General features: G+C 70.0%; 105 protein-coding genes and 1 pseudogene (2 of these 106 only partly in view). 49 read left to right on the top strand and 57 right to left on the bottom strand.

From position 1 onward, the window contains the following. The 3 genes in view from ACZ4MF_RS16600 to ACZ4MF_RS16590 are tightly spaced (at most 6 nt apart) and all read right to left on the bottom strand, a layout consistent with a single transcriptional unit that may run on beyond the window. Window positions 1–785 carry the 5' portion of an ABC transporter permease gene (locus ACZ4MF_RS16600; protein WP_467492713.1) on the bottom strand. It extends 196 nt beyond the left edge of the window, so 785 of the gene's 981 nt are visible here — the first part of the coding sequence; it begins with the start codon at window positions 783–785; its stop codon lies beyond the left edge, outside the window. Then, on the bottom strand, window positions 778–1,701 hold the full coding sequence (locus ACZ4MF_RS16595) for an ABC transporter permease (protein WP_467492712.1): 924 nt from the start codon (window positions 1,699–1,701) through the stop codon (window positions 778–780). The genes ACZ4MF_RS16600 and ACZ4MF_RS16595 overlap by 8 nt, the downstream gene beginning before the upstream one ends. Window positions 1,702–1,707: 6 nt before the next feature. Continuing rightward, window positions 1,708–3,327 (bottom strand): peptide ABC transporter substrate-binding protein, encoded by a 1,620-nt coding sequence (locus ACZ4MF_RS16590; RefSeq protein ID WP_467492711.1) that lies wholly within the window; start codon window positions 3,325–3,327, stop codon window positions 1,708–1,710. A gap of 465 nt (window positions 3,328–3,792) precedes the next feature. On the opposite strand from ACZ4MF_RS16590, the gene ACZ4MF_RS16585 reads away from it, so the two are divergent. From ACZ4MF_RS16585 to ACZ4MF_RS16565, 5 genes are all read left to right on the top strand, one after another. Next, a complete protein-coding gene (locus ACZ4MF_RS16585; protein WP_467492710.1) occupies window positions 3,793–4,824 on the top strand; it encodes an ABC transporter permease in 1,032 nt (343 codons plus the stop codon). Between the two features lie 76 nt (window positions 4,825–4,900). After that, the gene (locus ACZ4MF_RS16580) at window positions 4,901–6,685 is read left to right on the top strand and encodes an ABC transporter substrate-binding protein (RefSeq protein ID WP_467492709.1); all 1,785 of its coding nucleotides are present in this window, start codon (window positions 4,901–4,903) and stop codon (window positions 6,683–6,685) included. An 82-nt stretch (window positions 6,686–6,767) separates the two neighbouring features. Next, window positions 6,768–7,748, top strand: a complete 981-nt coding sequence (locus tag ACZ4MF_RS16575; protein WP_467492708.1) for an ABC transporter permease — start codon at window positions 6,768–6,770, stop codon at window positions 7,746–7,748. Between the two features lie 8 nt (window positions 7,749–7,756). Next, a complete protein-coding gene (locus ACZ4MF_RS16570) occupies window positions 7,757–8,782 on the top strand; it encodes an ABC transporter ATP-binding protein (RefSeq protein ID WP_467492707.1) in 1,026 nt (341 codons plus the stop codon). A 26-nt stretch (window positions 8,783–8,808) separates the two neighbouring features. Further along, the gene (locus ACZ4MF_RS16565; RefSeq protein ID WP_467492706.1) at window positions 8,809–9,867 is read left to right on the top strand and encodes an ABC transporter ATP-binding protein; all 1,059 of its coding nucleotides are present in this window, start codon (window positions 8,809–8,811) and stop codon (window positions 9,865–9,867) included. A gap of 71 nt (window positions 9,868–9,938) precedes the next feature. On the opposite strand, the gene ACZ4MF_RS16560 is transcribed toward ACZ4MF_RS16565, so the two are convergent. Then, window positions 9,939–10,835 carry a hypothetical protein gene (locus ACZ4MF_RS16560; protein WP_467492705.1) on the bottom strand — a complete coding sequence of 299 codons (897 nt, stop codon included), beginning with the start codon at window positions 10,833–10,835 and terminating at the stop codon, window positions 9,939–9,941. Window positions 10,836–10,870: 35 nt separating this feature from the next. Then, the gene (locus ACZ4MF_RS16555) at window positions 10,871–11,275 is read right to left on the bottom strand and encodes an ATP-binding protein (RefSeq protein ID WP_467492704.1); all 405 of its coding nucleotides are present in this window, start codon (window positions 11,273–11,275) and stop codon (window positions 10,871–10,873) included. A 176-nt stretch (window positions 11,276–11,451) separates the two neighbouring features. Here ACZ4MF_RS16555 and ACZ4MF_RS16550 point away from each other — a divergent pair, with 176 nt between their 5' ends. The 4 genes from ACZ4MF_RS16550 to ACZ4MF_RS16535 all read left to right on the top strand — a co-directional run bounded on the left by ACZ4MF_RS16550 (window position 11,452) and on the right by ACZ4MF_RS16535 (window position 13,536). Then, window positions 11,452–12,303, top strand: a complete 852-nt coding sequence (locus ACZ4MF_RS16550; protein ID WP_467492703.1) for a helix-turn-helix domain-containing protein — start codon at window positions 11,452–11,454, stop codon at window positions 12,301–12,303. 2 nt (window positions 12,304–12,305) lie between these two features. Then, window positions 12,306–12,503: a DUF397 domain-containing protein gene (locus ACZ4MF_RS16545; RefSeq protein WP_467492702.1), complete on the top strand. Its 198-nt coding sequence runs from the start codon at window positions 12,306–12,308 to the stop codon at window positions 12,501–12,503. A 33-nt stretch (window positions 12,504–12,536) separates the two neighbouring features. Beyond that, the gene (locus tag ACZ4MF_RS16540; RefSeq protein WP_467492701.1) at window positions 12,537–12,725 is read left to right on the top strand and encodes a DUF397 domain-containing protein; all 189 of its coding nucleotides are present in this window, start codon (window positions 12,537–12,539) and stop codon (window positions 12,723–12,725) included. A 64-nt stretch (window positions 12,726–12,789) separates the two neighbouring features. Continuing rightward, on the top strand, window positions 12,790–13,536 hold the full coding sequence (locus ACZ4MF_RS16535; RefSeq protein ID WP_467492700.1) for a class I SAM-dependent methyltransferase: 747 nt from the start codon (window positions 12,790–12,792) through the stop codon (window positions 13,534–13,536). Window positions 13,537–13,557: 21 nt separating this feature from the next. On the opposite strand, the gene ACZ4MF_RS16530 is transcribed toward ACZ4MF_RS16535, so the two are convergent. The 7 genes from ACZ4MF_RS16530 to ACZ4MF_RS16500 all read right to left on the bottom strand — a co-directional run bounded on the left by ACZ4MF_RS16530 (window position 13,558) and on the right by ACZ4MF_RS16500 (window position 24,020). After that, window positions 13,558–14,679: an ABC transporter ATP-binding protein gene (locus ACZ4MF_RS16530; protein WP_467492699.1), complete on the bottom strand. Its 1,122-nt coding sequence runs from the start codon at window positions 14,677–14,679 to the stop codon at window positions 13,558–13,560. Between the two features lie 29 nt (window positions 14,680–14,708). Continuing rightward, complete coding sequence (locus ACZ4MF_RS16525; protein ID WP_467492698.1) at window positions 14,709–15,731, bottom strand: ABC transporter ATP-binding protein; 1,023 nt, start codon at window positions 15,729–15,731, stop codon at window positions 14,709–14,711. Between the two features lie 22 nt (window positions 15,732–15,753). Then, window positions 15,754–16,734 carry an ABC transporter permease gene (locus ACZ4MF_RS16520; protein WP_467492697.1) on the bottom strand — a complete coding sequence of 327 codons (981 nt, stop codon included), beginning with the start codon at window positions 16,732–16,734 and terminating at the stop codon, window positions 15,754–15,756. A gap of 87 nt (window positions 16,735–16,821) precedes the next feature. After that, window positions 16,822–18,630, bottom strand: coding sequence for an ABC transporter substrate-binding protein (locus ACZ4MF_RS16515; RefSeq protein ID WP_467492696.1), 1,809 nt, complete (start codon window positions 18,628–18,630; stop codon window positions 16,822–16,824). A gap of 69 nt (window positions 18,631–18,699) precedes the next feature. Beyond that, window positions 18,700–19,683: an ABC transporter permease gene (locus tag ACZ4MF_RS16510; RefSeq protein WP_467492695.1), complete on the bottom strand. Its 984-nt coding sequence runs from the start codon at window positions 19,681–19,683 to the stop codon at window positions 18,700–18,702. A gap of 178 nt (window positions 19,684–19,861) precedes the next feature. Further along, window positions 19,862–21,769, bottom strand: a complete 1,908-nt coding sequence (gene typA, locus ACZ4MF_RS16505; RefSeq protein ID WP_467492829.1) for a translational GTPase TypA — start codon at window positions 21,767–21,769, stop codon at window positions 19,862–19,864. 160 nt (window positions 21,770–21,929) lie between these two features. Beyond that, entirely contained in the window at window positions 21,930–24,020 is a 2,091-nt protein-coding gene (locus ACZ4MF_RS16500; RefSeq protein WP_467492828.1) for an ABC transporter family substrate-binding protein, read from the bottom strand. A 385-nt stretch (window positions 24,021–24,405) separates the two neighbouring features. Between ACZ4MF_RS16500 and ACZ4MF_RS16495 the strand changes: the two genes are divergently transcribed. From ACZ4MF_RS16495 to ACZ4MF_RS16480, 4 genes are read left to right on the top strand one after another with little or no spacing between them, the layout of a single operon-like run. After that, window positions 24,406–24,696, top strand: a complete 291-nt coding sequence (locus ACZ4MF_RS16495; protein WP_467492694.1) for a hypothetical protein — start codon at window positions 24,406–24,408, stop codon at window positions 24,694–24,696. A 28-nt stretch (window positions 24,697–24,724) separates the two neighbouring features. After that, window positions 24,725–25,546: a hypothetical protein gene (locus tag ACZ4MF_RS16490; protein WP_467492693.1), complete on the top strand. Its 822-nt coding sequence runs from the start codon at window positions 24,725–24,727 to the stop codon at window positions 25,544–25,546. 50 nt (window positions 25,547–25,596) lie between these two features. Further along, the gene (locus tag ACZ4MF_RS16485) at window positions 25,597–27,546 is read left to right on the top strand and encodes a fumarate reductase/succinate dehydrogenase flavoprotein subunit (RefSeq protein WP_467492692.1); all 1,950 of its coding nucleotides are present in this window, start codon (window positions 25,597–25,599) and stop codon (window positions 27,544–27,546) included. After that, window positions 27,543–28,316: a succinate dehydrogenase/fumarate reductase iron-sulfur subunit gene (locus ACZ4MF_RS16480; RefSeq protein WP_467492691.1), complete on the top strand. Its 774-nt coding sequence runs from the start codon at window positions 27,543–27,545 to the stop codon at window positions 28,314–28,316. Before ACZ4MF_RS16485 ends, ACZ4MF_RS16480 begins: the two co-directional genes overlap by 4 nt. A 51-nt stretch (window positions 28,317–28,367) precedes the next feature. Here ACZ4MF_RS16480 and ACZ4MF_RS16475 read toward each other — a convergent pair whose 3' ends face one another. Continuing rightward, a complete protein-coding gene (locus ACZ4MF_RS16475) occupies window positions 28,368–29,345 on the bottom strand; it encodes a phosphotransferase (RefSeq protein WP_467492690.1) in 978 nt (325 codons plus the stop codon). Between the two features lie 28 nt (window positions 29,346–29,373). Continuing rightward, the gene (locus tag ACZ4MF_RS16470) at window positions 29,374–30,456 is read right to left on the bottom strand and encodes a glycoside hydrolase family 18 protein (protein ID WP_467492689.1); all 1,083 of its coding nucleotides are present in this window, start codon (window positions 30,454–30,456) and stop codon (window positions 29,374–29,376) included. A gap of 80 nt (window positions 30,457–30,536) precedes the next feature. On the opposite strand from ACZ4MF_RS16470, the gene ACZ4MF_RS16465 reads away from it, so the two are divergent. Continuing rightward, window positions 30,537–32,105, top strand: a complete 1,569-nt coding sequence (locus ACZ4MF_RS16465) for a hypothetical protein (RefSeq protein WP_467492688.1) — start codon at window positions 30,537–30,539, stop codon at window positions 32,103–32,105. Window positions 32,106–32,262: 157 nt separating this feature from the next. Here ACZ4MF_RS16465 and ACZ4MF_RS16460 read toward each other — a convergent pair whose 3' ends face one another. The 5 genes from ACZ4MF_RS16460 to ACZ4MF_RS16440 form a co-directional block, all read right to left on the bottom strand. Further along, on the bottom strand, window positions 32,263–34,875 hold the full coding sequence (locus tag ACZ4MF_RS16460; protein WP_467492687.1) for a SpoIIE family protein phosphatase: 2,613 nt from the start codon (window positions 34,873–34,875) through the stop codon (window positions 32,263–32,265). A 336-nt stretch (window positions 34,876–35,211) separates the two neighbouring features. Continuing rightward, on the bottom strand, window positions 35,212–35,625 hold the full coding sequence (locus ACZ4MF_RS16455) for an ATP-binding protein (protein ID WP_467492685.1): 414 nt from the start codon (window positions 35,623–35,625) through the stop codon (window positions 35,212–35,214). A gap of 142 nt (window positions 35,626–35,767) precedes the next feature. Next, window positions 35,768–36,283 (bottom strand): (deoxy)nucleoside triphosphate pyrophosphohydrolase, encoded by a 516-nt coding sequence (locus tag ACZ4MF_RS16450; RefSeq protein ID WP_467492684.1) that lies wholly within the window; start codon window positions 36,281–36,283, stop codon window positions 35,768–35,770. A gap of 30 nt (window positions 36,284–36,313) precedes the next feature. After that, the gene (locus ACZ4MF_RS16445; protein WP_467492683.1) at window positions 36,314–36,505 is read right to left on the bottom strand and encodes an SPOR domain-containing protein; all 192 of its coding nucleotides are present in this window, start codon (window positions 36,503–36,505) and stop codon (window positions 36,314–36,316) included. Window positions 36,506–36,973: 468 nt separating this feature from the next. Further along, window positions 36,974–37,726 carry a GntR family transcriptional regulator gene (locus ACZ4MF_RS16440; protein WP_467492682.1) on the bottom strand — a complete coding sequence of 251 codons (753 nt, stop codon included), beginning with the start codon at window positions 37,724–37,726 and terminating at the stop codon, window positions 36,974–36,976. A gap of 254 nt (window positions 37,727–37,980) precedes the next feature. Here ACZ4MF_RS16440 and ACZ4MF_RS16435 point away from each other — a divergent pair, with 254 nt between their 5' ends. After that, window positions 37,981–39,228 (top strand): serpin family protein, encoded by a 1,248-nt coding sequence (locus ACZ4MF_RS16435; RefSeq protein WP_467492681.1) that lies wholly within the window; start codon window positions 37,981–37,983, stop codon window positions 39,226–39,228. Here ACZ4MF_RS16435 and ACZ4MF_RS16430 read toward each other — a convergent pair. Beyond that, a complete protein-coding gene (locus tag ACZ4MF_RS16430; RefSeq protein ID WP_467492680.1) occupies window positions 39,191–39,562 on the bottom strand; it encodes a hypothetical protein in 372 nt (123 codons plus the stop codon). The two genes, ACZ4MF_RS16435 and ACZ4MF_RS16430, sit on opposite strands and share 38 nt — an antisense overlap. Between ACZ4MF_RS16430 and ACZ4MF_RS16425 the strand changes: the two are divergent. Both ACZ4MF_RS16425 and ACZ4MF_RS16420 read left to right on the top strand, forming a co-directional pair. Further along, window positions 39,543–39,710, top strand: a pseudogene (locus tag ACZ4MF_RS16425) (ATP-binding protein); the annotation flags it as partial. The gene ACZ4MF_RS16430 and the pseudogene ACZ4MF_RS16425 overlap by 20 nt on opposite strands. Before the next feature lie 28 nt (window positions 39,711–39,738). Next, the gene (locus ACZ4MF_RS16420; protein WP_467492679.1) at window positions 39,739–40,002 is read left to right on the top strand and encodes a P-loop nucleotide/nucleoside kinase family protein; all 264 of its coding nucleotides are present in this window, start codon (window positions 39,739–39,741) and stop codon (window positions 40,000–40,002) included. Window positions 40,003–40,049: 47 nt separating this feature from the next. Here the strand turns inward: ACZ4MF_RS16420 and ACZ4MF_RS16415 are convergent, their stop codons facing one another. Continuing rightward, window positions 40,050–40,664, bottom strand: a complete 615-nt coding sequence (locus ACZ4MF_RS16415; protein WP_467492678.1) for a hypothetical protein — start codon at window positions 40,662–40,664, stop codon at window positions 40,050–40,052. Between the two features lie 562 nt (window positions 40,665–41,226). Here ACZ4MF_RS16415 and ACZ4MF_RS16410 point away from each other — a divergent pair. Next, window positions 41,227–41,754, top strand: coding sequence for an SMI1/KNR4 family protein (locus tag ACZ4MF_RS16410; protein WP_467492677.1), 528 nt, complete (start codon window positions 41,227–41,229; stop codon window positions 41,752–41,754). Between the two features lie 108 nt (window positions 41,755–41,862). Here the strand turns inward: ACZ4MF_RS16410 and ACZ4MF_RS16405 are convergent, their stop codons facing one another. Both ACZ4MF_RS16405 and ACZ4MF_RS16400 read right to left on the bottom strand, forming a co-directional pair. Continuing rightward, complete coding sequence (locus ACZ4MF_RS16405) at window positions 41,863–42,447, bottom strand: 3'-5' exonuclease (RefSeq protein WP_467492676.1); 585 nt, start codon at window positions 42,445–42,447, stop codon at window positions 41,863–41,865. Between the two features lie 547 nt (window positions 42,448–42,994). Continuing rightward, window positions 42,995–44,938 carry a P-loop ATPase, Sll1717 family gene (locus ACZ4MF_RS16400; protein ID WP_467492675.1) on the bottom strand — a complete coding sequence of 648 codons (1,944 nt, stop codon included), beginning with the start codon at window positions 44,936–44,938 and terminating at the stop codon, window positions 42,995–42,997. A 113-nt stretch (window positions 44,939–45,051) separates the two neighbouring features. On the opposite strand from ACZ4MF_RS16400, the gene ACZ4MF_RS16395 reads away from it, so the two are divergent. Beyond that, window positions 45,052–46,860 carry a hypothetical protein gene (locus ACZ4MF_RS16395; protein ID WP_467492674.1) on the top strand — a complete coding sequence of 603 codons (1,809 nt, stop codon included), beginning with the start codon at window positions 45,052–45,054 and terminating at the stop codon, window positions 46,858–46,860. Continuing rightward, window positions 46,841–48,010, top strand: a complete 1,170-nt coding sequence (locus ACZ4MF_RS16390; protein ID WP_467492673.1) for a serine/threonine-protein kinase — start codon at window positions 46,841–46,843, stop codon at window positions 48,008–48,010. Before ACZ4MF_RS16395 ends, ACZ4MF_RS16390 begins: the two co-directional genes overlap by 20 nt. 38 nt (window positions 48,011–48,048) lie before the next feature. Here ACZ4MF_RS16390 and ACZ4MF_RS16385 read toward each other — a convergent pair whose 3' ends face one another. Both ACZ4MF_RS16385 and ACZ4MF_RS16380 read right to left on the bottom strand, forming a co-directional pair. Then, window positions 48,049–48,549, bottom strand: a complete 501-nt coding sequence (locus tag ACZ4MF_RS16385; RefSeq protein ID WP_467492672.1) for an NUDIX domain-containing protein — start codon at window positions 48,547–48,549, stop codon at window positions 48,049–48,051. Window positions 48,550–48,585: 36 nt separating this feature from the next. Beyond that, entirely contained in the window at window positions 48,586–49,941 is a 1,356-nt protein-coding gene (locus tag ACZ4MF_RS16380) for a tetratricopeptide repeat protein (protein WP_467492671.1), read from the bottom strand. A gap of 225 nt (window positions 49,942–50,166) precedes the next feature. Between ACZ4MF_RS16380 and ACZ4MF_RS16375 the strand changes: the two genes are divergently transcribed. The 4 genes from ACZ4MF_RS16375 to ACZ4MF_RS16360 all read left to right on the top strand — a co-directional run bounded on the left by ACZ4MF_RS16375 (window position 50,167) and on the right by ACZ4MF_RS16360 (window position 53,208). After that, complete coding sequence (locus tag ACZ4MF_RS16375) at window positions 50,167–50,916, top strand: hypothetical protein (protein WP_467492670.1); 750 nt, start codon at window positions 50,167–50,169, stop codon at window positions 50,914–50,916. 77 nt (window positions 50,917–50,993) lie between these two features. After that, window positions 50,994–51,905: a phosphotransferase family protein gene (locus tag ACZ4MF_RS16370; protein ID WP_467492669.1), complete on the top strand. Its 912-nt coding sequence runs from the start codon at window positions 50,994–50,996 to the stop codon at window positions 51,903–51,905. A 1-nt stretch (window position 51,906) separates the two neighbouring features. Then, on the top strand, window positions 51,907–52,599 hold the full coding sequence (locus tag ACZ4MF_RS16365; protein ID WP_467492668.1) for a class I SAM-dependent methyltransferase: 693 nt from the start codon (window positions 51,907–51,909) through the stop codon (window positions 52,597–52,599). A 30-nt stretch (window positions 52,600–52,629) separates the two neighbouring features. Then, a complete protein-coding gene (locus tag ACZ4MF_RS16360; RefSeq protein ID WP_467492667.1) occupies window positions 52,630–53,208 on the top strand; it encodes an HAD domain-containing protein in 579 nt (192 codons plus the stop codon). A gap of 64 nt (window positions 53,209–53,272) precedes the next feature. Here ACZ4MF_RS16360 and ACZ4MF_RS16355 read toward each other — a convergent pair whose 3' ends face one another. From ACZ4MF_RS16355 to ACZ4MF_RS16325, 7 genes are all read right to left on the bottom strand, one after another. Next, a complete protein-coding gene (locus ACZ4MF_RS16355; protein WP_467492666.1) occupies window positions 53,273–54,292 on the bottom strand; it encodes a hypothetical protein in 1,020 nt (339 codons plus the stop codon). Window positions 54,293–54,431: 139 nt separating this feature from the next. Further along, entirely contained in the window at window positions 54,432–54,959 is a 528-nt protein-coding gene (locus ACZ4MF_RS16350) for a hypothetical protein (RefSeq protein WP_467492665.1), read from the bottom strand. A gap of 175 nt (window positions 54,960–55,134) precedes the next feature. After that, a complete protein-coding gene (locus ACZ4MF_RS16345; protein WP_467492664.1) occupies window positions 55,135–56,844 on the bottom strand; it encodes a relaxase/mobilization nuclease domain-containing protein in 1,710 nt (569 codons plus the stop codon). Next, window positions 56,841–57,410 (bottom strand): MobC family plasmid mobilization relaxosome protein, encoded by a 570-nt coding sequence (locus ACZ4MF_RS16340; protein ID WP_467492663.1) that lies wholly within the window; start codon window positions 57,408–57,410, stop codon window positions 56,841–56,843. Before ACZ4MF_RS16340 ends, ACZ4MF_RS16345 begins: the two co-directional genes overlap by 4 nt. 399 nt (window positions 57,411–57,809) lie before the next feature. Further along, a complete protein-coding gene (locus ACZ4MF_RS16335) occupies window positions 57,810–58,751 on the bottom strand; it encodes a DUF2637 domain-containing protein (RefSeq protein ID WP_467492662.1) in 942 nt (313 codons plus the stop codon). A 273-nt stretch (window positions 58,752–59,024) separates the two neighbouring features. Continuing rightward, complete coding sequence (locus ACZ4MF_RS16330; RefSeq protein WP_467492661.1) at window positions 59,025–60,326, bottom strand: DUF3631 domain-containing protein; 1,302 nt, start codon at window positions 60,324–60,326, stop codon at window positions 59,025–59,027. Window positions 60,327–60,465: 139 nt separating this feature from the next. Continuing rightward, window positions 60,466–60,663: a helix-turn-helix transcriptional regulator gene (locus ACZ4MF_RS16325; RefSeq protein WP_467492660.1), complete on the bottom strand. Its 198-nt coding sequence runs from the start codon at window positions 60,661–60,663 to the stop codon at window positions 60,466–60,468. A 122-nt stretch (window positions 60,664–60,785) separates the two neighbouring features. Here ACZ4MF_RS16325 and ACZ4MF_RS16320 point away from each other — a divergent pair, with 122 nt between their 5' ends. Together ACZ4MF_RS16320 and ACZ4MF_RS16315 are read left to right on the top strand one after the other, a co-directional pair. After that, window positions 60,786–61,283, top strand: coding sequence for a helix-turn-helix domain-containing protein (locus tag ACZ4MF_RS16320; RefSeq protein ID WP_467492659.1), 498 nt, complete (start codon window positions 60,786–60,788; stop codon window positions 61,281–61,283). Between the two features lie 17 nt (window positions 61,284–61,300). Then, the gene (locus ACZ4MF_RS16315) at window positions 61,301–62,425 is read left to right on the top strand and encodes a tyrosine-type recombinase/integrase (RefSeq protein WP_467492658.1); all 1,125 of its coding nucleotides are present in this window, start codon (window positions 61,301–61,303) and stop codon (window positions 62,423–62,425) included. A 106-nt stretch (window positions 62,426–62,531) separates the two neighbouring features. Here the strand turns inward: ACZ4MF_RS16315 and ychF are convergent, their stop codons facing one another. Continuing rightward, window positions 62,532–63,620 carry a redox-regulated ATPase YchF gene (gene ychF / locus ACZ4MF_RS16310; RefSeq protein ID WP_467492657.1) on the bottom strand — a complete coding sequence of 363 codons (1,089 nt, stop codon included), beginning with the start codon at window positions 63,618–63,620 and terminating at the stop codon, window positions 62,532–62,534. A gap of 162 nt (window positions 63,621–63,782) precedes the next feature. On the opposite strand from ychF, the gene ACZ4MF_RS16305 reads away from it, so the two are divergent. Continuing rightward, window positions 63,783–64,319, top strand: a complete 537-nt coding sequence (locus ACZ4MF_RS16305; protein WP_467492656.1) for a DUF6542 domain-containing protein — start codon at window positions 63,783–63,785, stop codon at window positions 64,317–64,319. 28 nt (window positions 64,320–64,347) lie between these two features. Here ACZ4MF_RS16305 and ppgK read toward each other — a convergent pair whose 3' ends face one another. After that, a complete protein-coding gene (gene ppgK, locus ACZ4MF_RS16300; protein WP_467492655.1) occupies window positions 64,348–65,094 on the bottom strand; it encodes a polyphosphate--glucose phosphotransferase in 747 nt (248 codons plus the stop codon). Window positions 65,095–65,134: 40 nt separating this feature from the next. Then, complete coding sequence (locus tag ACZ4MF_RS16295) at window positions 65,135–66,142, bottom strand: 4-hydroxy-3-methylbut-2-enyl diphosphate reductase (protein ID WP_467492654.1); 1,008 nt, start codon at window positions 66,140–66,142, stop codon at window positions 65,135–65,137. A gap of 106 nt (window positions 66,143–66,248) precedes the next feature. Here ACZ4MF_RS16295 and ACZ4MF_RS16290 point away from each other — a divergent pair, with 106 nt between their 5' ends. The 4 genes from ACZ4MF_RS16290 (at window position 66,249) to ACZ4MF_RS16275 (ending at window position 70,174) form a co-directional block, all read left to right on the top strand. Further along, the gene (locus ACZ4MF_RS16290) at window positions 66,249–67,622 is read left to right on the top strand and encodes an APC family permease (protein WP_467492653.1); all 1,374 of its coding nucleotides are present in this window, start codon (window positions 66,249–66,251) and stop codon (window positions 67,620–67,622) included. 389 nt (window positions 67,623–68,011) lie between these two features. Continuing rightward, the gene (gene xseA / locus ACZ4MF_RS16285; RefSeq protein WP_467492652.1) at window positions 68,012–69,220 is read left to right on the top strand and encodes an exodeoxyribonuclease VII large subunit; all 1,209 of its coding nucleotides are present in this window, start codon (window positions 68,012–68,014) and stop codon (window positions 69,218–69,220) included. Further along, a complete protein-coding gene (locus ACZ4MF_RS16280) occupies window positions 69,217–69,441 on the top strand; it encodes an exodeoxyribonuclease VII small subunit (RefSeq protein ID WP_362818431.1) in 225 nt (74 codons plus the stop codon). The genes xseA and ACZ4MF_RS16280 overlap by 4 nt, the downstream gene beginning before the upstream one ends. Before the next feature lie 142 nt (window positions 69,442–69,583). After that, window positions 69,584–70,174 carry a malonic semialdehyde reductase gene (locus tag ACZ4MF_RS16275; protein WP_467492651.1) on the top strand — a complete coding sequence of 197 codons (591 nt, stop codon included), beginning with the start codon at window positions 69,584–69,586 and terminating at the stop codon, window positions 70,172–70,174. A gap of 84 nt (window positions 70,175–70,258) precedes the next feature. On the opposite strand, the gene ACZ4MF_RS16270 is transcribed toward ACZ4MF_RS16275, so the two are convergent. Beyond that, window positions 70,259–70,783, bottom strand: coding sequence for a DUF4245 domain-containing protein (locus ACZ4MF_RS16270; protein WP_467492650.1), 525 nt, complete (start codon window positions 70,781–70,783; stop codon window positions 70,259–70,261). Between the two features lie 126 nt (window positions 70,784–70,909). Here ACZ4MF_RS16270 and glpX point away from each other — a divergent pair, with 126 nt between their 5' ends. Next, window positions 70,910–71,944: a class II fructose-bisphosphatase gene (gene glpX, locus ACZ4MF_RS16265; RefSeq protein ID WP_356026459.1), complete on the top strand. Its 1,035-nt coding sequence runs from the start codon at window positions 70,910–70,912 to the stop codon at window positions 71,942–71,944. A 101-nt stretch (window positions 71,945–72,045) separates the two neighbouring features. Here glpX and ACZ4MF_RS16260 read toward each other — a convergent pair whose 3' ends face one another. Next, complete coding sequence (locus tag ACZ4MF_RS16260) at window positions 72,046–72,423, bottom strand: WhiB family transcriptional regulator (RefSeq protein ID WP_356026456.1); 378 nt, start codon at window positions 72,421–72,423, stop codon at window positions 72,046–72,048. 174 nt (window positions 72,424–72,597) lie between these two features. Continuing rightward, complete coding sequence (locus ACZ4MF_RS16255) at window positions 72,598–73,341, bottom strand: DUF1707 SHOCT-like domain-containing protein (protein WP_467492649.1); 744 nt, start codon at window positions 73,339–73,341, stop codon at window positions 72,598–72,600. Between the two features lie 167 nt (window positions 73,342–73,508). Between ACZ4MF_RS16255 and ACZ4MF_RS16250 the strand changes: the two genes are divergently transcribed. From ACZ4MF_RS16250 to ACZ4MF_RS16235, 4 genes are all read left to right on the top strand, one after another. After that, window positions 73,509–75,179, top strand: coding sequence for a fumarate hydratase (locus tag ACZ4MF_RS16250; RefSeq protein ID WP_467492648.1), 1,671 nt, complete (start codon window positions 73,509–73,511; stop codon window positions 75,177–75,179). A gap of 202 nt (window positions 75,180–75,381) precedes the next feature. After that, a complete protein-coding gene (locus tag ACZ4MF_RS16245) occupies window positions 75,382–76,035 on the top strand; it encodes a hypothetical protein (RefSeq protein WP_467492647.1) in 654 nt (217 codons plus the stop codon). A 21-nt stretch (window positions 76,036–76,056) separates the two neighbouring features. Then, complete coding sequence (locus ACZ4MF_RS16240; protein WP_467492646.1) at window positions 76,057–77,613, top strand: hypothetical protein; 1,557 nt, start codon at window positions 76,057–76,059, stop codon at window positions 77,611–77,613. Further along, on the top strand, window positions 77,610–78,353 hold the full coding sequence (locus tag ACZ4MF_RS16235) for a TIR domain-containing protein (RefSeq protein WP_467492645.1): 744 nt from the start codon (window positions 77,610–77,612) through the stop codon (window positions 78,351–78,353). The genes ACZ4MF_RS16240 and ACZ4MF_RS16235 overlap by 4 nt, the downstream gene beginning before the upstream one ends. A 75-nt stretch (window positions 78,354–78,428) precedes the next feature. Here the strand turns inward: ACZ4MF_RS16235 and ACZ4MF_RS16230 are convergent, their stop codons facing one another. After that, a complete protein-coding gene (locus ACZ4MF_RS16230; RefSeq protein ID WP_467492644.1) occupies window positions 78,429–79,268 on the bottom strand; it encodes a macro domain-containing protein in 840 nt (279 codons plus the stop codon). 179 nt (window positions 79,269–79,447) lie between these two features. Here ACZ4MF_RS16230 and ACZ4MF_RS16225 point away from each other — a divergent pair, with 179 nt between their 5' ends. From ACZ4MF_RS16225 to ACZ4MF_RS16210, 4 genes are all read left to right on the top strand, one after another. Then, complete coding sequence (locus ACZ4MF_RS16225; protein ID WP_467492643.1) at window positions 79,448–80,809, top strand: macro domain-containing protein; 1,362 nt, start codon at window positions 79,448–79,450, stop codon at window positions 80,807–80,809. Between the two features lie 161 nt (window positions 80,810–80,970). Continuing rightward, window positions 80,971–82,356 carry a class II fumarate hydratase gene (locus ACZ4MF_RS16220; protein ID WP_467492642.1) on the top strand — a complete coding sequence of 462 codons (1,386 nt, stop codon included), beginning with the start codon at window positions 80,971–80,973 and terminating at the stop codon, window positions 82,354–82,356. A gap of 83 nt (window positions 82,357–82,439) precedes the next feature. Next, window positions 82,440–83,129 carry a cytidylyl-2-hydroxypropylphosphonate hydrolase gene (gene fomD, locus ACZ4MF_RS16215; RefSeq protein ID WP_467492641.1) on the top strand — a complete coding sequence of 230 codons (690 nt, stop codon included), beginning with the start codon at window positions 82,440–82,442 and terminating at the stop codon, window positions 83,127–83,129. A gap of 298 nt (window positions 83,130–83,427) precedes the next feature. Further along, on the top strand, window positions 83,428–85,494 hold the full coding sequence (locus ACZ4MF_RS16210; RefSeq protein ID WP_467492640.1) for a SpoIIE family protein phosphatase: 2,067 nt from the start codon (window positions 83,428–83,430) through the stop codon (window positions 85,492–85,494). Between the two features lie 63 nt (window positions 85,495–85,557). On the opposite strand, the gene ACZ4MF_RS16205 is transcribed toward ACZ4MF_RS16210, so the two are convergent. Continuing rightward, window positions 85,558–87,909, bottom strand: a complete 2,352-nt coding sequence (locus ACZ4MF_RS16205) for a transglycosylase domain-containing protein (protein ID WP_467492639.1) — start codon at window positions 87,907–87,909, stop codon at window positions 85,558–85,560. A 224-nt stretch (window positions 87,910–88,133) separates the two neighbouring features. Here ACZ4MF_RS16205 and ACZ4MF_RS16200 point away from each other — a divergent pair, with 224 nt between their 5' ends. From ACZ4MF_RS16200 to ACZ4MF_RS16180, 5 genes are all read left to right on the top strand, one after another. Beyond that, complete coding sequence (locus ACZ4MF_RS16200) at window positions 88,134–89,090, top strand: SPFH domain-containing protein (protein ID WP_467492638.1); 957 nt, start codon at window positions 88,134–88,136, stop codon at window positions 89,088–89,090. Beyond that, the gene (locus ACZ4MF_RS16195) at window positions 89,087–89,359 is read left to right on the top strand and encodes a type II toxin-antitoxin system antitoxin (protein WP_356026426.1); all 273 of its coding nucleotides are present in this window, start codon (window positions 89,087–89,089) and stop codon (window positions 89,357–89,359) included. Before ACZ4MF_RS16200 ends, ACZ4MF_RS16195 begins: the two co-directional genes overlap by 4 nt. Before the next feature lie 94 nt (window positions 89,360–89,453). Further along, the gene (locus ACZ4MF_RS16190; RefSeq protein ID WP_356026424.1) at window positions 89,454–89,978 is read left to right on the top strand and encodes a PadR family transcriptional regulator; all 525 of its coding nucleotides are present in this window, start codon (window positions 89,454–89,456) and stop codon (window positions 89,976–89,978) included. Beyond that, entirely contained in the window at window positions 89,975–90,664 is a 690-nt protein-coding gene (locus ACZ4MF_RS16185) for an ABC transporter ATP-binding protein (protein WP_356026422.1), read from the top strand. The genes ACZ4MF_RS16190 and ACZ4MF_RS16185 overlap by 4 nt, the downstream gene beginning before the upstream one ends. Then, a complete protein-coding gene (locus ACZ4MF_RS16180) occupies window positions 90,661–92,994 on the top strand; it encodes an FtsX-like permease family protein (RefSeq protein ID WP_467492637.1) in 2,334 nt (777 codons plus the stop codon). The genes ACZ4MF_RS16185 and ACZ4MF_RS16180 overlap by 4 nt, the downstream gene beginning before the upstream one ends. A gap of 48 nt (window positions 92,995–93,042) precedes the next feature. On the opposite strand, the gene ACZ4MF_RS16175 is transcribed toward ACZ4MF_RS16180, so the two are convergent. After that, window positions 93,043–94,044, bottom strand: a complete 1,002-nt coding sequence (locus ACZ4MF_RS16175) for a LysR substrate-binding domain-containing protein (protein ID WP_467492827.1) — start codon at window positions 94,042–94,044, stop codon at window positions 93,043–93,045. Between the two features lie 142 nt (window positions 94,045–94,186). Here ACZ4MF_RS16175 and ACZ4MF_RS16170 point away from each other — a divergent pair, with 142 nt between their 5' ends. Together ACZ4MF_RS16170 and ACZ4MF_RS16165 are read left to right on the top strand one after the other, a co-directional pair. Next, on the top strand, window positions 94,187–94,741 hold the full coding sequence (locus ACZ4MF_RS16170) for a peroxiredoxin (RefSeq protein ID WP_351209104.1): 555 nt from the start codon (window positions 94,187–94,189) through the stop codon (window positions 94,739–94,741). 3 nt (window positions 94,742–94,744) lie between these two features. Further along, entirely contained in the window at window positions 94,745–95,278 is a 534-nt protein-coding gene (locus tag ACZ4MF_RS16165; RefSeq protein ID WP_467492636.1) for an alkyl hydroperoxide reductase, read from the top strand. Window positions 95,279–95,300: 22 nt separating this feature from the next. Here the strand turns inward: ACZ4MF_RS16165 and ACZ4MF_RS16160 are convergent, their stop codons facing one another. From ACZ4MF_RS16160 to ACZ4MF_RS16140, 5 genes are all read right to left on the bottom strand, one after another. Continuing rightward, window positions 95,301–96,668 (bottom strand): AI-2E family transporter, encoded by a 1,368-nt coding sequence (locus ACZ4MF_RS16160; protein WP_467492635.1) that lies wholly within the window; start codon window positions 96,666–96,668, stop codon window positions 95,301–95,303. A 139-nt stretch (window positions 96,669–96,807) separates the two neighbouring features. Next, window positions 96,808–97,515: an aggregation-promoting factor C-terminal-like domain-containing protein gene (locus tag ACZ4MF_RS16155; protein ID WP_356026407.1), complete on the bottom strand. Its 708-nt coding sequence runs from the start codon at window positions 97,513–97,515 to the stop codon at window positions 96,808–96,810. 398 nt (window positions 97,516–97,913) lie between these two features. Next, window positions 97,914–99,239: a PhoH family protein gene (locus ACZ4MF_RS16150; protein ID WP_467492634.1), complete on the bottom strand. Its 1,326-nt coding sequence runs from the start codon at window positions 99,237–99,239 to the stop codon at window positions 97,914–97,916. Window positions 99,240–99,683: 444 nt separating this feature from the next. Beyond that, window positions 99,684–100,457, bottom strand: a complete 774-nt coding sequence (locus ACZ4MF_RS16145; protein WP_356026401.1) for an isoprenyl transferase — start codon at window positions 100,455–100,457, stop codon at window positions 99,684–99,686. An 822-nt stretch (window positions 100,458–101,279) separates the two neighbouring features. Further along, on the bottom strand, window positions 101,280–102,074 hold the full coding sequence (locus tag ACZ4MF_RS16140; protein ID WP_467492633.1) for a methyltransferase domain-containing protein: 795 nt from the start codon (window positions 102,072–102,074) through the stop codon (window positions 101,280–101,282). Between the two features lie 52 nt (window positions 102,075–102,126). Between ACZ4MF_RS16140 and ACZ4MF_RS16135 the strand changes: the two genes are divergently transcribed. Next, on the top strand, window positions 102,127–102,651 hold the full coding sequence (locus ACZ4MF_RS16135) for a DinB family protein (protein ID WP_467492632.1): 525 nt from the start codon (window positions 102,127–102,129) through the stop codon (window positions 102,649–102,651). Between the two features lie 84 nt (window positions 102,652–102,735). Here ACZ4MF_RS16135 and ACZ4MF_RS16130 read toward each other — a convergent pair whose 3' ends face one another. Beyond that, the gene (locus tag ACZ4MF_RS16130; protein ID WP_467492631.1) at window positions 102,736–103,662 is read right to left on the bottom strand and encodes an LLM class flavin-dependent oxidoreductase; all 927 of its coding nucleotides are present in this window, start codon (window positions 103,660–103,662) and stop codon (window positions 102,736–102,738) included. 46 nt (window positions 103,663–103,708) lie between these two features. Here ACZ4MF_RS16130 and ACZ4MF_RS16125 point away from each other — a divergent pair, with 46 nt between their 5' ends. Continuing rightward, the gene (locus ACZ4MF_RS16125; protein ID WP_467492630.1) at window positions 103,709–104,089 is read left to right on the top strand and encodes a DUF192 domain-containing protein; all 381 of its coding nucleotides are present in this window, start codon (window positions 103,709–103,711) and stop codon (window positions 104,087–104,089) included. A gap of 211 nt (window positions 104,090–104,300) precedes the next feature. Here ACZ4MF_RS16125 and ACZ4MF_RS16120 read toward each other — a convergent pair whose 3' ends face one another. The 10 genes from ACZ4MF_RS16120 to ACZ4MF_RS16075 form a co-directional block, all read right to left on the bottom strand. After that, window positions 104,301–104,918, bottom strand: coding sequence for an OmpA family protein (locus ACZ4MF_RS16120; protein ID WP_467492629.1), 618 nt, complete (start codon window positions 104,916–104,918; stop codon window positions 104,301–104,303). A gap of 7 nt (window positions 104,919–104,925) precedes the next feature. Continuing rightward, window positions 104,926–105,510, bottom strand: coding sequence for a hypothetical protein (locus ACZ4MF_RS16115; protein ID WP_467492628.1), 585 nt, complete (start codon window positions 105,508–105,510; stop codon window positions 104,926–104,928). A gap of 61 nt (window positions 105,511–105,571) precedes the next feature. Next, window positions 105,572–106,168 carry a pilus assembly protein TadG-related protein gene (locus ACZ4MF_RS16110; RefSeq protein WP_467492826.1) on the bottom strand — a complete coding sequence of 199 codons (597 nt, stop codon included), beginning with the start codon at window positions 106,166–106,168 and terminating at the stop codon, window positions 105,572–105,574. Continuing rightward, the gene (locus ACZ4MF_RS16105; RefSeq protein ID WP_071381377.1) at window positions 106,168–106,365 is read right to left on the bottom strand and encodes a Flp family type IVb pilin; all 198 of its coding nucleotides are present in this window, start codon (window positions 106,363–106,365) and stop codon (window positions 106,168–106,170) included. Before ACZ4MF_RS16105 ends, ACZ4MF_RS16110 begins: the two co-directional genes overlap by 1 nt. Window positions 106,366–106,466: 101 nt before the next feature. Next, entirely contained in the window at window positions 106,467–107,207 is a 741-nt protein-coding gene (locus ACZ4MF_RS16100; protein ID WP_467492627.1) for a response regulator, read from the bottom strand. After that, window positions 107,204–108,439, bottom strand: a complete 1,236-nt coding sequence (locus ACZ4MF_RS16095; RefSeq protein WP_467492825.1) for a sensor histidine kinase — start codon at window positions 108,437–108,439, stop codon at window positions 107,204–107,206. The genes ACZ4MF_RS16100 and ACZ4MF_RS16095 overlap by 4 nt, the downstream gene beginning before the upstream one ends. Window positions 108,440–108,806: 367 nt before the next feature. Next, on the bottom strand, window positions 108,807–109,694 hold the full coding sequence (locus tag ACZ4MF_RS16090; RefSeq protein WP_467492824.1) for a DUF5936 domain-containing protein: 888 nt from the start codon (window positions 109,692–109,694) through the stop codon (window positions 108,807–108,809). Between the two features lie 43 nt (window positions 109,695–109,737). Continuing rightward, window positions 109,738–110,682, bottom strand: coding sequence for a type II secretion system F family protein (locus ACZ4MF_RS16085; RefSeq protein WP_467492626.1), 945 nt, complete (start codon window positions 110,680–110,682; stop codon window positions 109,738–109,740). Between the two features lie 10 nt (window positions 110,683–110,692). Then, on the bottom strand, window positions 110,693–112,030 hold the full coding sequence (locus tag ACZ4MF_RS16080; RefSeq protein WP_467492625.1) for a CpaF family protein: 1,338 nt from the start codon (window positions 112,028–112,030) through the stop codon (window positions 110,693–110,695). 18 nt (window positions 112,031–112,048) lie between these two features. Next, on the bottom strand, window positions 112,049–112,214 hold the end of the coding sequence (locus ACZ4MF_RS16075) for a TadE/TadG family type IV pilus assembly protein (protein ID WP_356026374.1). 185 nt of this gene lie beyond the right edge of the window; 166 of the gene's 351 nt are visible here — the last part of the coding sequence; the start codon falls outside the window, past its right edge — the gene reads right to left on this strand; it ends in the stop codon at window positions 112,049–112,051.

Genomic DNA, 112,214 nt, shown 5'->3' with positions numbered 1-112,214 from the left:
GCCTCCAGGGCGATGTACGTGCCGAGGGCGATGGTGGCGACCACGATCACCGGGGCCACCGCGTTGGGGGCGATGTGGCGCAGCAGGATGCGGGTGTCCGAGGCGCCGAGGGCGCGGGCGGCCTGGACGTAGTCGTGCTGCTTGGCGGTGATGACCGAGCCGCGCGCGATGCGGGAGATCTGCGGCCAGCCGAGCAGCACCATGAACCCGATGACCGGCCAGACCGTATTGCTGGTCACCACGGAGAGGAGGACGAGGCCGCCGAGGACGACCGGGATGGCGAAGAAGATGTCGGTGATCCGGGACAGGATCGCGTCCCACACGCCCCCGAAGTAGCCCGCGAGGCCCCCCAGGACGGAGCCGAGGACGGACACTCCGAGCGTGGCTAGCACGCCGACCGTGACGGACGTACGGGCGCCGTAGACGGTGCGTGTGTAGACGTTGCAGCCCTGTCCGTCGTACCCGAAGGGCGCGCCCGGTCCCGAGCCGTCCTGGGCCCTGGCCAGGTCGCAGGTCAGGGGGGAGCCGGAGGCGATCGCCGAGGGCCACAGGGAGACGAGGACCAGGAAGACGATGACCAGGGCGGAGAGCAGGAAGACCGGGTTGCGGCGCAGGTCGCGCCAGGCGTCGGACCAAAGGGAGCGCGGCTTGCCGACCGGGCCGGCAGGCGCCGGGCCGGTCGGCGTCGGTTCCAGGGTCGTCGCCTCGCTCGCCGCGAGGTCCATGGCGCCGCCCATGCCGGTCCCGGCGATCGCGCGCTCGGGCTCGTACGGCTGCTCAGGCATAGCGGATCCTCGGGTCGAGTACGGCGTACAGGAGGTCGACGACGAGGTTGGCGACCAGGAAGACCAGGACGAGGACCGTCACGAAGCCGACGACCGTCTGGGTGTTCTGGCGCAGGATGCCCTGGTACAGCTGGTAGCCGACGCCGTGGATGTTGAAGATGCGCTCGGTGACGATCGCGCCGCCCATCAGCGCGCCGACGTCGGTGCCGATGAACGTGACCACGGGGATGAGCGAGTTGCGCAGCAGGTGCCGTACGACGACACGGCGGCGGGGCAGGCCCTTGGCGACGGCCGTGCGGACGTAGTCGGACCGTTTGTTCTCGGCGATCGAGGTGCGGGTGAGCCGGGTGACGTAGGCGAGGGAGACCGAGGCGAGGACGAGGCCCGGCACGATCAGCTCGTCGATCGGGGCGGCCGGCGAGACGGACGGTTTGATCCAGCCCCACTGGACGCCGAGGAGGAGCTGGAGCAGCAGGCCGGTGACGAAGGTGGGGACGGAGATCACCACCAGGGTGCCGAGGAGGACGCCCGTGTCGACGGGCCGGCCGCGGCGCAGGCCGGTCACGACGCCGAGCGTGATGCCGATGACGATCTCGCAGACGATGGCGACGATCGTCAGCCGGATGGTGACGGGGAACGCCGTCGACATCAGCTCGGTGACCTTCTGCCCGTTGAACGCCGTACCGAAGTCGCCGGTGAAGACGTTCCCCATGTAGGTCGCGTACTGCTGCCAGACGGGCTTGTCCAGGCCGAACTCGCGGCGCAGTTGGGCGGCCGTGCCCGGGTCGCAGGCCCGCTCGCCGCACAGGCCCGCGATGGGGTCGCCCATCACGTTCACCATGAGGAAGATCAGCAGCGTGGAGCCGATGAACACCGGGACCATCTGCAGCAGCCGCCTGACCACGTAGCGCCCCATGCCGGCTCAGCTGACCTTGATCGCGTAGTAGACGGGGACGCTGAACGGATTGAGCGCCACGTCGGACAGCCGCTCGGAGTATCCGCCGCTGCCGTTCTGGTACCAGAGCGGGATGGCGGCCATGTGGTCGCGGACGACCTCCTCGGCCTGCTGGAAGTCGGCGATGGCCCTGGGCCGGTCCGTCTCGGCGTTGGCGCGGTCGATGAGCCGGTCGAAGTCCTGGTTCGACCACTTGCCGTCGTTGGAGGAGGCGTCGGTGTAGTAGAGCGGCTGGAGGAAGTCCTGGATGAGGGGGTAGTCCATCTGCCAGCCCGAGCGGAAGGGGCCGGTCATCTTGTGCTGCCCGATCTGGTTGCGGTAGTCGGCGAAGGTGCCGACGGGGTTGCCGACGCAGGCCTTGCCGTTGCCGAGGGCGTTGTTGATGGAGTTGCACACGGCGTCCACCCACTGTCTGTGCGAACCGGTGTCCGCGTTGTACGTGATCCTGACCTGGCCGCCGGGGATCCCGCCGCCCTCTGTGATCAGCTTTCTGGCCTCGGCGGGGCGGTAGTCGCAGGCGCTGCCGCACAGGCCGGGCCTGTAGCCGCCGGCCAGGCCGAGGACGGGGGAGGTCCAGTCGGTGGCCGGGGTGCGGGTGCCACGGAAGATGGTCCGCGTGATCTGTTTCCGGTCGATGGCCATGGAGAGTCCGGTGCGTACCTTCTCCGAGCCCGGCCTGTTCCAGCCGGGTTCGTAGTAGGGGAAGGCGATCGTCTGGATGATGCCGGCGGGCGTGTTGATGTAGCGGTTGCCCAGGTCGCTCCTGACGTTCTTCAGCTGGGCGGCCGGGATGTCGTCGACGAGGTCGAGGTTGCCGGCCATCAGGTCGGTGTAGGCGGTGTTGTTGTCCGTGTAGACCCGCAGAGTCACGCCGCCGTTGCGGGCCCGGTCGGGGCCGGGGTAGGCGTCCCACTTCCTCAGGGTCATCTGCGAGCCCTTCGTGTAGGACTCGATGGTGTACGGGCCGTTGCCGACCGGCTTGTCGAGCCAGGCCGCGTGGTGCGTGAAGAAGGCGCGGGGCAGCGGGGCGAAGGCGGCGTAGCCGAGGGTGTCGGGGAAGCCGGAGAACTTCTGGTTCAGCCGGACGGTGAAGGTGTGGTCGTCCACGACCCTGAGCCCGGACAGGGTGCCGGCGCTCTGGGTGCCGCTCTCGGGGTGGACCTTGTCGTACCCGTCGATGTAGCCGAAGAAGTAGGCGTTCTTCTGGTCGTTCCGCAGGCTCGCCCCGTAGTTCCAGGCGTCCACGAAGGAGCGGGCGGTCACCTTCTCGCCGTTGGAGAAGCGCCAGTCCTTCAGCCGGACGGTGAAGTTCTGCGAGTCCGTGGTGTCGATGGACCGCGCGACCCAGTTCTCCGCCCGGGCGGTACTCGGGTCGTACCTCTTCAGCCCGCGGAAGATCATGTCGAGGACCTTGCCGCCCTGCACCTCGTTGGTGTTGGCCGGCTCCAGCGGGTTCTGCGGGTCGCCCCAGGAGGAGCTGAGCACGGCGGTGCCGACGCTGCCGCCCGTGCCGCCCCCGCAGGCCGTCGCGACGAGCGCCAGGACCCCCGCCCCGGCGGCCCATCGCGCGAGCGCGATTCCACCCATGGCCGCCTCCTCCACGATGAACAACCCGGTACCGGTCAATATCGGCCGATTGCGAGCATTCCGCATGCGCGCCGCCGGATTGAGGAGCCTTTAGGGGGACACGTCAGCCGAATGCAGGCACCCGTCCGCGGACGGTCGGACGATCTTGCGGGAGGAACGCAACGGATCTTCGCGTAACGATGCCGAAACGTTGGATTGCGGCGGGTCGATGTACGCATGTCGACACACCACCGTCCGCATATCGAACTCATTGACCGAATTGCCCAGTTGGTCCGATGTGAAGCACGGATTGATTGCAGTGCACTACCCGCGTAGCTACGGAATGGTCAAGGCAGAGTAAATAAGGTAAAGACGCAACCAAGGCGACCGAGAATTTATTGACCTTGAATGAATTGCGTTGAAAAAGTCCGGCGTAGCCCGTAGGGAGCGCCCTGCGGAGCCTTGACCCACAAGGCACGGAGCATCATGACCACCCCCGCATCCCCTTCCCCGGCCGCCCCACTCGAGGTGACCGACGAAGACAGCGCCGCATCGGCGAAGCCCGGCACCCCCAAGGGCTCCGAGAGCCGCTCCCCGGGGCGCCTGGCCTGGATCCGCTTCAGGCGGGACCGGACGGGCGTCATATCCGCCTTTGTGGTGATCTTCTTCTTCGTCGTGGGCGTCGGTGCGCCGCTGATCGCCAAGCTGTACGGGAAGGACCCGTACACGACGTACGGCATGAACATCCCGGGCCTGTTCAACCAGTTCAACTACCCGGTCAAGCCCAACGGCGGCATCAGCTCCGACTTCTGGTTCGGCATCGAGCCGCAGCTCGGCCGGGACGTGTTCACGTTCCTGCTCTACGGCATCCGCAACTCGCTGCTGATCGCCACCGCCGCCGCGCTGCTGACCACCGTGCTCGGCGTCGTCATCGGCATCACCGCCGGCTACCTGGGCGGCAAGACGGACTACTTCGTCGGCCGGATCATCGACATCCTGCTGGCGTTCCCGCAGACCCTGTTCTTCATCGCCTTCTGGCCCGTGGTCATCGCGATCTTCGTCTCGTCCGAGGAGAACACCCCGACCTGGCTGACCGTCGTCAGCCTCATCACCGTGATGACGGCCTTCGGCTGGGCCTCCATCGCGCGACTGCTGCGCGGCGAGGTACTCGCCCTGCGCGAGCGCGAGTTCGTCGAGGCGGCCAAGGTCACCGGCGCCTCCCCGGCCCGCATCATCTTCAAGGAACTGCTGCCCAACCTGTGGACCCCGATCCTCATCCAGGCAACGCTGCTCCTCCCGACCTACGTCACCGCCGAAGCGGGTCTCGCGTTCCTCGGCGTCGGGCTCTCCGACCCGACGCCCGACTGGGGCGTGATGATCCAGAACGGCGCCAAGGTCTACCAGGACGACATCACCTTCATGCTCTTCCCGGGTGTGTCCATGGTGATCTTCGTCGTCGCCTTCAACCTTCTCGGCGACTCGGTCCGCGACGCACTGGACCCGAAGACCAAGCGCTGAGTTCCACCCCGACCGGGCGACGGGGCCCGGCCGGGGTCAAGCACCTCTTGCCATCCACTAAGAAAACGGGTCAGCCATGTCTCTCTCCCGCAGAAACTTTGTCATCGCCACCTCTGTCGCGGCCGCGGGCTCGACGCTGCTGTCCGCGTGCAGCAGCGGCGGCGGGGGCGGCACCGGCAACACCCCGACCGACGGCGCCACCTCGTACACCGGCGCCAAGGTCACCATCGGCACCAAGGCCGACTCGACCGGCCCGGCCCCGGAGATCCCCGGCGCGAAGAAGGGCGGCACGATCTACGGCCTGGCGCCGCAGGACTTCTCGCACCTCGACCCGCAGCGCATCTACTTCGCGTACAACTCCACGGCCGCGCTGCTCCTGCACCGCTGCCTGACCGGCTACAAGATCGACTCCACTGGCCACCAGAAGCTCGTCGGCGACCTCGCCACCGACACCGGCACCGCCTCCGCCGACAACAAGACCTGGACCTTCACGCTGAAGGAGGGTCTGAAGTGGGAGGACGGCAGCGAGCTGACCGTCGACGACGTCCGCCACGGCATCGAGCGTCTGTGGGCCCCGTTCATCACCGAGGGCGCCACCTACGTCCAGGCCGCGCTGACCGGCAGCAGCGCCAAGTGGCGTGACGCGTACGAGGGCCCGTACAAGGGCAAGCACCTCGACTCGATCGTCACCGACAAGACGAAGCGGACGATCACCTTCAAGCTGGCCGAGCCCAAGCCGGACTTCAACTTCACGCTGGCGATGCACTCGTACGCCGCCACGTCCGTGAAGCTGGACACCAAGGAGAAGTACGACAAGCAGCCGGCCTCCTCGGGTCCGTACAAGATCAAGGCCCACACGACCGACAAGTCGATGGTCCTGATCCGCAACTCGAACTGGGACCCGGCGACCGACTCGATCCGTAACGCCTACCCGGACGGCTTCGAGTTCACCTTCGGCATCGAGTCGCTCGACTCCACCGACCGCTTCATCGCGGACCAGGGCAACGACCAGTTCGCCGTGTCGATCTACAAGGGCGTCCCGGCCGAGCGCATCCAGAAGGTGCTCACCGACCCGCAGCTCAAGGCCCGCAGCTTCAACGGCCTCACCCCGGGCGTCTACTACTACGCGATCAACACCAAGCGCGTCACCGACCTGAAGGTCCGCCAGGCCCTGAACCACGCCTGGCCGCTGCAGCAGATCCGGCAGATCTACGGCGGCCCGTCCGCCGGTGACCTCGCGACCACGATCATGAGCCCGGACCTCATCGGCTACACGAAGTACGACCTCTACGGCAAGGACGCCAAGCCGCAGGGCGACCCGGACAAGGCCAAGGCGCTCCTGAAGGAGGCCGGCAAGCTGGGCATGAAGGTCGTCTACGCGTACCCGAAGGACCCGACCTACGACAAGACCAAGGTCGTCATCGAGAACGCGCTGAAGGCGGCCGGCTTCACGCCGGTCATCAAGGCGGTCGACAACACCACGTACTACGACCAGATCCAGCAGATCAACAACAGCTACGACGTGATGTGGTTCGGCTGGTCCCCGGACTGGCCGACCGCCTACACCGTGATCCAGCCGCTGTTCGACGGCGGGGCCATCGGCAACGGCCAGAACAACATCTCGCAGACCAACATCAGCTGGATCAACGACGGGATCAAGAAGAACGCGGTGATCGCCGACCAGCAGGAGGCGGGCAAGGCCTGGGCCGCGCTGGACAAGCGGATCATGGAGGAGGTCGCGCCGATCATCCCGGAGACGTTCCAGCGCCGTTACTACCTGTACGGCTCGAAGGTCGGCGGCGCGCAGTACGACCCGAACTTCTCGGCGACCCTGCTGTACAAGACCTTCGTGAAGGCCTGACGTTCCACCCCCGGCGGGGCGGCCACGACGCCGCCCCGCCGTCTCACCCCCTACGGCATCCCGTCAGGAAAACCCAACTGCCATGTTCCGCTTCCTCATCCGCCGGACCCTCGGCGCCGCTGTGATCCTGCTGATCATCAGCGCCCTGGTGTTCGTCCTGTTCTACGCCGCTCCGCGTGACCCCGCCCGCATCGCGTGCGGCAAGGTCTGCACCCCCGAGACCCTGGCCCTGGTGAAGAAGAACCTGGGGATCGATCATTCGCTCCCCGTGCAGTACTGGGACTGGCTCAAGGGCGTGTTCGTGGGGCGTGACTACGCCTCCTTCGGGCACTGCAACGCGCCGTGCCTCGGCTACTCGTTCCAGAACCGCGAGCCGGTCATGGGCACCATCCTGGACCGCTTCCCGACCACCATCTCCCTGGCCCTCGGCAGCTCCGTGGTCTTCGTGATCTTCGGTGTCGGCACCGGCATGCTGGCCGCGGTGAAGCAGGGCAAGGCCCTCGACAAGATCGCCAGCTCGGCCTCGCTGGTCGCGTCGTCGATGCAGATCTACGTCGTCGGCGTCTTCGCCACCTACCTCCTCGTGGACCAGTGGCACCTGCTGGTGCGGGCCAACTACACGCCGTTCACCCAGAATCCGGGCCAGTGGTTCGAGGGCCTGCTGGTGCCGTGGCTGGTGCTGTCGCTGATCTTCACCGCCAACTACACCCGTATGACCCGCTCCCAGATGGTCGAGTCGCTCAGCGAGGACTACGTCCGCACCGCCCGCGCCAAGGGCCTCTCGCGCCGTACGGTGTTCTTCCGCTTCGCCTGGCGCGGCGCGATGGGCCCGATCGTCACCATCTTCGGTCTCGACCTCGGCACACTGCTCGGCGGCGCGATCATCACCGAGTCGACCTTCAGCCTCCAGGGCATCGGCGCCCTGTCGGTGAAGGCGGTCATCACCAGCGACCTGCCGATGCTGCTCGGAGTCGTCCTGGTCGCCGCCGCGGCGATCGTCGTCTTCAACATCATCGTCGACTCCGTGTACGCCCTCATCGACCCGCGCGTGCGCCTCGCCTAAGGAGAGCCATGAGCACCCCCTTCCTCTCCCTGCGCGACCTGAAGGTCCACTTCTCCACCGAGGACGGCGTCGTCAAGGCCGTCGACGGGCTGTCGTTCGACCTGGAGAAGGGCAAGACGCTCGGCATCGTCGGCGAGTCCGGCTCCGGCAAGTCCGTCACCAACATGGCGATCCTGGGTCTGCACGACCCGCGGAACACCACGATGGACGGCGAGATCGTGCTCGACGGCAAGGAGCTGATCAGCGCCACCGAGTCCGAGCTGGAAAAGCTGCGCGGCAACAAGATGTCCATGATCTTCCAGGACGCGCTGGCCTCGCTCTCGCCGTACCACACCATCGGCGCGCAGATCGCCGAGACGTACCGCAAGCACACCGGCGCCTCCAAGAAGGAGGCCCGGGCGCGGGCGATCGAGATGCTGCGCCGGGTCGGCATCCCCCAGCCCGACACGCGCGTGGACGACTACCCGCACCAGTTCTCCGGCGGTATGCGCCAGCGCGCGATGATCGCCATGGCGCTGGTCTGCGACCCCGAGCTCTTGATCGCCGACGAGCCGACCACGGCCCTCGACGTGACGGTCCAGGCCCAGATCATGGACCTGCTGAAGGACCTCCAGCAGGAGTTCGGCACCGCCATCATCTTCATCACCCACGACCTCGGCGTCATCGCCGACATCGCGGACGACGTGCTGGTGATGTACGGCGGCCGGTGCGTGGAGCGCGGCACCAAGAAGCAGGTGCTGAGCGCCCCGGACCACCCCTACACCCTGGGTCTGCTGAACTCGATGCCGAGCCTGGAGGGCCCGGTCGACGTGCCGCTCTCCCCCATCCCCGGCGCCCCGCCCTCGCTGCTCAACCCGCCGTCCGGCTGCCGCTTCCACCCGCGCTGCGCGTTCACCGAGAAGGTGTCGGACGGCCGGTGCTCCACCGAGCGCCCGACGCTGGAGGTGGCCGAGGGCCGAGGCTCCGCCTGCCACCTCACCGCGGAGCAGAAGCAGGACCTCTTCGCCGACTTCGCCGGAACCCGGCACAACTGACGGACACCAGACGGGATTTCACGACCATGAGCAACACGAACCCCCTCCTGGACGTCTCCGGGCTCACGAAGCACTTCCCGATCAAGGGCGGCTTCCCCGTCCGCCGTACGGTCGGCGCGGTGCAGGCGGTCGACGGCCTGGACTTCCAGGTGGCCGAGGGCGAGAGCCTGGGCCTCGTCGGCGAGTCGGGCTGCGGCAAGTCGACCACGGGCCGGCTGATCACCCGCCTCCTCGAACCGACCGGCGGAAAGATCACCTACCGCGGGCAGGACATCACGCACGCGGGCCGCAAGCAGTTGGCGCCGATCCGCTCCGAGATCCAGATGATCTTCCAGGACCCGTACGCCTCGCTGAACCCGCGGCAGACGGTCGGCAAGATCATCTCCGGTCCGATGGAGATCAACGGCGTCCGGCCGGAGGGCGGCCGCGAGAACCGGGTCCGTGAACTCCTGGAGATCGTCGGTCTCAACCCCGAGCACTACAACCGCTTCCCGCACGAGTTCTCCGGCGGCCAGCGCCAGCGCATCGGCGTCGCCCGCGCCCTGGCCCTGGAGCCGAAGCTGATCGTCGCCGACGAGCCGGTCTCGGCCCTGGACGTCTCGATCCAGGCCCAGGTGGTGAACCTGCTCCAGAAGGTCCAGAAGGATCTGGGCATCGCGTTCGTCTTCATCGCCCACGACCTCGCGATCGTCCGGCACTTCTCGCAGCGCGTCGCCGTGATGTACCTGGGCAAGATCGTCGAGATCGCCGACCGCGCGGACCTGTACGACAACCCCCGTCACCCCTACACCCGGGCCCTGCTCTCCGCCGTGCCCGAGGCGACGGTGGACGCGGAGCCGCGCGAGCGCATCCGCCTGGTCGGCGACGTCCCCTCCCCGATCAACCCGCCCTCCGGCTGCCGCTTCCGCACCCGCTGCTGGAAGGCGACGGAGAAGTGCGCGACGGAGGCACCGCCGCTGGTACAGGTGGACGGCAACAAGCCGGGCCACCTGACGGCGTGCCACTACCCGGAGACGGCGGAGACGGTCCCGGCTCCCCGTAAGGCCGGGGACGCCCTCTCCAAGGACTCCGAGGCGGCTGCCTGACCCAAACCTTCCGATGCCGACGGCCCGCGCCCCCCCAGGCGCGGGCCGTCGGCATGAGACCAGCGGCCGGCTCACTCCTCGGCGAACAGCTCCGCCGCGTCCGTGGCGTGTACGGCCCGCTGGGCCCAGATTTCGAGCTGGTTGAGGTCCGTGCAGGCTTCGACTCGCTCGCGGATGGTGTCGGGGACCGGGATACCGCGCCATTCCAGGACGCGGAGGACCATCTCGGCCTTGGCCTCAAGCCGCCCCTGCTCCAGTCCCTGTTCTCGTCCTTCTTCGCGTACCTGCTCGGCCAGCGGGTGTCGCCAGAAGTACTGGATCGCGGTCATCAGGTCCCTCCACATCTGCTTCGCCTGGGGGTCGGTCAGGCATGAGTCGACGAACTGCACGAAGACTGCGGCACTGTCGGGGTCGATGGTCCGCAGGGCGGCGGCCAGGGATTCCAGTATGGCCGGTGCCTCAGGTCCACGCCCGTGTGTCATGGCCGAGAGCACCGCAAGGGGTACGTCCTTCTCGGCCTGCCGCTCGTCCGCGATCACGGGCACGTTGTCAGGGCCCAGCACAAGGGGGCGTACCGTCAACGACTCCCAGCCGGGGAAACCGAGCCGGATGGGACGCGAGGCCCACTTGGCGGTACTGCTGCTCTGCGTGATGACGATGAGCACGGGCTCGCAGCGGTACTTCTCGTAGAGGTAGCTCAGGTAGTAGGGCCAGCTGCCCCGCTTCCGCTCGTCCGTCTTGCCCTGCGACTCCACGACCAGGAGATACGTACCCTCGTCCGTCTCCGCCCGCAGCAGCGTGTCCACGCGGCGCTCGACCGGTTCGATCTCCGTGAGGTCCACGTTCAGCGCCGCGATCTCCCTCGGTTCGGGGAAGGGCACGTGCAGGACCTTCTGTAACGCCTTCGTCAGCAGCGTCGGATCCTTCTGGAAGATCCGGTGCAACGCCTCGTGCGACGAGCCGACCATCAGTTCTCCTTTCGTACGACGTCGTGATCAACGAGCTACGCCGCGAGAAGTTCGCACCACACGTACTTCCCCCGGTCCCCGAACCGCGCCGACGGCTGCCACCCCCACAGGTCCGCACAAGCCCGCACCAACCCCAGCCCCCGCCCCTCCTCCGACTCCCCCACCTCCTCCAGCGCACGCGGCGGATCCGGCGGCGCGGGGTCGGTGTCCCACGCCCCGATCCACACGGCGCCCTCCGGGGTACGGCGGACCCTGAGCGCGGCGGGGCCCTTGGTGTGCCGTACGGCGTTCGACACCAACTCCGCCCCCAGCAGCTCAGCGAGGTCGACCAGTCCGATCAGTCCGTGCAGGGTGAGGATCAGGCGCAGGGTGCGGCGGCAGACGGTCACCGCTCTGAGGTCGTTGGGGATGTGGAGGGTGTAGTCCCAGGTTTCGGGCATGCGTCATCAACTCCAGGGGGACGAGGTGGATTTCGCGCGCAGGGTGGCAACGCCGCGTCACGCGGTGCACTTCCGCTGCGTATGCGGTACGTGACTGACGGTAGACCTTAGAATTAAGGGATTGCAAGGTGTCCCGTAATCTGACCCCCGAACGAGGTCCAACCAAGGAGCTGCCGATGGCGACCAAGCGAGAGCCCACAGCGCGTCAGATGCGGCTGGCCGTGGAACTGCGCAGGCTCCGCGAAACGGCGGGTCTCAGCTCTCGTGAGGCGGCGGCGCTGCTCGGCGTGAACTCCGTACAGATCAGCCAGATCGAGGCCGGCACTTCAGGTGTGAGCGAGCAGCGCCTGCGCCGCATGGTGGCCAACTACGCCTGCACGGATGGGGAGTTCATCGACGGCTTGGCCGCAATCGCCGCCGACCGGACGCAAGGCTGGTGGGAGGAGTACCGAGGCCAGTTGCCCACACCGTTCCTGGATCTGCCCGAGCTGGAGCATCACGCCCGCTTCCGCTGGGATGTGGAGTTCCTGCATGTCCCGGGTCTTCTGCAAACCGCGGACTACGCACGGTCTCTCTTCTCGTACGTGAACCCAGAGTTTTCCCAAGAGGACGTCGAGGGGTGGGTGGAGCACCGGATGAAGCGCAGGATCATCATCGAGCGGCCGGAACCGGTCCCGTACGAAGCCGTGATCCACGAGGGGGCGCTGCGCATCAGAGTGGGCGATCGGTCCACAGCGCGGGCTCAACTCGGCCACATCCTGGAGGTCTCCGAGGCCGACCACGTCACCGTACGCGTTATCCCCTTTGACCTGGACGGCTTTGGCGGGGCAGGCAGTGCGATGGTGTACGCAGGCGGCCCCGTCCCCCAGTTGGACACAGTCGTCCGTGACGGCCCTGGCGGTCCGGTTTACATCGATACCGAAGCCCAGCTGGACCGATATCGAACACGATTCCGTAAGGTACAGGTTGTGTCACTTGGCCCTGGCCGTTCGCGTGACTTCATCCACCGTCTGTCGAAGGAGTTGTAAGCATGCTCACCCCGCATTCCTGGCAGAAGTCCTCCTACTCCGGTGGCGACCAGGGCGACGCCTGCGTCGAAGTCGCAAAGCTGGACACTCACATAGCCATCCGCGACTCGAAGACACCAGCCAGGGCCATCCTGACCTTCCCCTCCACGACCTTCACGTCCTTCCTCCAGCACCTGAAGTCGACTCGGCCGCTCACCTGACTTCATCCACCCTCTGCCGAAGGAGCTGTAAGCATGCTGACCCCCGGCGCCTGGCAGAAGTCCTCCTACTCCGGTGGCGGCCAGGGCGACGCCTGCGTCGAAGTCGCCCACCGGCACACTCACATAGCCATCCGCGACTCAAAAGCTCCCACCCGAGCCCCCCTCACCCTTCCCCTCTCCACCTTCGCCTCCTTCATCAACGCTCTGAAACAACAAAGTTGAGAGACCCTCAAAAACTCCAGCGGAACCTGACACACCGTTCAGCATCGTGTGTCAAACTGCCGCGGTGGTAGATCATTCGTTCACCGATCTCTCGCTCGCCGCGCTCTACGACAGCCTCAACCCCTGGGGGCCGGGTGACGACTTCTACCTCGGTCTGGTGCGGGAGGCCCGCGCGGTGCTGGACGTCGGATGCGGGACCGGGCGGTTGCTGCGGCGGGCCCGGGCCGAGGGGCATCCGGGGCGGCTGATGGGACTCGATCCGGCCGCCGCCATGCTCGTCCAGGCGCGCAGAGCCCGGCCGGACGGCGTCGAGTGGGTGCTCGGGGACACCCAAGTGCGAAGCTGGGGCGGCGAGTTCGACCTCGTCGTCATGACCGGACACGCCTTCCAGGAGCTGACCGGTGACGAGGAGATCCGCCGCCTGCTGCACGCCGTCCGGGAGGCTCTCCGGCCCGGCGGGCGGTTCGTGTTCGAGACCCGTAATCCGGCCGCCCGGGCCTGGGAGCGCTGGACCCCGGAGTGGGTGCACGAGGTCACGGCGGCCGACGGCACGCCGGTGCGGATGTGGCACGAGGTCCAGGGCGACGGGCCGCACCGCGGGCGGGTGCGGTTCACCGCGACGTACGAGGGCGACGGCTGGCCCGCGCCCCGGGTCAGCCACGGCGTCCTGCGCTTCCTCGACGACCGCGCCCTGCGGGACGTCCTCGGCGAGGCCGGGCTGAGCGTCGTGGCGCAGTACGGGGACTGGCAGCGCGGGCCGCTCACCGCCGCCGGCCAGGAGATCATCACCGTGGCCGAAAGGGCGCGCTAGCCCGGCTGCCCCAGGGGCCGCTCAGTCCCCGCTCTCCTCCTCCAACGCCACCAACGCCGGGTCCAGGATGATGTCCTCGTCCCGCGCCTCGGTCGTCGGCTCCTCCGGGAAGTGGCAGGCCGTCAGATGGCCCTCGTGGTTGCCGGAGAGCCGGACCAGCGGTGGCTCCTCCGACGCGCACTTGTCCTGCGCCTTCCAGCAGCGGGTGCGGAAGCGGCAGCCGGAGGGCGGGGCGATCGGGGAGGGGACGTCACCGGCCAGCCGGATGCGCTCGCGGCCCGCGCTGTCGTCGTCCGTGAGGTTCACCTCGGGTACGGCGGACAGCAGGGCGTGGGTGTAGGGGTGGCGGGGACGGACGTAGATGGACTCGCGGTCGCCCACTTCGATGATCTTCCCGAGGTACATCACGGCGACGCGCTGCGAGAAGTGCCGGACGATCGCGAGGTCGTGGGCGATGAAGAGGAAGGCGATGCCCAGCTCGTTCTGCACCTTCTGGAGCAGGTTCACCACCTGGGCCTGGATCGAGACGTCCAGGGCCGAGACCGGCTCGTCGGCGACGATCAGCTTCGGCTCCAGGGCCAGGGCGCGGGCGACGCCGATGCGCTGGCGCTGGCCGCCGGAGAACTCGTGCGGGAAGCGGTTGTAGTGCTCGGGGTTGAGACCGACGATCTCCAGGAGTTCACGGACGCGTTTCTCCCGGCCTCCCTCCGGCCGGATGCCGTTGATCTCCATCGGACCGGAGATGATCGTGCCCACCGTCTGCCGCGGGTTCAGCGACGAGTACGGGTCCTGGAAGATCATCTGGATCTCGGAGCGGATCGGCGCCAGCTCCCTGCGGCCGGCGTGGCTGATGTCCCGGCCGCGGTACGTGACCGAGCCGGACGTCGGCTCCAGCAGCCGGGTGATCACCCGGCCGGTGGTGGACTTGCCGCAGCCCGACTCGCCGACCAGGCCGAAGCTCTCCCCGGCGTGCACGGTCAGGTCGATGCCGTCCACGGCCTGGACGTGACCGATGGTCCGGCGGATCGGGAAGCCGCCCTTGACGGGGAAGTACTTGGTCAGCTTCGAGACCTGCAGCAACGGCTCCCCGTCCGCGCCGCCGCCCTGTTCGCGCGGTGCCGGAAGGACCAGGTCCTCTGTCATGCCGGTGACCTCCTGGAACGTCTGACGACCTAGCCCAGTCGGGGCTTGATCTCCTCGATGAAGATGGTCCGCTTCTGGTCCGAGGTGAGATGGCAGGCCGCTGCCCGGTCGGGGGCGAGGAGCGGTCGCTCCCCCGCACAGCGGCCGGTGCCCGCCACCCGGTCCTGGAAGGTGCAGCGGGGGTGGAAGCGGCAGCCGGACGGCGGGCGGAGCAGCGAGGGCGGCGTGCCGGGGATCGGGGACAGCCGGCCGCCGGGATCGGAGTCGAGGCGCGGCATGGAGTTCAGCAGGCCCCAGGTGTACGGGTGCTGGGGCGAGCGCAGCACCTCGTGCGTGGTGCCCCGTTCCACCGCTCCGCCCGCGTACATCACCATGATGTCGTCGGCCATGTCGGCGATCACCCCCAGGTCGTGGGTGATGAAGATGATGCCGGATCCGAACTCCTGTTGCAGGTCCTTGAGCAGATCGAGAATCTGCGCCTGCACGGTCACGTCGAGGGCGGTCGTGGGTTCGTCGGCGATGAGCAGGTCGGGGTCGCAGACCAGCGCCATGGCGATCATCGCGCGCTGGCGCATACCGCCGGAGAACTGGTGGGGATAGTCCTTCGCCCGCTCCTTCGGGTTCGGGATGCCGACCTTGCCGAGCATCTCCACGGCCCGTTCCCAGGCGGCCTTCTTGGAGGCGCCGTTGTGCTTCATGTACGGCTCGGCGATCTGCCGGCCGACGGTGTAGTACGGGGAGAGGGCGGTGAGCGGGTCCTGGAAGATCATGGCGACCTTGTCGCCGCGCAGCTTCTCCAGCTCGGACTCGCGCGCGGTGGTCAACTCCCGTCCGTCGAGCAGGATTTCGCCCTCGATCGTGGTGAACATGGGGTTGTGCAGCCCGAGGACGGTCAGGTTGGTCACCGACTTGCCCGAGCCGGACTCCCCCACGATGCCGAGCGTCCTGCCCCGCTCCAGGTCGAAGGAGAGCCCGTCCACGGCCCGTACGACGCCGTCCTCGGTCCGGAAGCTGACGTGCAGGTCCCGTACGGAGAGAAGAGGGTTGCTCATGACGTCTGCTTCTCCTTCGGCCTCAGGACAGCCGCACGCGCGGGTCGATGAAGGCGTACGTGGCGTCGACGATGATGTTGAACAGCAGGATCATGCTGGCCGAGAAGAGCATCACGCCGAGCAGCAGCGGCAGATCGCTGAAGTTGACGGCCTGCACGGCGAGGTTGCCGAGGCCCGGCAGGCCGAAGGTGTACTCGGTGATGATGGCGCCGCCGAACAGCGAGCCGAGGTCGATGCCGAAGATGGTGACGATCGGGATGAGCGAGCCGCGCCAGGCGTAGCGGAAGAAGACGTAGGCCCGGGACATGCCCTTGGCGCGGGCGGTGCGGACGTGCTCCTCCTGGAGCTGTTCGATCATCGAGGAGCGGGCCATACGCGTGTACTGCGCGGCGAAGATCGTGGACAGCACCACCCAGGGGATGACCAGGCCGCTGAACCAGCTGACGGGGTCCTGGCTGATCGGGGTGTAGGCCGGCTTGTCGAACCAGTGCGTCTGGTAGACGAGGACCGCGAGGGCCAGCGGGCCGAGGAAGTAGATCTGGAGCGAGCTGACGACCATGGCGCCGGCGGTGGCCGTCTTGTCGACCAGCGTGCCGCGCCGCCAGGCGGCGAGCAGTCCGGTGCCGAGGCCGACGAGCAGGAAGCACGCGGCCGCGCCCAGGGTGAGCGAGACGGTGGTGGGCAGGCGGTCCATCAGCGTGCCCCAGACCTGCTCGTCGGTGTGGTACGAGTAGCCGAAGCAGGGGGCGGGGCACGGGCCCTGGGCGAACTGGCCGCTGCCCAGGACGAGGTTGTGCAGGAAGATCCAGTACTGCTCGGTGAGGGGCTTGTCGAGGCCGAGCACATGGTGGATGTTCGCGATGCTGTCCGGGTTGCATGTCTTGCCGCACATCAGGAGTGCCGGGTCCCGGGGCACCCCGAAGAAGAGCAGGAACGCGACGATGCTCAGCAGGAACAGGATGACGACGGCGCCGATGATCCGGCGCACGAGGAAGCGCAGCATGACAGGGCAGCTCTCAGACGTCGGCGGCCGGGCCGGCACCCGGCGCGCACCCCGACCGGGAGCGCGCCGAGTGCCGTACGGGGACGGTTACTTGATGAAGAGTCGGCGCGGGTCGACGCCGCCGATCACGTCGTCGTAGACGAACCCGCCGACGCCCGAACCGGCGATCTGGACCTGCTTGTAGTAGCCCGTCGGGACGACGTTGACCACCTTGGTCAGCAGGTACTTGTCGAGCTTCTCCCACTCGGCCGCGGCCTTGACCGGGTCGGTGATCGCGCTGACGCGGTCGATCTCGCTGTTCACGTGCGTGTCGTTGACCTGCGAGTAGTTCGCCGCGCCGTCGGCGATCTGCCGGCCGTCGAAGGAGGGCGGGATCACCGTGGAGGCGGACGGCCAGTCGGCGCCCCACGCGCTGTGGAAGATGTCGTAGTTGTTGTTCAGCTTGGAGACCTGGTCGTAGTAGGTCTCGGACGGGATCTCCTGGCGCTGCACGTTGAATCCGGCCTTGGTCAGGCCCGCGGCCATGGCGGTGGAGTACTGCTGGCCCTCGTTGGTGTTGATGTAGCCGAAGGTCAGCTTCATGCCCAGCTTGCCGGCGTCCTGGAGCAGTTTCCTGGCCTTGGCCGGGTCGCCGCCGGGGTTCTTCTTCTTGCCGAACGGGTCGAAGGCGGGGTCGTAGCCGGAGACGGTCGGGGAGATGATGCCGCCCGCGACCTCCATGGCGTCGCTGCCGCCGTAGGCCCGCACGAACGGAGAGATCGGCAGGGCGTAGGCGATGGCCTCGCGGACCCGGATGTCCTTCATCTCGGGCTTGCTCATGTTGATGTTCATCTGGCCGACGTACGGCTGGTAGCCGGAGACCGTGCGGGACTTGAGCTTCGGGTCCCCCAGCACCTTGGAGAGGTTGCCCGCGTCGACCTGGTTGCTGAAGCTGACGCCGGTCCGGTCGGGCCCGCTGTCGGCGAGCAGCGCCTTGGTGGAGGTCTCGTACTGCTGATTGAAGGTGATGGTGAACCGGTCCACGTACTGGTGCCGGATCGGGTCCGTCTTCGGGTCCCAGTTCGGGTTCCTGACCAGCACCATCGACTTGCCGGACTGGAACGACTGGATCTTGTACGGGCCGGTGGTGACCGGGTTCTTGTCGTACTTCTGCTGAGTGTCGCCCTTGGCGGAGACGACGGCGTAGCCGGCCATCGCCAGGGTGTACGGCAGGTCCGGGTGCGGCTTGGCGAAGTGGAAGACGACGGTCTTCGCGTCGGGCGTCGACAGGACGCTGTCCGGCAGGTGCTTGCCCTTGTACGGGCCGTCGGGGAGCAGCTTGCGGTACCCGGTGCCCGAGGTGTTCGCGAGCCACTGCTGGAGGTAGCTCGGGCCCTGGGTGATGAAGGGCGCGAAGAGACGCTCGACGGTCTGGCGGACGTCCGTGGAGGTGATCGGGGTGCCGTCCGCGAACTTGATGCCGTCCTTGAGCGTGTACTTCCAGGTCTTGCCGCCGTCGGTGGTGGTGCCGGAGTCGGTGGCGAGGTCGCCGACCACCTCGTGCTGGTGGCCGTCGTCGCTGGTCGCCTTGTAGCCGGTGAGACCTCTGTGGATCAGTTGCGCCATCGCCATCTGGTCCTGGACGTAGATCTGGGCCGGGTCGAGGTGGGCGTAGCTGTCGCGCGCGAGCACCTCCATGGCCCCGCCGGACTTGGCGCCGGGCACCGGGGCCGCGGGCCCGGTGGAGTCGGCGGCGTTCCCGAACTTGATGGGCGCCTGCTGGCTCTTGGCGTTCTGCCGGTCCTTCTTGTCGTTCGTACCGGTGTCGCTGCCGCCCTTGCTGCAACCGGTGAGCACGAGAGCTCCGGCCGCGAGCACGGAGAGTGCGCCGTATGCGTGGCGTCCGCCCCTACTCATCACGAGATCCCACCCATCTGTGAAACTGACGTTCCGTCGGATTGCGGTACGGGAGTTGCGGTACGGGGGTCAGCGCGCGGTCTTGGGATCGAAGGCGTCTCTGACCGAGTCCCCGAGCAGGTTGAACGCGACGACGAAGATGATCATCGAGATGCCCGGGAAGAACATGTAGGTGATGTCGTTCTCCATCACCAGTTGGGTGGACGCCTTGGAGAACATCTGCCCCCAGTCAGGCGTCGGTTCGACGATGCCCACGCCGAGGAAGGACAGACCGGCCTCGGCGGTCACGAAGTTGGGCAGCAGATAGGTCGCCTGCACCAGCAGCGGGGTCACGATGTTCGGCAGGATCTCCCTGCGGATGATCCGCCACGGCGAGGCGCCGCTGACCTTGGCCGCCTCGATGAACTCCCGTTCGCGCAGGGCGAGCGCGGTGCCGCGCAGGATGCGGCCGAGGCCCATCCAGCCCAGGAACCACTGGACGAGGATGAGCGCGATCACCCGGACGTAGGTGGGGGTCTGGTCGCGGGGGCTGACGAACAGGGAGACGACGACCGGCATGCTGGCGATGAAGAACAGCTGGGCCGGGAAGGCGAGCAGGAAGTCGATGACCCGGCCGAGGAGGTAGTCGGTCCTGCCGCCGAGGTAGCCGGCGGTGACCCCGAGCAGGATGGCGGTGACGACGACCGCGAGGGTGACGGCCACCGAGATCGTCAGCGAGGTGCGGATGCCGTAGATCAGCTTGGTGAAGACGTCGTAGCCGTTGCCGGGTTCGAGTCCGAACCAGAAGTCGCCGCTGATACCGCCGTTGGGCTTGACCGGCACACCGGCGCTGTCGAACAGGTCCGGGCGCTCGTCCGCGTACACCGTGTACGGATTCTTGCCGTACACCTTGGAGATCAGCGGGGCGAGCAGGCCGGTCAGGAAGAAGAAGCCCACGACGTAGGCCGAGATGACGCCCGTGCGGTCGCGCTTGAAGCGCATCCACATCAGGCGGCCGGGTGACCGGCCCTCTAGCTTGACGGCACTGGCTTCTGTCTCGACAGTACTTGCCACGGTTTATCCGTTTCAAGGTGTGAGTGATCCACGCATGCACCAACAGGAGGGGGTTTCGCGGCTAACTATCTGCCATGGCTCGACCACCGACCACTGCCTGCAGATCTCAATTCAGTCACGGGCAGCAAAGAGCCCGGGTACCCCACCCTCGGGGCACCCGGGCTCAACTGCCGGTGGATCAGCCGTGCTTGGCGCGGCTCGCGGCGCGGGCGCGCTCGCGGGCGTCCAGGTTCACCTTGCGGATGCGAACGGCCTCCGGGGTCACCTCGACGCACTCGTCGTCACGGCAGAACTCCAGCGACTGCTCCAGCGACAGCTTGCGCGGCGGCACGATCGACTCGGCCACGTCGGCCGTCGAGGACCGCATGTTGGTGAGCTTCTTCTCCTTGGTGATGTTGACGTCCATGTCGTCGGAGCGGGAGTTCTCACCGACGATCATGCCCTCGTACACCTCGGTGCCCGGCTCGGTGAACAGCACGCCGCGCTCCTGGAGGTTCGTCATCGCGAACGCGGTGACGGCGCCGGAGCGGTCGGCGACCAGCGAGCCGTTGTTACGGGTCTGGAGCGTGCCGAACCAGGGCTCGTGGCCCTCGTGGATGGAGTGGCCGATGCCCGTGCCGCGGGTCTGGGTCAGGAACTCGGTCCGGAAACCGATCAGACCGCGGGACGGCACCACGAACTCCATGCGCACCCAGCCGGAGCCGTGGTTCGACATGTTGTCCATACGGCCCTTGCGGACACCCATGAGCTGCGTGACCGCGCCCATGTGCTCCTCGGGCACGTCGATCGTCATGCGCTCGACCGGCTCGTAGACCTTGCCGTCGACCTCCTTGGTGACGACCTGGGGCTTGCCGATGGTCAGCTCGAAGCCCTCGCGGCGCATCTGCTCGACCAGGATGGCGAGCGCCAGCTCACCACGGCCCTGGACCTCCCAGGCGTCCGGACGCTCGGTCTCCAGGACGCGCAGCGAGACGTTGCCGATCAGCTCGCGGTCCAGGCGGTCCTTGACCTGGCGGGCGGTGACCTTGCGGTCCTTCACGGCCGACTTCGCGTCGGCGCCCTTGCCGGTGCCGCCCCGGCCGACCAGCGGCGAGGTGTTCGTACCGATGACCATGGAGATCGCGGGCTCGTCGACCGTGATCAGCGGCAGCGGGATGGGGTTCTCGGTGTCGGCCAGGGTCTCGCCGATCATGATGTCCGGGATACCGGCCACCGCGCAGATGTCACCCGGGCCGGCCATCTCGGCGGGCTTGCGGGTGAGCGCCTCGGTCATCATCAGCTCGGAGATGCGCACGTTGCTGACGGAGCCGTCGCGCTTGATCCAGGCGACCGTCTGGCCCTTGCGCAGCTCGCCCTGCTCGACGCGGAGCAGCGCGATACGGCCGAGGAAATTGTCGGCGTCGAGGTTGGTGACGTGGGCCTGGAGCGGGGCGGCCTCGTCGTAGGTCGGGGCCGGGATGTGCTCCAGGATCGTGGAGAAGAACGGCTCCAGGCTGTCGCTGTCGGCCGGGACCGTGCCGTCGGCCGGCTTGGTCAGCGAGGCGACGCCGTCACGGCCGCAGGCGTAGACGATCGGGAACTCGATCTGGTCCTCGTCCGCGTCCAGGTCCAGGAACAGGTCGTAGGTCTCGTTGACGACCTCGTCGATCCGGGAGTCCGGGCGGTCCGTCTTGTTGATGCACAGGATGACGGGCAGGCGCTGCTGGAGCGCCTTGCGCAGCACGAAGCGGGTCTGCGGCAGCGGGCCCTCGGAGGCGTCCACGAGCAGCACGACACCGTCGACCATCGACAGACCGCGCTCGACCTCGCCGCCGAAGTCGGCGTGGCCGGGGGTGTCGATGATGTTGATGGTGATGGGCTCCCCCCCGTCCTTGGGGTGGTACTTCACCGCCGTGTTCTTGGCGAGGATCGTGATGCCCTTCTCACGCTCCAGGTCGTTCGAGTCCATGACTCGGTCGTCGACCTGGTCGAGCTGGTGGGCGGCGAACGCGCCGGCCTGCTTCAGCATGCCGTCGACGATGGTGGTCTTGCCGTGGTCGACGTGGGCGACGATGGCGACGTTGCGGATGTCGTGGCGCGTGGCCATGAAGGCGTACTCCCGGAGTGTGAGGAAGGCCGTCGCGTACGTCCTGTGACGCGGGCCCTGCCGGGCTTCACACGCCACGGCCTCACCCCATGGTACGTGGCCCCGGGACGGTCGGCCTCCTCAGGGCCGTGTGATCATCACCGCGCAGGCCGGGCGGCCGTCACTTCGTGGGGCTGGGGGAGATCTTCGCGCCCTTCTTCAGATACCCCATGTCCTCGTAGACGGGCGTCTGGAATCCGAACGCCCCGGCGTTGACGAGGTTCTTCCTCGTCCCCACCAACTGCGGCCGCTGGTACAGCGGAATCGATCCGGCAGCGGCCCAGATCCTGGAGTCGGCCTTCCTGATCAGGTTCCGCGCCTCGTCCTCGTCCAGGGTCGCCGCGGCCTGGTCGAAGAGCTGGTCCACCTGGTCCGTGCCGACCCGCGTGTAGTTCTGCTCGACGTTCACCGAGCCGTCGGCGGCCGGCACCGGCTTGGCGTAGATCGGCCGGGCGTCCGTCGCCGGGAACGCGGAGGACGGCCACGAGTACAGGGCGAGGTCGTAGTCGCCGGAGGCGATGTGGTCCTTGAAGTAGCTCTCGTCCGGGACCTTGCTGATCGTCGTGCGGATGCCGACCCGGTCCAGCATCGCGGAGATCCGCTCGGCGACCGTGTGCAACGTCTCGGAGCCGGGCCCGGAGGGAAGCACGAAGCGCAGCGCCAGCGCCTTGCCGTCCTTGGCGAGCGGCCCGGCCGGGACGCCGGCCGGGGCGGCCGTGCCCTTGGGGGCGTACGCGCCGGGCACTCCCCCCTGCCTGCCCTCCTGCGCGAGGTGCCGGTCGCCGCCGTCGCCGCTCTTGTTGTCCTCGCCGACGATGTACTGCCCGTCCTTGCCGCCGTCCGACGGCTTCTCCTTGGCGCTCTTGTCGCTCTCGGGACCGGCCGCCTTCTTGCCCTTCTTCTGCTCCTTGACCGGGCCGCCCGCCACCCAGCCGGCGTCGGCGAGCAGCGCCGCCGCCTCCTTGGTGTCCGCCTGCCCGAGGGCGCCGCTGCTGTCGGCGTAGTCGCTCTGCCCGGACAGCGCGAGATGGCTGCCGACCGGGACGGCGGGCAGGCCCAGCGGGGTGAGGACCAGTTTGGCCAGTTCCTTGCGGTCCAGGGCGCGGGCGACCGCCCGGCGGACCCGCTCGTCGGCGAGGGGGCCCTCGGAGCCGTTGAGCGCGAGCTGGGTGTAGGCGGGCTCCAGCGACTTGCGGACGTCGAAGCCGCGCAGCGCCTGCTGCTCGTTCAGGTACGCGCCGACGTCCTTGCGCAGTTCCTGCTCGTCGGCCCTGACCTTGTCGGGGCCGAAACCGTGCGCCCGCGCCCAGGAGCGCAGCTTCTTCACGGAGGTCCTGCCGGAGCCCTGGAGCGGGCTTCCGGCGCCCTGGGCGGCGAGCCCGATCAGCTGGGCCTCGGCGGGGTCGACGTCGGCGGCGTCCAGGCTGCCGTCGGCGAGCGCGGCGGCCCGCTTGTCGCGGGGTACGGCGTGCAGCTCGATCTGGGACAGCTTGGCCGGCCTGCCCCACCAGCGCGGATTACGGGTGAGGACGACGTCCTTCGCGGCGGTGTCGACCTTGTCGACCCTGAAGGGTCCGGCGGTGATCTGGAGCTTTCGCCGGGCGCCGTCGTTGAAGGCGTCCGGGCTGCCCATGACCTGCTTCGGATACAGCGGCGAGAACAGCGACTTCCAGTCGGCGTACGGACGCGAGAAGGTGACCCGGACCTGGAGGTCGCCGGCGCCGCGCTCGATCTTCTCGATGCGGTCGTACCCGGCGTTGCGGGCGGTCCAGTAGGAGCTGTCCTTGCCGGACAGGGCGCGCCACTGGGCGACGAAGTCGGCGGCGCCGATCTCCCGGCCGTCGCTCCAGACGGCCTGCTGGTTCAGCTTGTACTCCACCACCTGGCGCGGCTCGGTCTCGATGACCTTGGCCGACTCCAGGTAGGCGGGGTTGGGCGCCGGCCGGCCCTGGGCGTCGAGGCGGAACATCGAGGGCAGGACGGCCTGGGCGATCCGGGTGGTGCCGGCGTCGGCGTCGGCCTGGAAGGTGTTCAGGGTCTCGGGGACGGCGTCGACAGCCCACTTCAGCGTCCCGCCGTCGGCGATCAGGTCCCGGGCGGCCGGGGCGATGTCCTGCCCGGCGAGCGGCTTGCCGGCCTCGTCGACGTCGGCGCCGCAGCCCGTGAGGAACGGCACGAGGGCGCCGGCCGCCAGGAAGGCGACCGAGCGCATGAAGTGCCGCGAAGCGCACTCGGCCGTCCGCGGCACCGTCGTGGCCGAGCGCGCAGTTCCCCGCGCCCCTTCGGGGCGCCAGCCCTCGTTGGACATTTCTGCTACCTCCGGGAAGCCGCGGGCGTTATGATCACGTTTGGCGGTATATGGAGCTGATCAGATCTATGCGGCCCACTGAAGAGGAAAGGATCCGGCAACCGAGGGCGACACGGCGATGACGGGTGGTGACCTCACCCGTGTGGCGCAACACCACCGCTGATGCATCCGTACGCCTCCGCCAATCGCTGCACATGCCTTCACATCGGCACGTGTGACGCGCAACACTCCAAGGCGCATGAACGTTGCCGCCCAAGGCCCGCCGGACCCGCGGAAGTGAGGGCACACCATGTCCGTGCACGACGACATCGCCTCGGTCCAGCGCTCCCTCGACGAGCTGAACCGCTCGCTGGGGCGCCTGGAGCACCAGCTCGGCAGCAACGGCCTGGAGATGCGCCGGGTCCGGATGGACGCCGACCATCTGCGCGAAAGCCTCGGGCTGCTGCGCGACACGGCCGACAGCGGCACCGCGCCCCGCCGGCCCGACCTCGTCACCATCTCCGACACGCCGTACGACCGCTCCCTGTGGGTCGACACGGACGACGAGGGACTGGGGGCCCGCGACCGCCACGCCCCCTGAACCGACCTGAACCGACCGGAGTCATCCCTTGGCCACTGGTACGGAACCCCAACAGAACAGCGGCGGCGTACGGGCCCGTACGCGCGCCGCGATCGCCGCCCCGCATCTGCGGACCGACCGCTGGTGGCTGGCCCCCGCCGTCACCGCGGCCGGTCTGTTCGCCTTCGTCGTCTACTCGACGTGGCGGGCCTTCGCGGGCGCGGACTACTACGCGGCGCCGTACGTCTCGCCGTTCTACTCGCCCTGTCTGGCGCAGAACTGCCGGACCATGCACGCCGGTCCGAACGCCGACCTCTTCGGGAGCTGGTGGGGCCTGTCCCCCGCCATCATCATCCTGATCTTCCCGCTCGGCTTCCGGCTGACCTGCTACTACTACCGCAAGGCCTACTACCGCAGCTTCTGGGCGTCCCCGCCCGCCTGCGCCGTCGCCGAGCCGCACGCGAAGTACACCGGCGAGACCCGCTTCCCGCTGATCCTCCAGAACGTCCACCGGTACTTCTTCTACGCCGCCCTGCTGGTCGCCGGCGTACTGACCTACGACACCATGCTGTCCTTCCGCGACACGCACTACCGGTGGGGCCACATGGGCCTCGGCACCCTGGTGTTCCTGGTCAACATCGTGCTGATCTGGGCGTACACCCTCTCCTGCCACTCGTGCCGGCACATCGTGGGCGGCAAGCTCAAGCACTTCTCCAAGCACCCCGTGCGCTACCGGGCGTGGCAGTTCGTGGGCCGGCTCAACGCCCGGCACATGCAGCTGGCGTGGGCGTCGCTGTTCAGCGTGTGGCTCGCCGACTTCTACGTGTATCTCGTCGCGTCCGGGGTCTTCGCCGACCCGCGCTTCTTCTAGGAACAGACCCTCCAGGAACAGATCCTCTAGAAAACAGGTGGAGCCGACTGATGTCCGTGGTGGACCGGCAGGAGTGGGACGTCGTCGTGGTCGGTGCCGGCGGCGCCGGGCTGCGGGCCGCGATCGAGGCGCGCGAGCGGGGCGCCCGTACGGCGGTGATCTGCAAGTCGCTGTTCGGCAAGGCGCACACGGTGATGGCCGAGGGCGGCATTGCGGCGGCGATGGCCAACGTCAACGAACACGACACCTGGCAGGTCCACTTCCGCGACACGATGCGCGGCGGCAAGTTCCTGAACCAGTGGCGGATGGCCGAGCTGCACGCGCGGGAGGCCCCGGACCGGGTATGGGAACTGGAGACCTGGGGCGCGCTGTTCGACCGCACGAAGGACGGGAAGATCTCGCAGCGCAACTTCGGCGGCCACGAGTACCCGCGCCTCGCCCACGTCGGCGACCGTACGGGCCTGGAGCTGATCCGCACGCTCCAGCAGAAGATCGTCGCCCTCCAGCAGGAGGACCACCGCGAGACCGGCGACTACGAGTCCCGGCTCAAGGTCTACCAGGAGTGCACGGTCACGAGGATTCTGAAAGACGGTTCGCGGGTCAGCGGGGTCTTCGCCTACGACCGTGAGTTCGGCCGTTTCTTCGTCCTCGAAGCGCCCGCCGTCGTCATCGCGACCGGCGGCATCGGCAAGTCCTTCAAGGTGACGTCGAACTCGTGGGAGTACACCGGCGACGGGCACGCGCTGGCGCTGCTCGCGGGCGGCTCGCTGCTGAACATGGAGTTCGTGCAGTTCCATCCGACGGGCATGATCTGGCCGCCGTCGGTCAAGGGCCTGCTGGTGACCGAGTCGGTGCGCGGTGACGGCGGGGTGCTCAGGAACTCCGAGGGCAGGCGGTTCATGTTCGACTACGTCCCCGACGTCTTCAAGGAGAAGTACGCCGAGTCGGAGGAGGAGGGCGACCGCTGGTACGAGGACCAGGAGCGCAACCGGCGCCCGCCCGAGCTGCTCCCCCGTGACGAGGTCGCCCGCGCGATCAACTCCGAGGTGAAGGCGGGCCGCGGCTCCCCGCACGGCGGGGTCTTCCTGGACGTCTCGACGCGCATGCCGGCGGAGGTCATCCGCCGCCGACTGCCTTCCATGTACCACCAGTTCAAGGAGCTGGCGGACGTCGACATCACGGCGGAGCCGATGGAGGTCGGGCCGACCTGTCACTACGTGATGGGCGGCATCGCCGTCGACTCCGACACGGAGGGCGCGCGCGGGGTGCCGGGCCTGTTCGCGGCCGGTGAGGTCGCGGGCGGCATGCACGGCTCCAACCGGCTCGGCGGCAACTCGCTGTCCGACCTGCTGGTGTTCGGGCGCCGGGCGGGCTGGCACGCGGCGGAGTACGCGGCGGGCCTCGCGGACGCCCGCCCGCCCGTGGACGAGACCCAGGTGGACATGGCGGCGGCCGAGGCACTGCGGCCCTTCTCGGCCGAGGCCGAGGCGGAGGCGGACCGGGCGGGCGAGGCGGGCCCGCCGGAGAACCCGTACACCCTGCACCAGGAACTCCAGCAGACCATGAACGACCTGGTCGGCATCATCCGCCGCGAGGGCGAGATGGCGCAGGCCCTGGAGAAACTCGCCGAGCTGCGCCTGCGCGCCCGCCGGGCCGGGGTGGAGGGCCACCGCCAGTTCAACCCGGGCTGGCATCTCGCCCTGGATCTCAGGAACATGCTGCTGGTCAGCGAGTGCGTGGCCCGCGCGGCGCTGGAGCGCACCGAGTCGCGCGGCGGCCACACCCGCGAGGACCATCCCACGATGGACCGCCGGTGGCGCAACGCCAACCTGCTGTGCGCCCTCGCGGATCCCACCGGCGGCCTCGCGGCCACCGACCCGGCCCGCGGGCAGATCCGCCTCACCCGCGAGACCACCGAACCCATCCGCCCGGACCTGCTCGCCCTCTTCGAGAAGGAGGAGCTGGTCAAGTACCTCGCCGAAGAGGAGCTGTACGAGTGAGCAGCTACGAGGCCCGCTTCAAGGTGTGGCGGGGTGACGTCGAGGGCGGTGGCCTTCGGGACTTCACCGTCGAGGTGAACGACGGCGAGGTGGTCCTCGACATCATCCACCGCCTCCAGGCCACCCAGGCCCCCGATCTGGCCGTGCGCTGGAACTGCAAGGCGGGCAAGTGCGGTTCGTGCTCGGCGGAGATCAACGGCCGGCCCCGGCTGATGTGCATGACGCGCATGTCGGTGTTCTCCCGCGACGAGACGATCACCGTGACCCCGATGCGCACCTTCCCGGTGATCCGCGACCTGGTGACGGACGTCGGCTTCAACTACCAGAAGGCCAGGGAGGTCCCGGCGTTCGTGCCGCCCGCGGGTGTGGGCCCCGGCGAGTACCGGATGACGCAGGAGGACGTGGACCGCTCGCAGGAGTTCCGCAAGTGCATCGAGTGCTTCCTGTGCCAGAACACCTGCCACGTGGTGCGCGACCACGAGGAGAACAAGCCGGCCTTCGCGGGCCCGCGCTTTCTGATGCGGATCGCCGAGCTGGACATGCACCCGCTGGACGGGGCCGCCGAGACGGGCCTGGACCGGGGGCACACCGCCCAGGACGAGCACGGCCTCGGCTACTGCAACATCACCAAGTGCTGCACGGAGGTCTGCCCCGAGGGCATCCACATCACGGACAACGCCCTGATCCCGATGAAGGAGCGCGTGGTCGACCGCAGGTACGACCCGCTGGTGTGGCTGGGCTCGAAGATCAGGAGGAGGTCGTCGTCGTAGCACCGCGGCCGGGCCGCTCGGCCGGCACCCGCAGGCGCAGCCCGCCGACTCTCAGCGTTTCACCAGGTCAAGGGCGCGTGCCAGATTGTGCTCGGCAATACCGCGCATGGATTCGGCAAAGGGGAAGTCCCCGTCGAGCAGCCGCAGCGGGCCGGCGACGAGGTTGAGGTGCAGCGCCAGCCGGTACAGCCGCAGCCGGCCCTCGTCCAGGCCGTCGGCGCGCAGGACGTCGTAGTGCGGCCCGAAGCGCAGCCGCAGGAAGACGTGCTCCCACTCGGCGTCGAAGTACATCAGCCCTTCGATGTCGATCAGGGCGGGGTTTGCGTGCTCGTCCAACAGGACGTGGTCCGGGCCGAGTTCGCCGTGCACGAGGACGTGGTCGGCGCGCGGGCGGACCTCCGCGGCCAGGGCGTGCACGGCGTCCTCCAGCCGCTCCCGGGCGGCGGCGGCCCGCGGCTCGCGTACGGCGGTCTCGGCGATGTCGGCCAGGGCGCGGCCGGTGACCAGCCGGGCGCAGGAATCCCCGTGTGCCGTACCGCCGTTGTCGATCACGGCCACCTTGCCGTGGGCGGCGGAGCGGGTGCCGTGCAGCGTGCGCAGGGCATCGGCGAGCCGGTGCAGTGCCGGGCGGGCGGCGTCCGGGTCGCGGCGCAGCGCCTCCTCCAGGCTGCCACCGCCGCCCAGGTCCTCGACCACGGCCGCGCCCGCCACGGGGTCCGCGTGGAGCAGACGCGGGGTGCGGACGCCGGCGGCGGTGAGACGGTCGTGGGCGGCCGTGAACAGGTCGAGCCCGGAGGCGTGCGAGAAGGGGTCGCGGGGATCGGCACCGGTAGGGCCCCAGTAGTCCTCGTCCGGTGCCCAGACGTAGGCGATCGCCGTTTCGCCGTCGTCGAGGCGGAGCCGGTAGACGCCCTTCTTGGAGCCGCCGCGCAGCCGGGTGACGGCGCTGAGCGTGCGGTGCGGGCCGAGGGCGGCGCGGGCGAGGGGCGCGAGGTCGGCGAGGGTCCGGGGCTGTCGGGTCTCGGTCACCGGCCCCACTCTCGCGCACAGGAGGAGCTCAGCGAACCCAGTTTTCCCGGTAGGCGCGCCAGTCGGCCTCGGTCGCCGCGAAGTCCACGTACAGCGCGACGCCGAAGCGGACCCGGTCGGCGTCGGTGCGGGACAGGCCGAGCCGGACCCCGCGCACGGCGGCCGGGACGGTCTCCGCGCGGGCCCGGTGGCCGAAGCGGTTCTCGTGGTAGAAGGGCAGGCCCATGAGCAGGTCGGTGGTGTCCGGGGTGACCTCCAGGGCGAGGCTCGTCTGCTGGGCCACGTAGCCGCCGTACAGGCTCTGCACCGGCTGCATGGTGTCGTACGACATCACGGCGATCTGGTCCACGCGCCGCGCCACCTGCCCGAAGTAGGCCTGCGACCACCACTTGGGGTGACCGGTGGTCGTGCCCCAGAGGGAGTGGAACGCGGGCAGCGGGTCGATCTGGTGGGCGGCGACGGACAGCAGCGCGTGCCGGGCGTGGGTGAGGGTGCGCAGGCCGTCCAGGAGGGAGAGGTAGTCGCGGTCACCGGAGTGCAGCGGCTCCAGGTCGACATGCACCCCGTCGTACCCGGCGGCGAGGACGCGGCGGGCGGAGGCCAGGACCGCGGCGCGGGTGGCGGCGCGCTCCAGGTGCAGCCCGTCGGGACTCTCGGTGGCCAGCTGGTCGCCGAGCCAGGCCTGCACCCGGACCCCGGGCAGCTCCCGGTGCACGGCCGAGACCAGCAGGCGGGCCTTCGGGTACGCCGAGTCGGGCAGTGTGCCGTCATGCTCCAGCGGGCCGGAGTGGACGTACAGGTCGCGGATGCCGGTGTCCTTCAGCCGGCGGGCGAGTGCGCGCACGTCGGCGTCGTTCTTACGGCCGTCGACCCAGGCGTGGCCCAGCCAGAGGGCGTCCTGGCCGCGGGTGGTCGTGCCGGGCGCCGGGGTGCCGGTGTAGTCGACGCGCAGGGCCGTCTCGGCGGTGAGGAGGGGGACGAGCACGAGGGCGAGGCCGGCGAGGGCGCAGCGCAGGACGCGCCGGCGGAGCCTCTTCTTCCGGCTGCCGTCGGCCGCCCCGGAGGGAATCCGGCCCCTCTCGCGGTCCCGCCGCCCGCTCCCGTTGTCCATTTCCGGCCCCCTCTTCCCTTGTCCCCCGCCCGTATCCGTCCCGCTCGCGAACGCGCCTACCTGCCCATACGCTCCGAAATGTGACGTCCTCCTTGATCCGGGGCCGGCCCCGGCGCGCCACGGCGCACATACGGGTGCGGCTGGCGCACGCCGTGCTGGGGGCCGCGGCCGGGGTCGGGTGGCTGGTGTTGCCGGTGATGACGGTGACGACACAAGATCCGGTTCCCGCGACGGCCGACGGGACGGTCGCGAGCGCCGCCGCGCCCCAGCAGGACGGTACGTCCACGGCCGACCTCGTGCTGCCCCTCGTCGCCGGGGGCGCGGCCGTGGCGCTGGCCGGTTACGGCTGGCTGCGCCGTACCCGCCGCGCCCGTACCCGCACGACTCCGGGGGTCGTCCCGGCGGCCCCGCCCGCGCCCACCGCGGCGGACTTCGACCGCCAGGCCCGCACCGCGCTGGTGACGGCCGACGACTGTGTCCGTACGAGCCGGGAGGAACTCTCCTTCGTCCGGCAGCGGTTCGCACGGCCGGACATCGAGGTCTTCGCCCACGCCCTGCGGGCCGCCGAGACCGAGCTGTCGGCCGCGTGCGCGATCTGGCGGCGTTACGAGCAGGGGGTGCCGCGGGATTCGGCGGCCCGGCGGCAGGCGCTGGTCGGGGTGATCGGCCGGTGCGCGGAGGCCGGGCGCCGGCTGGACTCCGAGGCGGCAGCGCTGGACCTGCTGCGGGGGCTGGAGGGGCCGGGGCTGGGCGAGGCGCTGGAGGCGGCCGAGAGCCGCTTCCGGGAGCTGGCGGGGCGGACGGTGACCGCGCAGGAGACGCTCGCCGCGCTGCACGAGCGCTACGCACGGTCCGCCGTCGAACCGGTCACCGGGTACGTCGAACAGGCCAAGGACCGGCTCGTGTTCGCCACCGCACGGCTCAACGAGGCCCGGCAGGCCGCCGACCGCGACGACGGCGACCTGGCCGCCCGGCAACTGCGCGCCGCCGAGGGCGCGGTGGCGCAGGCCGGGGTACTGATATCCGGGGTGGACCGGCTGGCCTCGCAGCTGCGGGCGGCGGCCGGTCTGCTGCCGGCCGCGCTGACCGGCGCGGAGGCGGAGCTGGCGGCGGCCCGGCGCGGGGGCGGGAGCAAGCCCCTGCCGTACGGCGACCTGCACGCCCGGCTCACGCACGCGGACACCGTGCTGGCCACCGTGCGCGACGAGAGGACGTCGGGCCCGTACGACCCGCTGGACGCCCTGTGCCGGATGACGCGGGCGGTGGAACGTCTGGAGAACGGCCACGCGGGCGTGCTGTCCGCGGCGGCACTGCTGGTGGCGCGCAGCTCGGTGGCCGGGGCGGAGGAGTTCATCGGGGTGCACCGGGGCGCGGTGGGCCCGGAGGCCCGGGTACGCCTGGCGGAGGCGGTGCGCGACCTGTCCGCGGGAGACGCCGCGGAGGCCGACCGGGCGGCCCGGGAATCCCGGGACCGGGCCGAACAGGACGTCCGCTCCCACGGCACCCCGTACACCGCCGCCACGGCCGCCCCCGGTGTGCCGGGCGCGGTCCTGGGCGGTCTCCTGCTCGCGGAGGACGAGGACGCGGGCCCGCCGGCCTGCTACGGGGGCCCGGAGACGAGGGGCCGCCGCCGTCTGCCGCCACCGTGACGGCGAACCGGAATCGCCCCCCGACCCGCCTCGGCCGACCGAGTCGAGTCCGTGCGCGGGAACCGACGGGCGAGAGCCGGTGGCCGGGGCCCGGCGGGGGAGAACCAGCGAACCCGGTGGGCGGGGAGTCGGCGGGCGGCGCGTCGGCGGGCGGCGGTCAGAAGAGGCTCAGCAGGGCCTCCGCCGGGTCGGTCAGGCCCGTTTCGGCGCCGGGCAGCGGCAGTTCGAACCACACCGTCTTGCCCCGCGGGGTCCGGCGGGAACCCCAGGCCGCGCTGAGCAGCCCCACCAGCTGCAGCCCCCGGCCGCCCTCGTCCGTGTCTCGGGCCCGCCGGCGCCGGGGCTGCACCAGCCCCGAGTCCCAGACCTCGCACACCAGGGTCCGGTCCAGCAGCAGCCGCAGCCTTATCTCCCCCTCGCCGTACCGCAGCGCGTTGGTGACCAGCTCGCTGACGAGCAGTTCCGTCGTGTCGACCAGTGCCTCCAGGTCCCAGCTCTGCAGCTGGCCCCGGGCGAACTCCCGCGCCCGGCCCACGCTCTTCGGCTCGCGCGGCAGCGTCCAGTCGCCGACCGACTCGGCCGGCAGCCCCTGCACCCGCGCCATCAGCAGCGCGATGTCGTCCTCGCCATGGTGGGTGTCGAGGGTGTTGAGGACGTGGTCGCAGACGTCCTCCAGCTGCGGGGCGGGGTCGCTGAGCGCGCCGACGAACGCCTGGAGTCCTTCGTCCAGCGGGTGGTGGCGGGACTCGACCAGGCCGTCCGTGTACAGGGCGAGGAGGGCGCCCTCCGGGAGTTCGACCTCGACCTCCTCGAACGGCTCGCCGCCCACGCCCAGCGGCATGCCGGGCGGCACGTCCAGCATGAGCGCGCTCTCGCCGGGCTCGACCAGCACCGGCGGCAGATGGCCGGCGTTGGCGAACGTACAGCGTCTGGTGACCGAGTCGTACACCACGTACACGCAGGTCGCGAGGTACACCTCGGACAGGTCGACGTCGCGCGGCTGGCGGGCCGTGCGGCCGGCCTGCTGGACGCCCCCCGGTGTGCCGAGGCCCCGCGCGATCTCGTCCAGCGCCGAGAGCACCTCGGCCGGTTCGAGATCCAGCAGCGCCAGGGTCCGTACCGCCGTGCGGAGTTCGCCCATGGCCACGGCCGCGCGCAGGCCGCGTCCCATCACGTCGCCGACCACCAACGCCGTACGGTGGCCGGGCAGTTCGATCACGTCGAACCAGTCGCCGCCCACCTCGGTCGCCGCGTTGCCGGGCAGATAGCGGCAGGCGATGTCCAGCCCGGAGGCCTCGGGGTCGCCGGGCGGGAGCAGGGACCGTTGCAGGATCAGCGCCCGTTCGTGCTCCCTGCGGTACAGCCGCGCGTTGTCGATGCAGACCGCGGCGCGCGCCGCCAGCTCCACCGCCAGGTCCCGGTCGCGGTCGCCGAACGGCTCGCTGCCCTTCGTCCGGGCGAACTGTGCGAGGCCTACGACGGTGTCGTGGGCCACCATCGGCACGGCCAGCGTGGACTGCACGAGGCCGCCGTCCTCGGCGGGCACGTGCTGCGGCCGGGCGGTGCGCAGGGCGTCGGCGCACGGCGAGGCGAACGGGAAGTGGTGGACGGCGCCGACCGCGACCCGCTTGCCGGTGATCCCGAGAGGCGCGCCGGAGACGGCGCTGGCGTAGGCGACGCGGCGCAGTTCCGCGCTGCCGTCGGCCCGGCCGGGCGGGGTCTCGTCGCCGGTCAGCAGCCCCTGGTAGAGGTCGACGGTGGCGAGGTCGCAGAAGCCGGGGACGACGACGTCGAGGAGTTCGCGCGCGGTGGTCTCCAGGTCCAGCGAATTCCCTATGCGGGCTCCAGCCTCGTTGAGCAGGGCGAGGTTGCGCCGGGCCGCGGCGGCCTCGCGGGCGGCGGCCCGGCGGGCGGTGATGTCGGTGCCGAGCCAGGCGATGCCTATGGGCCGGCCGCTGCCGCCGTGCACCCGGTAGAGGTTGACCGACCAGTGCCGGCGCTCCGCCGAGTTCGGCACGTGCCCGGTGACATGCATGTCGGTGATGGACTGGCCGCTCTCCAGCACCCGGCGCAGGGTGGCCGAAACGCGCTCCGCCTCGCCGCGCGGCAGATAGTCGTGCACGCCCTTGCCGCGGTGGTCGTCCGGGGAACCACCGAAGATGGAGGCGAATCGCTCGTTGGCCCGACGGACCCTCAGATCGGTGTCGATCAGCAGGAACCCGAAGGGAGACTGGCCGAAAATCGCCTGGGATGCGGCGAGGTCGGTCTCGATGCTGCGCAGCGTGCGGACGTCGACGACGATGCACACGGCGGCCTTCTCGCCCTCGGCGGTCCGGGTGGGCATGACGTAGACCTCGGCCAGCCCCTCCTCGCCGCGCGCGCCGTCGGGCGCGTCCGGCATCCGGAAGGGCACGACCCCGGTCCACTCCCGCCCGTCGAGGATCTCGGCCATCTTGCGCTGGCCGTGCTCGCGCAGGTCGGGATCGACGAAGGCCTCTATGGGGTCCATGCCGACGGCGCGTCGGGCGGGGATGCCGAAGAGCTGCTCGGCGCGCAGGCTCCACTGGTCGACCAGTCCGCCGGGGCCGATGGAGAAGGACGCGACCCGGATGTAGTCGTAGATCGAACCGGGCGGGCTGCTCTGCCACATGGCGTCGCCGGGTACCGCTTCGCGCCGCGCGTCGCCGTGTACGGCAGCCACCGCGGCCTGGTTCCTCGCGCCGTCCGACGGGTCCTCGGACTCCGTGGCCTTCGCTGGTATCTCGCTCACGCGAACCGTCCCCTCCAGCTCACCGCGCCCGGCACCGGTCACCGGGGGCGGCTGCCCGCAGTATCCAGCACTACGGCGCCGCACAACACGGTGTTCACGATCACAGCATGGTCCAGGTGCTTTTCGGACCAGTCCGTGACAACACTTCCACTCTTCTAACCAGGGAGCACGCCCTCGAATCACGTAGTCGGTGACGGGTCGTGTGCCCGGGGCGCACGCGGGACGTGCGTCGCCGTCCGTACACCCCTGTGCCCCTCGTGTGCTCCCCCATCACCCCGGTCCCGCCGATGCGTCGCTCCGCTCCCGCCCGTTCATCACTACTGACCCGCCGGCACGTCACCGCGGCAACGCGAGTTCGAACCAGACGGTCTTTCCGCTCGCGCCGGGCCGGGTGCCCCAGCGGCGCGAGGAACCGGCCACCAGTTGCAGGCCGCGCCCGCCCTCGTCCTCGGGGCGGGCGACGCGCTCGCGCGGCGGGTCCGGGAGCGGGTCGGAGACCTCCACCAGCAGCGTCCGGGCCCCGTCGAGTCCGGCAGGACGCACGAGCCGTACGCCGATGGGGCCGGTGGCGTGCCGCAACGAGTTGGTGACCAGCTCACTGACCAGCAGCGCGGTCAAGTCGGCGACGCAGTCGAGATTCCAGCCGTGCAACTGGCCGCGGACGGCGGCACGCGCGGCGCGTACGGCTCCCGGCTCGGCGGGAAAAGTCCACTCGGCGCAGTCACCATCGGTGTCGATCACGCCGATCACTTCCCAGGCCAGCGAGCTTCACCCATGTCCGATTTCGTGGGGTTAATGGGCACATACCCGATATCCAGTGGGCAGTACCGTGCGACGGGGCGCACAGTGGCACGAACGGCGTACGCGGCGCTCCGCGCGGGGAGCCGTCCCCCTAGGAGCCCGGGTGGCGTGGTTGCCGTGCGGCTGCGGGTCCTTGCGGGTTGCCCGCGCCCCGCGAAGCAGCTGTGTGTCCATGGAGTCCCGCGCCCGATCGGGCAGCCACCTCCCGGACCGCCGGGACGTCCTGGTCCAGCCAGGCGACGTCCCAGATCTCGTCCGGCGTCAGCCAGCGCAGCGCGTCGTGGTCCTGGAGGGGCCGGGGCGCGGGTGAGCCGGGGCGCAGGCGGGCGGTCCACACCCGCAGGACGTACGGCGCCCTGAGCGGCCACTCCCCCGGCACGCGCTCGACCGGCTCGGCGTCGACGCCGAGTTCCTCGCGCAACTCGCGCGCCAGGGCGTCCTCGGGACTCTCGCCCGGCTCGACCTTGCCGCCGGGCAGCTCCCAGCGTCCGGCCAGATCGGCGGGCGCGCTGCGGCGCGCCGCGAGCAGCCGGCCGCCGTCGAACAGGGCGGCTCCCACCACCACGATCCGGTCCGCGCGGGGTGTCTTGGGCGTGCTGGGCGTCATGCAGCGGAGCCTACGGGAGGCCACCGAGGGTCAGTTGCTCGCGCCGTCCCCGTTCTGGCCGATGCGCTCGACCCAGTAGACCTGTTTGTGACCCCGGTCGTCGAGGCTGTCGGCGATCTTCTGGGCCTCGGCCCGGGTCGCGTACCGGCCCACGCGGTAGCGATTGCCGCTGTCGTCCTGCCGTATCACGATCCAGGGCAGGGAGACCGTCCCTTCATTCACGGCTCCCACCGCCCCCGGCACTTGTCGCATGGCCGCACCCTCCCCCAGTCTCGGCGGCGCTCGTGCAGGGGTACCCCCGTCCCGCCTCGGCCCCCCGCCGGGCCCCGCCTAAGGAAACCGCAATCCGCATATGCCCGAGCGTACGCCCAACCTTTACTCAGCGAATACGCCTTTTCACAAAGAGGTACGCAACCAGCCAGAACACCGGGGGCGCACGCGTACCAATGCGCCGTCGTGAGCGCCACCGCCGTGCGGCGCAGGCATATCCGAGTGACCGGTGACCACCTGGGAAAACGGCCGGATCGCGGCGGCACGCCAAGGCCGGGAGGCGGGCGCGCGACCGGGAAGTCCTGCACACGGAGCGCCGAGGGTGTGCGCTACCTCACTCAGAGGGGCGCACGCACCCGCTCACCGACGGCCACGCACCTCCGCTCACCGGCAACCATTGAACGTGAACGGCCTCGCCGGTCACTTCACCGGCAGGTGGTACGCCACCCGGTACCGGTCCGCCGGGATCACCACGTCGGCGGTCTCCACGGGGCGGCCGGAGGCGTAGTACGTGCGCTGGACGACGAGGACCACATGACCGGGGACACCGCCGAGCACGTGCAGCTCCTCGGCGAGGCCGGGGCGGGCCCCGACCTCCTCGGTGACGTTGTCCACGATGACGTCGATGGCCCGCATGCGCTCGGCCACGCCCATCCCGCCGAGCGGCCCCTCCTCGGGCAGCATCACCGGGGTGCGGCCGGTGAGGACGAGGGGCTCCCAGGAGGTGGAGAGCATCATGGGCTCCCCGGCGTCCCGGAACAGGTACTTGGTGCGCATCACCCGGTCCCCGGCCTGGATCGCGAGCCGCTCGGCGATGGCGGCCCCGGCCTGCGCCTGCTCGCTGCTGGACTCCCAGGTGCCACGCACGGAGGCGTCGGCCTGCTCCTGCCGGAAGGGCGTGGCACCGCCCGTCGGACGGTATCCGGAGCGGGCCACCCGGCGCGGCACCGGCCGCTCGCGCACATACGTCCCCGAGCCGGAGCGGCCCTCGACCAGCCCCTCGGCCATCAGCACCTTGCGGGCCTCCAGCGCGACCGTGTCCGAGACGCCGTACTCCTCGCGGATGCGGGCCTGGGAGGGGAGACGGGTGTGGGGCGGCAGCGAACCGTCGACGATCTTCTTGCGGAGATCACCCGCGACGCGCAGGTACGCCGGCTGCTCACCGAAAGTCACTGGCCGCTCCCATCAGGTTGTACAGACAGCAACAGCGTGGCAACCGTGGGTTGTGCCGTGCAAGCAAAGGCCAGAGAATCACTCGATGTGATGACATGAGGCGGGGGAGGGCTTTACCCAGGCACTTTCTCCCCCGTATAGGCGCGCTCACACCTCCGCCCGGCCCGCTCGTCGCCTCCACCGGGGCGCGGGACCCGGACGCCGGTACCGATACGGTGCTTCCGGGCCGGAACAGTCACAGAACGGGGGCGGCAATGACCACGGCAGGAACGACCCTGACGGGGAGTCGGGCGGACGCGGGGGCCGTCCGGGCGGTGAACGCACTCACCCGGCGATGGGCGTCGGCCGCGCAGGACGGCACGGTGTTCTCGGCGGCGGGCGTCTGGCCCCTGCTCGCGTTCCTCGCCGACGGCGCGGCGGGCCCCGCGCGCGCGGAACTGGCCGAGGCGCTGGGGGCGCCGGCCGACCGGGCGGCGGGCGCGGCACGGGAGTTGCTGGCCGCACTCGCCTCGGTCACCGGCCTGGACGCGGCGCTCGGCCTGTGGACGCACCAGGGCCTGACGCCGCGCGAGGAGTGGCGCGCCGGACTCCCGGCGGGGACGTACGGGGTGTTCGGCGACGACCTGGTCACCGCGCAGGAGCGGCTGGACAGGTGGGCGTCCGAGCGGACCGGCGGGCTGGTCGAGCGCATGCCGGTGACCCTGACCCGGGAGGCGCGGATGGTGCTGGCGAGCGCGCTCGCGCTGCGTACGACCTGGCGCCAGCCCTTCGACGAACAGCCGCTCCGGCCGGACACGGGCCCCTGGCAGGGCCGTACCCTGCGCGGACTGCACCGGCGCGGCCCACGCCCGGACCGGGTGGGCGTGGCGGGCACGCCGGACGGCTTCGTGACGGCGCTGACGGTGCCCGGCGACAACGGCATCGACGTCCACCTGATACTCGGCGAGGAGCGGATGACGCCGGGTCAGGTGCTCACGGCCGGGGTGGAGATCGTGGAGCGGGCCCTGCCGCTCACTCCGGGCGGCACGCTGCCGCACGGACACGTGGGCCCGGGCCTGTACGTGGAACAGCAGCCGACCGTCAGGCCCGAACCACCCTCACTGGACGTACGGACCGTGGCGTACGAAGTACGCGCCGATCACGATCTGCTGTCCCTGGCCCCGCTGTTCGGCCTGACGACGGCGTCGGACACCCGCCACGGCCACTTCCCCGGCATCAGCCCCCACCCGCTCGCCCTCGGCCAGGCCCGCCAGTCGGCGCTGGCCCAGTTCGGCCCGCTGGGCTTCCGCGCGGCGGCGGTGACGGCGGTCGCGGAGGTGTACGGCAGCGCGCCGCCACAGCCCCGCTACGAGTCCACGGTCGTCCGCGCCGTCCTCGACCGCCCCTTCGGCTTCCTCGCCGTCGACCGCGAGTCCCGGCTGGTGCTGGTGGCGGGATGGGTGACGGAACCGACGCCGGAGCGGGTCATGAACCTCCCGGGCGCTGTTCCTCCAGGACTCTGACGCAGCGGGCCAGCAGCCCGGTCGGCGCCTCGCGTTCGGCGCCGACGCGGTGGTGATCCTGACCGCGGGCGAGGTCCTGCACGGTGCCGCCGCTCTGCTCGGCGGCCAGCCGCATCTGCGGTTCGTTCACGAACAGGTCACCACCGAGGACAGCGTCGTGCGGTGGCCGGGCCGGCTCGCCCGTCACCGCGGGCAAGAGGTGATCGCCCTGGCGCCGACCAGAGCGGCTCCACGCGGAAGGGACGAGCACGTGCCCCTCGCCGTTCTCCTGGCCGGCCTGACCCGGCTCCGGGAAGACCGCTGCCGCCCAGGCACTGGCCGCATACGGCTTCACCCGGCTGTCCGTGGACGAGGAGGTACACCGCCTTTACGGCCGCTACGGCGTGGACTGCCCCGAGCACACGTACTTCGAGCGCGAACAGCCCGTGGCCGAGGCGGTCCGCCAGCGGTTCGTCAAGGAACTGGGCGTTGGTAACGACGTCGTCCTGGACCACGGGTTGTGGCGCCGCCGTGAGCGCGACGCCTGGCGGCAAGCCGCACGAGGCGGGCGGCCACCCTCTGGTCGTCTGCCTTCCAGCCGACCGCAACGAGTTGCTGCGGCGCCTGGCCGAACGCAACCAGCGCGAAGACGCCAACGCCCTCACCGTCACCCCGGAAGCTCTGGATGACTTCTTCGCCCGCTTCGACGTCCCGTCCGAGGACGAGGAAGTGATCGTTCACACCGGCAGCGTCGGCAGTCTGCTGGCCGCCCTTGCCGCACATCGGCGGAGTTGAGAGCCCTGGTGGGGATGCGGTGGGAGGCTCCTGTGCCGATGAGTCGGTTACGAGCCGTCAGTCTCGCCCCAGGTGGTCAGGTCAAGGGTGTACTCGCAGTGCGGGTCGTCACCAGCCGGATGCCGGTACTGCCGTTCCTCCAGCAGTGACATCACCGAGCCCAGCACCGCCGGACCAGCGTTGCTGAGGCGGACGTCTACGCCGATGATGCCGGGCTGCTCCCGCCGCTGCACGTACAGACGAAGCCGGGAAGCGCCATGCAGCAGGAACCCGATCAGAGACGGCATCTCCTCATCGGCCGGGTCGCTCAGTGCCCGCAGCGTGCGCAGCACCTGGTCGATGGCCGGCTCCTCCAGGCTCCAGGTCGCCTCGGCCTGCTGCAGGGAGATGAAGTTCATGCCCATGACGCGGTTGCCCGTGGGGGCAGCCGGCCGGGCCAGGGCGTTGCGCAGCAGCAGCGGAACCCATCCGGGCGCCACGTCTTCGTTGCCGATCTCGTACAGGTACTCGGTGCCGTCGTCGGCGTGGAGCGCGATGCGTACGGAACCGGGGCCGGGCAGCACTCCGAGGAGGCGGAAACCTGAGGCGAACTGCCCGTTGAGGTAGGGGAGCATCAGGCGGGCAACAGCCGCCTGATGCTCGCGGTCTTCCGGGTCGATCACGGGTTCATCCAGGAGCGGCACTTGTTGTTCGGCTGGTTGCGGCAGAAGGCGTTGATGACGCCGATGGTCGTCCCAGGGATGCGGCTCCGCGGGGAGCGGACGGGCGTGCGCAAAGAAATAAGTCACCCAGCTTCCACTACCACCGCTAGCAGCCCTACCTGCGGAAACACTCACGCATCAGCCACGGCAGCACCCGAAGGCCCCGTCGCGCATTCCAGCAGAATTCCACCACTTCCGAACACCAAAAACCCCTCCGACCTGTGCAGACACAAGCCAGAGGGGTCCTCGTTCGAACAATTCACACGTTGAAGCGGAACGATTGAGGGCCGATCCTAGCCTGCGGCGGCAGGCCGGCGACGCCTCTGACCTGGCATTTTTCGGTTGGTGAGCGACGGCATGCGACGGTCACTTTCGACCGTCCTGCGGACTGTCTGCGGACCGCCCCACCTCCACTGGGGTGGCAGGCGTGCACCCGGCTTCCACGGCCACACGCGCGTTGTCGCTGACAGCTCCGGCCCTGCAGCTGTGCCACCAGAACCCGACCAATCGCTAGTCTGTTCGCGTGACATCGAACGAAGACCGACAGCTTCCCGCCGCGCTCGCCGCTGCCATGGCGGTCCGGTTCGACTACGCCGGCGGTGACGGTGTCGACTTCGAACCCTTCGCGGCCTTCCTGTCTGCCGATGAGACAACCGACTGGTTCAGGGCGTGGACCGGCAACGGCGAGCTGCATGGCGACGGCTTCCGCGTGTTCGGCCAGGATGGCTCCGGCGGGTACGCGGCGTTCTGGCTGGTCCGCCCTAGCAGGGAACTGGCCGAGCAGCCTGTCGTCTTCCTCGGCTCCGAAGGGGAGACCGGCGTCGTCGCGAGCAACCTGGGTGCCTTCTTGTGGCTGCTGGCCGACGGCTTCGGTCCTTGGGAGGCAGCTACCTCGTGCGAGCCCGACTGGGTTCCACGCCCCAATCGTGAGCTGACGGCCATCGCGGAGCAATTCGCACCAAACCACCGCAAATCGGCAACTTCCGTGATTGAGCAGGCCACGCGAGAGTTCCCCAACTTCGACGACTCCATCATGGAGCTCTGCCACTGAACCCGATTGCCTGAGACCAGATGTGGATCGGACCAGTTCGCTTGAGCCGTGGACCACATCAACGGAGACGGGACAGATCGGGTGGTCGCGCCAAGCCGGGTGGGTGCGTCAGGCGGGGTGTTCTACCGCGGCCGGCCAGACGCCCCGTTCAGAGAGGTGAAGCACGAGGGCCGCGATGTTCCAGGCGTCGTCCTCGCCTCGGTGGTGACGGCCTTCGAGCCGCCGCCCGGCGATCTCCAGGGCCTGTGCCATGCCGGGGCGTTTGCGTAGACCGTATGCCTCGGTGAAGGCAGCCTTGGCGTTGGTGTGGTGGCGGCCGAAGGGGTAGGTCGTCCGTGTGGCCTGACACTGCCGTGTGAACTGGTGGCGGTCATAGTCGCCCCAACTGACCCACGGCCGGGCGCCTACGCGGTGCTCGGCCGCCAGTAGTCGGCACGCCTCGGCGAAGGTGACCCCCTGATCGACCTCGTGTTGAGTGAGGCCGGTCAGCTCCGTGCAGAACTCGCTGACCGTGGACCGGGTCGGCCTCACCAGGATCCGGTGCCGGGCGAGGCGCTCGCCGACGGCCAGGTCGATGACAGTCAGTCCGATCTCGATGATCTCGCTGACCTCGCCAGGCGGCTGGGAACCGGCCCAGCAGGTCGCTTCGACGTCCACGACGTTGACGAGACCCTCGGTCCAGGTGCTGTCCATGGCGGGAAGCGTAGGAAGCCGCAGCGACTGGGGCACATGGTTTTCGCAGCCGCCCCGACGCCGGCCCGTCTACACCGTCCTCAGACTCGCAGAACCTCTGGCATCGCCCCGTCGGGTGGAGCCAGATCAACTTCTGAAGTCGCGGAGCCACTTCTGAGCCGTACGGTGGAGCCCAAAGAAGTGCCTACCAACACACGGCCCAGCGCGGAACCCGCGATCGATCCGGCATAGACCCCACGGCCCGACCAAGGCATTACGAGTGTCTGCAAGATCGTGACGACGGCTGTCAGCGCCTGACGTGACATCCTGTTTTGCCAGGTCAGAGACGCGTCGACCTCGATCCCCATGACACCTGGTCCGCCGTGTGCCGCACCGTCCGCTCACGCACGAAATGCTGCTGCGCAGCACCGTCAAGTCCTCTGTCCACTGCGCTTTGAGTCAATGGACCCAGTTGAAGTCCGCTTGCCGCGTATCGCCAAGGCGCTCGTCACCTCCATCAAGGACATGCGCACCTCACCGCCGAACCTCCAGATGGAGAACTGCCCGGTCATGGTGCCGAGTCCGAGCCGCTTCCGCCGCCTGCTGCACCGCCCACGGATCGGATCAAAGCCCTGGCCTCGTCCTCAAGGCGACGAGTGACGGGGCGGTCGCGGAAACCGTGAGTACTGAGCTGCGCGGCGAGGCTGTCGAAGTAACTGGAGGCCGCCAAGACGTGGTCCTGTACGTCGGGTGCATGCCTTCCCCCAAGCTGCACCCTGGCCTCACCGGCCGCCGCCACAACTCGTCCGATCTGCAGCTGCACTTCTTCGCGCGTGGCCTCCGGCAGACCTGATCGCGTCAGCTGACGCAACAGCCGCTCACAGGCCCCAACCACCTCGCCCAGCAGTCGAACGTCGCGGTTGATCGATAGTCCTACGTCTGCCCCCGTGGTGTAGTTCACGAGGCCGGTCTGACTCACGACGGCATTTCGCCTCTGCCCAGGTAGAAAGGCGGGGAGCTCCACGGAGCCAAGGCTGTTGAGCGCGGGTCGGAAGCAAGGATGCACATGGAATTCGTCCTCGCCCGGCAGCGGCGGCGCCTGGGTGCCGCCGGTATAGACAACGTCACCGCCGCGCCGCACGCCGAGAAAGCTCGCCCCATACAGCACGTCGATCACCCCCTGCGGGGTCAGACTCTCGGTGTAGGCGGGGAACTCTCGATGCAGCGCGTCCCTTCTGGCCTCGAACCGGGCCTCCAGCACCGACCGCATGACCACGTATCCGGTGTTCTCGAACAACGGAAACAGCGACCGGAGAAATGGCAGGTTGACCAGGTACTCCTTGGCCAGGTCCTGGAGCTTCCAGCGAGAGAAGCGCTCTGTGGCCGCCAACACGTCATCCTCCGTGATCGTGGGGCCACCCCGCTCGTCAGCCACGCTCCGGCAGGCGTTGAGGAGTTGGATCGCGTCTCTCGGACGCGGCAGTGCACGCTTGAAGAGGTACTCGGTGGTCGGCGCTCCCCGGACGCTCGGCGGGAACAGCCGTCCCCATAGATCCTCACTGGTCAGATCGCCACCGAGGGAGGCACGGGCCCGCGCCAGAGCGACATCCTTGAGCCCATCGTGCGTCCACGCGATCCGTATCTCGTCGCTGTGGAACTTATCGCCATCGCCGAAATTGAGGGTGTCATAGATATCAGCCCGGATGAAGAGAGCAGTCCGTACCACGCTGCCGTAATGGCCCGTCACATGCTTGGCTGCCAACAAAAGCCCCGTAACCAGCGCGTGGCTCTCCGCGTCGACAGTCCAAACCTGTTCAAGCTGGTCGACAAGGAAGAGCAGCGGAGGGTGACTGCTCGCACAGCCGAGGTCAGCGAAGGCTGCGGCCACACCGTCTTCGAGCACCTCCAGCTGCCGACTGGCCGTGGCTCCTTCAGAAGCGCCGTTGACGCCGAAGGCTGCCTCGACCCCGAACGCCTTGAGGGACAGATTGGCCGACTGGAGCCCATTTGCCCCGCGCCGGAGCCTGTCGTACAGGCGATCATCATCTGACTCGCCGTTCGCGCGCAGAAAGGTTCGCAGGGCGCGAACAGAGGAGGGAACACGGCGGCCGTGCGCGATACGCGCATGAGAAGTCAGGTGACGTGCCGCGTGCACCGCGAAAACGTACCGCCAGATCAGTGCCTTGGCGGTGTCAGCTGTGACGCCTTGGAGTTCGAACCGCCGGATTTCGTCACCGGCGGCGTCATCCGGGGTGATCAAGATCGAAGCGCCCTGGTGACCGTCCGGAGTCGCCAGTTGCCGGCAGATGGCACTCTTCCCCGAACCCTTGCGGCCGATGATCAAGGATTTCCGTCCGGAAAGCGCCTCTCTGTAGGCGTAGTTTGGCCGAAATACAGCGCCTCGCAGCAAGCCATCCTTGAGATCGTTCTCCGCGTCGTCCCGACCGAAGAACAACTGGCTTACCGACCCTGCACCCTCCCCCACGATCCCCCCTGAACGCTCACTGGCCATCTTGGGCCAGAGTAAGGCCCTCTGGGCCGCACTGTCCGGATAATAGGAGCGGTCTGAGTAAGCGGAGTGTCGGCGCATGGACTTCAGGGGGATTCATGCATGACCCAGCTCACATGGAAGCGCAGTTGGAGGAGCTCTCCATCACAGTGAGGGAGTTGGGTGAGGAGGTCGCAAGGCTTCGCACCTCTCAAGATCGCCACGGTGAAGATCTGAGGCAAGGGCTCGCGGGCATGCACGCAGCCATCGGTCAACTGGCCGGAAACGTAGCGGATTATTCGGCCATCCTGTCGCAGACACAAGCCGCCATAGGGGCAGTGAGGACGACCACGGATGCCACCCACCGTGCTCTCAACACCTTCGTGGAGCGTTACGGCAGGGATCAGATTGTGGCCAACGCTCAGGCCGAGTTGTCGCGGCTCACCACGGAATGGGTAGCGAGGTTCGCCGAGCGGCGGCGGATCCGCGCCCTCGCCCGGGGGCTGGCACATGCACTGACCGAAGACGCCGTCGCACGAGGACTTGTGGACACCAGCACGATCGAAGCATGCAGCCAGGAGCAGCTACTCCTGGAACCCACTTTCTGGCTCGCCCCCGCTGTCGTGGCGGTCGCGGCTGGGTACAGCCGTGACACTCAACGCGCCGCCCGAGCCCGCGGGCATGCCCTTACCCTCGACCAGGCCAAAGCGACGCTGTTCTTCGCTCTGACCTGTTCACGCCAAAAGCGGCAGAATGAAGCAGCCCGCTGGATGGACCGCTACTTGACTGGGCTCGACCCTTCAGACCTGGGGCAAGAGTTCAGCGTCGTCCTCGACGCGATCGCCGGCGCCGAGCTGGGAATCGAGGCGCTGACCTACGCTCGTCAGGCAATGACCCGGTGGGACCAAGAGGGAAACGCCCGGCTCTTCACTCTCTCCTCCTCGGAAAGCGCCTTAGCGCACCTGGCCCGCTGGCAACCCTGGATGCTGGACCAGGGTGCGGATAATTCCGTGCAATTTGACGCCCTAAGGAAACTGTGTGGGTCGCAGTGGGCGGAGGCAGAACAGGGATGGCGAACGGCAACAGCGGTTAAAGGCACCCTCGACTATCTACGCGACGAATACTCCGACAGCCCGCCGACCGCAAACGGGGGCCGTGGCACGGATATCGCCCTCAACCACCTCATCGGCCAACTGGACCCCGATGAGAGCCGGATGCATGAGCAGATGGAGCGATTGCGCGCCATCATCGAGCACCAAGGTGACACTGAGGCGGCAGCGGCAGAATTCAAAGCAGCTAAGGAACCAGAAACGGTCGACTTCCAGGCCCTCCTCGAACGAGCTGTCTTCGAGCCAAGAACAGTGCATCTCGGCTACCCCGCCCGGCTCCTGGCCTTGCACAGCGCCATGCCGAGTCTTCGTCCAGCACTCACCGCCCTGAAAGAAAAATCAGAGTCACTGCTTCCCGAGCACCTCACCCTCACTGTGGACGGTTGGTCCTGCCAGGTGCCGACTGCACCAACTACGCCTGAATCCAGGCAGCAAGCGGTAATCGATCTTCGAAAGCATATGGAGCGACGGGTTAACGCGGCCGTCCGCTCTGTGGCGCCCATATGGTCACGAGTACTCACATGTTTCATCATGGCCGCGGCCTGCGCAGTGCTGGCAATTTTCCTGGATGGCGTGGCAGGCAGCCTAACGAAGGTTCTCACTGTCCTGCTGCTCGCTTATTCAGCGTGGGGTGTGGCTCACGTGCCATTCCGCCAAAATCAGCTGAGAGAGGATGGTATCCGCCGACGGGTCGAGAGTACGGCGGAATTGAAGAAAGCACTCGGGCAGCACACTCGGCTATTCCAGCAGTGGCGGTCCGGTCTCACTGCAGTGACCCACTGGAACGATTGGTCTCCAGCAGCCGGAGAACAATCGAATGCGCAGCCGGAAGAGTGACGTGGACGGGAATCTCATCGCAAATCGATATCGTCTTGAACATCGCCTCGGGAGCGGCGGTATGGGCGACGTCTGGCTTGCCCACGACAGCCAACTGGACCGCCCGGTTGCCATCAAGTTTCTAGCCCTGGACCGACTACGCCGTTATGCCAGCAACCAGAATAACCTCACCGAGAAGATGACCGGTAAGTTCCTTCAGGAAGCACGTGCGATGGCCCGGGTCAGTAGCCCCTACGTGGTCACCGTGCACGACCAAGGCGAAGAAGATGACAGGTTTCATCTGGTCATGGAACTTGTCGATGGGCGCCCTTTGACCAGCTACATGGGCGCGGGGAATGCATTAACGTTGGAACAGACTGTGCGCTGGAGCGCCCAGGTGTGCGAGGGTCTGGCGGACGCGCACGAGGCAGAAGTCGTCCACAGAGACATCAAGCCGGACAACATAATGATTACTGAGCGAGGTGATGTGAAACTCGTGGACTTCGGCCTCGCCCGGCTCCTCGACGTCACTGTCACCCATGGTGCGGGACTCACATGGCTCTACGCCTCACCCGAGCGCTGTCTGGGCCAGCCGGGCGACCACCTCAGCGACTTGTATTCCCTCGGCTGCGTTCTGTACGAGATGCTGACCGGCCGCCCACCCTTTGGTGGCAGCGAAACAACTCCATACATCATCGCCGACATGCACGTGCACAGTACACCCTCAGCCCCTCAGGATGTTCGCCCTGGCATCCCTGAGGAACTAAACGATCTGACATTACGCCTGCTCGCCAAAGAGCCTCAACAAAGGCCCCCGGATGCACTGACTGTCGCCCGCCTTATCCATCAAGTTGAATATATCCCCGAGACGCAGAGGGGCGCACTGGTTCTTTCCGGTGCTCCTCACGTGAACCCGGACTACGTGGATCGTATTCGAAAGCTGGAACGACACATCAGGAAACTCCAGATGTCCAATGGTTATTCCGATCCGGTCGTCGTAGACGCTCGGATGAGTCTTGCAGAGCTAACAGGCGAGTCAGGTGATGCGCGCGGAGCCGTCGGCCTTTATGAAGAACTCGGCGACGACTGCCGCGACGATTTCGGGCCTTATGACACCCGCACACTGAATGCCTATGAAGCGATGGCTCGCTGGATCGCAGCCTCAGACTAAAATTACACTTCCCGAGTTCGGAGAGAGTGTTAGATCCTCTATCTCCAGCCGTCAAGGGAAATTTCCGGGCCGTCCCTCAAATATCGGTGGAGGGCGCTGGCAGTTGTGTCAACGAACTCCTTGGGGATAGCCTCGGCATCGACCCAGCAGACTCTGGCGTGTTTGCGTGGTTCGCGGTTTTCGGGTTCGCCGGTCCATTCGTTGGCGGCGAAGACGACGGTGAGGAAGCCGTTGGGTGCTTCGACGCCCCAGGCGCCGTGGATGATGTGGGCGACCTTCAGGGACTCCGGCTTCACGGTCAGGCCGGTCTCCTCGTACAACTCGCGCACTGCTGTTTCGGTGATGGGTTCGCCGGGCTCGCTCTTGCCGACGGGGAGGTCCCACATTCCTTGGGCGAACTTGGCGTTCTGGCTGCGCTGGAGGAGGACGACGCGGTTGCTGGCCTTGTCGTGGACGATGACGGCGGCGACCAGCAGGGTCATGGATTTGAGGGCGGGCGGGAGGGCTTTGGGCTGGTCGTCGGTTGTCCGCTGAGCCACGGTTAGTGTCCCTTCGTCGGCCGGTTGGTAAGCAGCTTAGGCCAGCGCTTCGCGTGCGCGGCGGGCGAGTTCGGCGGCTCCGGGCACTTTGCGGCGCTGGTAGACGGCGAGGGTGGAGCGGAGCGATGTGATGGCCTTGCGGGTGCGGTCGGAGGTCATGCCCTCCATCAGGGTCAGGGCCTGTGACCAGGCGGCGACGGCCTCGTCGGCTCGGGCCTGGGCGGCAAGGCTGTCGCCGAGGTCGGCGTAGGTGAGGGCGTGGACGCGCTTGTACTTCTCGGGATCCCAGCGCACCAGGGCGTCGCGGTGCTGTTGCTCGGTGCCGACGTGGTCGGCGAGGTCGGTCAGCGTGCGGGCGGTGTGGCTGGCCACGGTGCCGGCTGCCGGGCCGCTGACGCGGGAGTAGCTGGGCTGGGGGCCGTCGTCGCGTAGGAGGGCGTCTTCCGCGGCGAGGAGGGCCCGGGCCGCCGCGGGCCTCTCGCCGACGGCGGCGTAGGCGCGAGCGTGGGTAATGTGCAGCAGCGCCTCGGTCTGGCCATCGACGTGACCCAGGCCGCGGGTGAGGGATCCTTCGACGAGGTCGACGCAGTGGTGGGGTTGCTTGAGGCTGAGGGCCTGGTGGGCGAGGGCGCGCATCATCCAGGCGGCGTGACCGCGCGGGTCGGCTTCGCAGGCGAGCTGGTAGCCGACCTGGTAATAGCGCTGGGCGGCGCCTTCCTGGCCAAGGTCGTGGTGCTTCCACCCGGCGAGGTAGGCGAGTTCAGCGACGGCGCCGAAGGCCGCTTGCCGTAAGGCTTCGTTCGGGAAACGGCCGCGGAGCATGGGGGCGGCAGTGTCGGCGAGGTAGGCGGTGACGGTGGTCAGGCCATGGCCTCCGCCGAGGCGCTCGTCTGCCGCGCTGAAGGCTGCGGTGATCTGACGTACGACGTCCACGTCCTCAATCCCGACCAGAGAGCTGCCGGTGCGGGCCCGAAGCATGCGGGCGGTGGCCTCGTGGTCGTAGAAAAGCGGCATGGCTACGCCTGCGGTAGTGAAGGCGGCCACGGCAAGGAAGCGGCGGCGCTCGACGTCGGCACGGCCCAGATCGGTGGCGGCCAGTACAGGATCGGGTTCTTCTGACACCGCAGTTTCGGGTGCTCGAAGGCCGATCTCGGCCGAGGTGATGGTGCGGCCTGCCCGGCGGGACAGCGCCTCAGCGAGGTACTCGCCGGTCCGGCCTGTGGGCTGGCGTGTGCCGTTCACCCAATGGGAGACGGCCGACTTGTTGGTCTGGAGGATCTCGCCGTTCTCGGCCGCGATACGCCGGATGTCCTTCGCCAGAGCCTCGTACGTGCAGCCGATCGCTTCGATGGCATCACGCAGGCGGGAATTGGATCCTCTGTGCGCTGCCACGATCGCCTCCGCTCCGGAGCTGTAAACCGCGTATACCGCTTCAACTGCCTCTCACCGTACCCACTGTGCGTGACGGAGGGTTCACTAAACATCAGCCACCCGGCCCCGGTCCGACACCGTGCCCTGGCTCCCCCCTTCGGCCGGGCGGCTCCCCGAAGTTCCGTACGCCTACACCGGGTCAGGCACCTGTGTGCCCGGACCCGGCCGATCAGAGACGGAGACACGGTGACCACCATCGACACCGCGGCCATCACGGTCGTACTGCCCGAGGCGTTCGACGAGCGCTGGAGCCGCCTGCCCGGCATCCAGGGCGACGGCCGACGCATCACCATCGACCCGGCCGAGTACTTCTTCCGCTTCGAGTCCAACACGTGGCTCGTCGCCGACTGGGAGCTGGTCAAGTCCCAGCTCCTGGACGCGGAGGAGACGACCGAGAGTGCGGTCGAGCAGCTCGCGCTGGACTTCATCAAGGCCCACGCCGAGTCCACCTCGGACGCCGCCCGGGTGCTGTCCACCGCTTACGAGGTGTACGCCTACCTCTTCCGAGACAAGCACCTCGTCGGCCTCGGCCTGCCGCAGATCACCGCCGACCATCTACGAATGCTGCGCGAGGCGGCCACGCTGATGGCGCTGAACAAGGTCGAGCTGGACGGGCACATCTCCAACGTCGGTCCATGCTGGTTCTTCCCCGCCGCCACCTCCGTCGTCTTCGACCTGGACGACGAGATGGGCGGCATGCTCGACGAGGTCTACCACGGCGGCTGGTTCAACGAGCACCGGCGCATCGAGTCCATCAAGGCCCACGCCGCCCTCGGCGGACGCCTCGTGCACGGCTGCCAGTCCGTGCCGGACCAGACCGGTGGGGTCGTGGCGCCCTACGGTGCCTCGATGGCCGCCTTCCGCGACGACCTCGCGGCCTTCAAGGCCGGCTGGATCGAGCAGATCTACGCCCACCGCGTGACCCCGGCCGCGTAGCACCACAGCCCTGGATCCGGGGCGGGCCGACACTCTTCGCCCGCCCCGGATGCCTTCAATCGCACTGGAGCCCCCTTATGGACACGACCCTCAACGCCGACCTCCTGGACAACCTCCTGACCATCGCCGGCCGGTCCACCGCCGTGCGGGAGGAGGTGCGCGTGTGGTCCATGTCCGGCGTCGAACGCCTGACCTTCACCGACGGCACCACCGCCATCTTCAAGTACGCCAAGAAGCCGTTCGACAGCGAGGATCAGGCACTCCGGCTGGCACGCACCCTCGGTGTCCCGGTGCCTGCCGTTCACGCATCCGCAGTGGCGGATGGCTGGCTCGGGATGCTGCTGGAGGATCTCGGCGATTCCGTACGCGAAGCCGACGACCTCGACGGCGCCGCCGCTGCCGTGGTCCTGCACGGCACCCGCACGGCCGCCGCCCTGCCGGTCCTGGACCAAGAGCGGCTGCGCACCCTGCCGAGCCAGGCATTGGAGCACCTCGGTCGGCTCCGGAAGGCCGAGCGGTGGCAGGACGCAGACGATGTCGAGGACACGCTCGACCGGATCGCCCAGGCCGCCGACGCACGCTCGGCCGGTACGACGGTGGCTCCGTTCGGCTGGGTGCACTCCGAGTTCCACCCCACCAGCCTCCACGTCGGGCGGCACGGCTGGAGGCTGCTGGACTTCGCCCGCGCCTTCACCGGCCCCGGCCTGCTCGACCTCGCCAGCTGGCACGGCACCCTCGACACCCCTGACCCCGTGCGTCTGCGCGTCTTCCTGGAGACGTACGTCACCGAAGGCGGCACACCCGACGCCCTTGCCGAACGCGGCGGACTGGCTGCCGAGCAGTGGGCACTGGGCTGGCACCGCATGTGGGCCGTCGAGTGGTTCATGGAGCAGTCCATCCGCTGGATCAACGACCCGGCCACCGACCCCACCTACATCAAGGCCGTCCGCCGCCACCTCACCGACGTCCTCCACCTCCTGGAGGTCTGACGTGCTCGCCCAGGCTTCCCCTTGGTACGTCCACGCCCTCCAGCGCACTACGGCCAGCCCTGCCGAACCGCTGTCCGTGCCCGCTCGCATGGAATGGACCACGCGGCCCGGCAGCGGGCCCGGCGCCGACATCCTCGGCCCGGATCTGCGCCGCAAGGGGCTGCTGGAACTCGGCTGCGGCCCCGGTCACAACGCCGCCCACCTCGCCACCCGCTACGGCGCCCAGGTCACCGCCGTCGACCTCGTCGGCCTGCAGATCCGCCGGGCCCGCTCGCACTACGGCCGACTGAACAACCTGACCTTCGTCGCCGGCCACGCCCTGCACTACCTGCAAGCCTCCGACGAGCGCTTCGACGCGATCTACTCCGTCTTCGGAGCCATCGGCCTCGTAGCCCCCGAGCTTCTGCTCCCGGCCATCGCCCAGCACCTCAAACCCGGGCGCACTCTCGCCTTCTCCGTCCCCCACCCCCAGCGCGGTGGCCTACGCCCCGCCACCGACGACCGGCCCCGCCGCGACTACGTCACCCTCCCCGACCGCACCCGACTACCCATCGCCCGCTGGGACTTCGACGCCGAGCGTTGGGAGAAACACCTCGGCCGCGCGGGCCTCTGGCTCGCCTCAGCCCAGGAGTTCCACGACGCCCGTCACGGCCGCTGGCCCACCAGCCTGCTGATCACCGCACGCAAGCTCTGACCCCCGCCCCAGCTCCCTTGGGAGAAACTGATGCGCCCGCCCTACCTGCTCCTCGACATCGACGGCGTCCTCATCCCCTTCCCGAACGCGGAAGGGGCCGGCCCGGCGACCCACACCCGCCACCACGTCGTGCCAACCGGCCGGACCGCCGAAAACCCAGTCGCCATCTGGCTCAACCCTGCACACGGCCCCTTGCTCATGCACGTGATCCGAACCGGCCTGGTCACCCCCGTCTGGTGCACCAGCTGGCGCCAGGACGCCACCACCATCATCGGCCCACTCCTCGGCCTCCCGAACCTGCCGTACGTCGACCTCCCGCGTCCGCAGATCACCACCAGCCACCCCAACGGCTACCTGTGGAAACGCGACCACGTCGACACCTGGCTGGGCGACGCACCCGCCATCTGGATCGACGACGACTTCACCAGCCTCGACCACGCCTGGGCCTCGGAGCGAAGCGCACGTGGATCGGCAACGCTCCTACTCCAACCCGATCCCCACGTCGGACTCCAGCAGGAGCACCTGATCGAGGCCACGTCCTGGATCACACGATGGCCTTCTGCCGGGCTCGCTCCGACCGGCGTACGGCGGGAAGCCGAGTCCGTGTGACGAGTTTCTGAACCACTCGAAGTCACTCGGCTTGCGGACCAGCAGCGAACCGGTACTGACCGGTTCACAACCCGAGGTGGTGACGCACTGGGGCCAAAGCCGTCTGAAGGCTGTGAAGATCGGCCGGGTTGGAATGGGGGTTGCGCGAGGTGGCTAGCTGCGGTGATAGGCGGTTGAAGGGACAGATCATGGCGGCAAGGCCAACAAAAGGATCGTTGGGATCCCAGACATCTCCGAAGGCGTCGGGCCAACGTTCAAGAGTGTGTTGTCCTGTCCCGTCGAGGCCGGTGATGTCAGCGATCAAGAGCGTGGGCCTCATCCGGGCTTGGGCTTGCTTCTTCTTGTCCCGCAGCGGCTGCTTGGCGACTTCGCTGGCAACATCGTGCTGGTGAGGATGGCCTCCGGACATGCTGATTGCGATCTGGGTGCCACTTCCCTCGGGTAGGGGCACAATCTGGACCGTGATCGTGCAAGCCGCGTACCCGTCTTCCAAGCGCTCGGGAATAACAGTCGCCCGGAAGGCGGTGAAGGCGTCGGCCCCGAGATTCGTCGCGGCTGTGACCGTGCGCCGGACCAAGTCATCGCGCTCACGGGAGCGGATGCTCACCGGTGGGTAGTCATGGGCTTGGAGATGGATCTTGAGATCAAGCGAGTGGTCTCCGAGTTCCGCCGCGATCTGGTTGGCGATGGAGGACAGCGCGCGCGGAGCGCGGGTGCTGATCTCCGCCGCCACGGGTCGGCCTGACGGGGCGGTGAACAACAGGTCAGGTCCAGGACCAGTGTTGAATTCGAATTGCAGGCCATGTTCAGCGAAGAAGGCTGCGACAGCGATCTCCGCCCGGAAGTTCATGAAGTCCTTGCGGCCCTCGGAGTTCGTGGCTCGTAGCTCACGGAAGCGGTTCCTCATATGGTCCAGCCCCCCAGGGCTGGACCTCTCCAGGATGGCGAGCATGTCGTTGAAAGTGGTCAAGACAGGATCTCGCCACCAGGTGTAGCGCACGCCAACCGGGACGACGAGATCGGCTGGCGGCCCGAACAGTGTGAGCAAAGGGTGGTCCTGACTCTTTCCGAGCCATGCGCGCAAGACCCGTACGGTTTCGACCTCCGCCTCGCAGCCAGCCTCTCGCCCGATGCGGGCCGGGCTGTTCCCTGACCGCATGCTTCCGCTCACAAGATGGTGCTCCGCATCCGTCACGTGCTCCATTCTTCTCCCAGAGGGAGTGTTACTCCCGATGCCCCGTCTCCCGCAGGCGTTGGTTCTCCTTCTCCAGGGCGGCTACGCGCCGTTCAAGCTGGGCACGGGTAAGTCTTTTCGGGGGTGGCGGTTCTGTTGCCTTCGGCGTGGTTGGCGGTTCGCCCGCCAGACCGAGGGGTTCAAACGCCACGATCAGTGACGGGTCCTTGCCGCATTCCGGGCACCGTATCGAGGAACTGCCGTGCCGAGTGGGATCGCCGTTCTCACGGTGCACACGCGTCTCGGTGATGTGGCCACAATGGAGGCGTACTCGCCAACGCATGATGTCGTGCTCGGAAGTCTTGAAGGACTGCATCAGCTCCAGCGCCTTCTGCAACGCCTGGCTACGGCGCTCTGCCATCTCCGGATCGGCCCGGCACCTGGCGTTGTCTTCGTCGACCTGCCGCTGTGCCCACTGCCTGGCATCTTCAGCCGCCTTCTGGCCACGGTGATCTTTGTGGGTGAGCTGATAGTCCTCCAGCGGAACGCCGCGGCTCTCATAGTGGACCTCACGCATGGTTAGCACCGTAACTCCCGTCCGGCAGACAGCCGAGGCGATTGCCGATTCTGATCGGCTGCGGCTCCATCCTGACCGGCAGGCGGCGGCCGCCGGATGAATGGCGATAGTGAACGGCCATAAGTGGTGGTTCCTGGCGCCCAGGAACCACCGCCTCGACCCGACCACTGCCCCGCTACAACCTGGGGCCACTGCCTCGCCCGGGAACCGTAGGAGGCTGCGGCGGCTGAGCACGCGTTCCCCTGTATGCAACCCGTGGCCCGGTAGTGCTGCGTCGGCGGGCGGCTTCAGCACGACGGTTGGGCGCCGGGTTGCGGCCCGTGTGCTGGATGCGGGTGATCAGGACGCGGGCGGGTTGACGGGCCGTGGTCAACTCGCGCTGAGCAGCAGCTTTCTTGAGGAGTTGGTGGGGTTGGTGGCCGCGGGCTTCGGCGTCGGCGAGGACGGTGGCGAGGGCCAGCCAGCTGAGGTCGGCGAGGATCCGCTCGGCGTGGTCTGGGACGGCTGCTCGCACGTCGGCGACCAGAACGCGACGGGCTTCCCCCCTGGGCGGGCGGGCTGTGAGTTCGGCGAGTGTCGGGGCGAGGGCGCGGTCTGCGGCCGTCTGGAGGTGCTGCACGGCCTGGCGGGCAGCGTCGGCCTGGTGGGCGTGGTTCTTCGCTTCATGCCAGCGCCCGGCGACGATGGCGGCCCAGAGGAGGGCTGCGATCAGTGCGGCCAGCGCGCTGTCGTCAGGGCCCGTGGCGGTGTGCAGGATGTCGCGGGACGCGCTGCGCAGCGCGTGGGCGGCACGGTCTTCGGCCCGGACCTGGGAACGCTGGGCTCGGGCGAACGCCTTGGAGGCGGCTTGGAGTTCGGCGCGTAGGTTGGCGGGTGCTTTCTGGGCGGTGCCTTCGAGTAGTTCGCCGAGGGCGGTGATGTGGGCTTGGGCGTTTGTGTCGTCGGCGAGGTCGGTGTCGAGGGCGTCCAGGGCGTCGACGGTTTGATGCCAGGGGGTGTTGGGGTGGTTGCGGCGGGCGGTGGGGTGCTCCTCCGGCTGGCCGGCTTCGAGGCGGGCCTTCAGCTTGGGCAGGGAGAGGTCGGAGGCGATCTTTCCGCCGGGGTGGAAGATCTGCTCGCCGTCCTTGTTTAGGTCGCCGGGGCGGCCGACGGCGTAGCCGAGGAGGTCGCCTGACGGGCCGCGCCGGGCCTTGACCTCGATGCCGTCGGCTTCCAGGTAGGCGATGAATTCCTCGGCGTTGGTCACGTGGGGGATGGCGGCGCGGATGCGGTCCTGGAGCCACTCGGGGCTGGTCTGTTCCCAGCCGAGGCGTTCGGCCTTGTGCATCTCGGCCTGGGTGGGTCGGCGGGCGCCGGTGCGGTCGCCCTTCTTCAGCCGGCGCAGCCCGTAGTCCTTCTCGATCTGCCGGCATGCGTCGCCGACGCGGAGGCCGCTGTCGTGGAGTTTGGGGCGGCGGCCGTCTTCGCGGACGGTGGTGGCGAGGATGTGGATGTGGTCGTCGGCGTGGCGTACGGCGATCCAGCGGCAGGCCAGGTCGTCACCGGTCGGGGCGATGCTGGCTGCCTGGACGATGCGCTGGGCTATCTCGCCCCATTCGGCGTCGGGGAGGTAGCGGTCTCCGGGGGCGGCGCGGACGGGGCAGTGCCAGACGTGGTCGGTGACCTTCTGGCCGAACTCGCTGTTGCGCAGCCGGACGGGGTCGTCGAGGTAGTGGGCGAGTTCGGTGAGGGTGGCGTTCTCGTCGCGGCCGGGGTCGGGCATGCCGAGCATGGCGAACCCCGCCACGATGTGCGGGTCGAGGTGTTCGTCGTGGCGGCCGGGGCCGTAGAGGTAGGCGAGCAGGCCGCGGGTGTTGGACCCGGCCGGTTTGATGGCGGCGATCACGCGGATGCCTCCGTCTCCGGCTCAGCGGGCTGGCGCAGGGCTTCGGCGATCAGTTCCAGCAGGTGGCGGAGTTCGGTGAGGCGCTGGCGGATGTCGGGTGGGGTGTGGTCGCTGTTGAGGGCGCGGGCGATCTGGTTGACGTTGACGCCGATCCGGTTGAGCTGGCGCAGGACCTGGGCGCGGAAGATGTGTGTGCGGCGGCGATCCTCGGACAGGGGCAGGTTGGCGGTGAACCGGCCGGTGACGAAGGCGAGGACGATGTCGGCGGCGAAGCCGGAGTCGCCCTTGTAGCCGTGCTCGGCGGCAGCCTCCTGGAGCAGGGCTAGTTCGTCGGGGGTGAAGCGCAGAGGGCCGACGCGCTCGAAGCGTTTGGTGCCGGTGAAGCGGCGGATCGTGGGCTGCACGCTCTGCACGACCGGCTCACCGCCGACAACCTCAGCGCTGTCGGCGGCGCGTACCGGGCGCAGGGTCTCGCGCTGGACGGCACGGAGTGTGTCCAGGTCCGGGCCGCCCTCGGCCCCGGCCTCCTGGTCCGGCGCCCCCTGGCGCTGAGCCGTCTCCGCCACCCCCGGGGCGGAGACCCCCGAAGACCGGCCTTGAGTCGGACTCGGGGTACTACTGGCTCCGCCAGGGGCTCCGAAGTTAAGCGCCCGCCGCAAACGCTCTTTCCAGCCAGACTGCTTCGCCAGCTCTTCGGTGGTGTCGGCTTCGGGGCGCCGGATGCTGCTCACGGCATCGTCTCCAGAACGGGGGTGGTTGTACGGACTGCTGCAGTGCGGTCCGCGCAGTGCTGGTGGAATGGTCCGGCGAGGCGCGGTTTGGCCCGGCCGGATGTGGGGGCGTGGAAGGGGCAACTGACCGCATTCGCGGAAGTCCGTAACGGCTGACCGGACTTCCGCGAAGGGAAAGTCGGGACTGGACCGGCGCCCGGTCAGCGGCGGGCGGCATCCGGAGCGAAGGTCTGGTCACTCGACGGTGGGGTGCTCGCGCGCTTCTTCGTCCCGCCGGTCGCCCGACTCCGCATATTCGGCGCGCAGCAGGTTCATCAGCTGGGTAAAGCGCGCACTGCCGATAGGGAGCCCGGCTTCCCGGATGGCCTGCTGGACCACCGCGACGGTCACGCCGTACTCGGCGGCGGCGGGTCGGGCGGCTGCCAGGAGCTGCTCCATGCTCGCCCCAGGCGGACGGCCCGTGCGCTTGCGCCGGGCCACCGTCTCACGATCCGCGCGCTGCGCCGACGAGGTGGCAGCGGCGTCGCCCTCTGCGAATTCCGGCTCCGGATCGGGTGCGTCCGTGATCGTAGGGAGAGCAGGCTCGCCCGCGTCCTCATGGTCGATAGGCCCGCTGGGTTCGGCAAGGGCCGGCATGGTGGCGTGGCGGGCGATGAGGATGCCGAGGTGGACCGCTCCGGCCAGGGCGAGCGGGGCGATCATCGACAGGGCTCCGACTGCCGTGTCACCGAGGTGGAGTCCCGACCCGGTCGGGGTCTGGTCGTTGAGGCGCACGGCGTGCAGGGTGTTGGCCCACACGCTGGCGCCGGTGGAGGCCAGGAAGAGGGCCCAGACGTAGGAGCGGGCGGTGAAGGCAGCCCGGCGCAGGATGAGCAGGGCTCGGACGCCGTAAGCGATGAACCCGTCGATGACCAGGGGGAAGAGGTAGGTCAGGGCTCCCCGGACGTGGATGGCGTCGGCGGTCTGTCGCAAGGCGTCGTACGACAGGGCGAATCCGGCGGCGGCGAGGACACTGATGGCGGCGCGGTCCCAGCCGGTGACGCGGCTGACCGGTATGCCGGAGGGCGGTGCGGTGGTGGGCATGGTGGTGCGGTGCTCCGTGGGCGGTGCCAGGGGGTGGTCGCGGGATCCGTCTTTGCCGTCTTGGGCGTTGAAACCGCAGGTCAGGGCGGTCACGGCAGGAGGTGGTGGGACGGCGCGGTGCCGTCTTGGCCGTGTGTGCCGTCTGGCGGGCATGGCCAGTGATCTGGGGTTTCACGGCTGGGACGGCACGGACGGCACAAGACGGATGTCGGTGCCGTCCCACGCCCCGCCTCCCGCCGAGGGCTGACGTGCGCTCGGCGGCAGGCGGGCCGGGGTGCCGTCTTGCGTCCGGTTGCCGTCTTGGCCGCAGCCGTCTGAGCTGCGCAGTTACGGCAGGGACGGCACGTACGCAAACGGCTGGGGTGGTCAGCCTGCGGCGCGTTCGGCGGCGTCCAGCGGGTGGACGGTGGGGCAGTAGCGTCGCCAGGGGTCGGCGAACTTGTTGCGGGTGTAGCCCTTGCGCTGGATCTCGCCGACGCGCACGTTGGCCGAGGAGATGCCGTACTCGCGCAGCATGGCGCTGAGTCCGCGGGCGGTCAGGCCGCCTCGGCCCCATTCGCCCCAGGGGGCCTCGGGGTCGCTGTTGAGGGCGTACAGCAGGTCGTCGGTGCACAGGCTGTCCACGTCGCCTCGGCCGAAGAAGATCCGGCGGATGTCGGCGAGGATCCTCGCGCCGCTGGGGTTGTCCTCCTCGGTCTGGACCTCGGAGGCGACCATGCGCGCGCACGCCTGCCGGGCCAGCCGCGGCCACGGGCCACCCGCCAGGTCCGCGACGATCACCAGGGGCTCCCAGGTGTCGGCGGCCCGGTCCTCGACTGGCATCTCCGGCTCCAAATGCAGGGCCTGGTCCACCAAAGGTTTGGTCCAGGCGGTGAGCCTGGACCGGATCGCGTGCAGGGCCGGGGTGTCCCGCTTGGAGCGGAAGGGCGAGACCCGCTCGCCCGCGGCACGGCGGCGCATGCGGATGACCACCGACCGGTCCATGATCGTGTCCGGCAGATCCCCGATACCGGCGATGGCCGCCATCGCGAAGGTGGGGAACCTGCGCGGCGTGTGGTCGTTGCCCACCACTCGCAGCACGTAACGTCCGCGCTGGTGACCAGCGTTGAGCAGGCCCCGCATCTCCTCGTTCTTCTCCGCCATCTTCGGCGTACCGAAGATGGTGTCCGCCTCATCCACCAGCAGCGTAGGCGGCTCCTCGCCAATCGAGCGGAAGACCGCTGCCGGGGTGGAGTTGACCGTTATCACCGGGTTGTGGACCGTCTCGGTCAGCACATCCAGCAGGCGGGACTTGCCGCACCGCTTCGCCGGGCCCACCACCGCAAGACGCGGCGCGTGCTGCCACGCAGGCTGCAGATGGGTCGCCGCGACCCAGAGTGTGACCGCGTCCAAAGCCTGCTCGGAAGGCAGGATCACGAACCTCGCGACCAGTCCCTTCAGCTGAGCCAGGAGATCGTCGCCCTCAGTGGCCGGTGCATCCGGCATGGCATCGAGACCCGCCGACCCGCCCGGGTCGGCCAATACAGCGGCGGCCTCGTCTCCACACAGTGTGGAGACGTCGGCGTGCCCTTGGGCCGACTGACGCCGGCCGAGTTGGCCGGGTATCGCTGCCGGAGGCCATGAAGCGCCGAGGGATGCGCCTGCGGCATGCGGGGAAGTAGTCTTCAACGTGCACTCCTGGTGGTGGAGCGCGCGGGCTGGCAGGCCCTGCTCCACTGGTCCGAACAGCTGGTTGCCTGTGGGGTGTTCACCTGACTCTCGGCGTTCGTACCGCCGAGAGCCTTTTCACTACCGGGCGCGGGGCGCATCAGGCCCCCAGCGCCCAGTTGTCGCTCTGCTCACGCAGTTCCTGGTCGAAGCGGGCTAGTTCGGTCTCCAGGTACAGGACGCGGCGCCCGACCTTCACGCCTCGCGGGCCGTAGCCGATGTGCCGCCAGTACCGCACGGTGCTCTCGGCGGTTCGGTAGCGCTGGGCAACCTCGGCGGTGGTGAGGTAGCGATCCACGAGTTTCCCTTTCGACTAGCTTGCGTTTCGTTATGCATAAGTCGTACCGTACGACCAGGGCTTAGTCAAACGGGATAGGGCATGGTTCAATCGGGATAGCGACGGCATACGACGGAGGCGAGATGGCCAGAGAGACCGGCGAGGGCGAAGCGCCCTTGCTGTACAGCGAAGGCAACGCGGCGACACGCATCGCGCTGGAGCGGGAGGTCAGAGGGTGGAGCACCACTGAGCTGGCGGCCCGCATGACCAAGGCGGGTGTCCCGATGAACCAGACGGCGGTCTGGCGTATCGAGAACGGCAATCCTCGGCGCAAGATCACGCTCGATGAGGCCCTGGGCTTCTCCCGAGTCTTCGAGCTACCCCTGGACGAGCTGATGTCACCCCCGCTGGAAGGCGTCGACCTCGAAGGGCGGCGGATCGTCCAGGAGGCGGTCGAGGCGTTCTACGAGGTCCGCGACGTGGAGGACCGCCTCCACCGCGCCATCGTTGCCGCCACCGACTACGTCGAGAGCCATCCCGGCAGCTCGAAGGGCATCCACGAGCAGTTCCTCCGCCTGATGGGCGAGGAACGCGACGCCCGCGCGCTCACCGAGTACGTCGAGCGCGGCGGTTACCACTGACGACTGGAGAGATCAACTTGGCCAACATTCAGAAGCGCCCCAACGGCAAGTGGCGCGCCCGATACCGGGACCTCGACGGCAAGGAGCACGCCCGCCACTTCGACCGCAAGATCGATGCCCAGCGCTGGCTCGACGAGGTCACGGCCAGCGTGGTCACCGGCCAGTACGTGGACCCGCGATCGGCCAAGAAGCCCTTCAAGGACTACGCGGAGGAATGGCGGGCTCGCCAGCCGCACCGCCCCTCAACGGCCAAAGCCGTTGCCCAGCATCTGCGTTGCTACGTGTATCCGACATGGGAGAAGCGGGCGCTGGGCGCGATCAAGCCGGGCGACGTCCAGGGCTGGGTGACCGGGCTGACGACGACCCACGGCCTGGCGGCCAGCACCGCGCGAACCGTGTTCAACACGGTCAACGCGGTTTTCCGCGCGGCGGTCCGCGACCGCATGGTCCCCGAAAACCCCTGCGCGGATGTGAAGTTGCCACCGGTGCCACGCAAGCGCGTCGTGCCGCTGCCGGTCGACCAAGTCCGCGAGTTGGCGGCGGCGATCTCTCCTCGCTACCGGGGCCTCGTCCTGCTGGGCGCCGCTACCGGCCTCCGCCCTGGCGAGCTCTTCGGTCTTCAGCTCCGGCACGTCGACCTGCTGCGCGCGGCGGTCACCGTGGAGCAGCAGATCCAGCAGGCGGCCAAGCACGGCGTCTACGTCGGGCCACCGAAGACCGCACGGTCGTATCGCACCGTGCCCCTGCCGAAGATGGCCGTCAGGGCTCTCAAGGCGCACCTACAGGGCTTTCCCGTCAGCGAGCCCGAGGGCTGGCTGTTCACCGCTCCTGAGGGCGGCCCGGTCGTCTACACCCACTTCATGGACGGTGCATGGCGGCCCGCCTGCCAGAAGGCCGGCATACCGAAGGGCACTGGTCCCCACGCCCTCCGGCACCACTACGCCAGTCTGCTGATCAAGAACGGCGAGTCGGTGAAGACCGTCTCCGAGCGGCTCGGTCATACCAATGCCGCGATGACGCTGAACAGCTACACCCACCTCTGGCCCGACTCAGAGGAGCGGACCCGCGCAGCCGTGGACCGCGCCTACGGCGCCGACAACGACGCGGACCAGGGTGACATCCCGACCGCCAAAGCGGCGTAACGACGCCGATCGCGTTGGCCGGAGTTGGCAGTCCTGCGGACTCCCTGCGGACCGCTAGGCCGCCCAACCCACTCCGCCGCAGGTCAGACGGCCTTCTGGTGATCGCTTAGACGTTGAACCGGAACTCCACCACATCCCCGTCCTGCATCACATAGTCCTTGCCCTCCATCCGCGCCTTGCCCTTGGCGCGGGCCTCGGGGACCGAGCCCGTGGCGAGCAGGTCGGCGAAGGAGATGACCTCGGCCTTGATGAAGCCCTTCTGGAAGTCGGTGTGGATCACGCCGGCCGCCTCGGGGGCCGTGGCGCCCTTCTTGATCGTCCAGGCGCGGGACTCCTTGGGGCCGGCCGTCAGGTAGGTCTGGAGGCCGAGGGTGTCGAAGCCGACGCGGGCGAGGGTGGCGAGGCCGGGCTCGTCCTGGCCGACCGACTGGAGGAGTTCGAGGGCCTCGTCCTCGTCCAGCTCGGCGAGGTCCGCCTCCAGCTTGGCGTTGAGGAAGATCGCCTCGGCGGGGGCGACCAGGGCGCGCTGCTCGTCCTTGAAGGCGTCGTCCGTCAGCTCGTCCTCGTCCACGTTGAAGACGTAGAGGAAGGGCTTGGTCGTGAGGAGGTGCAGGTCGTGGAGGAGCTCCGCGCGCTCGGTGCCCTGGAGGATGCCCTGGGAGAAGAGGGTGTCGCCCTTCTCCAGGATCTCCTTGGCCTCCTCGACCGCCTTGACCTTGGGGGCGACGTCCTTCTTGATCCGCGACTCCTTCTGGAGACGCGGGAGGACCTTCTCGATCGTCTGGAGGTCGGCGAGGATCAGCTCGGTGTTGATCGTCTCGATGTCGTCCTTCGGCGAGACCTTGCCGTCGACGTGGACGACGTTCTCGTCCTTGAAGGCGCGGATGACCTGGCAGATCGCGTCGGACTCACGGATGTTCGCGAGGAACTTGTTGCCGAGGCCCTCGCCCTCGGAGGCGCCGCGCACGATGCCGGCGATGTCGACGAAGTCGACCGTGGCCGGGAGGATGCGCTCCGAGCCGAAGATCGAGGCCAGCTGGGCCAGGCGGGCGTCGGGGACGCCGACCACGCCGACGTTCGGCTCGATCGTGGCGAACGGGTAGTTGGCCGCGAGCACGTCGTTCTTGGTCAGGGCGTTGAACAGGGTCGACTTGCCGACATTGGGCAGGCCGACGATTCCGATCGTGAGCGACACGTTGCGACTTCCCGTGGATGAGTGGGCGATGAGTGGGCGCGATCCACCAGTTTACGGCGTCCCTGTCGGCCGGCTCGCGGGAGCGTCGAACGCCCGGCCAAGCTCTGCTCACCGGCGTGTCTGATGGCCGATTCGGCACATAAACAGACCTAAGTTGGTCCAGTGGAGCCACACAGCAAGCGACCCCCGAACGACGGACCGCGACGCGGCGCACCGCCGCACGCGCAGCTTCCCCCGCAGGCCCGGCGCGGCCCCTGGGCGGGAGCGGGTCAGGCGGGGCGGCAGGCGCGTCTCGCGCGGCCGGCGGCGGGGGCGCGACTGCCGAATCCCCGGCTCACCGGGCTCGGCAGCGGGCTGTTCTGCACCGTCGTGATGCTCCTCCTCGGCTGTGTGGACCAGCTCCTGTTCGGCGCGTCCATGACCGCGTACGGCGTGCTGTTCGTGCCGGTGTGCGTACTGACCGCGCTGTGGGTGCGCGAGGGGGATCTGCTGACCGCTCCCGTCGTCCTGCCGATCGCGTTCACCCTCGGGCTGTTTCCCGTCGCCGACGGGAAGGCCGGGGTGCTCGCCCGGCTGGTGGGGGTGTTCACCGGGCTCGCCACCCAGGCCGGCTGGCTGTACAGCGGGACGCTCGCGGCCTGGGTCATCGTGCTCGTCCGGCGCGTGCAGTGGATGCGCAGGCGCCGCCGCCGGACCTGAGCGGCCGGGGCCGCAGGACCGGCGCCGCCTACCCGTGCTCGGCCGCTCTCATCGCCGCCCCCACGATCCCCGCGTTGTTCTGGAGCTGCGCGGGGATCATCTCGGCTCTGATGCCCTCGATGAGGTGCAGGAACTTGTCGGCCTTGCGGCTGACCCCGCCGCCGATGATGAACAGCTCGGGCGAGAAGAGCATCTCCACATGGGCCAGGTACTTCTGGACGCGGCGCGCCCAGTGCTCCCAGGTCATGTCGCCGTCTTCCTTGGCCTTGCTGGAGGCGCGCTTCTCGGCGTCGTGGCCGTTCAGCTCAAGGTGTCCCAGCTCCGTGTTCGGCACGAGGACGCCGTCGACGAAAACGGCGCTGCCGATGCCCGTGCCGAACGTGAGCAGGATGACCGTGCCCTTGCGGTCGCGGCCGGCGCCGAAGCGCATCTCGGCGACGCCCGCCGCGTCCGCGTCGTTGATGACGGTCGCCGGGAGTCCGCCCAGCTTGCCGCTGAACAAGGCGCGCGCGTCGGTGTCGATCCAGCTCTCGTCGACGTTCGCCGCCGTACGGACCATGGCGCCGCCCGTGACCACCCCGGGGAAGGTCAGGCCGACCGGGCCCGTCCAGCCGAAGTGGTCCACGACCTGCTTGACCCCGTCGGCCACGCCGTCCGGTGTCGCCGGATGCGGGGTGAGCACCTTGCAGCGCTCCTGGGCCAGCTCGCCCTTGTCCAGGTCCACAGGGGCGCCCTTGATCCCGGATCCGCCGATGTCCACGCCGAAGATCTGCATGGCACCACGTTACGACGGACCACTGACAGTCACGCCGCGCTCACGATTCGGCCGCGCCGCTCCCGCCGCGCTCGGCGACCAGCTCGGAGGCCTCTTCGCGCAGGTCACGGCGGAGTTCCTTGGGCAGCGAGAAAGTGATGGACTCCTCGGCCGCCCTGACCAGCTCCACGTCGCCGTAGCCACGCTCGGCGAGCCAGTCCAGCACCTGCTCGACCAGCACCTCGGGCACGGAGGCGCCGGAGGTGACGCCGACGGTGCTCACGCCCTCCAGCCAGGCCTCGTCGATCTCGGCGGCGAAGTCCACCAGGTGGGCGTCGCGGGCGCCGGCCAGCTTGGCGACCTCGACCAGCCGCTTGGAGTTGGAGGAGTTGCGCGAGCCGACCACGATGACCAGCTCGGCCTCGGCGCCCATCTGCTTCACGGCCAGCTGGCGGTTCTGCGTCGCGTAGCAGATGTCGTCGCTGGGCGGGGAGACGAGGCCCGGGAACTTGGTCTTCAGGGCGTCGACGGTCTCCATGGTCTCGTCCACGGAGAGGGTGGTCTGGGAGAGCCAGACCACCTTCGAGGGGTCGCGGACCTCGACCTTGGCGACGTCGCCGGGGCCGTCCACGAGCTGGATGTGCTCGGGGGCCTCGCCGGAGGTGCCGATGACCTCCTCGTGGCCCTCGTGGCCGATCAGGAGGATGTCGTAGTCCTCCTTGGCGTACCGGACGGCCTCCTTGTGGACCTTGGTGACCAGGGGGCAGGTGGCGTCGATGGTGGCGAGCCGGCCGCGCGCGGCCTCCTCGTGCACGACCGGGGCGACGCCGTGCGCGGAGAACATCACGATGTTGCCGGGCGGCACCTCCTCGGTCCGCTCGACGAAGATCGCGCCCTTCTTCTCCAGGGTCTGCACGACGTACTTGTTGTGGACGATCTCGTGCCGGACGTAGATCGGCGCCCCGTACTGTTCGAGGGCCTTCTCGACGGCGATCACGGCGCGGTCCACACCCGCGCAGTAACCACGGGGTGCGGCGAGCAGGACACGGCGGCCAGTCGAAGAGGTCATGCGTCCCATCGTAAAGCCCGCGCCGGCCCGCCTTCGGCCGCGTTCGACCGGCGTTCGGGCGCGCAGCGATCGCGTGCGCGTGACCACGCGGGGAAGACTGGTGGGCATGTCCGACACCGGCACGAAGGCTCCCACGGACGACGAGCGGCACCGGCTGCGGCGCAGCCTCGGGTTCCGGGACCTGGTGGTCTACGGGCTGCTGTTCATCGCCCCCATGGCGCCGGTGGGCGTGTTCGGCACGCTGGACGCCCGGTCGCACGGGGCGGTCGCGCTGGTGTACGTGGTGGCGACGGTCGCGATGGGGTTCACCGCGTTCAGTTACGCGCAGATGGTGCGGGTCGTACCGCGGGCGGGCTCGGTGTTCGCCTACGCGCGCGTGGGGCTCGGCCGGGAGGCCGGGTTCGTCGCGGGGTGGATGGCGCTGCTGGACTACGTCCTCATCCCGGCGGTGGCCTATCTCTTCTCGGGCATCGCGATGAACGCGCTGGTTCCCCAGGCGTCCCGCTGGGTGTGGACGGCGCTCGCGGTGGTCGTCACGACGCTGCTGAACCTGTGGGGCGTGCGCGCCGCCGCGCGCGTGGGCTTCCTCGTGCTGGCGATGGAGATCGTCGTCCTGGCGGTGTTCATGGTGGCGGCGGTCGTCGTCCTCGCGCGGGACGGGGCGACGCGGGGCTGGCTGTCCCCGCTGTCGGACGACGGCTCCCAGGGCTCGTTCGCGCTGTCGGCGGTGATCGGCGCGGTGTCGGTGGCGGTTCTGTCGTACCTGGGCTTCGACGCGATCGCGACGTTCGCCGAGGAGGTCACCGGGGGCTCGGCGAAGGTCGCGCGGGCGCTGCTGTTCTGCCTGGCGCTGGCCGGTGCGCTGTTCGTGGCGCAGACGTACCTGGTGGCCCTGCTGGAGCCGACGACGTCCGCGCGGCTGGCCGCCGATCCGGCCCGGCAGGGCTCCGCCTTCTACGACGCCGTGGACGCCTCCGTCGGGCGCTGGCTGCACGACCTGGTGGCCGCGAGCAAGGCGATCGGGGCGGCGTTCGCGGCGCTCGCCGCGCAGGCGGCGGCCGGGCGCCTGCTGTTCGCGATGGGCAGGGACCGCCGCCTGCCCCGTGCCCTGTCCCGGACGGACGGCGGGGTGCCGCGGGTCGCCCTGCTGTGCTCGGCGGTCGTCACCCTGCTCGCGGCGGGCTGGGCGGCCCGGCGCGGCGACGGCCTGGACAGGCTGGTCTCGGTGGTCGACATCGGTGCGCTGACCGCCTTCACGCTGCTGCACGCGAGCGTGGTGGGCTATTTCGCCGTGCGGCGCCGGGGACCGGAGCCGGTCGGCTGGTGGCGGCATGTGCTGGTACCGGTGACCGGGGCGGCGATCACGGTCGCGGTCATCGCGGAGGCGAGCGGGCCGGCCCAGGTGGTGGGCGCGGTGTGGCTGGTGATCGGTGTGCTGGTGCTGGTGGCACAGCGGATCCGGACAGGGGCTCCCGGGTAGCGGGGCTGGGGCCGGACGGGGAGGGGGCCGGGCGACGTGTGGCGGGCGCCGTGACCGGGCTGGGGCCGAGCCGCGGCCAAGGCGGGACCGGGCCGGGCTGGGGCCGGGGCGGTGCTGCGGCCGAGACCGGGGCTGGGCGTGGCAGGGCCGAGGCCTCGGCGGAGCCGGAGCCGAGACCGGGGCGGGGCCAAGGCGGGGCCGGGACCGGGACCGAGCCAGGGCCGGGCTCAGGCCGAGGCAGGGCCGGGTCAGACCGGGGCGAGGCCGGGGCCGGGCCGGGCCGTAACCATGGTGAGCCGGGCCGGGGTCGGGGCTGTGGTGGGGCGGGGCCGGGCCAGCGCCGGGTGGTGTGGGGGGTGTTGTCGGTGTGCCCCGATACTCTCGGTCGCATGGCTGCCAACACCTCCCCCGAAGCCCCCCTCCCGGTCGGTGAGGTCTCCCGGCTCATCGGGGGGTGGATCGACCGGCTCGGCTCGGTGTGGGTCGAGGGGCAGATCACGCAGTTGTCGCGGCGGCCCGGCGCGGGCGTCGTGTTCCTGACGTTGCGGGATCCGTCGTACGACATCTCCGTCGGCGTGACCTGTTACCGGCAGGTGTTCGACGCCGTCGCCGATGTGGTCGGCGAGGGCGCCCGCGTCGTCGTGCTGGCCAAGCCGGAGTGGTACGCCCCGCGTGGTCAGCTGTCCCTGCGCGCCGCCGAGATCAGACCCGTCGGCGTCGGTGAACTGCTGGCCCGGCTGGAGCAGTTGAAGAAGGCGCTGGCCGCCGAGGGGCTGTTCGCGGCGGAGCGGAAGAAGCCGCTGCCGTTCCTGCCGCAGCTGATCGGGCTGGTCTGCGGCCGCGCCTCCGCCGCGGAGCGGGACGTGCTGGAGAACGCCCGGCACCGCTGGCCCGCCGTCCGCTTCGAGGTGCGCAACGTCCCGGTGCAGGGTGTGCACGCCGTACCGCAGGTCGTGCAGGCGGTGAAGGAGCTGGACGCACTGGAGGACGTGGACGTCATCGTCGTCGCGCGCGGCGGCGGCAGCGTGGAGGATCTGCTGCCCTTCTCCGACGAGCAGCTCGTGCGCGCCGTGGCGGAGTGCCGTACGCCCGTCGTCTCCGCCATCGGGCACGAGCCGGACACCCCGCTGCTGGACTATGTCGCGGACCTGCGCGCGTCCACCCCGACCGACGCCGCCAAGAAGATCGTGCCGGACGTGGGCGAGGAGCTGGAGCGGGTGCGGATGCTGCGCGGCCGGGCCCGGCGGTGTGTGGAGGCGTTCGTGGAGCGCGAGGCGCGGGGGCTGGCCCATGCCCTGGCCCGCCCCTCGATAGAGGATCCGCACCGGATGATCGACGAGCGGTCGGACCATGTCGCCTCGCTGGTCGAGCGTTCCCGGCGCACGCTCGGTCATCTCCTGGACCGCGCGGACTCGGAGCTGACGCACACGCACGCGCGCGTGGTGGCCCTCTCCCCCGCGGCGACGCTCCGGCGCGGCTACGCGGTGCTCCAGAAGGCCGACGGGCACGTGGTGCGGGATCCGGCCGAGGTGACGGACGGCGAGACGCTGCGCGCCCGCGTGGCCGAGGGTGAATTCACAGTGAAGGCAGGCGAATGACGGACAAGGTCGAAGAGGCGCTCTCCTACGAGCAGGCTCGGGACGAGCTGATCGAGGTCGTACGGCGCCTGGAGGCGGGCGGTACGTCGCTGGAGGAGTCCCTGGGGCTGTGGGAGCGCGGCGAGGAGCTGGCCAAGGTGTGCCGGCGGTGGCTGGAGGGCGCCCGGGCCCGGCTGGACGCGGCGCTCGCCGAGGAGGCCGAGGAGGAGGACGCCGAGTAGGCGCCGCCCGGCGGCTGTGAAGCGGGTCACCGCACCCGCATCTTTGTTGAAGATTGAACTTCGCTGTCGTAGGGTCGTCCTGTCAGCCGATCCGGACCGCGGTCCGGTACGTCGGAACAGGCGCCACCCAGAAAGTTCACGCATGTCTCTTGTTCTTGACCCCGCCGCCCAGGACCTGCTGTTCCGCGAGGCCCGCACCGCGAACACCTTCACCGACGAGCCCGTGACCGACGAGCAGGTCCAGGCGATCTACGACCTGGTCAAGTACGGCCCGACCGCCTTCAACCAGTCGCCGCTGCGCATCACCCTGGTCCGCTCCGCCGAGGCCCGCGAGCGCCTGGTGAAGCACATGGCCGAGGGCAACCAGCCCAAGACGGCCGCCGCCCCGCTGGTCGCGATCCTCTCCGCGGACAACGAGTTCCACGAGGAGCTGCCGACCCTCTTCCCGCACTTCCCGCAGGCCAAGGACGTCTTCTTCGCCGAGCGCCCGGCCCGCGAGGGTGCCGCCGCCCTGAACGCCGCCCTCCAGGCCGCGTACTTCATCATCGGCGTCCGGGCCGCCGGCCTCGCCGCCGGTCCGATGACCGGTCTCGACTTCGCGGGCGTCCAGAAGGAGTTCCTGGACGCCGACCACACCCCGCTGATGGTCGTCAACATCGGCAAGCCGGGCGCGGACGCCTGGTTCCCGCGCTCCCCGCGCCTGGCCTACGAGGACGTCATCACGACCGTCTGAGCCGGCCGGCGCGACCGGACGCACGACATGACAGAGGCCCCCAGCACCGCCGGGGGCCTTCGTCGTGCGCCGGGTGCGGGCAGGTCACCCGGTCTTCAGCGCCGCCGCCAGCTTCGCCATCTCGCCGAAGGACGCGGTGCCCGCCACGACCGTGGTGGAGCCGTGCGTGCCGTCCAGCACGAGGGCGTCGTAGCGGCCGCCGGTGTAGTGGGTCCAGGTGCGGCCGCCGATCGTCTGGGTCCGCTTCGTCGCCGAGGCGCCCTGGCTGGCGTCGTCGATGAAGTCGGCCGGCCGCTGCGTGGACTGTTCGAGCTGCACGTACTGGCCGTCCGGGGTCTGGTAGCCCAGGTGCCAGCGCTGGTTCTCGGCGTCGTACCGCACGGAGGTCGCCTTCCAGCTGTCCGGCAGGCCCGCGGGAGCCGCGACCGGGTAGCTCGCCGCCCGACGGGCCCCGATGAGCTCGACCTGGTAGTCGACGCGCTTGACGTCGGGGGCGTGGTCGTCGTGCGGGATGGCGACGAAGTAGACGGCCAGCGCCGCGATGCCGATCAGGGCCAGGGAGAGGATCATGTCCCGGGCCGTCTTCTGCTTGCCTTTGGAACCTGCCACGCCCCCTATCGTCGCAGGTGCCCCAAGCGCTCATCCGTGGGGTCCCCTGCTCATTTTGTCTGCCTAACGATAGAGTCAGGGCCAAACCCTCATCCGGCCGTCGCCGTATCAGAAAGGTGCGCTCCGATGACCGAAAATCATCACCTGCCGTCCGAGCTCGATGTTCCCTCCGAGGCTCCCGACCGCAACCTCGCCCTGGAACTCGTCCGGGTGACCGAGGCCGCCGCCATGGCGGCCGGCCGCTGGGTGGGGCGTGGCGACAAGAACGGCGCCGACGGCGCCGCGGTGCGCGCCATGCGGACCCTCGTCTCGACCGTGTCCATGAACGGCGTCGTCGTCATCGGCGAGGGCGAGAAGGACGAAGCCCCGATGCTCTTCAACGGAGAGCGCGTGGGCGACGGCACCGGCCCGGAGGTCGACATCGCCGTCGACCCGATCGACGGCACCACGCTGACGGCCAAGGGCATGCCGAACGCGATCGCCGTCCTGGCCGCCGCCGAGCGCGGCGCCATGTTCGACCCGTCCGCCGTGTTCTACATGGACAAGCTGGTCACCGGCCCCGAGGCCGCGGACTTCGTCGACATCAACGCACCGGTCGCCGTGAACATCCGGCGCATCGCCAAGGCCAAGCGGTCCGCGCCGGAGGACGTCACCGTCGTCATCCTCGACCGGCCGCGGCACGAGGGCCTGATCAAGGAGGTCCGCGAGGCCGGCGCGCGCATCAAGCTGATCTCCGACGGCGACGTCGCCGGCTCGGTGTACGCGCTGCGCGAGGGCACCGGCGTCGACCTGCTGCTCGGCATCGGCGGCACGCCCGAGGGCATCATCTCGGCCTGTGCGGTGAAGTGCCTGGGCGGCACGATCCAGGGCAAGCTGTGGCCGAAGGACGACGTGGAGCGGCAGCGGGCGATCGACGCCGGGCACGATCTGGACCGGGTGCTCACCACGGACGACCTGGTCTCGGGTGAGAACGTGTTCTTCGTCGCCACCGGTATCACCGACGGCGAGCTGCTGCGCGGTGTGCGGTACCGCTCGGAGACCGCGCTGACCGAGTCGATCGTGATGCGGTCCAAGTCGGGGACGGTACGGCGGATCGACTCCGAGCACCGGCTGCGCAAGCTGCGGGCGTACAGCGCGATCGACTTCGACAAGGCCAAGTAGGTCCGGGGCCGGGGCGCCTCTTCAGAGGGGGCGCGTGGAACGCCGGCGACCGCGGGTCGATCGTGGTCGCTCGCGCAGTTCCCCGCGCCCCTTCGGGACGCTCAGCCCGCCATCCTGTTCGCCGCCGTCGCCCGCGCCGCCTTCTTCAGTTCCATCTCCCTGCGGCGGCGCCTCGCCAGGACCACGCGGCGTTCCGCCGCCGTCAGGCCGCCCCAGACGCCGTAGGGCTCGGGCTGGAGGAGGGCGTGCTCGCGGCACTCGACCATCACGGGGCAGCGGGCACAGACGCGCTTGGCCGCCTCCTCGCGGGACAGCCGTGCCGCGGTCGGCTCTTTCGAGGGAGCGAAGAACAGGCCGGCCTCGTCGCGCCGGCACACCGCCTCGGTGTGCCAGGGGGCGTCTTGGTCCCTGTCCCGCGTCGGCACCCGCTGGGCCGGAACGGCAGCTACCTGCAGGGACGAATGCGGCGGTTGCAGCACGGGTCTACTCCTGACGACGGCTTCGCGAGCGAGAGACGATGCAGCAAGGCCTACCCGCTGTGCGTGCGCCTATGCACTGCGTTCCCAACCGCAGGCGCGCGACGGCTCGTTCACGCCCCCAGGATTCGCCGCGCGGGGGAACCGGCCTTCCCGTCACCGGCGGATTCGCGACTGTCAACGGTCCAGGTGTTTGCGCAACTTCCCGTCGACCTTGTCCTGGACCCGCTCCAGCTTGCGGTCGACCTTGCTCTGGACCCGCTCCAGGATGTCGCCGATGCGCTTGCCGCGCTTGGGCCGCGCCTCCACGTTGCCGAGGACGGCCCAGCCGTCGACGTAGACCACGGGGGCGTCGGTGTCGACCGAATCCAGCGTGTCCACCTCGAAGTTGCCGAGGACGCCGCCACCGGTGCCGCGCAGCGACACGTTCTCCGGGACACGGATCTGGACGTCGCCGAAGACCGAGACCGCCTTGATCACGACCTGTTGGTACTCGAAGATCGCCTCGCTGAGGTCGATCTCCACGCTGCCGAAGACCGAGTACGCGTGCAGCCGGCGCCCGGCGCGCCAGCGGCCGCGGCGCACGGCGCTGCTGAAGACCGCGACCACGTTGGCGTCCGCCTCGTGGGGTATCGCGCCCTCGGCGGGGCGGGGCGGCACGGGCGCGTAGGCGGGGGCGGCCGACCGCTGGTGGGCGGCGGGCAGGTCACGGATGAAGACGTCCAGCTCGCCCACCGTCTTGGCGTGCAGCACTCCCTCGACGCGCTCCGCGTGCTCGTCGGCGGTCAGCCGGCCCTCGGCGAGGGCCTCGCGCAGGATGTCGGCGACCCGGTCGCGGTCGGCGTCCGAGGCGCGCAGTTCGGCGACGCTCGCCGCGGCGGCGTCGTTGTCATGAGTACGGGCGGGCTTCTGAAGGTCCACGACAGCAGGGTACCGAAACGCGATAGATCGCGACTAGGGGTGTGGACGCCCCGGGCGTGTCGAACTGAGCCTTACCTCACAGGTTCCGTGTCGGCGGCAGGTTCTACGCTGGTGAGGCCCGCCAGCGTCGGCGGGCGGCCGTCCGTCACAGTGAGGAATGGGCTGAGATGCCTGAGTTCGCGTACACCGATCTGCTCCCCCAGGGCGAGGACACCACCCCGTACCGGCTGGTGACCTCCGAGGGCGTGTCCACCGTCGAGGGACCGGACGGGCGGACGTTCCTCAAGGTGGAGCCGGAGGCGCTGCGCACGCTGGCCGAGGAGGCCATCCACGACATCCAGCACTACCTGCGCCCGGCCCACCTCGCCCAGCTGCGCCGCATCATCGACGACCCCGAGGCGTCGAGCAACGACAAGTTCGTCGCGCTGGACCTGCTGAAGAACGCGAACATCGCGGCGGCGGGCGTGCTCCCGATGTGCCAGGACACCGGCACGGCGATCGTCATGGGCAAGCGCGGGCAGAACGTCCTCACCGAGGGCGGCGACGAGGCGGCCCTGTCGCGCGGCATCTACGACGCCTACACCAAGCTCAACCTGCGCTACTCGCAGATGGCTCCGCTCACCATGTGGGACGAGAAGAACACCGGCTCCAACCTCCCCGCGCAGATCGAGCTGTACGCGACCGACGGCGGCGCCTACAAGTTCCTGATCATGGCGAAGGGCGGCGGCTCCGCGAACAAGTCGTTCCTGTACCAGGAGACGAAGGCCGTCCTGAACGAGGCCTCCATGATGAAGTTCCTGGAGGAGAAGATCCGTTCGCTGGGCACGGCCGCCTGCCCGCCGTACCACCTGGCGATCGTCGTCGGCGGCACCAGCGCCGAGTACGCGCTGAAGACCGCGAAGTACGCCTCCGCGCACTACCTGGACGAGATCCCGGCGGAGGGCTCGGAGCTGGGCCACGGCTTCCGGGACAAGGAGCTGGAGCAGAAGGTCTTCGAGCTGACGCAGAAGATCGGCATCGGCGCGCAGTTCGGCGGCAAGTACTTCTGCCACGACGTCCGCGTCGTCCGCCTCCCGCGCCACGGCGCGTCCTGCCCGGTCGCCATCGCCGTCTCCTGCTCGGCCGACCGCCAGGCCGTCGCGAAGATCACCGCCGAGGGCGTCTTCCTGGAGCAGCTGGAGACCGACCCGGCGCGCTTCCTGCCGGAGACGACCGACGAGCACCTCGACGAGTCCTCCGACGTCGTCAAGATCGACCTCAACCAGCCGATGGACACGATCCTCGCCGAGCTGACCAAGTACCCGGTCAAGACCCGGCTCTCGCTGACCGGCCCCCTGGTCGTGGCCCGCGACATCGCGCACGCCAAGATCAAGGAGCGGCTGGACGCGGGCGAGGAGATGCCTCAGTACCTGAAGGACCACCCGGTGTACTACGCGGGCCCGGCCAAGACCCCCGAGGGCTACGCCTCCGGCTCCTTCGGTCCGACGACGGCCGGCCGGATGGACTCCTACGTGGAGCAGTTCCAGGCCGCCGGCGGCTCCAAGGTGATGCTCGCGAAGGGCAACCGCAGCAAGCAGGTCACCGCCGCGTGCGACGCGCACGGCGGCTTCTACCTCGGCTCCATCGGCGGCCCCGCCGCCCGCCTCGCCCAGGACTGCATCAAGAAGGTCGAGGTCCTGGAGTACGAGGAGCTGGGCATGGAGGCCGTCTGGAAGATCGAGGTCGAGGACTTCCCGGCGTTCATCGTGGTGGACGACAAGGGCAACGACTTCTTCCAGGACCCGGCCCCGCAGCCGACGTTCACGTCGATCCCGGTCCGGGGTCCGGGCCTCGCCTGACCCCCGCCCCGCAAGGCAGCGCAGGAGCCCTCGGCCGTCGTCGGCCGGGGGCTCCCGTGCGTCCGGGCCCCGGGGCCGGATCGGAAGCGCTTCGGAAGCGCTGAAACCGGCCGAAGTCCGGCAGGGGTCGGGCAAGGTGGCTCCGTTCGTACCGCACGAGACGAGCGAGACCCGGCCGGTCTGCCGGGAGCTGCGAGGACCCATGAACCACACCTACAAGCCGCTGGGCTTGTTACCCGCCGCCGGGCAGGAACGGACGTACGCGCTGATCATCGCCGGCGTCCCGCTGCTGCTGATACTCCTGACCGCCGTCCTGCCCCACCTGGCCTCGGACGGCGGCGGATCCGCGCCCGGCACCGTGACCGGCAACGGCGGCTACTCCTACCAGCCCTCCGTCCCGGATCCGGTGACGCCGGACACCTCCACCACCTCCACCACCTACGGCGCGGAGAGCACGGGCAGCACGGACGCCACGGGCCTCTCCCCGAGCCCGGCCGACACGCAGAGCCCGGCCGACACACAGAGCCCGACCGGCACGGACAGCACCACCCCCGGTGCCGACGGCGCGGCCGATCCCGGCGCGACGGTGCAGCGGTACTTCGCCGCCATCAACAACCGTGACTTCAAGACCGCCTGGGACCTCGGCGGCAAGAACCTCGACTCGTCCTACTCCTCCTTCGTGGCGGGCTTCGCCGGCACCGCGCAGGACACCGTCAGCGTCGCGTCCGTCCAGGGCACGACCGTCTCCGTGAGCCTGCTCGCGCAGCAGACCGACGGCACGCAGAAGTCGTACAGCGGCCGGTACACGGTCGTGGACGGGGTCATCACCGACGCCTCGGTCACCCCGGCCGACTGAGCAGAGCGGAGCTGTGAAGACATGGCCAGTGACATCCTTTCCGTCCCCGCTCCGCCGCCGGAACCGGTGGACCCGGTCCCGGGCCGGACGTCCCCGGACGCCACGAGCGACGCCACCCGGCTGCTGTGCGCCGGCACCTATCTCGACCCCGGGTACCGGTCCGAGGTCATCCGTGTCCTGACCCACCCGTCCCGGGTCGTGGCACCGTCGTACGGGTACGACGCGGTCCCCGTCCTCGCCCACGCGCTGGCCGCCCGCCGGCTGCACCGGCTGCGGCTCGCCGTCCTCGGCGCGGGCCTCGCCGGCACGCTCGTCCTCATGACCGCCGGTGTCCTGTCCGGGTTCGTCGCGCTGCTGACGATGCTGTGGCTGGTGTGGGTCACCGCGTATCTGCGGCGGGTCGTCACGCTGCAGACGCTCACGAACCGGCTGCGCGCCGGCACCGGTCCGGCGGGCGCGAAGGGCGGGTTCGACGGCTCCTACCCGGACCACCCCCTGCTGACGGCCCGGACGGTGGAGAAGATCAACCGGGAGCAGACGGCGGACGGCAGTCTGATCCGGTACGGCGGCTACAAGCCGTTCGTCGGCGCCGGTGGCCAGGTGCGCCGGTGGTCCACGGCCGAGCTGCTGATCGGGGCGCGGGCCACCGTGCTCGAACAGCACCGCAGCGGCGCGGGCACCCCCACGGCCGGGAGCGGCCAGGAACCCCGGCGCAAGGAGGTCATCCCCTTCACCGCGCAGGAGATCACCGACTACGTCGCCGGGCGTATGAACGCGGAACTGCGCGACCGGGCACGCCGGTCGGAGCGGATCGGCGGGCTCGCCGTCGAACAGTCCGCGTTCACCCGGGCCGTCACGACGGACCGTCCCGGCGGGCGGGAGCCGGACCGGGAGCACCGCGGCGCCGGCTGGGCGGAGGGCTACGACGCACAGCGCGTGTATCTGTGCGTCCGGGTCGGCTCCTGGAACCAGGAACTGGTCACCACGGCGTTCGTGGGCTTCGACCTCAAGGGCAACACCCTGCACACCGAGTTCTACTCGTACGTGCTGGCACCGATCCAGAGGAGCTTCCACCTGGTGGACCGGCTCCCGGCCGGCCTGAACGGCCGGCTGCTGCTCAGGGTCGCCGCGGACACCCTGCTGGCCACGCCCGGGGCGGCCGTAGGGGCCTTGTTCTCCTGGTTGCCGGCCCTGACCGGGCGGGGGAACGGCATCCGGGTGCGCACGAACGACCCCAGTGAGTTCCGCCTCGGCCGCTACGCCGTCCCCGTGCGGAACACCGGCGCGCTCACCAGCGTCCGTGAGCTGGCGACCAGCGCCGACTTCCACGTCTTCTTCCAGGAGACGGACACGATCAAGTACACGCAGATCGTGGAGCGCCAACTGCTCCAGTTCGTCCGTGACTTCCTGCAGGCGCACCACGTCGACCTCGCGGAGCACGAGGCCCGCCAGATGAACATCCTCAACGACTACCGGCACCACAACAACCACGTCGAGAACAACCACGGCAACGTCAACTCGGGGACGCAGAACGTACATCACGGCTCCGACGGCGGCCAGGGGGCGGGAACCTCATGACCGGCAACGACTTCGGGCTCGGCAACGACTTCGGCCACAACAACAACTTCGTGAACGACAACAGCGGCACCGTCAACTCGGGGACGCAGAACTTCTACGACGGCGGCGCCCCGGCGGCCCCCCGGCCGTCGGACCCCCGGCCGTCGGGTGCCGGACAGGGCGGTTCCGGTCCCTCCCGGGACCGCGCCCGCAGCGTCTTCGTCGTCCACGGGCGGGACGAGGAGGCGCGGTTGAAGATCTTCGACCTGCTGCGCCTGCTCGATCTGCGCCCGCTGGAGTGGGAGGACCTGGTCAGGGCCACGGGGAAGACGGCGCCGTTTCTGGGCGAGGTCATCGCCCAGGCCCCCGCGCAGGCCCAGGCGGCGCTGGTGCTGCTCACCCCGGACGACGTCGTGCAGCTGCACCCGGACCTCCGGGGCCCGAACGAGCCGCCGTACGAGAGCGAGCCGACCGGTCAGCCCCGGCCGAACGTGCTGATCGAGCTGGGCATGGTGCTGATGGCCTATCCGGAACGGACGTTGATGGTGGAGATCGGCGCGCTGCGCGCGATCTCCGACATCGGGGGGATGAACGTCATCCGGTTCGACGGCTCGGCGACCGCGCTGGGCAAGATCGTCGAGCGGCTGAAGCTGGCGGGCTGCAAGGTCGACGACACCGGCTCGGACTGGCGCCAGACCTGGCCGTACCGCCATCTGTCGGCGTACGACCGTACCGGGCGGGAGGTGCCGCCGGCCCGTTGAGCCGCGGTACGGGCCCGTTTCCGGGGGAGGGGCCCGTACCGCATCAGCACGGGGGAGGCGGGCGGGTGCCCGGGGTCAGACGTGCCGCCGGGCACCCGCCGCCAGCGTGGCCAGGAACGCGCCGGTCTCCGGCAGGTCGATCCGCCCCAGCTCACCGGGGCGGACGAGCACGCGCAGCTCGCGGCAGACCGTCCGCTCCCACGAGTGGGCGACGAACGACAGCAGGATCAGCCGCAGCAGACTGTCCTCGTCGAGGTCGTGCAGCCGGGCGAGCCCCGCCCCGGTCAGCGGCATGGTGACGCGTTCGAGCTGGGCGTGCCGGTGGACGGCGTCCCACAGCCGGTCCAGGCCGAACCACAGGTCGTGCACGCTGGAGGCGGCCACGCAGTCGTTGCCCATCCGGCTGTAGGCGACGGCGAAGACCAGCTGCGGCCGGCTGCCGAGAGTGGCGACGGTCCCGATCGGATACCGCGCCCGTTTGCCCCGCGGCTTGTCCCGCGCGCTCTCCCGCGCCACCGGGGCCACCCCGGCCAGCGCGGCGTCCAGGTCGGCGTCCAGCCGCCCGGCGTCGCCGCCGTAGCGACGGTCGAGCAACTGCCCTTGCACACTCGTGCCGTTGATGACGACGCCGTCGTCCACGAGGGTGTCGAAGGTGTCGGTGAACCCCACCACCAGATGGCCCGGCTGCGCGAAGAGGTCTCCCTCCTCGACGACCACGGTCATCCCGGGGCGCCCGAACTCCTGCCGTACCGCGGCCTGCGGGCGCGCCCGGGCGAGCCCCCAGGCCAGGCACAGGGCGACGGAGGCGGCCAGGACGAGGCCGGGGCGGGCCACGGCGCGCGGGAAGAGCTGCCCGACGAACTGCACGACGGCCGACACGGCGCCGAAGGCCGCGAGCACGCTGCCCGCGAACATCCGCCGCCCGCGCCGCGACCATCTCGGAAGCCGTAACCGCGACCGGAGCGGCGGGGACGAACGGGTCGATCGCAAACCGGACAATCGCATGTTTCCCTCCAGAACCCCTTGGTACGCTGACGCACAGTCACGCGGCAGAGGGGGCGAGGCGCGTGCAGATCCGCACATCGTGCGTACGTGTGAGCGTGCTCGGCCCCGTGCGGCTGGATGTGAACGGCACTCCGGTACGGCTCACCCCGCTGACGGCCCGGCTGCTGGTGCGGCTGATCGCCGCCGACGGCGAGGCCGTGACCGCGCGGCGGCTCTACCGGGACGTGTGGCAGCAGACCGTCGAACTGCCGCACCAGGAGCTGCGCAACCGCAACGAGGTGCAGAAACGGATCCTGGAGCTGCGGCGCGCCTTCGACCTCGCCGGGCCTGGACACGGCGCCCGGATCATCCGCACCGGCCAGCTGCCGTCCGGGCGTGGCACCCAGAGCACCTACCAACTCGACCTCGCCGAGGAGGAGTTGGACAGCACGGAGTTCACCCGCCTGGTGGGTGACGCGCTGCGCGCGGCACCGGCCTCGGCCGTCCGGCTGCTCGCGGAGGCGCTGCGGCTGTGGCGCGGCCGGCCGCTGACCGAGGTGCACGAGGAGGAGTTCGCGAGCGTGCCGGTGCGCCGGCTGATCCGGCTCCGGGAGACCGCGCTGCGCGAACTGGTCGACGGACACATCTCGCTGGGCCGCTACGACCTGGCCCTCCCGGTGGCCGAACAGACGGTCCGGGAGCGGCCGGACGACGTCGAGGCCGCGGCCGTCCTCACCCGGCTGAACGCCCGGCTGCGCGAGCGGCACGGCGGCGAACTGCTGCGCCACACCCTGCGCGGGCTGCGGGTGGACGTCGTCGTGGTGCGCGGCGACCTGTTCGACCAGGAGGACGCCAACCTGGTCGTGGGCTTCTCCGACACGTTCGACACCTTCCCCGACGACGTCGTGATCAGCCGGGAGAGCGTGCAGGGCCAGCTGGTCGACCGCCTCTTCGGGGGCCGGCACAAGCTCCTCGACGTCCAACTGCTGCGCGGTCTCGGCCGGTTCACCCCACTGGGCACGGAGAGCGTCCGGACGAAGCGGCGCGGCCGTCGCGTGCGCTACCCCGTCGGTACGGTGGTGGCGGTGCCGGTCGGCCGACGCCGGGTGTTCGCGCTGGCCTACTCCCGCCTGGGCAACGACCTGCGGGCCCGGTCCGGCCCGGCGGACCTGCGGCTGAGCCTGGAGCGGCTGTGGCCCTCGGTCGCGCTGCACGGGCTGTTCAAACCGGTGGCGATACCGCTGATCGGCACGGGTCTGTCCCGCATCGTCGAACTCGACCGGACCCAGCTCGTCCTCCTGATCGTCGAGACCTTCACCCAGAGCCTGCGCCAGGACCCGGCCGTCTCCCCCGAGCTGCGCGTGGTCATACGCGCCGACGACCTGGAGCGGACCGACCTGTCGGCGGTCGAGGCGTTCCTGCGCGGCGTGGACGAGCGGGGGCCGGCCGCCCCGCCCGCCACGGTGCCGTGACCTGGTCATTTCCATGCCCCCAGCACATCCCCGCGCCCGCTGCCACCGATACCCGTCCCCCGCTTCCGGACCGCTTCCGGTCCGCCCGCACACCGAGCGGGCCGGCACCCGCCCGGCCCAACCCCCGGAACAACCCGGCGCCCCAGGTCGCTGTACCAGGCATGAGCGACTACCGCATCGAGCACGACTCCATGGGCGAGGTCCGCGTCCCCGCCACCGCCAAGTGGCGCGCCCAGACCCAGCGTGCCGTCGAGAACTTCCCCGTATCGGGCCAGCGCCTCGAACGCTCCCACATCGAAGCACTCGCCCGGATCAAGGGGGCCGCCGCGAAAGTGAACGCGCGGCTCGGCGTGCTCGACAAGGACGTCGCCGAGGCGATCCAGGAGGCGGCGGCGGAGGTCGCCCGCGGGGACTGGGACGAGCACTTCCCCGTCGACGTGTTCCAGACCGGGTCCGGGACCTCGTCCAACATGAACACCAACGAGGTCGTCGCCACCCTCGCGGCCGAGCGGCTGGGCCGGGACGTGCACCCCAACGACCACGTCAACGCCTCGCAGTCGTCCAACGACGTGTTCCCGTCCTCGATCCACATCGCCGCCACCGCCGCCGTCACCCACGACCTGATCCCGGCCCTCACCCACCTCGCCGACGCCCTCACCCGCAAGTCGGAGGAGTTCGCCGACGTCGTGAAGTCCGGGCGGACCCACCTCATGGACGCGACGCCCGTGACCCTGGGGCAGGAGTTCGGCGGGTACGCGGCCCAGATCCGCTACGGCGTCGAGCGGCTGAACGCGTCCCTGCCCCGGCTCGCCGAACTGCCGCTGGGCGGCACGGCCGTCGGGACCGGGATCAACACCCCGCCCGGGTTCTCCGCCGCGGTCATCGAGGAGGTCGCCCGTGCCACCGGGCTGCCGCTGACCGAGGCCCGCGACCACTTCGAGGCACAGGGGGCCCGGGACGGCATCGTGGAGACCAGCGGGCAGCTGCGGACCATCGCCGTCGGGCTGACGAAGATCGCCAACGACCTGCGGTGGATGGCGTCGGGGCCGAGGACCGGGCTCGCCGAGATCCGGCTCCCCGACCTCCAGCCCGGCTCGTCCATCATGCCGGGCAAGGTCAACCCGGTCGTGCCCGAGGCCGTGCTGATGGTCGCCGCCCAGGTCATCGGGAACGACGCCACGATCACCTCCGCCGGCGCCGCCGGGAACTTCGAGCTGAACGTGATGCTCCCGGTCATCGCCAAGAACGTCCTCGAATCGATCCGGCTGCTCGCCAACGTGTCCCGGCTGCTCGCCGACCGGACGGTCGACGGCATCACCGCCGACCGGGAGCGGGCCCGTGAGTACGCCGAGTCGTCCCCGTCCGTGGTCACCCCGCTCAACAAGTACATCGGGTACGAGGAGGCCGCGAAGGTCGCCAAGAAGTCCCTCGCCGAGCGGAGGACCATCCGGGAGGTGGTGCTGGAGGGCGGGTATGTCGAGCGCGGCGAGCTGACGTCTGAGCAGCTCGACGAGGCGCTGGATGTCCTCGGGATGACGCGCCCGTAACCGCGAGCGAACCTTTCCGGCCACCGGCGGGGATCGTGAGGTACGCCGCAGCGTCAGGTGCCCGCGGCACCTAATATCTGTGCATGACGGACGTTGGAGCGATGACGAGCACGGCGGCGGGGCCCGCGGACCACTGGACCCCGGGGACCCCGATCCTGTGGCGCTACCGGGAGAACGCCGGCGAGCACTTCCACATCGCACGGCCCGTCACCGTCGTACGCGACGACGCGGATCTGCTGGCCGTGTGGCTGGCCCCGGGCACCGAGTGCGTGAAGCCGGTGCTGGCCGACGGCACCCCGGTGCACCAGGAGCCGCTCCGGTCCCGCTACACCAAGCCGCGCACGGTGCAGCGGGACCGCTGGTTCGGCACCGGCGTGCTGAAGCTGGCCCAGCCCGGCCGGCCCTGGTCGGTGTGGCTGTTCTGGGAGCCGGGCTGGCAGTTCAAGAACTGGTACGTCAATCTTGAGCAGCCGCTGGTCCGTTGGGCGGGCGGAGTGGACTCCGAGGACTTCTTCCTGGACATCTCCGTGCACCCGGACCGCAGCTGGCACTGGCGCGACGAGGACGAGTTCGCGCAGGCCCAGCGGGACGGGCTGATGGACGCCCGGACGGCGGAAAGGGTGCGGGTGGCGGGGCAGGAGGCGATCGAGGTCATCGGCTCCTGGGGCCCTCCGTTCACGGACGGCTGGCAGCACTGGCGCCCGGATCCGTCCTGGGCGGTACCGTCTCTCCCCGAGGACTGGGACCGTACGCCCGCGCACGTGTCCTCATGAGACCCTTGATGCGCCCCCGGGCACGAAACGTAGGATCGTCCTCCGCAAGGGCGCATTTGAGCAACAACTGTCAGAGCATGCGCCGGGCTTGACCGATCGTCACCGAGGGGCGGCAGGACGTGAGCGAGGGGCACCAGGGCACCACCACCGCCGGCCCGCCGGGACACGCCGGTGGCGCAGGAACAACACCTGAGCACGCGGGAATTCCGTTCCTGGGGCACGTATTGCGGGTATCGGGATTTCGGCGGGACCAACTGCGCGCCCGGCGTGCAGCCCCGGACGGACGGATGCGACAGGCGTGACGGAGCAGCCCACCTCCTTCGAGTGCCCTCAGGGCGCCGACCCCGCGGAGGGCCGCGGGGCGTTCCTGCGTGCTCAGAAGGCCCCCGGCACCCCGGCCTTACCGGCGCAGGCCGTGGGACAGGACGGCAAGGGGCCACAGTCCCCGGCCGGCAAGGGGAAGGAGCCCCCAGTCAACGGCCCCGAGCACTCCCAGCCCGCCGCCGCGGAACCCGGCGCGCACCGCCCCCGCCCGGCACCGGAGGGCATTCCGCCCCAGCCCGGTGCCGAGCAGGAGCGGTCGGCCGCCGCCCAGGAGCGCCGTACCGGACGCGGACTGCCGCCCGGCCGGCCGATGCCGATGCGGCGTGACGGCGACCGGCTCAGGTTCGTGGGCGCGGCGACCCGGCGCATCGCGCGCGGCCTCGATCTGGACGAGATCGTGATGGGGCTGTGCCGGGCCACGGTGCCGACGTTCTCGGACGCGATCCTGGTCTATCTGCGCGACCCGCTGCCGGTCGGCGACGAGCGGCCCACCGGTCCGGTGGTGCTGCGGCTGCGCCGCAGCGACCGGATACCGGAGGAGCGGGACACCGAGGGTGTCCTGCTGCCGCCGGCCTTCGACCCCGAGCCGGAGCCGAGCGTGCTGGCCGAGCTGTCCTCGCTCACCACCGAGCTGTGCGAGGTGCGCCCCGGCGGCGCGCTGAACGAGGTGCTGCGCGGGGTCCGGCCGGTGTTCGCGGACGCGCCCGCCGCCCGGGCCGCGCTGCCCGAGCTGCTCGGCGTCGGCGGCGAGGCGCTCGTGCCGTCCGGGCAGCACGCGATCCTCGCCCCGCTGCGCGGCCGGCGCCGGGTGATCGGCGCGGCTCTGTTCCTGCGCCGCCCTGAGCGGCTCGCGTTCGAGGCGGACGACCTGCTGGTGGCCGCCCAACTGGCCACGCACAGCGCGCTGGGCATCGACAAGGCGGTGCTGTACGGCCGGGAGGCCTACATCGCCGACGAGCTCCAGCGCACCATGCTGCCCGAGACCCTGCCCCGCCCGACCGGCGTCCGGCTGGCCTCGCGCTACCTCCCGGCCGCCGAGACCGCGCGGGTCGGCGGCGACTGGTACGACGCGATCCCGCTGCCCGGCAGCCGGGTCGCGCTGGTCGTCGGCGACGTCATGGGGCACTCCATGACCTCGGCCGCGATCATGGGCCAGCTGCGCACGACCGCGCAGACGCTGGCCGGACTGGATCTGCCGCCCCAGGAGGTGCTGCACCACCTGGACGAGCAGGCGCAGCGGCTCGGCACGGACCGCATGGCGACCTGCCTCTACGCCGTCTACGACCCGGTCACACACCGCATCACGATCGCCAACGCCGGCCATCCGCCGCCCGTGCTGCTGCACCTGGGCGGCCGGGCCGAGGTGCTGCGGGTGCCGCCGGGCGCGCCGATCGGGGTCGGCGGGGTCGACTTCGAGGCGGTCGAGCTGGACGCGCCCGCCGGAGCCACCCTGCTCCTGTACACCGACGGCCTGGTGGAGTCCCGGCTGCGCGACGTCTGGACCGGCATAGAGCAGCTGCGCGAGAAGCTCGCCGCGACCGCCCGGCTGACCGGCCCGGACCATCCGCCGCCGCTGGAAGCCCTGTGCGACGAGGTGCTGGACATGCTCGGGCCGGGCGACCGGGACGACGACATCGCGCTACTCGCGGCCCGCTTCGACGGGATCGCGCCGAGCGACGTCGCGTACTGGCGGCTGGATCCGGAGGAGACGGCCCCCGGCCAGGCCCGCCGGCTGGCCCGCCGCGCGCTGGCCCGCTGGGACATGGAGGACCTGACGGACTCGGTGGAGCTGCTGGTCAGCGAGGTCGTGACGAACGCCGTACGGTACACCTCCCGGCCGGTGACGCTCCGGCTGCTGCGCACCGACGTGCTGCGCTGCGAGGTCGGCGACGACGTGCCGCAACTGCCGCGGCTGCGCCAGGCCCGGGCCACCGACGAGGGCGGGCGCGGCCTGTACCTGGTCAACAGGCTGGCGCGGCGCTGGGGCGCGACCCGGCTGAGCGCCGGCAAGGTGGTGTGGTTCGAGCTGAACCGGGGCTGAGGCTCCCGGTGCAGCGGCGAAGGGCGCCCGGGGACTTCCCGGGCGCCCTTGGCCTGTGCGCTGTTACTGGCCGAAGTTCTGGCCGCCGCCCGGATTGAGCGGGTTACCCGTGACGGGGTCCGTCGGCGGCTGCGTCGTCGGCTGCGTGGGCGGCGGGGACGTCGGCGGCTGCGTGGGCGGCGTGGACGTCGGCGGCTTGCTGGTCGGCGGCCGCGTGGGCGGCGCGGTCGTCGGCGGCTTGCTGCTCGGCGTCTGCGACGGTGTGTTGGACGGCGTCGAGGGGGCCGTCGGCGTGTAGGTCGGCTGGACGGCCGCGCCCTGCGTGGTGTCCAGGTCGAACCTGCTGACGTCGCCCATCGCCCCGAAGGTGTACGCGGCCCAGATCAGCGCCGGATAGCTGCCGCCGTTGACACGGCCGCCGCCCGAGGTGATGAGGCCCGTGGCGCCCGTCAGCGGCACCTGCGCGTGGGTCTTGGCGGACTCGCCGAACAGGCCGACCGAGGTGACCAGGCCGGGCGTGTAACCGGTGAACCAGGCCGACTTGTTGTTGTCGGACGTGCCCGTCTTGCCGGCGACCTGCTGGCCGTTGCGCTCCGGGTTGCTGGCCACCGACGTGTTGGCCGTGCCGTCGTCGACCACGCCGGTGAGCACCGAGGTGACCGTGTCGGCGGCGGTCCGGCTGATCACCTGGTCGCCGATCGGGTCGGGGAGGGAGACCGTACGGTCCTTGTGCTCGGCGGACTTGATGATCGCCGGGGTGACCTTCTTGCCGTGGTTGTCGAGGGTGGCGTAGATGCCGGCCATCTCCAGCGGGCTCGCGCCCATGGAGCCCAGCGTCTGCGCGGGGACCGCCTCCATGCCCTTGGTGTCCATGCCCAGCTTGCCGGCGGTGGCCATCACCTTGTCCATGCCCACGTCGACACCCATCTGCGCGAAGACGGAGTTGACGGACTGGTTCATGGCCGTCTGGACGGTGATGTTGCCGTAGTCCCGGTCGTCCTCGTTCGGCGGGCCGAAGCCGACCTTGGCACCGCCCGAGACGACCTGGCGGCCGCTCGTGCCGTCGTAGATCGTGTTCGGGGTGATGGCCCGGCCGTCCTGCGTCGTGGCGCCCCCGTCCATGGCGGCGGCGAGGATCACCGGCTTGAAGGTGGAGGCGGGCTGGTAGTCGCGGCGGGTCGCGTTGTTGGTGAAGTGCTTGAAGTAGTCCGTGCCGCCGTACATGGCGAGGACCTTGCCCGTCCGCGGGTCGACGGAGACGGCGCCGGGCTGCACGTCGCCGTCGACGGAGCGCTTCTTCGCGTCCAGCTTGCTGGTCAGCTGCTCCTTGACGGCCTGCTCCAGCTGGGTCTGCTTCTTCCGGTCGATGTTGAGCGTGATGGTCCAGCCGCCCTTGCGCACCAGCGCCTCGGCGTCACCGAGGCTGGCGGCGTCGCCCTGGGACACGAGCTGCTTGTACAGCGCCGAGTTGGCCGCGTCGACCAGGTAGCCGGTCTGCCCCTTCATGCCCGGCGCCGCCTTGGGCGCCTTGGGGACCTCGAACTTCATGGCCTGGCGCTTGCCCGCGTCCAGCCAGTGCTGCTTGACCATGTTGTCCAGGACGTAGTTCCAGCGGGCGACCGCCAGCTGCTTGCCCGTGTCGGTCGCGAGGCCCCAGTCGTACTGGTTCGGCGCCTGGAGCAGCGCGGCGAGGTAGGCGCCCTCCTGGACCGTGAGGTCCTTGGCGTCCTTGTGGTAGTACGCCTGTGCCGCGGCCTGGATGCCGTAGGCGCCGCGGCCGTAGTAGCTGGTGTTGATGTAGCCCGCGAGGATGTAGTCCTTGGACTTCTGGCGGTCCAGCTTCAGCGAGATGACCAGTTCCTTCAGCTTGCGCGAGACGGTCTGGTTCTGGTCCAGGTAGTAGTTCTTGACGTACTGCTGGGTGATCGTCGAACCGCCCTGAGTGCCGTGCCCCTCCAGGGTGTTGAGGATGCCGCGGGTGGTGCCCTTCAGGTCGATGCCGGAGTCCGAGTAGAAGGTCTTGTTCTCCGCCGCGACGAAGGTGTGCTGGACGTCCTTGGGGACTTCGGCGAGGTCGACGCTCTCGCGGTTGAGTTCGCCGGTGCGGGCGAGGATCGTGCCGTCGCTGTACTTGTAGATGTTGCTCTGCAGCTGGGCGGTGGCGTTGCCCGCCGGGATGTCGATCGTCATGTACAGCACGACGAACGCGCCGATGACGAGCAGCACCAGGCCGAAGAAGGTCCCGAGGATCTTCTTCCAGGTGAAGAGCCGGCGTATTCGGCCCTTGGGGCGTTTGCCGCCGGCCGGTGCGGAGGGGGAGGCGGTGGCGGCCGGCGTGGACTGCGAGCGGCCTCGCCTGGGCGCCGCGCGGTGGCCGCCGCGCTGTCGCGCTCGTCTCTCGTCCGCTCGTCCCATGGGTCCCTACGCTCCGCTTCCGTCTCGGGGTCAGCTCCGAAAGCTAACACCCGTCTCTATGACAAAGGGCGTCCGATCCGCTCTTTTACGGACGTGACAATCAGCACCCGCCCCAACGGAACCGACGGCTGACGAGGCCGCAGGGTTGCTTCTGCGGGAGAAAGTGATATCAGTTAGCTAGATCGCCGATAGGCATCATCGACACCACCGGAACGGGGACCACCATGACCACGAACGACTCCGCACCCGACGCGTCCGAGGCGCTCGACGCTCCCGACGCACCCGCGATGCCCGCTCCCCGCACCCGGGAGTTCACCGCGCACAGCATCGGCGGCGGACTCGCTCTCCTGCTCGGCCTGCTCGGGCTCGGCGCCACCGCCGCGCTGCTCGCCACGGCCGCGGCCCTCTCCTCCCCCGCCGCCAAGGGCGTGCTCATCCCCGCCGGGATCGTCGTCTTCCTCGCCGCGATCATCTCGCTGCGCGGGCTGAACACGGTAGCGCCGGGCGAGGCCCGGGTCGTCCAGCTCTTCGGGCGCTACCGGGGCACGATCCGCGAGGACGGCCTGCGCTGGGTGAACCCCTTCACGTCGCGGACCCGTATCTCCACCCGGGTGCGCAACCACGAGACCGCCGTACTGAAGGTGAACGACGCCTACGGCAGTCCGATCGAGCTGGCCGCGGTCGTGGTCTGGAAGGTCCAGGACACCGCTCAGGCCACGTTCGAGGTGGACGACTTCACCGAGTTCGTCGCCACACAGACCGAGACGGCCGTGCGGCACATCGCCATCGAGTACCCCTACGACTCCCACGAGGAGGGCGGGCTGTCGCTGCGCGGAAACGCCGAGGAGATCACCGAGAAGCTCGCCGCCGAGCTGCGGATTCGCGTACAGGCGGCCGGAGTCGAGATCATCGAGTCGCGCTTCACGCATCTCGCGTACGCTCCCGAGATCGCCTCCGCGATGCTCCAGCGGCAGCAGGCCGGCGCGGTCGTGGCCGCCCGGCGGCAGATCGTGGACGGCGCGGTCGGCATGGTCGAGACGGCGCTCGCCCGCATCGCCGAGGCGGACATCGTGGAACTGGACGAGGAACGAAAGGCGGCGATGGTGTCCAACCTGATGGTCGTGCTGTGCGGGGACCGGGCCCCGCAGCCGGTCCTCAACACCGGGTCGCTCTACCAGTGACGGACTCCCCGGACGCTCCGGACACGCCGGACTCCTCGGACGGCACTCCGCAGACGCCGAAGCGGCGGCCGCAGCAGCGCAAGCAGGTGCTGCTGCGGCTGGACCCGTCGGTGTACGACGCGCTGGCCCGCTGGGCCGGGGACGAACTGCGCTCCGCCAACGCGCAGATCGAGTTCCTGCTGCGCCGCGCGCTCGCGGAGGCGGGCCGGCTGCCGAAGGAGACGGGGCCGATGCCGCGCAGAGGCAGGCCGCCTGTTTCGGAACCGTGACAATCGGCTCCCACCTGCACCGCCGTACTCCGGGCCATGATCTGCACACTCCGTGTATACACACCCCGTATACACCGTGTGTAGAGTGCTCGTCATGTCCATCGGTCACACCCTTCTGGGGCTCCTGGAGTCCGGCCCGCGCCACGGCTACGACCTGAAGCGGGCCTTCGACGAGAAGTTCGGTCAGGACCGGCCGCTGCACTACGGCCAGGTCTACTCGACGATGTCCCGGCTGCTGAAGCACGGCCTCGTCGAGGTCGACGGGATAGAGGCCGGCGGCGGCCCCGAGCGCAAGCGGTACGCCATCACCGACGCCGGCATCACCGACGTCGAGCGCTGGCTCGCGACTCCGGAGAAGCCCGAGGAGTACCTCCAGTCGACCCTGTACACCAAGGTCGTCCTCGCGCTGCTGACCCACCGGAACGCGGCCGACATCCTCGACACCCAGCGCGCCGAGCACCTGCGCAGCATGCGGATCCTGACCGACCGCAAGCGCAAGGGCGACCTCGCGGACCAGCTGGTCTGCGACCACGCGCTGTTCCACCTGGAGGCCGACCTGCGCTGGCTGGAGCTGACCGCCGCGCGCCTGGACAAGCTCCGCGCGGAGGTGACCCGATGAGCGCCCCCGCCGGCTCCCTGCTCGCCGCCGAGGACCTGCGCAAGGCCTACGGCCCCACGGTCGCCCTCGACGGCGCCGAGTTCTCCATCCACCCCGGCGAGGTCGTCGCCGTCATGGGCCCCTCCGGCTCCGGCAAGTCGACCCTGCTGCACTGCCTCGCCGGCATCGTCCCGCCGGACTCCGGGTCCATCGTCTACGACGGCCGTGAACTGGCCGGCATGAACGACGCCCAGCGCAGCGCCCTGCGGCGCTCCGACTTCGGGTTCGTCTTCCAGTTCGGCCAGCTCGTGCCCGAGTTGACCTGCGTGGAGAACGTGGCCCTGCCGCTAAGGCTGAACGGCACCTCCCGCAGGCGGGCCGAGAAGGCCGCGCTCACCTGGATGGAGCGCCTGGAGGTGGACGACCTGCGGGGCAAGCGGCCCGGCGAGGTCTCCGGCGGCCAGGGGCAGCGCGTCGCGGTGGCGCGGGCGCTGGTCACCGGGCCCCGCGTGGTCTTCGCCGACGAGCCGACCGGCGCCCTCGACTCCCTCAACGGCGAGCGCGTGATGGAGCTGCTGACCGACGCGGCCCGCTCCTCCAACGCGGCCGTCGTCCTCGTCACGCACGAGGCCCGGGTGGCCGCCTACTCCGACCGCGAGATCGTCGTACGCGACGGCAAGTCCCGGGACATGGAGCGGGTCGCGTGAACGTAAGGCAATGGGGGCGGGACCTCGGCATGGGGGTCAAGTTCGCCTTCACCGGCGGGCGCGAGGGCCTGATCCGAGTGCTGCTGACGGCGGTCGGCGTCGGGCTCGGCGTGGCCCTGCTGCTGCTGACGACCGCGATCCCGAACGCGCTGTCGGTGCGGCACGCCCGCGACGACGCCCGCATGGACTACACCTACGGCCCGCCCCGCGCCGAGGCCGCGAACACCCTGGTGATCTCCGACGCCGACACGACGTACCACGGCGAGGACGTCCGCGGCCGGCTGGTGGAACCGGAAGGGCCCAAGGCCCCCGTCGCCCCGGGCCTGACGAGGTATCCGGCGCCGGGTGAGATGGTCGTCTCGCCCGCGCTGAAGGAACTGCTCGGCTCCGGCGACGGCGCGCTGCTGCGCGAGCGGCTGCCGTACCGGATCGTCGGGACGATCGCCGAGAAGGGCCTGATCGGCTCGCGCGAACTGACCTACTACGCCGGGGGGAAGAACCTCGCCGCACACATCGACGGGTGGAAGACGGCCCGGATCTCCGAGTTCGGGCGCCCCTCGGCGTCGTCGAACACCCTGGATCCGGTGCTGCTTCTGCTGATACTGGTCGTCTTCGTGGTGCTGCTGATGCCGGTCGCGGTGTTCATCGCCACCGCCGTACGGTTCGGCGGCGAGCGGCGCGACCGCAGGCTGGCCGCGCTGCGGCTGGTGGGCTCCGACAGCCGGATGACCCGGCGGATCGCGGCGGGCGAGGCACTCGCCGGATCGCTGGTCGGGCTGGCCTTCGGCACGGTCTTCTTCCTGCTCGGCCGACAGCTCGCGGGCTCGGTCGAGGTGGTGGGGATCAGCGTGTTCCCCAGCTATCTCAACCCCTCGCCCGCGCTGGCCGTCCTGGTCGCGGTCGCCGTGCCCGCGGCGGCGGTGCTGGTCACGCTGTTCGCGCTGCGCGGGGTGGTCATCGAGCCGCTGGGCGTGGTCCGTACGGCCAGGCCCACGCGCCGCCGACTCTGGTGGCGGCTGCTGCTGCCGGTCGGCGGCCTCGCGATGCTCGCCCCGATGATCGGCCAGGGCCGCTCGAACGGCGACTTCAACACGTACCTGGTGATCGGCGGTGTCCTGCTGCTGCTCATCGGCGTGACCACGCTGCTGCCCTGGGTCGTCGAGGCGGTCGTGGCCCGGCTCGGACGCGGCCCTGTGGCCTGGCAACTGGCCGTACGGCGGCTGCAGTTGAGCAGCGGCTCGGCGGCCCGCATGGTGAACGGCATCGCGGTCGCGGTGGCCGGAGCGGTCGCGATGCAGATGCTGTTCGCGGGCGTCCAGGGCGACTACACCAAGAACACCGGGCGGGACACCACCCGGGCCCAGATGCAGGTCAACCTGTCCCGCGGCGCCGGCTTCGGCTCGGCCGCCGGGCAGTTCGCGACCACTGAGGGCGTGCGCAAGGCGACCGCGATCGGCAGCACCGAACTGGGCGACCAGAACTGGCAGAGCGGGCCCTCCCGCACGACGCTGGTCACCGTCGGCAGCTGCGGGGCACTGCGCGAGGTGGCCCGGCTGACGTCCTGCACGGACGGGGACATGTTCGTGGCCAGGGGCGGGACGAACGACGAGGACGTGGCCAAACTCGTCCGGCCGGGCCGCACGCTCCACGTCGACGGCGTCAACGGCACGGGCCGCGGCAAGGACGTCACCTGGACCGTGCCCGGCGGGCTGCGGCAGGCGACCGCGATCAGCGGCCCGAGCGGGACCAGGGACAGCGGCGTGCTGCTGACCCCGGGCGCCGTGCCCGAGCGGATGAGCCGCCTGCTGAACGCGACGGTCTACCTCTCGGTGGACACATCGGTGCCGGACGCGTTCGAGCACGTCCGCAACACCGCCGCGCGGATCGACCCGCTCGCGGACGCGATGGAGTGGTCGGCCACCCAGCGCTCGGCGCAGTTCTCCTCCATCCGCACCGGTACGTTCGCCGGCGCCATCTGTGTGCTGGCCCTCATCGGCGCGAGCCTGCTGGTCTCCCAGCTGGAGCAGTTGCGCGAGCGCAGGAAGCTGCTGTCCTCGCTGGTCGCCTTCGGCACCCGGCGGCGCACCCTGAGTCTGTCGGTGCTGTGGCAGACGACGATCCCGATCGCCCTCGGCCTGCTGCTCGCCTCGGCCGTGGGGCTGACGCTCGGCGCGGTGCTGCTGAAGATGGTCGGCTCGCCGGTCGGCGTGGACTGGCCGAGCGTCCTGGGGCTGACCGGCGCGGGGGCGGCGGTGGTCCTCGCGGTCACCGCCCTGAGCCTGCCACCGCTGGTGCGGATGATGCGCCCGGAGGGGCTGCGCACGGAGTAGGAGCGCGGTGCGCCGTGGGCCCCCTCCCGCCCGGACCTCCTGGAAGGCTCAGGCGTCCGGGCCGAGCACCCGCACCGGCAGTGCGGCGAGCGCCCCGCGCAGCGCCACGGCCAGCTCCTCGTACTCGGCCGCCCGAGCCGCGCCCGCCCGCATCGCGAAGGCGACCCGGCGGCTCGGCGCCGGGTCGGCGAACGCGCCGGTGAGGAGCTGGCTGCTGCGAGCGGTCTCCAGCTTCAGCGCCGTACGCGGCAGCAGCGTGCAGCCGAGACCGCCGGCGACGAGCTGGACCAGCGTGGACAGACCCGCCGCCGTGGTCGTGACCGGGGCGCCCGCCCGTCGCCCACCACCGCCCTCAACCGAGGGGCTACGCCCCGCCCCCTTGAATCCCAGGCCGGCCTCGCGGCAGATGTCGAGAGCCTGGTCGCGCAGGCAGTGGCCCTCGTCCAGGAGCAGCAGGTTCAGCTCCCTGAGTGCCTCGCGCGGGATGCCCTCGCGGCCGCCGAGCCAGTGATCGAGCGGGGTGACGAGCACGAAGTCCTCGTCGAAGAGGGGGAGTTCGACCACGCCGGGCACACCGAGCGGGACCGCCAGCAACAGCAGGTCCAGGCGGCCGGAGTGGAGGCCGTCCAGCAGGCTCGCGGTCTGCTCCTCGTGCACCTGGAGGTCGAGCTGGGGGTAGCGGTCGTGCACGAGCCGCAGCACGGCCGGCAGCAGGTACGGCGCGACCGTGGGGATCACACCGAGGCGCAGCGCCCCGGTGAACGGCGCACGGACCGCCTCGGCCTCCTCCAGCAGCGCGCCGACCGCCTCCAGCACCGTCTTGGCCCGCACCGCGAGCCGCTCGCCGGCGGGCGAGAGCAGCACCTTGCGCGTCGTACGCTCAAGGAGGGTCACGCCGAGGGTCTCCTCCAGCGCCGAGACGGCGCCGGACAGCGCGGGCTGGCTCATCCCGATCGCGGCGGCCGCGTCCCGGAAGTGCAGATGCTCGGCGACGGCGGCGAAGGCCCGCAGCTGTGCGAGGCTCGGCTGCCTCCGCTTACCGCTACTGATGGTCACTGATAACTACCTCCGATCAACAAGTCCGAGTGTAGCTATTTCACTAATCAATGCACCCTGTGCCACCATCAGCAGCGTCCAACCCATCACGGGAAACTCCCTCAAAAGGGGTGTTTCTTCGCTGCAAGGAGAGCGTGTGCTCACTGTCGGTGACAAGTTCCCCGAGTTCGAACTGACCGCCTGCGTCTCGCTGGAGAAGGGCAAGGAGTTCGAGCAGATCCACCACAAGTCCTACGAGGGCAAGTGGCTGGTCGTCTTCGCCTGGCCGAAGGACTTCACCTTCGTCTGCCCGACCGAGATCGCCGCGTTCGGGAAGCTGAACGACGAGTTCGCCGACCGTGACGCGCAGATCCTCGGCTTCTCCGGTGACTCCGAGTTCGTGCACCACGCCTGGCGCAAGGACCACCCGGACCTGACCGACCTGCCGTTCCCGATGATGGCCGACTCCAAGCACGAGCTGATGCGCGACCTGGGCATCGAGGGCGAGGACGGCTTCGCGCAGCGCGCCGTCTTCATCGTCGACCCGAACCGCGAGATCCAGTTCACCATGGTCACCGCCGGTTCCGTGGGCCGTAACCCCAAGGAGGTCCTGCGGGTCCTGGACGCCCTGCAGACCGACGAGCTGTGCCCGTGCAACTGGAACAAGGGTGAGAACACCCTGGACCCGGTCGCGCTGCTGGCCGGTGAGTGACCCATGTCGCTCGACTCGCTGAAGTCCCGCGTCCCGGACTACGCCAAGGACCTGAAGCTCAACCTGGGCTCGGTCATCGGCAACTCCGACCTGCCGGCGCAGCAGCTGTGGGGCACGGTGCTGGCGACCGCCATCGCCTCCCGCTCCCCGATCGTGCTGCGTGAGCTGGAGCCGGAGGCGAAGGCGAACCTCACGCCGGAGGCGTACACGGCCGCCAAGTCGGCCGCCGCGATCATGGCGATGAACAACGTCTTCTACCGGACGCGCCACCTGCTGTCCGACCACGAGTACGGCACCCTGCGCGCGGGCCTGCGGATGAACGTCATCGGCAACCCGGGCGTGGACAAGACCGACTTCGAGCTGTGGTCGTTCGCGGTCTCCGCGATCAACGGCTGCGGCATGTGCCTGGACTCGCACGAGCAGGTCCTGCGCAAGGCCGGCGTGGAGCGCGACGTGATCCAGGAGGCGTTCAAGATCGCCTCTGTGGTTCAGGCCGTGGGCGTCACGCTGGAGGCCGAGGCGGTTCTCGCCGGGTAAGGCCGTCGTCCGAGGGCCCCGTTCACTCCGCGTGGACGGGGTCTTCGGCGTTCTCCGGCTCGGAGGCGGGCGCGGGCGGGGCGGCGGGGGCCTTCTGCTGTTGCAGCTCTTCCGAGTACTGCTTCAGGTATCCGACCACCGTGTTCGTCACCGCCACCAGCGGTACGGCCACCACGGCGCCGCCGATGCCGGCCACCATGCCGCCGGCCGCGACCGTGAGGACCACCGCCAGCGGGTGGACGCGGACCGCGCGGCCGAGGATGAACGGCTGGAGGACGTGGCCCTCGATCTGCTGCACGGCGAGGACGACGACGAGGGTCATGACGGCGGTGAAGACGCCCTGGGTGACCAGGGCCACGATCACCGCGAGGGCGCCGGAGGCGACGGCGCCGACGAGCGGGATGAACGAGAACAGGAAGATGAAGACGGCCAGCGGGACGGCCATCGGCACGTTGAGGAAGTAGATGCCGATCCCGATGAAGGTGGCGTCGATGAGGGCGACCAGGACCGTGCCGCGCACGTACGCGGTCAGGGTGCGCCAGGCGCGCGGGCCGGCGCCGGCCACGCCCGGGCGGGCGGCGGCGGGCACGAGCTTCAGGAACCACTGCCAGATGCGCTTGCCGTCGTAGAGCAGGAACAGCGTCGAGAAGAACACCAGCAGCAGGCCGGTGAGGAAGTCGACGATGACCTGAACGCCCTCCAGACCGGCGGACGTTATCTGGTCCGTGTTGGCGCCGATCGCCTCGCGCAGGTTCTTGGCGATCTGGTTGATCTGCTTGTCGGTGACGTGGAAGGGGCTCTTCAGCAGCCAGTTGCGCAGGTCGTCGATGCCGGACTGGATCTGGTTGGAGAGCGTGTCGATGTTCTCCATGACCTGCCAGGTCACGAACCAGGCCATCAGCCCTATGACGACGAACCCGCTGATGGCGGTGAGCGCGGTCGCGATGCCGCGCGGCACCCCGCGCCGGGTGAGGCGGGCGACCGTCGGCTGGAGCAGCGCGGTGACGAGCAGGGCGATGACGACGGCGAACACCACCAGCTGGACCGCGCTGATGACCTGGATCAGCACCCAGACGGTCCCGGCGAGCACCAGCAGCCGCCAGCCCGCCTCGGCGGCGACGCGTACGCCCCAGGGGACGGCCAGGGCCGGGTCGGGACGGGGGCCTGCCGACGGCGCGGAGGTGCCGGCCGGGGACGGAACGCCGGCGGCGGAGGCCGGGGGGCCGTCGGCGGCCGGGGTCCTGTCGGCGGCGAGGGCGGGAGCCGGGGGTGCGGGCGCGGCGAGCGGGTCGCTCTCCTGCTCCACCTCCGCGCGGCGCTCGTCCAGGCGCTCGCTCATCTCGGTGAGGCCGGCACCGAGCTTGCCGAGCCACCCTGGCACTCGCGACATGATCCGTCCTCTTCCCCCGCGTCCCCGCGTGTTCGCCACCTCTCCTCCCCCAGGAGGCATCCGGGTAGACCGTACAGGGCGAAAGCCCCTCCCCTGAGGACGGGGAGGGGCTTCGCGAGGTTGAGAACCGCGGTCGGACTCAGTAGTTGCCGTTCGCCTGCCAGTAGGTCCAGGCGTCGCACGGGCTGCCGTACCGGTCGTTCATGTAGCTCAGGCCCCACTTGATCTGGGTGGCCGGGTTGGTCCGCCAGTCGGCGCCCGCGGACGCCATCTTGCCGGCGGGCAGAGCCTGCACCAGACCGTAGGCACCGGAGGCGGCGTTGACCGCCTGGTAGTTCCAGGTGGACTCGCGGGTCACGATGTTGCTGAAGCACTGGTACTGGCCGGCCGGCACGATCTGCCGTGCGATGGCCTGGACCTGCGCGACCGTGTAGGAGGACTGCACGGGGAAGCTGCCGTCGCCGAGGCTGGGGTCGCTGCTGCGGCTGGCCGCGGCCTTCGCCTCGGTGCGCTGCTTGGCTTCCTCCGCGGCCTTCTCGGCGGCCGCCTTCTTCGCGTACGCGGTCTCGGCGGCTGCCTTGCGGGCCGCTGCCTCGGCGTCCTTCTTGGCGCTCGCGTCCGCGGCGATGGCCTGGGCGTCGGCCTGCTGCGTCAGGGACGCGGTCTGGACCTGGGCCTGCTGACCCGCGGGTATGTCCGCGAGGAGCGTGGTGTCGGCAGCCGTCGACTCGGCGTCGTTGTTGTTGTTCTGCGCGACGCTGCCCGACGCAACTCCGACGACGCTTCCGACGGCGGTGACCGCGGTGGCCGAAGCCACTGCGAATCCCCGGACCGAAATCCGGCTCACACGGTTTCCTTCCAGCATCGCCCGCTTCGGTGACCCTGGCGGACGCAATCGTGCCCCTGACACTGGCCTCCCAACTGCGGGGTCACGGGAGGCGCGGGCCCGGTGGGCAACTCCCCCGGGGGAGCGCCGTGTGGTGCTCGGGCGGCATACGACGAACTCTATGGAGTTGGTGGTGCTTCAGTGGTGCTGTACCGCTGGGGGTACAGATGTGTCGTATGCGGGGCCTGACAGGACTGAGACTCTGCCGTAACCGGCCGCCGGGTGGCAATTCTGTGTTGCGTGTGAAAGCTCACATCCCGTTTGGTCCAGGGGATTTCCGGAAAGCTCCACACGCCGAGACGCCGCCCGGCTAGGCTCTTGGCCTTTGCCGGACGGCGTCAACTGCGCTGCGGGACGGGTCAGATGTGACCTTCCTCCAGCATTTCGGTCACAAGCGCCGCGATCTGGGACCTCTCGGACCGCGTCAGCGTGACGTGGGCGAACAGCGGGTGCCCCTTCAGCTTCTCCACGACCGCGACGACACCGTCGTAGCGACCGACCCGCAGATTGTCCCGTTGCGCCACGTCATGGGTGAGAACGACCCGTGAATTGGCGCCGATCCGGGACAGAACGGTCAGCAGGACGTTCCGTTCGAGCGACTGCGCCTCGTCCACGATCACGAACGCGTCGTGCAGCGAGCGGCCCCGGATGTGGGTGAGCGGCAGGACCTCCAGCATGCCGCGCGCGGTGACCTCCTCGATGACCTCGCGGCTGGTGACCGCCGAGAGCGTGTCGAAGACGGCCTGCGCCCACGGGCTCATCTTCTCCGCCTCGCTGCCGGGCAGATAGCCCAACTCCTGGCCGCCGACCGCGTATAGCGGCCGGAACACCATCACCTTCTGGTGCTGGCGGCGCTCCAGGACCGCCTCCAGGCCCGCGCACAGCGCCAGCGCCGACTTGCCGGTGCCGGCCCGGCCGCCCATCGAGACGATGCCGACGTCCGGGTCGAGCAGCAGGTCGAGCGCGATGCGCTGCTCGGCGCTGCGGCCCTTGATGCCGAACGCCTCGCGGTCGCCGCGCACCAGGCGGACGTTGCCCTCGGCGGTGACCCGGCCGAGCGCCTTGCCGCGCTCCGACTGGATGGTCAGGCCGGTGTGCACCGGGAGGCCGGCGGCCTCCGGGACGTACACGTGCCCTTCCTCGAAGAGGACGTCCACCTGCTCGCCCGGCAGGGTGAGTTCGGACATCCCCGTCCAGCCGGAGTTCTCCGTGATGGCGAGTTCGGCGCGGTACTCCTCGGCGAGGAGGCCCACGGACGAGGCCTTGATCCGGAGCGGCAGGTCCTTCGACACGACGGTGACGTCGTACCCCTCGGCCTGTAGGTTGCGGGCCACCGCGAGGATGCGGGAGTCATTGTCCCCCAGGCGGTAGCCGCTGGGCAGCACGCTGGGGTCCGAGTGGTTGAGCTCGACCCGTACGGTCCCGCCGAGTTCCCCGATCGGGATGGGGGCGTCGAGGCGGCCGTTCTTCACCCGGTAGTCGTCCAGCAGGCGCAGGGCCTGCCGGGCGAAGTAGCCGAGCTCAGGATGGTGCCTCTTGGCCTCCAGCTCCGTGACCACGACGATCGGGAGCACGACCTCGTGCTCGTCGAAGCGGGTCAGGGCATTCGGGTCGGCCAGCAGGACGCTGGTGTCGAGAACATAGGTGCGCCGGTCTGGCTTGTGGCGCTTTGTGCTGGTCACCACGGAAGGACGTACCCCCTCGGATGAGGTCGGGGAGCGACGAGGTGGAAGCTGGGCCGGGAGGGTGGGGAAAATCCCGTCCGGGAGGGCGGGGAATATCCCGCCCGCGACGGCGGGAAAGCCCCGTCCGGGAGGACGGGCACTGACCAGGCCGACCGCCGGCCCTCGCACGCGGCGGGCCGAGGACCGGCCCTCCGCGGCTGCTTCCGTGCAGTGACCGCACGGTCGGGCTGGTGCAAAGGGCCTCCCGGGCGGACGGCCCCGTGCCGCCCGCTGAGATCCGACGCCCGTGGTTCGGGCGTCAACCTGTCTGGCTTATGCCCTCGAACATGCGCCGCCATGCAAATGCGGCCAACAGCGCACCGGTGAACTCCTGGTGACGTCCTTGCGAACCGGGGCGCACGACAACGCCCCGTCACCGGGCGGCGACGGGGCGTGCGGCGGGGGTCAGCCGCCGTAACGGCGGTGACGTGCGGCGTAGTCGCGCAGCGCGCGCAGGAAGTCGACCTTCCGGAAGGCCGGCCAGAAGACCTCGCAGAAGTAGTACTCCGAGTGAGCGGTCTGCCAGAGCATGAATCCGGACAGCCGCTGTTCGCCGCTGGTGCGGATGACGAGGTCCGGGTCGGGCTGCGCGCTGGTGTAGAGGTGACGGCCGATCATGTCGACATCGACGGACTCGGCGAGGTCCTCCATCGCCACGCCCCGGTCCTGCGCGTCGAGCAGCATGGAGCGCACGGCGTCGGCGATCTCCTGTCGGCCGCCGTAGCCGATGGCCACGTTGACCACTATTCCGTCGACGTGGGCGGTGGCCTCCTCGGCCTCCTTCAGGGTGTGCTGCATTCCGCCCGGCAGCAGGTCGAGCGCACCCACATGGTGGACCCGCCAGCGGCCGTCGGCGGCGAGGGAGCGGACGACGTCCTCGATGATGCCGAGCAGGGGGACGAGTTCCTCCTGCGGCCGGTCGAAGTTGTCCGTGGACAGCAGCCAGAGGGTGACGACCTCGACGTCGGTCTCGGTGCACCAGCCGAGGAACTCCTCGATCTTCTCGGCGCCGGCCCGGTGGCCGTGGACGGTGGTCGAGCCGGACGCCTTCGCCCAGCGGCGGTTGCCGTCCATGATGACGCCGATGTGCTTGGGCACCTGATCGTGGTCCAGGTGGCCCTCCACGCGGCGTGCGTAGAGCCTGACGAGCAGGCTGCGCAGGGTGTCGCGCAGGTTCACGTGGCCCTCCGGGGGTTGGCGGGAGAGATGGGTGCCGGAGCCGTGCGGCGCCTGAGGCGTTGAGCCTACCGGTGCTTGGGGCTTGCCACGGCCCGGGGCTTGGGAGTGAGGGGTTCGTGCGGGTTCGTCGTCGGCTGTGGGTGGGTGGGCTGCGAGTCGGGGGCTGCGGGTCGGGGGGTCTTCGCACCCACGCGGCGGGGCCGCATGCCGGACACAGCCCCGCGCCTTCCCTGAGGGGGACGCCGACCCGGTGCCGAGCGGTTCCGGAGTGCGGGCAGAAAAAACGGGCCGGTCCGTGGGGGGGAGACGGACCGGCCCGAGGGGGGGTTTCCACCATAACCCTTCGTAAGGGATGGTGGGTGCATCGGCGTGGAACAACTACTCTCCGAAATCATGCGGCGACGCCCCGGCGACTGCGGAATCCTGGATTCAGGGGTTCCTCATGGCTGGTTCACAGTGGAATCACAGGGGAAACCGGTCGGATACGAAGGTATTCGGAAGAGTTCGTAAGCTTTAGGCCAGTTTGGGGACTCTGCGGCGACTTGTCCGCACATCCCCCCGATGGGCTACCGGCGCGCTAACGGCCGCTTGACGGTTCCGCCACGGCGCCACACGGAGATCGGACGGGCTCACGGCACCGCGCAGCCCCCTCCACTGCGCGGTACCGGCCGCGCCTCTTTGCTCACGCGAATTACCTTGGTCTGAACTTACGTGACACCTGGGACGGATGTGAACCCGAGCGCATAACAATGTGGAAACCCCGGGCGAACTCCACGTGAACGGTGCCCGTTTCCACCCCGTTTCTCCTGTCCGGCCCGACCGTCAGCGGACCGGCTTGCGGGCCTCGAAAAGATGCCGGGTGCTGTGTGCCACGAAGGGGCCCTCCCGCTGGATCCGCTCGTGCAGCGCGCGGAGTTGGGGCTCGTACGCCGCCACCGTGAAGTCGGGGACCATCCACACCACCTTGCGCAGGAAGTGCACGACGGCGGCGATGTCGTGGAACTCCATCCGCAGCCGCTGCGCGCGCAGTCCGACGACGTCCAGACCGGCCGCCTCGGCCTCGGCCCGCTCGCGCTCGGGGTCCCGGCCGGCGCGCACCTCGGCGGGCAGCGGCCCGAGGAAGTACTCGACGAGTTCGAAGACGCTGGCCGGCCCGACGTGCTGGGCGAGATACGTGCCGCCGGGGCTCAGCACCCGCGCGATCTCGTCCCAGTACGGCCGCACCGGATGCCGGCTGAGCACCAGGTCGAAGGCCTCGTCGGCGAACGGCAGCGGGGCGTCGTCGGGGGCGGCGACGACCACCACACCGCGCGGCCGCAGCAGCGCGGTGGCCTTGGCGACGTTCGGCGGCCAGCCCTCGGTCGCGGCGACCAGCACCGGCCGGGCCGACTCGGTGCGGCCCAGCGCGAAGTCCAGCACCTCACCGCCGCCGGTCTGGATGTCCAGCGCCGCCCGCGCCCGGGCCAGCCGCTCCCCCGCCAGCACGGCGTACCCCCACGAGGGCCGCGCCTCGGTGGCCCGCCCCTCGAACCACGAGAAGTCCCAGCCCTCCGTCGGCACGGCGGCCCCCTCGGCCACGAGATCCTCGAAGGAGCGGTTCGCCGACGCAGCGGTCATGCCCCTCATGATCGCAGCCCGGTGTCGGCGGGTCCTGGTAATTTCCGCGCCCATGACGACCTCCGGGACGACCCGTACGCCGGCGTACTCCGCCGATGAGAAGCAGACACTGCACGCGAGCCTGGACCGGCACCGGGACGCGGTGCTGTGGAAGCTGGAGTGCCTCGACGACGAGCGGCTGCGCCGGCCGATGACACCGACCGGCACCAACCTGCTGGGCCTGGTGAAGCATCTGGCCTCCGTCGAGTACGGCTGGTTCGTGGAGACGTTCGGCGGACGGGCCGAGCCGCTGTGGTTCGACCCGTACGACGACATGCGGATCACCCCCGAGGAGACGACGGAACGGATCACCGCCTTCTACGGCCGGGCCCGCGCCGCCGCCGACGCGATGATCACGGAGCTGCCGCTGGACGCCCAGGGCCGCCCGGCCTGGCGGGACATCACGGTCAGCCTGCGCTGGACGCTGGTCCACATGGTCGAGGAGACCGCGCGGCACGCCGGGCACATGGACATCCTGCGGGAACTGATCGACGGCGCGACCGGCGACCACCCGCCGGCCGGGGGTACGACGGGCTGAGCGGGTGCAGGCCGGCCAGGGCGTACGACGCGTCGGCGGTCGGCGCGAAGGGGAGCCGCCAGGGGGGCGGGAGGGTGGTGTCGGTCATGGCCGGGGGGCGGTCCGTACCAGGGGACGGACCTCCTCGGCGGTGAACCGGATGAAGCCCTCCGGGTCGGGTTCGTCGCCGGTCGGCTGGAGGACGACCGTGTCGGCACCGGCCTCGGCGAGGCGCCGTACGGCATCGGCCACGTCGGCCGCGTCCCCCGCGACCCCGAGGCCGGGCACCGACTCCAGCCCCTCGGCGACGAGTTCGGCCCGCAGCCGGGTCTCGGCGTCCGCGCCCGTGGCGGTCAGCAGGTAGGCGACGATCCGGTGCGGTTCACGGGACCGCCCGGCCTCCCGCTGCCCCTCCTCGATGAGCCGCCGCGCCTGCCGTACGCCGTCCGGCGGGGTGGCGGCGGTGAGGACGGTGCCGTCGGCCCTGGCGCCGGAGAGGCGGAGGGTACGCGGCCCGGTGGCGCCGGCGAGAACGGGCACCGCCTCCTTCGGCGGCCAGTCGAGGGCGACGTCGTCCAGGCACACGTACCGCCCCCGCACGGTGAGCCGTTCGCCGGCGAGGAGCGCGCGCAGGGCGTCGAGATGCTCGCCGAGAAGGGTGAGCGGCGAGGCGGCGCGGGCACCGACCTGGCCCATCCACTCCTGCACGCCGTGCCCGACGACGAGGGTGGCGCGGCCGGGGAACATGCGGTGCAGGGACGCGGCCTCCATCGCGGTGAGGGCCGCGTTGCGCAGCGGGACGGGCAGCAGTCCGACCCCGACGCGCACCCGCTCGCTCCAGGCGAGCGCCGCGGCGGCGGTCGAGATCCCGCCCTCCCGGAAACAGTCCTCCCACAGCCACAGCTCTTCGAGCCCCGCCGCGTCGGCGGCCCGGACGACGGCCCGCAGCCGCTCGGGGGGAAGCTGGGGACGGAAGACGGCACCGAGTTCAGTCATGTCGGCCTTCCTAGTGGGGAGGAAGAGGAACGGCAACGTGTTTACGGATCAGGCGTGTTGAGCGGGAGGGACGGGCGATCGGATGGGCCGACGACGCTGGCGGGACGGGCGGGGCAGGCTGGTCGTGGGCGCGGACGCGGACGCCGCCGGGCCCGGTACGTCCGTCCCCCTGGAGATCGCCGCCTCCTACCGGACCCGGACGAGGGGCCTGCTGGGCCGGGACACGGTCGAGGGGGCGATGCTGCTGACCCCTGCGAGCGGAGTGCACACGTTCGGGATGCGCATCCCGATCGACGTCGCCTACCTGGACCGCCGCCTGACCGTCCTCGCCGTCCGCACCATGCCCCCCGGCCGCCTGGGCCGCCCCCGCCTGCGGTCCCGCCATGTGCTGGAGGCGGAGGCGGGGGCGATGGCGGGGTGGGGGGTGCGGGCGGGGGTGCGGGTGACCGTGGAGCCCCGGTAGACCGGCCCGGGCTGGGGGGTGTCGTTTGGATCAGGCCGGCAGTGAGGAACGGCGCCTGCCGGCCGACCCGAGCGGGGTCGTGGGGCCCCTCCCGCGCGAGCGAAGCCGAGCGTGGGGGAGTCGGCGACCGACGGCAACGCCGCTGGGGGTGCCCCCTCTGGGGGAGTGCGTGCCAGGGCCCGCGACGCCGGCATGATCCAAACGACACCCCCTAGCTCTGGGTGCGCGGGAAGGACACCTCGACGCGGCGATTCTTCCTCCTGCCCTCCTCGGTGGAGTTGTCGGCGATCGGGTACTGCTCGCCGTAGCCGCGGACCTCGAAGGTGATGTTCGGGTCGTTCAGGTCCTGACCCAGGACGGCCTGGACGGCGTTGGCGCGCTGACGGGACAGGACGTCGCCGTGGGCGGCGGAGCCGAGGTTGTCGGTGAAGCCGAAGACGCGGATCTGGGTCGCGTTCTGCTTCTTGATCTCGTCGGCGATGGTGGCGATCCGGGCCTTCGCGTCGTCGCTGAGCCTGGCGCTGTCCTTGCTGAACAGGACCTCGGCCTGGAGTGCGAAGGTCACGTCCGCGTTGGTGTCCTCGCGGCGTTCGTCCCCGCTCTGGTCCTCCACGACCGACTTGATGTCCAGCACCTTGGGCGCGGCCAGGGTGGCGCCCTCGGGGAGCTTGAGGTTCGGCGAGGTGGGGTCGATCTTCACCGGGGCGGCGGCGGAGGGCGCGGTGTCGGGGGGCAGGCTGGGGCCGGTGCCGTCCGCCCGGGCCGGGGTGGCGGTGAGCAGCAGCGTGGTGGCGGCGGTGAGGGTGAGCGCGAGACGGGTGGGGGTCACTGGTGCCTCACCCGGAGATCTTGATGCTGGCGGAGGTGAACGTCGGCAGCTGGAGGGTCACTGCGGTGGTGTCCGTGGGCGGCGAGGGAAATTGCATGAACACCGGTAGGGACTGGCCTCCTTGCAGCGTGCCCAGGCCGGTCGTGGTGAGCGGACGGCCTTCCGTGTCGCGGAGTACGTAGTAGCGCTTCCTGCCCTTGGAGTCGACGAGGGTGGCACCGCCCAGGGACGGGCCGTTCTTGGTGATCTCGGTTTCGTTGCCGCTGAGGGCGGCCGGGATGAGCAGTTCCTTGGCCGCGTCGTTCTTCAGGTTGCCGTTCACCGTGACGAAGCCACCGGAATCTCGTTGCGCGGACGTGATCTGGAGCAGCAGCCCGCCCGAACCCCTCAGTTCGGCGAGCGGCTGGTCCGACTGGCCCTCCTGGGGGCTCGGGCCGGAGTCACCCGTCTTGGAGGCGGACGACGAGCTGTGCGGCTTCTTGGCGTCATCGCCGCCGCTGCCGCCACAACCCGTCACGCCGACGGCCAGACCGGCCGCGAGAGCCCACGCGACCATCCCCCTGCGGGCCTTCGCAGTGAACCGAATGCTCATCGCTCCGCTTCCTTCGTCATTCATCGTTCGCTTGTCGGTCGGCTCGCACGGTCCGGTCGGCTCAGCCGGCCAGGTGGACGTCGAAGAGGTCTTCGGGCTTCGGAAGCCCCGCCGGATCGTCCGGTTTGGGCTGCCAGACCTTGTCCTTGCAGGTGAGTTCGGGCAGATCGGCGCCCTTGGCACCCGCGCCGGGGAGCTTGAACGTGCAAAGGGGGTCGATCTCGGCGATGGCATGCGCCGTCGACCTGACGTTCTCCGTCCCGGGGACGACGGACCGGCCGACGGATTTGTTCGTCTCCACATCGGCCCGGTACTTCAGCAGTTCTGGAGAGAAACAGTCACTCAGCCGGGCGTCGTTCCGCGCGGCGAGCGCCTCGGCCCGCCCGCAGGGGGCACCGGGGTCGTCGATCCCCGCCCTGCCGTCGAGGATGTCCTGCCACTTCGTCGGGTCCAGCAGGACCTTCACCCACGCGCCCGTGAGCTGGTCACGTGTGTTCTGGGCGGCGGCGAGGGCCGCCGAATCGGCAGCTGTCTGGGCGTCGCTGCGGTTCACCGAGGCCTGGCCGACCGCGAGGTAGGCGAGAGCAAGAAAGAGCAGACCCGCCACCACCGTGATGTAGATGGGGAAGGCCTGCCCTGCGTCGTTGCGCGGAGAGATCAGCCGCCGGTGACTTGGGCGATCTTGGTCCGGATCGCATCGAAGATCGTCTGCCCGATGCTCGTACCCGTGATCGCCAGCACGATCGCCACGACCACCGCGATGATGCCGAGGTACTCCACCGCGGTCTGGCCCCGGTCGCTGCGGGCGGCGCGGGTCTGCAGGTACGCGACGGTGGTGTTGAACCATTTGCTCACGGTTTTCCCCTCCAGCTTCGCCTCCGACCCGGGCACCGTACGGCCGGACGCGGTGGTCGTCACAGGGCCCCTGGGCCCAACTCCAGGCCCACTCCCCCATGTCACGCCACCCCCAGCCACTTCGCCGCGGCCTGGGATCTGGTGGCGGTCTGGAGCTTGGCGAAGATGCGGTTGATGTGGTTCTTGACCGTCTTCTCGCTGATGAAGCAGGTGGCGGCGATCTGCTGGTTGGTCATGCCGGACGCGATGAGGTCCATGATCTCCGCCTCCCTCGTACTCAGCCGGTACCGGGACCGGGACGACTGTCCCATAGAGGGTTGCATATGCGAAAGCGGTTTGGTTGAGCTTTCCCTTAAAATAGGGGGGAGTTGAGGGTCCGTGTGTGCAGATGCACTTGACTGGATCCCTTCCAGCAACGCCTTCGCCGCCCTCGGCGTCACATGCGGCCGGCCCTCGTACACATCCCGTACGGCCCGCACCAACTGCTCCGTGGTGAACTCGCCGTGCACCAGATAGCCCCCAGCCCCCAGCCGCAACGCCTCTCGCACCGTCTCCGTCTCGTGGCTGTAGGTGAGCATCATGACCGGGGCCAGCCGCACCAGGTGCGGCAATGCCGAGATTCCGTCGATCCCCGGCATCCGGACGTCGAGGAGGACGACGTCCGGTCGGTGCCGCAGCGCCGCCTCGTAGGCCTCGCGGCCGTCCGTCGCCTCCGCCACCACCGTGGTGTCCGCGCGTCCGGACAGCAGGGCCGTCAGGCCCGCCCGGACCACGGGGTTGTCGTCGGCCACCAGCAGCCGCAGCGGCGGGGCGACGTCCGTGCGCGATGGGAAGGGGTTCATCGTTGCCTCCTCTCGGGCCCGGCCACGATCGGCAGGGGAAGTTCCACGCGTACCTCCGTGCCCCGTTCCCGGTCGCCCCGGCCGATCCGGATCCGGGCGCCCGTCTGTGCCGCCCGCTCGACCATGCCGAGCAGACCGAAGTGGCCCGAGGCGCGGAGCCGGTCCAGGGTCGTGTCCGGCGGCAGGCCGGTGCCGTCGTCGAGGACCGACAGGCGCAGCAGAGCGCCGTGGATCTCCGCCCGCACCTCGACGTGGGTCGCGGACGCGTGCCGGTGGACGTTCTCCAGCGCCTCCGCCGTGATGGACAGCAGGTGGCGGGCCTGGGGGGAGGGCAGGGCGAGGGGTGTGGTGTCCGGGGGTGGGAGGGCGCACGTCACCGGCAGTCCCGTGCGGGCCGTGAAGTCGTGGACGTACGACCGCAGTTCGGGCCACAGCGGCGTCCGGTCCCGGGCCTCGGCCACGGCTTGCCCGCCCTCCGGCGCCGCCTCCCGGCGCAGATCCCGCAGCAGCTCTCTCGACTCCGTCGCCGCCCTGCGCGCCGAACGGGACACCAGGCCGGCCTCGGACCTGATGCGGGCCGGGTCGGGGGACTCGGCCGAGGCGGTGGCGGCCAGGCCGTCGGCCGCCAGGGCCACGCCGTACAGGGTCTTGGCCACGGAGTCGTGCATCTCGCGGGCCAGCCGGGCGCGCTCGGCGCTCACCGCCTCCGCCGCCGCGAGGCGCGCCTGGGTCGCCGTCAGGGCCTGGGTCGCGGCTCCGAAGCGGAGCATCAGGCCGCGCAGGGTCGAGCCCATGGCGCCGGAGATGACGCACAGGCCGGGCAGGAGCAGGGCCTCGGCGACCGGCGCGTGCCGGTCGGCCTTCAACGTGGCGTGGACCAGCAGCAGGATCAGGCCCTGGAGGGAGGCGAAGCAGGCCGCGCCCCGCCAGCTGTAGACCAGCCCGGCCAGCAGCGGGGTGCACACGCTGACGTAGGCCAGGGTCGTGTCCGGGCCGGCCGAGACGAGGAGGAGGGAGCCGAGGAGGGTGTCGGCGGCGAGGAGGCTGGGGTGGCGCAGCAGGAGGGGGCCGAAGCGTTCCCAGTCGCGGAAGAGGACGTAGGACACCATGAAGGTGACGACCACGGCCACGCCGACCAGGCGGACGCCCAGCCCCGGGGCCGCGTGGAGCAGGGCCGCCGGTGCCGCCAGGGCGATCATCGCCAGCCGGAACCCGAAGACCTGTCGGCACATCGCCTGGAGCGCACTGACCTGGATCTTCTCGGAGGGTTCGGCCCGCCGCACCGCAGGCCCGTCCTCGGCCGTCGCACCGGCCACCGCCTTCGGCCGACGCAGGAACCAGCCACCGATCCCGGTCAGCCGTCCCCCGCGTCGGCGACCGACCCCGGTCAACCGCCCCCCGGACCGGCCGCCGACCCCCGTCAGCCACCCCCCGAACGAGCGGCCAATCCCCCTGACCCACCCCCCGAACCAGCCGCAGATACCCCTCAGCCACCCCCCGACCGCCCTCACCCGCCCCCCGGCCCAGCCACCGGCACCCGGCCACTCGCCCGCAGGTCCCCCACTCCGCTCCGTCACGCCGGCCACCGTCACCTCCGTCTCACTTCCCCGTGAGCGAGCCGAAGTCCACGCCGGAGCCCAGGATCAGGCCGGCGCCCAGCAGGAGCATCGTCGCCGGGACCATGAACGTGGTGATCATCAGCGTGGCCTTCGGCACCGCGCGGGCGGCCTTGCGGCGGGCGTTCTGGGCGTCGGTGCGGCGCATGTCCTTCGCCAGGGAGACGAGCGTGTCGACGATCGGCGCGCCCAGCTCCTCGCCCTGCTGGAGTGCCGTCACGAACATCGCCACCTGCTCGGAGTCGTTGCGCCGCCGCAGCTCCGCGAAGGCCTGGCGGCGGCTCATGCCGAGGTCCATCTGGCGCAGGGTGATGCGCAGTTCGTCGGCCCAGGGGCCCTCGTAGTGGGAGGCCACCCGGTCCAGGGCCTGGCGGAAGCCGAGTCCGGCGCTGACCACGACCGCGAGCACGTCGAGGAAGTCGGGCAGGGTGCGCTCGATGACGTCCTTGCGGACCCGGATCGCCGACCAGATGCCGACCTCCGTCCAGAACGCGCCGAAGAGCAGCAGCAGTACGGCGACGAACCACTGGCCGCGCAGGAGGAAGACCACGAAGCCGACGAGGCCGAGGGCGCCGTAGACCGCCCGCCGGGCCGCGTAGCGGTCTATGGTCAGGCCGCCGGGGTTGCCCGCGAGGTCGATCTTTCGGCGGTACCTGGCGACCAGGCGCGGGCCCATCAGGCGCAGCACGGCGGGGGCGTAGCGCATGCCCATGCGGTCGATGACCGAGCCGACCGCACCGGTGCGGGTGGCGCCGACCTCCAGGGCGACGGCGAGGTCCCCGGGAAGCTTGGCGTCCGCGCGGTACATGCGGAGGCCGGCGAAAACGCCCCAGACGCCGAGCCCCATCAGCAGCGCGAGCAGGATTCCCACCATCGGGCTCACTGTCGGACCCCCCATCGGATCGTCCGCCCCCTCACACGTCGATCCGGCTCAGGCGCCGGATGAGGACGAAGCCGACGGCGTACATCGCGAAGGCGACGACCACGCAGGCCTGGCCGACCGGTGAGCCGGTCATGCGGTCCAGCGCGCCGTCCTTGACGCCGTTCATCAGGAACAGCGCGCCGACGCCGAGGACGGGTACGGCGTACGAGGTCATGGTCACCTGGGAGAGCTGGGTGCGGATCTCGCGTCTCGTCTCCTTGCGCTCTTCCAGGGTTTCGGTGAGGTTCCGCAGGGCGGACACGACCTGGCCGCCCGCCCGGTTCGACAGCACCAACGTCGTGACCAGGACGACCAGTTCACGGGACGGCAGCCGGTCGGCCAGCTCGCCCAGCGCGTCGTCCAGGGACTGGCCGATCGCCAACTGGTCGGAGACCTTGGCCAGTTCCTGGCCCGCCGGGGCCTCCAGCTCCTCCGCCGCCATGCCGATCGCGGTGCGCAGGGCGAGGCCGGCCTGGGTGGCGTTGGCCAGGATGCGGGCCAGTTCGGGGAGTTGGCCGATGAAGCGCTCGATGCGTTTCTGGCGCTGCCAGTTGAGGAACTGCAGGGCCGCGCCGATGCCGAGCAGGCCGGCCAGCGGGCCGAAGAAGGGGGCCAGGGTCGCCTGGCCGATCAGCCAGAGTGCGGCGACCACGGCGAGCATGTAGACGAAGAACTCGCCCGGGGTGACGTCCAGTCCGGTGGCGGCGAGCCGCCGTTCCAGCCAGCGGCCGAAGCGGGTGCGGCGCAGTCGCCGGTCCACGTCACGGAAGCGGCGCCGGCGGCCGCCGGCCGACTCCGGGCCCGCGTGGGTGAGCCGGTCCACGAGGGCGGCGCGCTGGGCCCGGCCCGCGGCGTAGGCGTGCAGCCCGGCCACCGCCAGGGCGCAGGCCAGCAGCGTCACACCGGTGGTGAGCTGGACGAGGGTGTGCAGTTCCATGGTCCTGGTCCTACCTGGCTTCTCGGGTGGTGAGCTGGGCCGCCGTGTGGGCCACGCCGAAGGCCTGCGGGAGGGGCTGGCTCGCCATGTAGAGGCGGTCGGCGGTGCGGCGCGGGAGGGGGAAGTACTGGAAGCTGCCGTGGACGCGGCCGTCCGGGGTCATCGGCTGGGCGTCGAAGCGGGCGACCGTCGCCAGCCGGTACGGCTCCCCGCCGTGGCTGTCGAGCACGGCGATCTCGGTGATGCGGCGGGCGCCGTCGGCGAACCGGGTGAGCTGGACGATGACGTCGACGGCGCTGTTGATCTGGTCGTGCAGCGCGGCGAAGGGGACCTCGACGTCGGACATGGAGGCGAGGGTCTGGAGCCGGGTCAGCGCGTCCTCGGCGCTGTTGGCGTGCACGGTCGCGAGCGAGCCGTCGTGGCCGGTGGACATCGCCTGGAGCATGTCGAGGGACTCGCCGCCGCGGACCTCGCCGACCACGATCCGGTCGGGGCGCATACGGAGGGAGTTGCGGACGAGGTCGCGGATGGTGACGTGGCCCTTGCCCTCGACGTTCGGCGGGCGGGACTCCAGGCGGACCACATGGGTCTGCTGGAGCTGGAGTTCGGCGGAGTCCTCGATGGTGATGATGCGCTCGTGGGAGGGGATGAGTCCGGAGAGGGCGTTGAGCAGGGTCGTCTTGCCGGTGCCGGTGGCGCCCGAGACGATGATGTTGAACTTCGCCTGCACCAGCCCGGCCAGCAGATACACCATGTGCTCGTCCAGCGAGCCGAAGGAGATCAGCTCCTGGAGGGTGAAGGAGCGCGGGAAGCGGCGGATGGTGAGGATCGGGCCGGTCAGGGACAGCGGCGGGATGATGACGTTGACGCGCTCGCCGGAGGGGAGGCGGGCGTCCACCATCGGGTTCGACTCGTCGACCCTTCTGTTCACCGTCGAGACGATCCGCTCGATGGTCTGCATCAGCTGGTCGGCGGAGACGAAGCGCAGCGGCAGCTGCTCGACGCGGCCCCCGCGCTCGACGAAGATCGCGTCGGGGCCGTTCACCATGATCTCGGTGATCGACGCGTCCTCCAGCAGCGGCTCCAGGATGCCGAGGCCGAGCGCCTCGTCCACCACCCGGCGGATCAGCTGCGCGCGCTCGACCGTCGACAGCACCGGACCCTCGCGGCTGATGATGTGCCCGAGCACGCGCTCCAGCCGCGCCCGGCGTTCGGCCGCCGCGAGCGAGCTCATCTCCGCGAGGTCGATCTCCTCCAGCAGCTTGGCCCGGTAGGAGGCGACCAGATGTCCGTCCTCGCCCCGGCTGCCGTGCTCCTCCGGAGTGCCGATGCGTGCCCGCAGGCTCATGGAATCGCTTCTCCCGGGTCAGTGGTCGAGGGGCATGGTGGCGGTCTTGGTGGCGTCGCCGAAGTCCCAGACGATCTTCGGGATGCGGACGGTGGCCGTGACGGTCACGGAGTCGCCGCCGGAGCCGGACGAGCAGCTCACCGTGATGCCGCTGCTGACGGCTCCGGCGCAGGCCTGCTGGGCG

It is taken from the genome of Streptomyces sp. NPDC025793 (assembly GCF_055558375.1).
This window is presented reverse-complemented; position numbering and strand designations above follow the sequence as displayed.

What these genes read in the sequence shown, in the direction of transcription:
- ACZ4MF_RS16405 (WP_467492676.1), bottom strand. Translation starts at nt 42,447, where the DNA reads ATGGACAGCACCTGGACCGAGGGTCTCGTCAACGTCGTGGACGTCGAA.
- typA (WP_467492829.1), bottom strand. Translation starts at nt 21,769, where the DNA reads ATGGCCACGCGCCACGACATCCGCAACGTCGCCATCGTCGCCCACGTC.
- ACZ4MF_RS16540 (WP_467492701.1), top strand. Translation starts at nt 12,537, where the DNA reads ATGCTGACCCCCGGCGCCTGGCAGAAGTCCTCCTACTCCGGTGGCGGC.
- ACZ4MF_RS16470 (WP_467492689.1), bottom strand. Translation starts at nt 30,456, where the DNA reads ATGGACAACGGGAGCGGGCGGCGGGACCGCGAGAGGGGCCGGATTCCC.
- ACZ4MF_RS16275 (WP_467492651.1), top strand. Translation starts at nt 69,584, where the DNA reads ATGTCTCTTGTTCTTGACCCCGCCGCCCAGGACCTGCTGTTCCGCGAG.
- ACZ4MF_RS16205 (WP_467492639.1), bottom strand. Translation starts at nt 87,909, where the DNA reads ATGGGACGAGCGGACGAGAGACGAGCGCGACAGCGCGGCGGCCACCGC.
- ACZ4MF_RS16240 (WP_467492646.1), top strand. Translation starts at nt 76,057, where the DNA reads ATGGCCAGTGACATCCTTTCCGTCCCCGCTCCGCCGCCGGAACCGGTG.
- ACZ4MF_RS16500 (WP_467492828.1), bottom strand. Translation starts at nt 24,020, where the DNA reads ATGCGCTCGGTCGCCTTCCTGGCGGCCGGCGCCCTCGTGCCGTTCCTC.
- ACZ4MF_RS16580 (WP_467492709.1), top strand. Translation starts at nt 4,901, where the DNA reads ATGTCTCTCTCCCGCAGAAACTTTGTCATCGCCACCTCTGTCGCGGCC.
- ACZ4MF_RS16125 (WP_467492630.1), top strand. Translation starts at nt 103,709, where the DNA reads ATGGGCCGACGACGCTGGCGGGACGGGCGGGGCAGGCTGGTCGTGGGC.
- ACZ4MF_RS16320 (WP_467492659.1), top strand. Translation starts at nt 60,786, where the DNA reads ATGGCCAGAGAGACCGGCGAGGGCGAAGCGCCCTTGCTGTACAGCGAA.
- ACZ4MF_RS16395 (WP_467492674.1), top strand. Translation starts at nt 45,052, where the DNA reads ATGGAAGCGCAGTTGGAGGAGCTCTCCATCACAGTGAGGGAGTTGGGT.
- ACZ4MF_RS16220 (WP_467492642.1), top strand. Translation starts at nt 80,971, where the DNA reads ATGAGCGACTACCGCATCGAGCACGACTCCATGGGCGAGGTCCGCGTC.
- ACZ4MF_RS16115 (WP_467492628.1), bottom strand. Translation starts at nt 105,510, where the DNA reads ATGAGCATTCGGTTCACTGCGAAGGCCCGCAGGGGGATGGTCGCGTGG.
- xseA (WP_467492652.1), top strand. Translation starts at nt 68,012, where the DNA reads ATGGCTGCCAACACCTCCCCCGAAGCCCCCCTCCCGGTCGGTGAGGTC.
- ACZ4MF_RS16135 (WP_467492632.1), top strand. Translation starts at nt 102,127, where the DNA reads ATGACGACCTCCGGGACGACCCGTACGCCGGCGTACTCCGCCGATGAG.
- ACZ4MF_RS16250 (WP_467492648.1), top strand. Translation starts at nt 73,509, where the DNA reads ATGCCTGAGTTCGCGTACACCGATCTGCTCCCCCAGGGCGAGGACACC.
- ACZ4MF_RS16485 (WP_467492692.1), top strand. Translation starts at nt 25,597, where the DNA reads ATGTCCGTGGTGGACCGGCAGGAGTGGGACGTCGTCGTGGTCGGTGCC.
- ACZ4MF_RS16545 (WP_467492702.1), top strand. Translation starts at nt 12,306, where the DNA reads ATGCTCACCCCGCATTCCTGGCAGAAGTCCTCCTACTCCGGTGGCGAC.
- ACZ4MF_RS16080 (WP_467492625.1), bottom strand. Translation starts at nt 112,030, where the DNA reads ATGAGCCTGCGGGCACGCATCGGCACTCCGGAGGAGCACGGCAGCCGG.
- ACZ4MF_RS16280 (WP_362818431.1), top strand. Translation starts at nt 69,217, where the DNA reads ATGACGGACAAGGTCGAAGAGGCGCTCTCCTACGAGCAGGCTCGGGAC.
- ACZ4MF_RS16585 (WP_467492710.1), top strand. Translation starts at nt 3,793, where the DNA reads ATGACCACCCCCGCATCCCCTTCCCCGGCCGCCCCACTCGAGGTGACC.
- ACZ4MF_RS16235 (WP_467492645.1), top strand. Translation starts at nt 77,610, where the DNA reads ATGACCGGCAACGACTTCGGGCTCGGCAACGACTTCGGCCACAACAAC.
- ACZ4MF_RS16200 (WP_467492638.1), top strand. Translation starts at nt 88,134, where the DNA reads ATGACCACGAACGACTCCGCACCCGACGCGTCCGAGGCGCTCGACGCT.
- fomD (WP_467492641.1), top strand. Translation starts at nt 82,440, where the DNA reads ATGACGGACGTTGGAGCGATGACGAGCACGGCGGCGGGGCCCGCGGAC.
- ACZ4MF_RS16350 (WP_467492665.1), bottom strand. Translation starts at nt 54,959, where the DNA reads ATGCGTGAGGTCCACTATGAGAGCCGCGGCGTTCCGCTGGAGGACTAT.
- ACZ4MF_RS16100 (WP_467492627.1), bottom strand. Translation starts at nt 107,207, where the DNA reads ATGAACCCCTTCCCATCGCGCACGGACGTCGCCCCGCCGCTGCGGCTG.
- ACZ4MF_RS16550 (WP_467492703.1), top strand. Translation starts at nt 11,452, where the DNA reads ATGGCGACCAAGCGAGAGCCCACAGCGCGTCAGATGCGGCTGGCCGTG.
- glpX (WP_356026459.1), top strand. Translation starts at nt 70,910, where the DNA reads ATGACCGAAAATCATCACCTGCCGTCCGAGCTCGATGTTCCCTCCGAG.
- ACZ4MF_RS16190 (WP_356026424.1), top strand. Translation starts at nt 89,454, where the DNA reads ATGTCCATCGGTCACACCCTTCTGGGGCTCCTGGAGTCCGGCCCGCGC.
- ACZ4MF_RS16095 (WP_467492825.1), bottom strand. Translation starts at nt 108,439, where the DNA reads ATGTGCCGACAGGTCTTCGGGTTCCGGCTGGCGATGATCGCCCTGGCG.
- ACZ4MF_RS16085 (WP_467492626.1), bottom strand. Translation starts at nt 110,682, where the DNA reads ATGGAACTGCACACCCTCGTCCAGCTCACCACCGGTGTGACGCTGCTG.
- ACZ4MF_RS16435 (WP_467492681.1), top strand. Translation starts at nt 37,981, where the DNA reads ATGACCACGGCAGGAACGACCCTGACGGGGAGTCGGGCGGACGCGGGG.
- ppgK (WP_467492655.1), bottom strand. Translation starts at nt 65,094, where the DNA reads ATGCAGATCTTCGGCGTGGACATCGGCGGATCCGGGATCAAGGGCGCC.
- ACZ4MF_RS16570 (WP_467492707.1), top strand. Translation starts at nt 7,757, where the DNA reads ATGAGCACCCCCTTCCTCTCCCTGCGCGACCTGAAGGTCCACTTCTCC.
- ACZ4MF_RS16185 (WP_356026422.1), top strand. Translation starts at nt 89,975, where the DNA reads ATGAGCGCCCCCGCCGGCTCCCTGCTCGCCGCCGAGGACCTGCGCAAG.
- ACZ4MF_RS16290 (WP_467492653.1), top strand. Translation starts at nt 66,249, where the DNA reads ATGTCCGACACCGGCACGAAGGCTCCCACGGACGACGAGCGGCACCGG.
- ACZ4MF_RS16575 (WP_467492708.1), top strand. Translation starts at nt 6,768, where the DNA reads ATGTTCCGCTTCCTCATCCGCCGGACCCTCGGCGCCGCTGTGATCCTG.
- ACZ4MF_RS16370 (WP_467492669.1), top strand. Translation starts at nt 50,994, where the DNA reads ATGGACACGACCCTCAACGCCGACCTCCTGGACAACCTCCTGACCATC.
- ACZ4MF_RS16450 (WP_467492684.1), bottom strand. Translation starts at nt 36,283, where the DNA reads ATGACGCCCAGCACGCCCAAGACACCCCGCGCGGACCGGATCGTGGTG.
- ACZ4MF_RS16160 (WP_467492635.1), bottom strand. Translation starts at nt 96,668, where the DNA reads ATGTCGCGAGTGCCAGGGTGGCTCGGCAAGCTCGGTGCCGGCCTCACC.
- ACZ4MF_RS16390 (WP_467492673.1), top strand. Translation starts at nt 46,841, where the DNA reads ATGCGCAGCCGGAAGAGTGACGTGGACGGGAATCTCATCGCAAATCGA.
- ACZ4MF_RS16495 (WP_467492694.1), top strand. Translation starts at nt 24,406, where the DNA reads ATGTCCGTGCACGACGACATCGCCTCGGTCCAGCGCTCCCTCGACGAG.
- ACZ4MF_RS16565 (WP_467492706.1), top strand. Translation starts at nt 8,809, where the DNA reads ATGAGCAACACGAACCCCCTCCTGGACGTCTCCGGGCTCACGAAGCAC.
- ACZ4MF_RS16230 (WP_467492644.1), bottom strand. Translation starts at nt 79,268, where the DNA reads ATGTTCGCGGGCAGCGTGCTCGCGGCCTTCGGCGCCGTGTCGGCCGTC.
- ACZ4MF_RS16560 (WP_467492705.1), bottom strand. Translation starts at nt 10,835, where the DNA reads ATGGTCGGCTCGTCGCACGAGGCGTTGCACCGGATCTTCCAGAAGGAT.
- ACZ4MF_RS16140 (WP_467492633.1), bottom strand. Translation starts at nt 102,074, where the DNA reads ATGACCGCTGCGTCGGCGAACCGCTCCTTCGAGGATCTCGTGGCCGAG.
- ACZ4MF_RS16295 (WP_467492654.1), bottom strand. Translation starts at nt 66,142, where the DNA reads ATGACCTCTTCGACTGGCCGCCGTGTCCTGCTCGCCGCACCCCGTGGT.
- ACZ4MF_RS16525 (WP_467492698.1), bottom strand. Translation starts at nt 15,731, where the DNA reads ATGAGCAACCCTCTTCTCTCCGTACGGGACCTGCACGTCAGCTTCCGG.
- ACZ4MF_RS16555 (WP_467492704.1), bottom strand. Translation starts at nt 11,275, where the DNA reads ATGCCCGAAACCTGGGACTACACCCTCCACATCCCCAACGACCTCAGA.
- ACZ4MF_RS16530 (WP_467492699.1), bottom strand. Translation starts at nt 14,679, where the DNA reads ATGACAGAGGACCTGGTCCTTCCGGCACCGCGCGAACAGGGCGGCGGC.
- ACZ4MF_RS16360 (WP_467492667.1), top strand. Translation starts at nt 52,630, where the DNA reads ATGCGCCCGCCCTACCTGCTCCTCGACATCGACGGCGTCCTCATCCCC.
- ACZ4MF_RS16245 (WP_467492647.1), top strand. Translation starts at nt 75,382, where the DNA reads ATGAACCACACCTACAAGCCGCTGGGCTTGTTACCCGCCGCCGGGCAG.
- ACZ4MF_RS16400 (WP_467492675.1), bottom strand. Translation starts at nt 44,938, where the DNA reads ATGGCCAGTGAGCGTTCAGGGGGGATCGTGGGGGAGGGTGCAGGGTCG.
- ACZ4MF_RS16595 (WP_467492712.1), bottom strand. Translation starts at nt 1,701, where the DNA reads ATGGGGCGCTACGTGGTCAGGCGGCTGCTGCAGATGGTCCCGGTGTTC.
- ACZ4MF_RS16590 (WP_467492711.1), bottom strand. Translation starts at nt 3,327, where the DNA reads ATGGGTGGAATCGCGCTCGCGCGATGGGCCGCCGGGGCGGGGGTCCTG.
- ACZ4MF_RS16515 (WP_467492696.1), bottom strand. Translation starts at nt 18,630, where the DNA reads ATGAGTAGGGGCGGACGCCACGCATACGGCGCACTCTCCGTGCTCGCG.
- ACZ4MF_RS16165 (WP_467492636.1), top strand. Translation starts at nt 94,745, where the DNA reads ATGTCGCTCGACTCGCTGAAGTCCCGCGTCCCGGACTACGCCAAGGAC.
- ACZ4MF_RS16520 (WP_467492697.1), bottom strand. Translation starts at nt 16,734, where the DNA reads ATGCTGCGCTTCCTCGTGCGCCGGATCATCGGCGCCGTCGTCATCCTG.